At 60.4% G+C, this 114,272-nt stretch carries 106 protein-coding genes and 3 pseudogenes (1 of these 109 running past the window's edge); 56 read left to right on the top strand and 53 right to left on the bottom strand.

Annotated elements, in window-relative coordinates:
- The 3 genes in view from BM438_RS21705 to BM438_RS21695 are tightly spaced (at most 33 nt apart) and all read left to right on the top strand, a layout consistent with a single transcriptional unit that may run on beyond the window.
- Positions 1–430: the end of a CitMHS family transporter gene (locus BM438_RS21705; RefSeq protein ID WP_093637506.1), read on the top strand. Its footprint begins 875 nt before the window's first position; 430 of the gene's 1,305 nt are visible here — the last part of the coding sequence; the start codon falls outside the window, past its left edge; the stop codon is at positions 428–430.
- Positions 431–463: 33 nt separating this feature from the next.
- A complete protein-coding gene (locus BM438_RS21700; RefSeq protein ID WP_093637503.1) occupies positions 464–1,822 on the top strand; it encodes an acyclic terpene utilization AtuA family protein in 1,359 nt (452 codons plus the stop codon).
- 1 nt (position 1,823) lies between these two features.
- On the top strand, positions 1,824–2,144 hold the full coding sequence (locus BM438_RS21695; protein ID WP_093637499.1) for an AtuA-related protein: 321 nt from the start codon (positions 1,824–1,826) through the stop codon (positions 2,142–2,144).
- A 78-nt stretch (positions 2,145–2,222) separates the two neighbouring features.
- Here the strand turns inward: BM438_RS21695 and BM438_RS21690 are convergent, their stop codons facing one another.
- A complete protein-coding gene (locus tag BM438_RS21690) occupies positions 2,223–2,933 on the bottom strand; it encodes a FadR/GntR family transcriptional regulator (protein WP_054035508.1) in 711 nt (236 codons plus the stop codon).
- Positions 2,934–3,367: 434 nt separating this feature from the next.
- Here BM438_RS21690 and BM438_RS21685 point away from each other — a divergent pair, with 434 nt between their 5' ends.
- The 3 genes from BM438_RS21685 (at position 3,368) to kdgD (ending at position 7,088) form a co-directional block, all read left to right on the top strand.
- Complete coding sequence (locus BM438_RS21685; RefSeq protein ID WP_093637495.1) at positions 3,368–4,699, top strand: MFS transporter; 1,332 nt, start codon at positions 3,368–3,370, stop codon at positions 4,697–4,699.
- A 52-nt stretch (positions 4,700–4,751) separates the two neighbouring features.
- A complete protein-coding gene (gudD, locus tag BM438_RS21680) occupies positions 4,752–6,101 on the top strand; it encodes a glucarate dehydratase (RefSeq protein ID WP_093637491.1) in 1,350 nt (449 codons plus the stop codon).
- 69 nt (positions 6,102–6,170) lie between these two features.
- Entirely contained in the window at positions 6,171–7,088 is a 918-nt protein-coding gene (kdgD, locus tag BM438_RS21675) for a 5-dehydro-4-deoxyglucarate dehydratase (protein ID WP_093637486.1), read from the top strand.
- A gap of 50 nt (positions 7,089–7,138) precedes the next feature.
- On the opposite strand, the gene BM438_RS21670 is transcribed toward kdgD, so the two are convergent.
- A complete protein-coding gene (locus BM438_RS21670) occupies positions 7,139–8,647 on the bottom strand; it encodes an MFS transporter (protein ID WP_093637482.1) in 1,509 nt (502 codons plus the stop codon).
- 433 nt (positions 8,648–9,080) lie between these two features.
- On the opposite strand from BM438_RS21670, the gene BM438_RS21665 reads away from it, so the two are divergent.
- Positions 9,081–9,875: a substrate-binding periplasmic protein gene (locus tag BM438_RS21665; RefSeq protein ID WP_093637478.1), complete on the top strand. Its 795-nt coding sequence runs from the start codon at positions 9,081–9,083 to the stop codon at positions 9,873–9,875.
- Positions 9,872–12,670 carry a bifunctional diguanylate cyclase/phosphodiesterase gene (locus BM438_RS21660; RefSeq protein WP_093637472.1) on the top strand — a complete coding sequence of 933 codons (2,799 nt, stop codon included), beginning with the start codon at positions 9,872–9,874 and terminating at the stop codon, positions 12,668–12,670. Before BM438_RS21665 ends, BM438_RS21660 begins: the two co-directional genes overlap by 4 nt.
- Positions 12,671–12,703: 33 nt before the next feature.
- On the opposite strand, the gene BM438_RS46275 is transcribed toward BM438_RS21660, so the two are convergent.
- Together BM438_RS46275 and BM438_RS46270 are read right to left on the bottom strand one after the other, a co-directional pair.
- Positions 12,704–13,114 (bottom strand): FadR/GntR family transcriptional regulator, encoded by a 411-nt coding sequence (locus BM438_RS46275; protein WP_244179427.1) that lies wholly within the window; start codon positions 13,112–13,114, stop codon positions 12,704–12,706.
- A gap of 90 nt (positions 13,115–13,204) precedes the next feature.
- A pseudogene (locus BM438_RS46270) lies at positions 13,205–13,381 on the bottom strand (GntR family transcriptional regulator); the annotation flags it as partial.
- A gap of 225 nt (positions 13,382–13,606) precedes the next feature.
- Here BM438_RS46270 and BM438_RS21650 point away from each other — a divergent pair.
- From BM438_RS21650 to BM438_RS21635, 4 genes are read left to right on the top strand one after another with little or no spacing between them, the layout of a single operon-like run.
- Positions 13,607–15,391: a gamma-glutamyltransferase family protein gene (locus BM438_RS21650; protein ID WP_093637464.1), complete on the top strand. Its 1,785-nt coding sequence runs from the start codon at positions 13,607–13,609 to the stop codon at positions 15,389–15,391.
- A gap of 48 nt (positions 15,392–15,439) precedes the next feature.
- Positions 15,440–16,858 carry an MFS transporter gene (locus tag BM438_RS21645; RefSeq protein ID WP_093637460.1) on the top strand — a complete coding sequence of 473 codons (1,419 nt, stop codon included), beginning with the start codon at positions 15,440–15,442 and terminating at the stop codon, positions 16,856–16,858.
- A gap of 9 nt (positions 16,859–16,867) precedes the next feature.
- Positions 16,868–17,437 carry a GAF domain-containing protein gene (locus BM438_RS21640; protein WP_406550462.1) on the top strand — a complete coding sequence of 190 codons (570 nt, stop codon included), beginning with the start codon at positions 16,868–16,870 and terminating at the stop codon, positions 17,435–17,437.
- A 15-nt stretch (positions 17,438–17,452) separates the two neighbouring features.
- Complete coding sequence (locus BM438_RS21635) at positions 17,453–18,691, top strand: MFS transporter (RefSeq protein WP_093637452.1); 1,239 nt, start codon at positions 17,453–17,455, stop codon at positions 18,689–18,691.
- Positions 18,692–18,755: 64 nt separating this feature from the next.
- Here BM438_RS21635 and BM438_RS21630 read toward each other — a convergent pair whose 3' ends face one another.
- From BM438_RS21630 to BM438_RS21615, 4 genes are all read right to left on the bottom strand, one after another.
- Positions 18,756–19,058 carry a 4Fe-4S dicluster domain-containing protein gene (locus tag BM438_RS21630; RefSeq protein WP_093637448.1) on the bottom strand — a complete coding sequence of 101 codons (303 nt, stop codon included), beginning with the start codon at positions 19,056–19,058 and terminating at the stop codon, positions 18,756–18,758.
- Positions 19,055–19,369: a hypothetical protein gene (locus BM438_RS21625; protein ID WP_093637445.1), complete on the bottom strand. Its 315-nt coding sequence runs from the start codon at positions 19,367–19,369 to the stop codon at positions 19,055–19,057. Before BM438_RS21625 ends, BM438_RS21630 begins: the two co-directional genes overlap by 4 nt.
- Positions 19,370–19,381: 12 nt before the next feature.
- The gene (locus BM438_RS21620) at positions 19,382–19,957 is read right to left on the bottom strand and encodes an RNA polymerase sigma factor (RefSeq protein ID WP_093637440.1); all 576 of its coding nucleotides are present in this window, start codon (positions 19,955–19,957) and stop codon (positions 19,382–19,384) included.
- A gap of 124 nt (positions 19,958–20,081) precedes the next feature.
- Entirely contained in the window at positions 20,082–21,314 is a 1,233-nt protein-coding gene (locus tag BM438_RS21615) for an NAD(P)/FAD-dependent oxidoreductase (protein WP_093637785.1), read from the bottom strand.
- A 171-nt stretch (positions 21,315–21,485) separates the two neighbouring features.
- On the opposite strand from BM438_RS21615, the gene BM438_RS21610 reads away from it, so the two are divergent.
- Complete coding sequence (locus BM438_RS21610) at positions 21,486–22,259, top strand: MBL fold metallo-hydrolase (RefSeq protein ID WP_093637437.1); 774 nt, start codon at positions 21,486–21,488, stop codon at positions 22,257–22,259.
- Between the two features lie 42 nt (positions 22,260–22,301).
- Here BM438_RS21610 and BM438_RS21605 read toward each other — a convergent pair whose 3' ends face one another.
- A complete protein-coding gene (locus BM438_RS21605; RefSeq protein WP_093637433.1) occupies positions 22,302–22,616 on the bottom strand; it encodes a helicase in 315 nt (104 codons plus the stop codon).
- 234 nt (positions 22,617–22,850) lie between these two features.
- Here BM438_RS21605 and BM438_RS21600 point away from each other — a divergent pair, with 234 nt between their 5' ends.
- A complete protein-coding gene (locus tag BM438_RS21600; protein ID WP_093637430.1) occupies positions 22,851–23,993 on the top strand; it encodes a sigma-54-dependent Fis family transcriptional regulator in 1,143 nt (380 codons plus the stop codon).
- Between the two features lie 81 nt (positions 23,994–24,074).
- A complete protein-coding gene (locus tag BM438_RS21595) occupies positions 24,075–25,877 on the top strand; it encodes an NAD(P)/FAD-dependent oxidoreductase (RefSeq protein WP_093637427.1) in 1,803 nt (600 codons plus the stop codon).
- 85 nt (positions 25,878–25,962) lie between these two features.
- Here the strand turns inward: BM438_RS21595 and BM438_RS21590 are convergent, their stop codons facing one another.
- The 5 genes from BM438_RS21590 to BM438_RS21570 all read right to left on the bottom strand — a co-directional run bounded on the left by BM438_RS21590 (position 25,963) and on the right by BM438_RS21570 (position 31,108).
- Positions 25,963–27,420, bottom strand: coding sequence for an MFS transporter (locus BM438_RS21590; RefSeq protein ID WP_093637424.1), 1,458 nt, complete (start codon positions 27,418–27,420; stop codon positions 25,963–25,965).
- Between the two features lie 102 nt (positions 27,421–27,522).
- The gene (locus tag BM438_RS21585) at positions 27,523–27,909 is read right to left on the bottom strand and encodes a VOC family protein (RefSeq protein ID WP_093637420.1); all 387 of its coding nucleotides are present in this window, start codon (positions 27,907–27,909) and stop codon (positions 27,523–27,525) included.
- 10 nt (positions 27,910–27,919) lie between these two features.
- On the bottom strand, positions 27,920–28,876 hold the full coding sequence (locus BM438_RS21580) for a hydroxymethylglutaryl-CoA lyase (protein WP_093637417.1): 957 nt from the start codon (positions 28,874–28,876) through the stop codon (positions 27,920–27,922).
- A gap of 13 nt (positions 28,877–28,889) precedes the next feature.
- On the bottom strand, positions 28,890–30,080 hold the full coding sequence (locus BM438_RS21575) for a CaiB/BaiF CoA transferase family protein (protein ID WP_093637413.1): 1,191 nt from the start codon (positions 30,078–30,080) through the stop codon (positions 28,890–28,892).
- A 113-nt stretch (positions 30,081–30,193) separates the two neighbouring features.
- On the bottom strand, positions 30,194–31,108 hold the full coding sequence (locus BM438_RS21570) for a LysR family transcriptional regulator (protein WP_093637409.1): 915 nt from the start codon (positions 31,106–31,108) through the stop codon (positions 30,194–30,196).
- Positions 31,109–31,556: 448 nt separating this feature from the next.
- On the opposite strand from BM438_RS21570, the gene BM438_RS21565 reads away from it, so the two are divergent.
- Both BM438_RS21565 and BM438_RS21560 read left to right on the top strand, forming a co-directional pair.
- Positions 31,557–32,003, top strand: a complete 447-nt coding sequence (locus BM438_RS21565; protein WP_054035492.1) for a hypothetical protein — start codon at positions 31,557–31,559, stop codon at positions 32,001–32,003.
- A 39-nt stretch (positions 32,004–32,042) separates the two neighbouring features.
- Positions 32,043–32,189: a DUF3096 domain-containing protein gene (locus tag BM438_RS21560; RefSeq protein WP_093637406.1), complete on the top strand. Its 147-nt coding sequence runs from the start codon at positions 32,043–32,045 to the stop codon at positions 32,187–32,189.
- Positions 32,190–32,223: 34 nt separating this feature from the next.
- Here BM438_RS21560 and BM438_RS21555 read toward each other — a convergent pair whose 3' ends face one another.
- Complete coding sequence (locus BM438_RS21555; protein ID WP_093637403.1) at positions 32,224–33,102, bottom strand: NmrA/HSCARG family protein; 879 nt, start codon at positions 33,100–33,102, stop codon at positions 32,224–32,226.
- Positions 33,103–33,217: 115 nt separating this feature from the next.
- Between BM438_RS21555 and BM438_RS21550 the strand changes: the two genes are divergently transcribed.
- Entirely contained in the window at positions 33,218–34,096 is an 879-nt protein-coding gene (locus BM438_RS21550; RefSeq protein ID WP_093637399.1) for a LysR family transcriptional regulator, read from the top strand.
- Between the two features lie 261 nt (positions 34,097–34,357).
- Positions 34,358–36,274, top strand: a complete 1,917-nt coding sequence (locus tag BM438_RS21545) for an SMP-30/gluconolactonase/LRE family protein (RefSeq protein WP_093637396.1) — start codon at positions 34,358–34,360, stop codon at positions 36,272–36,274.
- Between the two features lie 920 nt (positions 36,275–37,194).
- Here BM438_RS21545 and BM438_RS46265 read toward each other — a convergent pair.
- Together BM438_RS46265 and BM438_RS46260 are read right to left on the bottom strand one after the other, a co-directional pair.
- Positions 37,195–37,419 carry a hypothetical protein gene (locus BM438_RS46265; RefSeq protein ID WP_244179419.1) on the bottom strand — a complete coding sequence of 75 codons (225 nt, stop codon included), beginning with the start codon at positions 37,417–37,419 and terminating at the stop codon, positions 37,195–37,197.
- Positions 37,420–37,439: 20 nt separating this feature from the next.
- The gene (locus BM438_RS46260; RefSeq protein WP_244179418.1) at positions 37,440–37,694 is read right to left on the bottom strand and encodes a hypothetical protein; all 255 of its coding nucleotides are present in this window, start codon (positions 37,692–37,694) and stop codon (positions 37,440–37,442) included.
- 62 nt (positions 37,695–37,756) lie between these two features.
- On the opposite strand from BM438_RS46260, the gene BM438_RS21540 reads away from it, so the two are divergent.
- From BM438_RS21540 to BM438_RS21530, 3 genes are all read left to right on the top strand, one after another.
- On the top strand, positions 37,757–39,478 hold the full coding sequence (locus BM438_RS21540; RefSeq protein WP_244179417.1) for a hypothetical protein: 1,722 nt from the start codon (positions 37,757–37,759) through the stop codon (positions 39,476–39,478).
- 169 nt (positions 39,479–39,647) lie between these two features.
- Positions 39,648–41,225 carry an amidase gene (locus BM438_RS21535; RefSeq protein WP_093637390.1) on the top strand — a complete coding sequence of 526 codons (1,578 nt, stop codon included), beginning with the start codon at positions 39,648–39,650 and terminating at the stop codon, positions 41,223–41,225.
- Positions 41,226–41,362: 137 nt separating this feature from the next.
- Positions 41,363–42,922, top strand: a complete 1,560-nt coding sequence (locus tag BM438_RS21530) for a GGDEF domain-containing protein (RefSeq protein WP_093637387.1) — start codon at positions 41,363–41,365, stop codon at positions 42,920–42,922.
- A 647-nt stretch (positions 42,923–43,569) separates the two neighbouring features.
- On the opposite strand, the gene BM438_RS21525 is transcribed toward BM438_RS21530, so the two are convergent.
- From BM438_RS21525 to BM438_RS21505, 5 genes are all read right to left on the bottom strand, one after another.
- Positions 43,570–44,202: a response regulator gene (locus tag BM438_RS21525; RefSeq protein ID WP_054040705.1), complete on the bottom strand. Its 633-nt coding sequence runs from the start codon at positions 44,200–44,202 to the stop codon at positions 43,570–43,572.
- The gene (locus BM438_RS21520; protein ID WP_093637384.1) at positions 44,199–46,214 is read right to left on the bottom strand and encodes a hybrid sensor histidine kinase/response regulator; all 2,016 of its coding nucleotides are present in this window, start codon (positions 46,212–46,214) and stop codon (positions 44,199–44,201) included. The genes BM438_RS21525 and BM438_RS21520 overlap by 4 nt, the downstream gene beginning before the upstream one ends.
- Positions 46,207–48,318, bottom strand: coding sequence for a response regulator (locus BM438_RS21515; protein ID WP_341865762.1), 2,112 nt, complete (start codon positions 48,316–48,318; stop codon positions 46,207–46,209). Before BM438_RS21515 ends, BM438_RS21520 begins: the two co-directional genes overlap by 8 nt.
- Positions 48,319–48,436: 118 nt before the next feature.
- Positions 48,437–48,835, bottom strand: a complete 399-nt coding sequence (locus tag BM438_RS21510; RefSeq protein WP_093637376.1) for a hypothetical protein — start codon at positions 48,833–48,835, stop codon at positions 48,437–48,439.
- 138 nt (positions 48,836–48,973) lie between these two features.
- Positions 48,974–49,939, bottom strand: coding sequence for a hypothetical protein (locus BM438_RS21505; RefSeq protein ID WP_093637373.1), 966 nt, complete (start codon positions 49,937–49,939; stop codon positions 48,974–48,976).
- 225 nt (positions 49,940–50,164) lie between these two features.
- Here BM438_RS21505 and BM438_RS21500 point away from each other — a divergent pair, with 225 nt between their 5' ends.
- The 3 genes from BM438_RS21500 to BM438_RS21490 all read left to right on the top strand — a co-directional run bounded on the left by BM438_RS21500 (position 50,165) and on the right by BM438_RS21490 (position 53,771).
- A complete protein-coding gene (locus BM438_RS21500; RefSeq protein WP_093637782.1) occupies positions 50,165–50,872 on the top strand; it encodes a dienelactone hydrolase family protein in 708 nt (235 codons plus the stop codon).
- Positions 50,873–51,136: 264 nt separating this feature from the next.
- Positions 51,137–52,723, top strand: a complete 1,587-nt coding sequence (locus BM438_RS21495; protein WP_093637370.1) for an alpha/beta hydrolase family protein — start codon at positions 51,137–51,139, stop codon at positions 52,721–52,723.
- A 55-nt stretch (positions 52,724–52,778) separates the two neighbouring features.
- A complete protein-coding gene (locus BM438_RS21490; protein WP_093637367.1) occupies positions 52,779–53,771 on the top strand; it encodes a helix-turn-helix domain-containing protein in 993 nt (330 codons plus the stop codon).
- Positions 53,772–53,789: 18 nt separating this feature from the next.
- On the opposite strand, the gene BM438_RS21485 is transcribed toward BM438_RS21490, so the two are convergent.
- A complete protein-coding gene (locus tag BM438_RS21485) occupies positions 53,790–54,392 on the bottom strand; it encodes a phosphatase PAP2 family protein (RefSeq protein WP_093637364.1) in 603 nt (200 codons plus the stop codon).
- Between the two features lie 237 nt (positions 54,393–54,629).
- On the opposite strand from BM438_RS21485, the gene BM438_RS21480 reads away from it, so the two are divergent.
- Positions 54,630–55,493: a GNAT family N-acetyltransferase gene (locus tag BM438_RS21480; protein ID WP_093637779.1), complete on the top strand. Its 864-nt coding sequence runs from the start codon at positions 54,630–54,632 to the stop codon at positions 55,491–55,493.
- Between the two features lie 96 nt (positions 55,494–55,589).
- On the opposite strand, the gene BM438_RS21475 is transcribed toward BM438_RS21480, so the two are convergent.
- From BM438_RS21475 to BM438_RS21450, 6 genes and pseudogenes are all read right to left on the bottom strand, one after another.
- Positions 55,590–55,895, bottom strand: coding sequence for a hypothetical protein (locus tag BM438_RS21475; RefSeq protein ID WP_054040692.1), 306 nt, complete (start codon positions 55,893–55,895; stop codon positions 55,590–55,592).
- 94 nt (positions 55,896–55,989) lie between these two features.
- The gene (arsH, locus tag BM438_RS21470) at positions 55,990–56,763 is read right to left on the bottom strand and encodes an arsenical resistance protein ArsH (protein WP_093637361.1); all 774 of its coding nucleotides are present in this window, start codon (positions 56,761–56,763) and stop codon (positions 55,990–55,992) included.
- Positions 56,763–57,185, bottom strand: coding sequence for an arsenate reductase (glutaredoxin) (arsC, locus tag BM438_RS21465; RefSeq protein ID WP_093637357.1), 423 nt, complete (start codon positions 57,183–57,185; stop codon positions 56,763–56,765). The genes arsH and arsC overlap by 1 nt, the downstream gene beginning before the upstream one ends.
- A 21-nt stretch (positions 57,186–57,206) precedes the next feature.
- A pseudogene (locus tag BM438_RS47020) lies at positions 57,207–57,347 on the bottom strand (arsenical-resistance protein); the annotation flags it as partial.
- A gap of 131 nt (positions 57,348–57,478) precedes the next feature.
- Positions 57,479–57,805: an ArsR/SmtB family transcription factor gene (locus BM438_RS21455; protein ID WP_093637351.1), complete on the bottom strand. Its 327-nt coding sequence runs from the start codon at positions 57,803–57,805 to the stop codon at positions 57,479–57,481.
- Positions 57,806–57,965: 160 nt separating this feature from the next.
- Positions 57,966–58,604, bottom strand: a complete 639-nt coding sequence (locus BM438_RS21450) for a methylated-DNA--[protein]-cysteine S-methyltransferase (RefSeq protein WP_093637348.1) — start codon at positions 58,602–58,604, stop codon at positions 57,966–57,968.
- 214 nt (positions 58,605–58,818) lie between these two features.
- Here BM438_RS21450 and BM438_RS21445 point away from each other — a divergent pair, with 214 nt between their 5' ends.
- Both BM438_RS21445 and BM438_RS21440 read left to right on the top strand, forming a co-directional pair.
- Positions 58,819–60,189 carry a leucine-rich repeat-containing protein kinase family protein gene (locus BM438_RS21445; protein ID WP_143131734.1) on the top strand — a complete coding sequence of 457 codons (1,371 nt, stop codon included), beginning with the start codon at positions 58,819–58,821 and terminating at the stop codon, positions 60,187–60,189.
- Positions 60,190–60,223: 34 nt separating this feature from the next.
- Positions 60,224–61,186, top strand: coding sequence for a substrate-binding domain-containing protein (locus BM438_RS21440; RefSeq protein ID WP_093637344.1), 963 nt, complete (start codon positions 60,224–60,226; stop codon positions 61,184–61,186).
- 74 nt (positions 61,187–61,260) lie between these two features.
- Here BM438_RS21440 and BM438_RS21435 read toward each other — a convergent pair whose 3' ends face one another.
- Complete coding sequence (locus BM438_RS21435) at positions 61,261–62,112, bottom strand: transposase (RefSeq protein WP_244179416.1); 852 nt, start codon at positions 62,110–62,112, stop codon at positions 61,261–61,263.
- A 54-nt stretch (positions 62,113–62,166) separates the two neighbouring features.
- Positions 62,167–62,475, bottom strand: coding sequence for a hypothetical protein (locus BM438_RS21430; protein WP_093637340.1), 309 nt, complete (start codon positions 62,473–62,475; stop codon positions 62,167–62,169).
- A 634-nt stretch (positions 62,476–63,109) separates the two neighbouring features.
- Here BM438_RS21430 and BM438_RS21420 point away from each other — a divergent pair.
- Positions 63,110–63,319 (top strand): hypothetical protein, encoded by a 210-nt coding sequence (locus tag BM438_RS21420; RefSeq protein ID WP_093637336.1) that lies wholly within the window; start codon positions 63,110–63,112, stop codon positions 63,317–63,319.
- Positions 63,320–64,214: 895 nt separating this feature from the next.
- On the opposite strand, the gene BM438_RS21410 is transcribed toward BM438_RS21420, so the two are convergent.
- Positions 64,215–64,595 (bottom strand): DUF4148 domain-containing protein, encoded by a 381-nt coding sequence (locus BM438_RS21410; protein WP_093637331.1) that lies wholly within the window; start codon positions 64,593–64,595, stop codon positions 64,215–64,217.
- A gap of 67 nt (positions 64,596–64,662) precedes the next feature.
- Positions 64,663–64,989 (bottom strand): DUF4148 domain-containing protein, encoded by a 327-nt coding sequence (locus BM438_RS21405; RefSeq protein ID WP_093637327.1) that lies wholly within the window; start codon positions 64,987–64,989, stop codon positions 64,663–64,665.
- A 469-nt stretch (positions 64,990–65,458) separates the two neighbouring features.
- Here BM438_RS21405 and BM438_RS21400 point away from each other — a divergent pair, with 469 nt between their 5' ends.
- On the top strand, positions 65,459–65,968 hold the full coding sequence (locus BM438_RS21400; protein ID WP_093637324.1) for a DUF1269 domain-containing protein: 510 nt from the start codon (positions 65,459–65,461) through the stop codon (positions 65,966–65,968).
- Positions 65,969–66,203: 235 nt separating this feature from the next.
- Here BM438_RS21400 and BM438_RS21395 read toward each other — a convergent pair whose 3' ends face one another.
- Positions 66,204–66,524, bottom strand: a complete 321-nt coding sequence (locus BM438_RS21395) for a DUF4148 domain-containing protein (RefSeq protein ID WP_093637321.1) — start codon at positions 66,522–66,524, stop codon at positions 66,204–66,206.
- 440 nt (positions 66,525–66,964) lie between these two features.
- Between BM438_RS21395 and BM438_RS47195 the strand changes: the two are divergent.
- Positions 66,965–67,081, top strand: a pseudogene (locus tag BM438_RS47195) (porin); the annotation flags it as partial.
- Positions 67,082–67,148: 67 nt separating this feature from the next.
- On the opposite strand, the gene BM438_RS21390 reads toward BM438_RS47195, so the two are convergent.
- Both BM438_RS21390 and BM438_RS21385 read right to left on the bottom strand, forming a co-directional pair.
- The gene (locus tag BM438_RS21390; RefSeq protein ID WP_093637773.1) at positions 67,149–67,451 is read right to left on the bottom strand and encodes a hypothetical protein; all 303 of its coding nucleotides are present in this window, start codon (positions 67,449–67,451) and stop codon (positions 67,149–67,151) included.
- Between the two features lie 156 nt (positions 67,452–67,607).
- Positions 67,608–67,925 carry a plastocyanin/azurin family copper-binding protein gene (locus BM438_RS21385; protein ID WP_372341822.1) on the bottom strand — a complete coding sequence of 106 codons (318 nt, stop codon included), beginning with the start codon at positions 67,923–67,925 and terminating at the stop codon, positions 67,608–67,610.
- Positions 67,926–68,370: 445 nt separating this feature from the next.
- Here BM438_RS21385 and BM438_RS21380 point away from each other — a divergent pair, with 445 nt between their 5' ends.
- Positions 68,371–68,874, top strand: coding sequence for a nuclear transport factor 2 family protein (locus BM438_RS21380; protein ID WP_093637770.1), 504 nt, complete (start codon positions 68,371–68,373; stop codon positions 68,872–68,874).
- 1,566 nt (positions 68,875–70,440) lie between these two features.
- On the opposite strand, the gene BM438_RS21360 is transcribed toward BM438_RS21380, so the two are convergent.
- The 4 genes from BM438_RS21360 to BM438_RS21345 all read right to left on the bottom strand — a co-directional run bounded on the left by BM438_RS21360 (position 70,441) and on the right by BM438_RS21345 (position 74,951).
- Positions 70,441–71,610 carry a porin gene (locus tag BM438_RS21360; RefSeq protein ID WP_093637307.1) on the bottom strand — a complete coding sequence of 390 codons (1,170 nt, stop codon included), beginning with the start codon at positions 71,608–71,610 and terminating at the stop codon, positions 70,441–70,443.
- Positions 71,611–71,994: 384 nt separating this feature from the next.
- The gene (locus tag BM438_RS21355; protein ID WP_093637304.1) at positions 71,995–73,308 is read right to left on the bottom strand and encodes an SUMF1/EgtB/PvdO family nonheme iron enzyme; all 1,314 of its coding nucleotides are present in this window, start codon (positions 73,306–73,308) and stop codon (positions 71,995–71,997) included.
- A gap of 131 nt (positions 73,309–73,439) precedes the next feature.
- Entirely contained in the window at positions 73,440–74,096 is a 657-nt protein-coding gene (locus tag BM438_RS21350) for a helix-turn-helix domain-containing protein (RefSeq protein ID WP_093637301.1), read from the bottom strand.
- A gap of 387 nt (positions 74,097–74,483) precedes the next feature.
- Complete coding sequence (locus BM438_RS21345; RefSeq protein WP_093637298.1) at positions 74,484–74,951, bottom strand: universal stress protein; 468 nt, start codon at positions 74,949–74,951, stop codon at positions 74,484–74,486.
- A 290-nt stretch (positions 74,952–75,241) separates the two neighbouring features.
- Here BM438_RS21345 and BM438_RS21340 point away from each other — a divergent pair, with 290 nt between their 5' ends.
- Positions 75,242–75,931, top strand: coding sequence for a FadR/GntR family transcriptional regulator (locus BM438_RS21340; protein ID WP_054040669.1), 690 nt, complete (start codon positions 75,242–75,244; stop codon positions 75,929–75,931).
- 80 nt (positions 75,932–76,011) lie between these two features.
- On the opposite strand, the gene BM438_RS21335 is transcribed toward BM438_RS21340, so the two are convergent.
- Positions 76,012–76,605, bottom strand: a complete 594-nt coding sequence (locus tag BM438_RS21335) for an acyl-homoserine-lactone synthase (RefSeq protein ID WP_093637295.1) — start codon at positions 76,603–76,605, stop codon at positions 76,012–76,014.
- Positions 76,606–76,759: 154 nt separating this feature from the next.
- On the opposite strand from BM438_RS21335, the gene BM438_RS21330 reads away from it, so the two are divergent.
- Positions 76,760–77,077, top strand: a complete 318-nt coding sequence (locus BM438_RS21330) for a helix-turn-helix domain-containing protein (protein ID WP_054040665.1) — start codon at positions 76,760–76,762, stop codon at positions 77,075–77,077.
- Here BM438_RS21330 and BM438_RS21325 read toward each other — a convergent pair.
- Positions 77,061–77,765: a helix-turn-helix transcriptional regulator gene (locus BM438_RS21325; protein ID WP_093637292.1), complete on the bottom strand. Its 705-nt coding sequence runs from the start codon at positions 77,763–77,765 to the stop codon at positions 77,061–77,063. The two genes, BM438_RS21330 and BM438_RS21325, sit on opposite strands and share 17 nt — an antisense overlap.
- A 573-nt stretch (positions 77,766–78,338) precedes the next feature.
- Between BM438_RS21325 and BM438_RS21320 the strand changes: the two genes are divergently transcribed.
- The 7 genes from BM438_RS21320 to araD all read left to right on the top strand — a co-directional run bounded on the left by BM438_RS21320 (position 78,339) and on the right by araD (position 86,398).
- A complete protein-coding gene (locus BM438_RS21320; protein WP_093637289.1) occupies positions 78,339–79,280 on the top strand; it encodes a dihydrodipicolinate synthase family protein in 942 nt (313 codons plus the stop codon).
- An 84-nt stretch (positions 79,281–79,364) separates the two neighbouring features.
- Positions 79,365–80,309, top strand: a complete 945-nt coding sequence (locus tag BM438_RS21315; RefSeq protein ID WP_093637286.1) for an SMP-30/gluconolactonase/LRE family protein — start codon at positions 79,365–79,367, stop codon at positions 80,307–80,309.
- A gap of 333 nt (positions 80,310–80,642) precedes the next feature.
- A complete protein-coding gene (locus BM438_RS21310) occupies positions 80,643–81,764 on the top strand; it encodes an extracellular solute-binding protein (protein ID WP_244179425.1) in 1,122 nt (373 codons plus the stop codon).
- A gap of 20 nt (positions 81,765–81,784) precedes the next feature.
- A complete protein-coding gene (locus BM438_RS21305) occupies positions 81,785–82,864 on the top strand; it encodes an ABC transporter ATP-binding protein (RefSeq protein ID WP_093637280.1) in 1,080 nt (359 codons plus the stop codon).
- Positions 82,865–82,872: 8 nt separating this feature from the next.
- Positions 82,873–83,739, top strand: coding sequence for an ABC transporter permease (locus BM438_RS21300; RefSeq protein ID WP_208620688.1), 867 nt, complete (start codon positions 82,873–82,875; stop codon positions 83,737–83,739).
- Positions 83,740–83,879: 140 nt separating this feature from the next.
- Positions 83,880–84,662, top strand: coding sequence for an ABC transporter permease (locus BM438_RS21295; protein WP_372450148.1), 783 nt, complete (start codon positions 83,880–83,882; stop codon positions 84,660–84,662).
- Positions 84,659–86,398 (top strand): L-arabinonate dehydratase, encoded by a 1,740-nt coding sequence (gene araD / locus BM438_RS21290; protein WP_093637271.1) that lies wholly within the window; start codon positions 84,659–84,661, stop codon positions 86,396–86,398. The genes BM438_RS21295 and araD overlap by 4 nt, the downstream gene beginning before the upstream one ends.
- A 13-nt stretch (positions 86,399–86,411) precedes the next feature.
- On the opposite strand, the gene BM438_RS21285 is transcribed toward araD, so the two are convergent.
- Positions 86,412–87,017 carry a short chain dehydrogenase gene (locus BM438_RS21285; RefSeq protein ID WP_093637269.1) on the bottom strand — a complete coding sequence of 202 codons (606 nt, stop codon included), beginning with the start codon at positions 87,015–87,017 and terminating at the stop codon, positions 86,412–86,414.
- Positions 87,018–87,224: 207 nt separating this feature from the next.
- A complete protein-coding gene (locus BM438_RS21280; protein WP_093637766.1) occupies positions 87,225–87,677 on the bottom strand; it encodes a DUF3005 domain-containing protein in 453 nt (150 codons plus the stop codon).
- Positions 87,678–88,001: 324 nt separating this feature from the next.
- On the opposite strand from BM438_RS21280, the gene BM438_RS21275 reads away from it, so the two are divergent.
- The 3 genes from BM438_RS21275 (at position 88,002) to BM438_RS21265 (ending at position 90,274) form a co-directional block, all read left to right on the top strand.
- Entirely contained in the window at positions 88,002–88,235 is a 234-nt protein-coding gene (locus BM438_RS21275; RefSeq protein ID WP_013590843.1) for a hypothetical protein, read from the top strand.
- 125 nt (positions 88,236–88,360) lie between these two features.
- The gene (gene epsC, locus BM438_RS21270) at positions 88,361–89,296 is read left to right on the top strand and encodes a serine O-acetyltransferase EpsC (RefSeq protein ID WP_093637266.1); all 936 of its coding nucleotides are present in this window, start codon (positions 88,361–88,363) and stop codon (positions 89,294–89,296) included.
- A 174-nt stretch (positions 89,297–89,470) separates the two neighbouring features.
- On the top strand, positions 89,471–90,274 hold the full coding sequence (locus BM438_RS21265; RefSeq protein WP_425270743.1) for an AraC family transcriptional regulator: 804 nt from the start codon (positions 89,471–89,473) through the stop codon (positions 90,272–90,274).
- A 313-nt stretch (positions 90,275–90,587) separates the two neighbouring features.
- Here the strand turns inward: BM438_RS21265 and BM438_RS21260 are convergent, their stop codons facing one another.
- The 3 genes from BM438_RS21260 to BM438_RS21250 form a co-directional block, all read right to left on the bottom strand.
- Complete coding sequence (locus BM438_RS21260; protein WP_093637260.1) at positions 90,588–91,094, bottom strand: metal-dependent hydrolase; 507 nt, start codon at positions 91,092–91,094, stop codon at positions 90,588–90,590.
- A gap of 166 nt (positions 91,095–91,260) precedes the next feature.
- Positions 91,261–91,611, bottom strand: a complete 351-nt coding sequence (locus BM438_RS21255; RefSeq protein ID WP_200565294.1) for a sugar ABC transporter ATPase — start codon at positions 91,609–91,611, stop codon at positions 91,261–91,263.
- A gap of 293 nt (positions 91,612–91,904) precedes the next feature.
- Positions 91,905–93,056: a porin gene (locus BM438_RS21250; RefSeq protein ID WP_093637254.1), complete on the bottom strand. Its 1,152-nt coding sequence runs from the start codon at positions 93,054–93,056 to the stop codon at positions 91,905–91,907.
- Positions 93,057–93,684: 628 nt separating this feature from the next.
- Here BM438_RS21250 and BM438_RS21245 point away from each other — a divergent pair.
- Both BM438_RS21245 and BM438_RS21240 read left to right on the top strand, forming a co-directional pair.
- A complete protein-coding gene (locus BM438_RS21245) occupies positions 93,685–94,257 on the top strand; it encodes a hypothetical protein (protein ID WP_093637251.1) in 573 nt (190 codons plus the stop codon).
- A 190-nt stretch (positions 94,258–94,447) separates the two neighbouring features.
- Positions 94,448–96,406, top strand: a complete 1,959-nt coding sequence (locus tag BM438_RS21240; protein WP_093637249.1) for a PhoX family protein — start codon at positions 94,448–94,450, stop codon at positions 96,404–96,406.
- Positions 96,407–96,443: 37 nt separating this feature from the next.
- Here BM438_RS21240 and BM438_RS21235 read toward each other — a convergent pair whose 3' ends face one another.
- On the bottom strand, positions 96,444–96,878 hold the full coding sequence (locus BM438_RS21235) for a hypothetical protein (protein ID WP_093637246.1): 435 nt from the start codon (positions 96,876–96,878) through the stop codon (positions 96,444–96,446).
- 241 nt (positions 96,879–97,119) lie between these two features.
- Between BM438_RS21235 and BM438_RS21230 the strand changes: the two genes are divergently transcribed.
- From BM438_RS21230 to ggt, 6 genes are all read left to right on the top strand, one after another.
- Positions 97,120–97,815 carry a CDP-alcohol phosphatidyltransferase family protein gene (locus BM438_RS21230; protein WP_093637243.1) on the top strand — a complete coding sequence of 232 codons (696 nt, stop codon included), beginning with the start codon at positions 97,120–97,122 and terminating at the stop codon, positions 97,813–97,815.
- Positions 97,812–98,642, top strand: coding sequence for a HalD/BesD family halogenase (locus BM438_RS21225; RefSeq protein WP_093637240.1), 831 nt, complete (start codon positions 97,812–97,814; stop codon positions 98,640–98,642). The genes BM438_RS21230 and BM438_RS21225 overlap by 4 nt, the downstream gene beginning before the upstream one ends.
- Entirely contained in the window at positions 98,639–99,658 is a 1,020-nt protein-coding gene (locus tag BM438_RS21220) for a flippase-like domain-containing protein (protein WP_054040708.1), read from the top strand. Before BM438_RS21225 ends, BM438_RS21220 begins: the two co-directional genes overlap by 4 nt.
- Positions 99,659–99,684: 26 nt before the next feature.
- Positions 99,685–100,449, top strand: coding sequence for a phosphocholine cytidylyltransferase family protein (locus BM438_RS21215; RefSeq protein ID WP_093637238.1), 765 nt, complete (start codon positions 99,685–99,687; stop codon positions 100,447–100,449).
- Between the two features lie 260 nt (positions 100,450–100,709).
- Complete coding sequence (locus tag BM438_RS21210; protein WP_093637235.1) at positions 100,710–102,113, top strand: MFS transporter; 1,404 nt, start codon at positions 100,710–100,712, stop codon at positions 102,111–102,113.
- Positions 102,114–102,346: 233 nt separating this feature from the next.
- On the top strand, positions 102,347–104,080 hold the full coding sequence (ggt, locus tag BM438_RS21205; RefSeq protein ID WP_093637232.1) for a gamma-glutamyltransferase: 1,734 nt from the start codon (positions 102,347–102,349) through the stop codon (positions 104,078–104,080).
- A 141-nt stretch (positions 104,081–104,221) separates the two neighbouring features.
- Here ggt and BM438_RS21200 read toward each other — a convergent pair whose 3' ends face one another.
- A complete protein-coding gene (locus tag BM438_RS21200; protein ID WP_093637229.1) occupies positions 104,222–105,268 on the bottom strand; it encodes a S1C family serine protease in 1,047 nt (348 codons plus the stop codon).
- A gap of 117 nt (positions 105,269–105,385) precedes the next feature.
- On the opposite strand from BM438_RS21200, the gene BM438_RS21195 reads away from it, so the two are divergent.
- Both BM438_RS21195 and ppk2 read left to right on the top strand, forming a co-directional pair.
- Positions 105,386–105,775, top strand: a complete 390-nt coding sequence (locus BM438_RS21195; protein WP_093637226.1) for a VOC family protein — start codon at positions 105,386–105,388, stop codon at positions 105,773–105,775.
- Positions 105,776–105,968: 193 nt separating this feature from the next.
- Entirely contained in the window at positions 105,969–106,895 is a 927-nt protein-coding gene (gene ppk2 / locus BM438_RS21190) for a polyphosphate kinase 2 (RefSeq protein WP_093637223.1), read from the top strand.
- 103 nt (positions 106,896–106,998) lie between these two features.
- Here ppk2 and BM438_RS21185 read toward each other — a convergent pair whose 3' ends face one another.
- Positions 106,999–108,585 carry an inorganic phosphate transporter gene (locus BM438_RS21185; protein ID WP_093637220.1) on the bottom strand — a complete coding sequence of 529 codons (1,587 nt, stop codon included), beginning with the start codon at positions 108,583–108,585 and terminating at the stop codon, positions 106,999–107,001.
- Positions 108,586–109,000: 415 nt separating this feature from the next.
- On the opposite strand from BM438_RS21185, the gene BM438_RS21180 reads away from it, so the two are divergent.
- Positions 109,001–109,870: a CHAD domain-containing protein gene (locus BM438_RS21180; protein WP_093637217.1), complete on the top strand. Its 870-nt coding sequence runs from the start codon at positions 109,001–109,003 to the stop codon at positions 109,868–109,870.
- Positions 109,871–109,943: 73 nt separating this feature from the next.
- Here BM438_RS21180 and BM438_RS21175 read toward each other — a convergent pair whose 3' ends face one another.
- On the bottom strand, positions 109,944–110,978 hold the full coding sequence (locus BM438_RS21175) for a VTT domain-containing protein (protein ID WP_093637214.1): 1,035 nt from the start codon (positions 110,976–110,978) through the stop codon (positions 109,944–109,946).
- A 342-nt stretch (positions 110,979–111,320) separates the two neighbouring features.
- Here BM438_RS21175 and BM438_RS21170 point away from each other — a divergent pair, with 342 nt between their 5' ends.
- The gene (locus BM438_RS21170) at positions 111,321–112,226 is read left to right on the top strand and encodes a DMT family transporter (protein WP_093637211.1); all 906 of its coding nucleotides are present in this window, start codon (positions 111,321–111,323) and stop codon (positions 112,224–112,226) included.
- Between the two features lie 48 nt (positions 112,227–112,274).
- Here the strand turns inward: BM438_RS21170 and folE are convergent, their stop codons facing one another.
- Entirely contained in the window at positions 112,275–112,913 is a 639-nt protein-coding gene (gene folE, locus BM438_RS21165) for a GTP cyclohydrolase I FolE (protein WP_054040621.1), read from the bottom strand.
- 124 nt (positions 112,914–113,037) lie between these two features.
- Entirely contained in the window at positions 113,038–113,967 is a 930-nt protein-coding gene (locus BM438_RS21160; RefSeq protein WP_093637208.1) for a LysR family transcriptional regulator, read from the bottom strand.
- Between the last annotated feature and the right edge of the window lie 305 nt (positions 113,968–114,272).

Here is a 114,272-nt window from a genome sequence, read left to right as displayed (position 1 = left end):
CATTCTGCTGGCGGCCGGCGTGTTCACCGGCGTGATGCAGGGCAGCGGTATGCTGAAAGCCATGGCGCAGGCGGCAGTCGGCTTCGTGCCGCCCGCCATGGCGGGCCACATTCCCGTCGCGCTCGGGTTGGTGTCGATGCCGTTGAGCATGCTGTTCGATCCGGACTCGTTTTACTTTGGCGTGCTGCCGGTGATTGCCGAAGTGGCCGGCCAACTCGGCGTGCCCGCCGTGCATGTCGGCCAGGCCGCGCTGCTTGGCCAGATGACCACCGGCTTTCCGGTCAGCCCGCTGACGCCGGCGACTTTCCTTGTGGTTGGCCTGTGCGGTATCGATCTCGCCGATCACCAAAAATTCACGTTCCCCCTGCTGTTCGGCGCGTCGATCGTCATGACGATCGCCTGCGTCGTGCTGGGGATATTCTCGTTGTGAGCTTGACTGTTTGACTGAATGGAAGCGACCAGCATGATAGCGACTCCACATAGGCAGCCGGTCCGAATCGGCGCGGGCGCGGGATATTCCGGCGACCGTATTGAACCCGCGGTCGAACTGGCGGAACACGGCGCGCTCGATTACCTCGTGTTCGAGTGCCTCGCCGAACGCACCATTGCGATCGCGCAGCAGGCGCGCAGCAAAGACCCTGAGCTGGGCTACGACCCGTTGCTCGAAACGCGCATGATGGCTGTGCTGCCCGCAGCGATTCGCAACGGCGTGCGGATCATTTCGAACATGGGCGCGGCCAATCCGCTTGCGGCGGCGCGAAAGACTGCCGAGATCGCGCGCTCGCTCGGTCTGGGCGACGTGAAGATTGCCGCCGTCACCGGGGACGATGTGCTCGACGTCGTGCGGCAGGGCAATTTCCGTTTCGAAGAGTCCGGGGAAAGCGTTGCTTCGTATAGTGATCGCCTCGTGTCCGCGAACGCCTACCTTGGCGCGGCGGCGATTGTCGAGGCGCTTGCGGCCGGCGCGCAAATCGTCCTGACCGGACGTGTCGCCGATCCGTCGCTGTTCGTCGCGCCACTGATCCACGAATTCGGCTGGCAGATGGACGACTGGCAGACCCTTGGCCAGGCGACTGTGACCGGCCATCTGCTCGAATGCGCTGGACAGATCACCGGCGGGTATTTTGCCGATCCGGGTTTCAAGGACGTGCCCAATCTCGCGAGGCTCGGCTTTCCAATCGCCGAAGTCGCGGCGGATGGCACGGTGCTCATCACCAAGCTCCCACAGGCCGGTGGCCGGGTAACCGAAGCAACCTGCAAAGAGCAACTGATGTATGAGATTCACGATCCGCAGCGTTATCTGCAACCGGACGTGGTCGCCGATTTCACGCAGGTGCGTGTCGTGCAGGACGCGCCGGATCGCATTCGCGTGAGCGGTGGGCGCGGTACGCCACGTACCGATACGTTGAAGGTGTCGGTCGCTTACTTCGATGGCTATATCGGCGAAGGGCAGATTTCATATGGCGGTCCCGGCGCGCTGGCGCGTGCCCGGCTTGCACTCGATATCGTGCGGGAAAGGCTTGCTCTGACGGGCGTCGAAACGCGTGAATTACGGTTCGATCTGATCGGTGTGAACGCATTGCATGGTGATGCGGTGACTGCCGGTCACGCTGAGCCTTATGAAGTGCGAGTACGGGTCGCGGGGCGCGCTGAATCGCTGGCGCAGGCAGTGCGGATCGGCAACGAGGTAGAGACGCTTTACACGAACGGCCCGGCGGGCGGTGGCGGCGTGACCAAGTCAGCGCGCGAAGTCGTCGCGGTGCAATCGGTCTTGTTGCCGCGCGCGCATGTCAAGCCGGCATTCTCGCTGGTGGAGGCGTGACATGAAACTACGTGAGCTTGCTCATTCGCGGACCGGCGACAAAGGCAATACGCTGAATATCTCCGTCATCTGTTATGACGCGAAGCACTATGAGCATCTGCGGGCGGTGTTGACCGTGGAGCGGGTCAAGGCGCATCTGAACGACGTAGTGCGCGGCGAAGTCGTGCGTTATGAACTGCCTGGCATCGCCGCATTCAACTTCGTGCTCGGCCATGCGCTCGGCGGGGGCGTGACGCGCTCGCTTGCGCTCGACGCGCACGGCAAATCGTTGAGTTCGGCTTTGATGGGGCTGGAGGTGGAGGATCCGGCTGCGGTCCCTTAGCCGGCTTCTTGTTCTTGTTAGCTGGTGCTGTAAGGCAGCCCGAAGCGTGAAGCTAAGAGAGCTCGCCGGTTATCCGGCTCAGCCGCTCGCCTTGCTCAACTCATGCGCGCGCCGAAGTCTCTCGCGGCTGTTGCTCAAATGCATGCGCATCGCGGCGCGCGCATCGTCCGCGTCCTGGCGTTCAATGGCCCGATAGATCATCTGATGCTCGCTGAGCACATTGCGCAGGATCTCGATATGGTCGAGCTCCGCGATCTCGGCGGTGCCGAGCCGCGTGCGCGGGCTCACCGCGCGGCCGAGTTGGCTGAGCACATCGAAGAAGTAGCGGTTGCCGCTGGCGCGCGCGATCTGCAGATGAAACTCGATGTCGTGCGCCAACGTGTCGGTGCTTCCCCGTTCGAGTTCGGATTCAAAGCGCTCCAGTGCGGCGCGAATCTGCTTGAGATTCTGCTCGGTGCGTCGCGCTGCCGCGAGCGCGGCCGAGGCCGCTTCGACGTCGATGCGGAATTCGATGATCGCCATGACGTCCAGCATGCTGGAGAGGTCGGCGGCGGGCAGCTGCATGGACTGTTCCGTGGCCGGCTCCAGAACGAACGTGCCGATGCCGTGACGCGTCTCGACCACTTTGGCCGCCTGCAGGCGCGAGATGGCCTCGCGGACCACGGAGCGGCTCACCGAGAGCTGCTTCATCATCGCGACTTCAGTCGGGATACGGTCTCCGGGCCGCAGGCTGCCGCGGCGGATTTCATCGGAAAGGGTGGCCACCACCTTCTCAGTTAGGCTGCTCATCTCTGTTGCTTATTGTCTAATCGGCTGGAATTTACACGTTGCGTGGGCGAGTGACGTCGCGTGTCGTCTCGCCTCGACACAGCCATCATAGCGTCTGTCTGAAAGGTGCCGATTTGAATCTCTTGCTCCGATGCATGCGACGACGGCTCGTTGACCGAACTTGGCCTGCACAGCTCGCGAGCCTTTTATCATGTCATCAGACGTCTTAATTCGATTCTACAGTTTCAACGGCTACAGCGGTATCGTGGCGTCCGCATCCCGATGTATATGGCATGCATGGCAGGGTAAACACCCCGTTGGAATCGACGAATGGAACGCTGTAGACTGTCGTCAGACAACGTATCACGCATTTTAGGACCGAATCGCCCGGCCTGCTCGAATGTGCCGCCGTGCGTTCGATCAGGCCGCCGGAGTGACCGGAACTGGAGACAACCTTGACATCTGCTCTCACCGCTGCTGCTGACCCGTTAGAGTCCGCGGTCTCGAAGGTCAAGCGGCACGTGCTGCCGCTTTTCCTGATCATGTTCATCGCGAACTACATCGATCGCGTGAACATCGGCTTCGTCAATTCCCACATGCAGACGGACCTCGGCATCGGCGCTGCCGCCTATGGCCTCGGGAGCGGGTTGTTCTTTGTCGGCTACGCGTTGTTCGAGGTGCCGTCGAATGTGTTGATGCAGAAGTACGGCGCGCGCGCCTGGCTGACCCGCATCATGGGCACCTGGGGGCTGGTCGCGGCGGCCATGGCGTTCGTCTGGAACGACACGTCCTTCTACGTGCTGCGATTCCTGCTCGGTATCGCTGAAGCCGGCTTCTTTCCGGGTGTGGTGTTTTACTTTACTCAATGGCTGCCGCAGAAAGAGCGCGGCAAGGCTGTGGCGGTTTTTCTCTCGGGCTCCGCGCTCGCGTCGGTGCTGTCCGGTCCGATCACAGGCAGTCTGTTGTCGATTCGCGGTCTTGGCCTGCACGGTTGGCAATGGATGTTTCTCATTGAGGGCGGCTTCTCGATCGTGCTGTGCGGTGTGAGCTGGCTGCTGCTGAAGTCGCGCATTCGCGATGCCTCCTGGCTGACGGCTGAAGAGCAGACCGTTCTCGAAAGCGCGATCGCGGCGGAACAGGCCGAACGCGTGGCGCACGGCGGCGCGCATCTACCGGCCGTGAAGCTGCTGAAGGACCCGCAGATCCTGCTGTTCTGCTTCCTGTACTTCGCGATTCAATTGACCATTTACGCGGCCACTTTCTGGCTGCCGACGATCATCCGCAAGATGGGCGGACTCTCGGACTTCGAAGTCGGCATGTTCAATACCATCCCGTGGCTCATCGCTATGGTCGCGATGTACTGCTTCGCGGTGTTGTCCGCGAAATGGCGTTTTCAGCAAGCGTGGCTGGCGGTAGCGCTTGTTATCGCAGCGTGCGGGCTGTTCGCTTCGACGTCGGGTAATCCGGTGCTGTCGTTTGTGGCAATCTGCTTCTCAGCGATCGGTTTCAAGGCCGCGTCTTCGCTCTTCTGGCCGATTCCGCAGGGTTATCTGGACGCTCGCGTGGCCGCCGCCGTCATCGCGCTGATCAATTCGATCGGCAACTTGGGCGGGTTCTTCGCACCGGCTGCTTTCGGCTATCTGCAGCAGCACACCGGCTCGATCACCGGTGGTCTGTACGCCTTGGGCGTGGCTTCGCTGATCGCGGCGGCGGCCGGCTTCCTGACCCGCAATCGCCGTGTGAACCGCGACGCGTTGCCTGAGCCACTCCATAGCAAAGCGCATTGAATTTCGATCGACCGCCGCCAGTCGGCTTATTCACTTACCTGGTCCCACTATCATGTCCACGAACTCATCCCAATCGAACGCCACGCCGATCGTGACCGAGCTGCGCGTCGTGCCCGTCGCCGGCCGTGACAGCATGCTGATGAATCTGAGCGGCGCGCATGGCCCGTTCTTCACGCGCAATATCGTCATTCTGCGCGACAGCGCGGGACACACCGGTGTCGGCGAAGTGCCGGGCGGCGAGAGCATCCGCAAGACGATCGACGACGCGCGTCCGCTGGTTGTCGGTCAGTCGATCGGCAATCTCCAGGCTATCCTGAACAAGGCGCGTACGCAGTTTGCTGACCGCGACGCCGGCGGTCGCGGCCTGCAGACTTTCGATCTGCGCACCACCATTCACGCAGTGACCGCACTCGAAGCCGCGCTGCTCGATCTGCTCGGACAGCATCTGGGTGTCCCTGTTGCGGCACTGCTCGGCGAAGGCCAGCAACGCGACGAAGTGGAAATGCTCGGTTACCTGTTCTATATCGGCGACCGCAAGAAAACCGATCTGCCCTATGACAGTGGCGCGGACGGGCGCGACGACTGGGAGCGCGTGCGTACCGAAGAAGCGATGACACCCGAGGCGGTAGTGCGGCTTGCCGAGGCAGCGCAAGCACGCTATGGATTCAACGATTTCAAGCTCAAGGGCGGCGTGCTGCCCGGCGACGCCGAAATCGAAGCGGTGACGGCGCTCGCCGAACGCTTTCCCAATGCCCGCGTCACGCTCGACCCGAACGGCGCATGGTCGCTCGCGGAAGCGGTGCGCCTGTGCCGCGACCAACACGACGTGCTGGCTTACGCAGAAGATCCGTGCGGCGCGGAAAACGGCTACTCGGGCCGCGAGGTGATGGCCGAATTCCGCCGTGCGACCGGTTTGCCGACGGCGACCAACATGATCGCGACCGACTGGCGTCAGATGGGTCACGCGATCCAGTTGCAGTCCGTGGATATTCCGCTTGCCGATCCGCACTTCTGGACCATGCAGGGTTCGGTGCGCGTGGCGCAGATGTGCAACGAGTGGGGCCTGACCTGGGGCTCGCATTCGAACAATCACTTCGACATTTCGCTCGCGATGTTCACGCATGTCGCGGCAGCGGCGCCGGGCAAGATCACGGCGATCGACACGCACTGGATCTGGCAGGACGGTCAGCGCCTCACGCGCGAGCCGCTGCAGATCGTGGGCGGCAAGGTCAAGGTGCCTCAGGCCGCCGGCCTCGGTGTCGAGCTGGATATGGACGAGATCGAGAAGGCGCACGCGCTGTATCTGCAACACGGCCTCGGCGCACGCGACGACGGCGTGGCCATGCAGTACCTGATTCCGAACTGGAAGTTCGATAACAAGCGCCCGTGTCTGGTGCGTTGAGTTTCCCCATGATCTGAGCGGCGCTTCGTGCGGCCGCTTGCTTTTACCCACCATTCACGCTGTCACGCTATGACCTCACCTCAAGAACTCAAAGCGATCGTTTCCGAAGGCCTACTGTCCTTTCCGGTGACCGACTTCGACGAACAAGGCGATTTTCGCGCCGATACCTATGCTGCGCGCCTCGAATGGCTCGCGCCTTATGGTGCGACCGCGCTGTTTGCGGCCGGTGGCACGGGCGAATTTTTCTCGCTGACCAAAAGCGACTACACGAACGTGATTCGCACGGCGACCGAGACCTGCCGGGGCAAGGTGCCGATTCTTGCCGGCGCGGGTGGTCCGACGCGCGTGGCGATCGACTACGCGCAGGAAGCCGAGCGCCTAGGCGCGAGCGGCGTGCTGCTGATGCCGCACTATCTGACCGAGGCATCGCAGGAAGGGATTGCCGCGCACGTCGAGCAGGTCTGCAAGGCTGTGAAGAACATCGGCGTGATCGTCTATAACCGCGCGAATTCGAAACTGAATGCGGACATGCTCGAACGTCTCGCTGACAGTTGCCCGAACCTGATCGGCTTCAAGGACGGCGTGGGTGAAATCGAGGCGATGGTGACGATTCGCCGCCGTCTCGGCGACCGCTTCTCGTATCTCGGTGGCCTGCCTACCGCGGAAGTTTACGCCGCGGCATATAAGGCGCTGGGTGTGCCGGTGTATTCGTCGGCCGTGTTCAACTTCATTCCGAAGACGGCGATGGAGTTTTATCGCGCGATTGCCGCGGATGATCATGCGACCGTCGGCAAGCTGATCGACGAATTCTTCCTGCCGTATCTGGCGATCCGCAATCGTCGTCAGGGTTATGCGGTGAGTATCGTGAAGGCCGGCGCGAAGCTGGTCGGCCGCAGCGCAGGTCCGGTGCGCGCACCGCTGACCGATCTGACCGCAGAAGAAATGGCGCAACTCGACGTGCTGATCAAGAAGCTCGGCGCGCAATAAGTAGCGTAATAAGTGGTGCAGGTAGTGGCGGCGGTTTCGCCGCCCTCACCTCAACTCCGGCGAAACACAACGTGCGAGATGCGTTGTACGAGCAGTGCGGCCGCAAGTGCCGCCACTGCCGTCAGCCACACCCCGATATGAATCGACTGCACCAGCGCATCGCGTGCCGTGTCGATCAACGCCAGTGTATTGAGCCCCGACGTCTTCATATCCGCGATCAGTTTCAGGCGCACCGTTTCGTCGATCAGGATGCGTAGATCGACAAAACGCGGCTGCCATTGCGATACGGCCGGCTCGCCGAGCACGCTCATCGTGCGCGTGACCACGTTGCGGTAGTGGTGCTGCACGACGGTTGCCACAATGCTGGTGCCGAGCATGCCGCCCACCATCCGCGTGGACTGCAGCAGTGCGGTCGTGATGCCGAAGCGTTCGCACCCGGCAATCTCCTGGCCGAACACATTCAGATTGTTCAGGATGAAACCCAGGCCGATGCCGACGGCCGCCATCGGCAATTCGATCCACACGTGCGGCGTCTCCGGATTGGCAAACGCCAATGCGATCGACGCGAACAGCAGCAGCGCGAAACCGATCGATAGAATCCGCGTGGGTTTCTTCAGATGAATGACGATGCGCGTATTCAGCAGGCTGCCGAGCGCGATGCAGGCGGCGATCGGCGTCGCGAGCAGACCGGCCTGTTGCGGCGACAGTCCGAAACCGCCTTGCAACAGCAGCGGTGCGAAGAAGATCAGCGAGAACATCACGAAGCCGGACAGGAAGCCGAGTACGAAGAGCGTGACGAGTTGCGCGTCCTTGAACAGGTCGAGCGGAATGATCGGATGCGTGGCGCGTTTCTCGCACACCAGCAACGCAACGGCCCCTACGATCACGAAAGCCGCGAGCGCCAGGTTGCCGGCCGTCAGGCCGTCTTTCGGCACGGCTTCGATGAAAGCCTGCAGGCCGCCCAGCACGGCGGCGACCAGCGCCGCGCCGAGCCAGTCGATCTTGACCTCGCCCTCGTGCGGACGCTGGAAGTTGGGCAGATGCGCCCAGATGAAATAGAGTGCCGCGGCGCCCACCGGCAGGTTGATCAGGAAGGTGGAGCGCCAGCCCCAATGCTCGCTCATCCAGCCCCCCAGCGACGGACCCGCCGCGGTGCCGATTCCGTAGGCGGCCGCCATGACCACTTGCCAGCGCACGCGTGCGCGCGGATCGGGGAAAAGATCCGGGATCGATGCGAACGCCGTGCCCACCATCATCCCGCCGCCGACCCCTTGCAGACCGCGCGCGATGACGAGAAACAGCATGTCGTTCGCCACACCGCAGAGCACCGACGCCACCGTGAACGTGATGACCGCGGCGATCACGAAACGCTTGCGGCCGAAATAATCGCCGAGACGGCCGAACACGGGAACCGTCACCACCGACGCCAACAGGTACGCGCTGGCAATCCATGCGTAGTACTCGAAGCCATGCAGTTCGGCGACAATCGAGGGCAATGCGGTACTGACGACGGTCTGGTCGAGTGCGACCAGCATGTTGACGAGGCCGATGCCGAGCATCGCGAAGAGGGCGTTTCGGAAAGGCAGGGCAGTCGCAGTCGGATTCACGGGGCTGGGAAAGAAGGGCTTGTCAGGGTAGGCGCTGCGCGGCAGGGCGCGGCCAGGGTCTCGACCACTATTGTGTCCTATAGTTGTCTGACCTCTCGTTTGGCGATTATACGGGTTTTCCCTTAAAAGAAACTATTCTCGACTCGATCTCGAGAAGCCGGCAGGAGGCCTTCAAAAACGACGACATAGTGTCGACAATGCGTACGGAAGTCTTGCGGAAGAAAATCTTGCGGGCTCGCAGCACATCGGCGACGCGTCGAAGCGGGAAAATTTCCCGGAATCTGTGATAAAAGTCAGATATTTAAAAAAAGCCTGTCTGAACAGGCCGTCAGATTGTGATCACTGATAAGAATTTAACTGGGCGTCGTTCCGCTACGGAGGCGTTGTGATTCGAAGCTGGCTTACCGGGGTGCTGTTTGCAGTGTGTTCCATCAGCAATGCGTTCGCGGGCGGACCGGATTGTTCCCGGCCGTTTACGCTTGGATTGCACGACCACGGGCTGCTCTATTCGCTCGATACCGATAGCGGTATCGACAAGGACTTCGCCGACGAGTTGATCCGGCGTAGCGGTTGCCAGATCAAGGTCAGTCTGATGTCACGCGCGCGTATCTGGAAACTGATCGAGTCAGGCGCGCTCGACTTCAGTCTTTCTGGAATCGCAAATGACGAACGCAATCAATATGCTTCGTTCGCGTGGTACTTCAGCAATAAATACTATCTGCTCGTGCGCAAGGATGCCGGCATCCAGAACGTCGCGGACTTCGAAAACAGTAAACACGCGCAGCTCGGCGTGATCCGCAGTTTCCGCTACAGCACCTCGGCCAACGAACTGGTCGACAGACTGACGGCGGAAAACCGGGTAAGTCTCGCGGGCGGGCTCGAACCGCTTTACCAGGCGCTTATTCTTCGACAGATTCAGGGCATGATTATCGAGCCCTTCGATTACCCCGCGCTGGATGAGAAAAAGATCCGCGACGTCACGACGATCGTTGAGTTTAACGATCCTTCAGTGCCGCACGGTCTGATCATGTCGAAGAAAGCGCTTCCGGCCGCCGAGCGGGAGAAGTGGCGGGCGCTGGTGGACGAAATGCGTGCTGACGGAACGGTGCGCCGGATCTTCGAAAAGTACTTCAGGCCGGATCTGGCCGATGCCATGGTCAACTTCAAGGCGTCACCGTGATCCGGCTGCGCTCCGTCCTGCTGCCGTTGCTGGTGTTATCCGCGTCGCTTGGCGTGACCTGGGTAGTGTGGGATCACGAACGTCAGGCGACACGCAAGGAGTTTCAGACGCAGTTCGATTACACCCTGAGTGACGCGGTAGGCCGCATCGAACAGCGGATGGCGACCTACGAGCTGATGCTGCGAGGCGTGCAGAGCATGTTTGCCGCGAACGGAGAGTTCGATCGCGGCAGGTTCCGGCGCTACGTGAGTGCGCTCAATCTTGATGCGAACTTTTCCGGGGTCCACGCCGTGGGTGTGGTCGAATGGGTGCCCGCGGCGCGTAAAGCGGCCCACATAGCGGACATGCGCGAGGGCGGCGTTCCAGGCTACACGATTCATCCCGACGGGTTGCGCGGGGAATATGCCCCGATCGTTCAGCGCGAGCCCTTTGTTGGCCTTGCACGCAGCTCGCCCGGTTTTGACGCCTGGAACGAACCGGTGCGTCGGGCGGCGTTGGAGAAAGCCCGCGACTCCGGCCTCGCGGTTCTCTCGGGAAAGGTGCGCTTGTCGGTCGATATGGATGCGGACCCCCGGCCGGGCTTCATCCTGTATCTGCCGATCTACGCTGCCGGCAGGCCGCAGGACAATGTTGCGCAGCGTCGAGCGAACATTGTTGGTTGGGTCTATGCATCGTTCCGGATGCACGATGTGATGGCCAGTCTCTACGGCGAACAGCCCGCCGGCATTTCGCTTGCCATTTACGATGGCGTCGAGCCCTTGGAGGCCGCGCTGTTGCATCGCACGTCAGATGCAAACAACCGGCATGCGCCGGCGCTCATCTCCGCAAACGAATATCTGGTTGTGGACGGACACGACTGGATGCTGTCGATGAGCGCCTCCGACGAGTTTCGATCCCGGATGGGGCGTAATGCCGAGGTGTTAATCGCAGGAACTGGCACGGGGTTGAGTCTCCTGCTGGCGCTTCTGACCTGGCTCATGATGACAGGGCGGGAGCGTGCCATGCGCCTCGCCTCGGCAATGACGCGGGAGTTGCGCGAGAACGAGGAGAAATTTCGCGCCATTGCCGACTGCACGGTGAACCTGGAAATCTGGTGGGGACCGGACGGCCAACCGCGCTGGATCAATCCCTCGGTTGAGTACTACACGGGCTATACAGTTGCCGAATGCATGGCAATGCCTGATTTCGCCCGCACGCTCATCCACCCGGAAGACATCCCGCGCGTTGCGCCGGAATTTAAAAAGGGGCTTCAGGGTTCTCGCGGCGACGATCTTGAGTTTCGTTGCGTGCGCAAGGATGGATCGCTCCTCTGGCTCTCGATCTCCTGGGTGCCGATCAGCAATCAGAGGGGCGACTTCATCGGTTTTCGGACCAGCGGCCGCGATATCACCGAGCGCAAGAAGTCGGAGGAGAAGATCCGGGAACTTGCCTTCTATGACACGCTAACGCGCCTGCCTAATCGCGCGCTGCTTCTGGATCGGCTGAGGCAGTCAATGGTGGCCAGCCGGCAGAACAAGGTCTGCGCCGCCCTCATGTTCATCGATCTGGACCACTTCAAAACGCTGAACGATACGCTTGGGCACGACAAGGGCGATCTGCTCCTGCGACAGGTCGCGTATCGCCTGTCGAGTAGTGTCAATGAGGGCGACACGGTTGCCCGGGTCGGTGGTGACGAGTTCGTTGTAGTGCTGGGCAATCTGAGTCTGGACGTGGCTGATGCGACCATGGAAACCGTGGCGGTGGGAGAAAAAATTCTCGCCGTGCTGGGGAACGCTTACGAGCTCAACGGTGTTCAGTTTCGCAGCACCGCTAGCATAGGGGTCACCGTATTCAATGGGGAGCAGACGTCCACCGACGAGCTTTTCAAGCAGGCCGATCTCGCCATGTATAAATCGAAGGAGCGCGGCCGCAATGCCATGTGCTTCTTCGACCCTGCGATGCAGACGGCGGTGCTCAAGCGTGCCGAGCTGGAGGTGGGGCTGCGCAACGCCATCGAGGAGAACCGGTTTGTTCTTCACTATCAGGCGCAGGTCGTCGACGGCAATCACATAACCGGTGCGGAAGCGCTGGTGCGCTGGGAGCATCCCGAGCGCGGGCTGATACCGCCGGGCGAGTTTATCCCGCTCGCTGAGGAGTCCGGGCTGATTCTCGAGATGGGCCGAACGGTATTGGCGTCCGCATGCACCCAGCTTGCCGTATGGGCAACGCGGCCATCGATGGCGCATCTGTCCATGGCCGTGAACGTCAGCGCCCGGCAATTTCGCGAACCGGACTTCGTGGACAGTGTGCTTGAGGTCATCAACCGGACTGGGGCGAGGGCGGACAGGTTGAAGCTCGAGCTCACCGAGAGCGTTCTCGTTGAGAACGTGCAGGACATTATCGAAAAGATGACCGCCCTTCGCGCTCGAGGCGTGACTTTCTCGCTGGATGACTTCGGCACTGGCTACTCTTCGCTGTCTTACCTGAAACGATTGCCGTTGGACCAGTTGAAGATTGATCGGTCGTTTGTGCGTGACATTCTGGTCGACTCCAACGACGCCGACATCGCGAGAACGATCGTGGCGCTTGCCCGAAGTTTTAACCTGGGTGTCATTGCCGAGGGCGTCGAAACTGAAGCGCAGCGAGATTTCCTTGCCGTAGCAGGGTGCCACGCCTATCAAGGTTTCCTCTTTTGCAAGCCGCTGCCGATTCAGGGTTTTGAACAGTTTGTGAGCCTGTTCAGTTCGCGGAGCCGGAGAGACGTTCGGTCGACGGGGAGCGACGAGAGAAACGTCGGTTCGGGTACGGTAAGCTGATCAATCCGTATCGAAGACAGACGTGCATGCTCCTCACTCATGGCGAAGGGCCGCTTCGTCGCTTTTGGCTGATGCGCGCCACTGAACGCTGAGCAGGTGCTCGCGCATACACCGAGCCGCGGCTTCGCCATCACGCGCCTTCATGGCGCTGACGATCTCCTGGTGCTGCGCGGCGAAATAGCTGCGTGTTTCCTGCGCTGACGTCTTCTCGCGTACGTCGGGTTTGACGCGCATCCCGTTGATCACCTCCATAAGGGAGATGAGCGCGGGATTGCGGGTGGCCTGTCCGATCAGCAAATGGAATCGATGATCCCATTGTTGCCACTCTTCGTCGTTTTTTGCCGCGGCGTTCTTCCGCGCGCATTTTTCAAGTTCCAGCAAATCGTCCCGACTGGCTTTCGTCGCGGCTAGCTGTGCGAGTGCCGGCTCGAACAACAGGCGCATTTCTGCGATGTCTGCCGGACTCGCGCCCGCCCGAAGTCCGCGTAGCGTCGGGGCGAACTTCAATGGTCTCGCGCCTAGATAGGTGCCGCGACCGACGCCGCGCCATACACGTCCTGATGCCTCCAGCGAAGCAAGCGACGAACGCAGTTCCCTTCGACTGACATTGAGGGCTTCGGCGAGCGTTCTTTCAGGAGGCAGTGCGTCGCCGTCCTTGAGTTGATGCTCGGCAATGTAGTCCAGCAGCCTGTCCAGTATCGAATTTTCCATTGTCTTTTTCGTGAACCAATACTTATTGGTTCAAAATTTACCATAGTCAAATCAACTGGGGTGAGATTCACAGTTTATTTTGATCTGCTATTTTATGTATGATTTCGGGTTAACGCGCGGTGCAACCGGGCAATGTTCGCCGTAATCTCTTAGCTTATAGAATTTGTACCAATGCTGATTGGTTCATAAGAAACCAATCGTTGGCCATCGCAAAAGGAGTCGTGCATGTCGTTTACAACCCGCCCGGAGCTGATTGGCACATTCGGCATGGTGGCCTCCACGCACTGGCTGGCGAGCGCGTCGGCGATGGCCGTACTGGAGAAAGGGGGCAATGCGTTCGATGCGGCAGCCGCTGCCGGCTTTGTTCTGCAGATCGTTGAGCCGCATCTGAATGGTCCGGGCGGCGAGTTGCCGGTTGTGTTCTACAGTGCGCGCGAAGAACGCGTTCGCGTTCTGTGCGGGCAGGGCGTGACGCCGGCGGGAATGACGATAGCGCGCATGCGTGAGCTGGGTCTCGAAGTCGTTCCCGGTACGGGCTTGCTGCCGGCCGTAGTACCTGGCGCATTTGGCGCCTGGATGGCCATGCTGCGCGACTATGGCCAACTGCCGCTCGAAGACGTCCTGAGCTACGCGATCGGTTATGCGGAGAACGGCTATCCGGTGCTCCCACGCATGACGTCGTCGATCCTCGCAATCAAGGATTTCTTCAAGACTGAATGGCCCACGTCGGCTGAGCAATGGCTGCGCAACGGCGACGCACCGATGCCGAACCAGCTGTTCGCCAATCCGGCGATTGCGCAGTCCTACCGGCGCATTCTCGCGGAGGCGAATACCCGCAGTGATCGTGCGGAGCAGTGCGAAGTTGCCCGCAAGGTTTTTTATCGTGGATTCGTGGCCGAAGCGATTGATAAGTACTTTCGCTCAACTGCCGTTCTCGATACTTCCGGTCAGCGCAACTACGGTCTGCTCAACGCGGATGATCTCGCGCGTTGGGAGCCGTCCTATGAAGACACGGTTTCATACGATTACGAGGGCTTCCGCGTTCACAAGACTGGCCCCTGGGGACAGGGACCAATGTTCCTGCAGCAGCTCGCGCTCCTTAAGGGTTTCGATCTCAGTGCGATGGACCCGATGGGCCCCGATTTCGTGCACACGATAATCGAATGCTCGAAGCTCGCGTTCGCCGATCGCGAGGTGTTTTACGGCGACCCCGCGTTTGCGCATGTGCCCATGGATGTGCTGCTGAGCGACGCCTACAACGATGAACGCCGCCGGCTGATCGATCCCGGTCATGCGTCGTTCGAATTCCGTCCCGGCACGTTGGGCGACAGTGAACAGCGTGCCGCGCTGATCATGGCCAATGCGGGAAGGCAGCAGTCCGGCGGCTTCGGCCAGGGTGAGCCGACGTTTGCGCCGCTGCCTGAACTGCGCGGCGATACGGTTCATCTCGACGTGGTCGATCGCTGGGGCAATATGGTTTCAGCAACACCGTCGGGTGGATGGCTGCAGGCCTCGCCGGCCGTGCCCGGTCTCGGCTTTAACGTGACCACGCGCGCGCAGATGTTCTGGATGGAGGAGGGGCTGCCGTCCTCGCTCGGCCCGGGGCGCCGCCCCCGCACGACGCTCTCGCCCACGCTCGTTACCCGCGAGGGCAGGCCGTATGCGGCATTCGGCACGCCGGGTGGCGACCAGCAGGATCAGTGGTCGATCCAGCTGTTTCTCCGGCACGTGCATGCCGGCATGAACTTCCAGGCCGCGGTGGATTCGCCCTCGTTCCAGACGGCGCATTTCCCCGGCTCGTTTTACCCGCGTTCGATGCAACTGGGCAAGATGTCCGCCGAGTCCAATTTTCCGGAACACACGCTTGCCGCGTTACGTGCGCGTGGACATGACCTCACCGTGGCCGAACCCTGGTCGCTGGGACGCGTCTGCGCGGTTGGGATCAGAAACGGTCTGATGCGTGGCGCAGCAACACCTCGTCAAATGCAGGCATACGCAATCGGGCGATAAGTTTCGCCGCCCAGAAATCGTATCCATTTCCGTCAGGGAGAACATGCCGTGTCTGCTATTGCCGCCCGACTCGAGCGACTGCCGTTATCAGGTTTCCATCGCAAGCTCCTGCTGATCGGCGGGTTGGGGTACATGTTCGACGGACTCGATTCGTCGTCGCTTGCATTCCTGCTGCCCGTCGTGAGCAAGCTATGGCACCTGACGAGTGCCGAGACGGGTCTCGTCGCGAGCAGCACCTACATCGGCTATTTTTTCGGGGCCTTTCTGTCGGGTGTGCTCGCGGATGTGATCGGGCGTCGTCGCATCATGATGAGCGCGCTTGCAATCTATTGCTGCGCATCACTTGCGAGCGCCACCGCCACCGACTGGCACACGTTTTTCGCGTTGCGTATCGTCGCGGGTTTTGGATCTGGCGCCGAGACCGTGGTGATCGCACCGTTTCTGGCCGAGTTCGTGCCACGGCGTTACCGGGGCATCTTTTGCGGCGCACTGGTCGGCTTCATGTCGTTCGGCTATCTGGGTTCGTCCATTCTCGGCTTCACCGTTGTGCGTAACTTTGCCGAAGGCTGGCGATATCTGGCGGTGGCGACGTCATTGCCCGTTGTCATGCTCCTCTGGTGGCGAAGAACCTTGCCCGAGTCGCCGCGCTGGCTTGAGAGCCAGGGGCGAGTCTCTGAGGCGGAGGGCATCGTGAGCGCAATCGAGTCGTGGTTCGCAGGCAAGGGCATCAGTCTTGCGCCAGTTGCATCGCTCGGCGCCATGTCTGCATCTGCATCGGCGCCTGCCAAGGGCAACGCGTTACAGAACGTGCTGACGCTGTGGTCGCCGCGGCTGGCGCGTACGACGGCAGTGAGCTGGCTGATGTGGTTCTCGGTCGCGTTCGCGTATTACTCGTTTTTCTCCTGGATTCCGAGCCTGCTCCTCAAGGAGGGGCTCACCATGACGAAAAGCTTTGGTTATTCGATCGCGATTTACGGGGCGCAGATCCCCGGATACTTCACGGCGGCATGGCTCAATGAACGACTCGGCCGAAAGGGCGTGGTGGCCTCGTACATGCTGTTGGGCGGGATTGCCGCGATCACGCTGGCGTTTTCTCATACCGGTTTGCAGATCATGGCCGCAGGCATTTGCCTGTCGTTCTTCATGAATGGCGCGTTCGCAGGCGTGTATGCGTATACCCCTGAAGTTTTTCCGACCGCAGTGCGAGCAACCGGCACTGGATCGTCCTCGTCTTTCGGCCGGATTGGTTCGGTGAGCGCCCCCATTCTGGTCGGCCTTGTCTATCCGGTGCTCGGATTTCTCGGCGTGTTTGCAATGACCACCACGGTCTTGCTGGTGGGGGCCTGCGTGGTGTTCTTCCTGGGTGTCGAGACTCGCAACCGGTCGCTAGAAGATATCGAGGAGGGCGGCGCCGGCCAGCCCCAGGACCTGCGCGTCCCGCTCAGCTCGACCGAAATGCGCGGCTGAGCGTGCATGATGTCCCAACTACACAGACAGATAATGCCAGGCAATCCGATCGATCCAGTCCTGCAAGCGTTGGATATTTCAGACCTCGAACGACTAGCAATAGTCATGCGGCTGAGAAATCAGCCCGACGAGATTTTCCGTGCGGTTCACGCGTTGGCTGCGAGCGCGATAGGTTTTGGCCTCTTCACGATCATGTCCTATGACGCGCAACGCGAGGAGGTCGAGCGTGTTTATACAAACATGCCGGAGGTGTACCCAATTGGAGGTCGTAAGGAAAAACGCGGCACTGCGTGGGCAAATCAGGTATTGCAGGATCTCAAGCCATTTCGCGCTGAAACGACGCAAGGCATCCGCGAGGCGTTCGACGACCACGCGGTGATGACCGGCATGGGGCTCGGATCGATACTGAACATTCCGGTTGCGTACGACGGGGTATGCGTCGGCACGATGAACATGACACACAAGGAAGGCTGGTACACGGGCAGGCACGAGGAAATGGGCGTGCTGATTGGCGCCTTCCTCGCACCGGCGCTCATCAGGTGCAACATGATGCACGCCGATAGCGCAATGCGTCTCTGACGTCACTACGATCAAATGAATACAAGAACAACCTTGACCCGATCCGCTGAGTCCCAAAACACCTGGGTGCTTGTCTTCGTCCTCGGCTACCTTGCATTACTGGCCGATGGTGCGGACGTGATGATGTACGGCCTGACGCTTACGCGAATCAAGGACGAATTCGGTTTGAGCAATGTCGAAGCGGGAGCGTTGGGCAGCTTGACTCTGGTTGGCATGGCCATTGGCGGCATTCTCGGCGGCTGGGCCAGCGATCGCCTGGGGCGGGTGCGGGTCGTGGTCTGGGCATTGGCGCTGTTTTCGCTCGGAGCAGGGCTGCTGGGTCTCACTCACAGTTTTCTGGAATTTGCGGTCGTGCGGTTTATCAGTTCGATGGGCATCGGTTGCATGGTGCTGGTCACCACACTGGTTGCCGAATACGTACCCACGGAGCGGCGTTCACTGATTCTGGGCGTATTGCAAACCGGCATTTCCGCGGGCTATATCGTTGTCATTTCGCTCAGCAATTGGATTTTGCCGCACTACGGCTGGCGCACGCTCTACTACGTGTCGGCAATTCCTGTGTTGCTGGCGCTGGCGATAAAATTTGCCGTGCCCGAACCGGCAGCATGGCAGGCAAGCCGCGCAGCCAGCCGCAAGGGCGAACGTGGGCATCGCACCAACCGCTACTATCAGATTTTCAGTAACCGGCAGTCGCGAACCTTATTCATTCTGTGGACCTTGGCCTCGTTATTCGCGCTGTCCGGCTTTTACGGTTTGAACAACTGGTTGCCGACTTACCTGGAAAAGGAACTGGACATCAAATTCGGTGCAATGGCCGGGTACATGATTGGCACGTACGTGGTCGCCTTCATTGGCAAGATCTTTGCGGGATGGCTGGGTGACCGCTGGAGTCGGCGTGGTGTTTATGTGCTTGGCTGTGTGGGCGCCGCGCTCTTTTTGCCTGCGATCATTTTCTGGCATACGCGCGACAACATCGTGTACCTGATGCTTGCCTTCGGATTTTTGTATGGTGTGCCGCTGGGGACGATCGGCACCTTCATGTCCGAGAGTTTCGCTACCGCCATCCGTGGGACAGCCGTGGGCGGCTCCTATAACATCGGTCGTTTCTGCTCGGGCGCCGCGCCCATTATTATTGGCTACATTGCCACCCAGTTCTCTATCGGTATCGGATTTCTGGTGGTCGGTGGGGTTTTCTTTCTAAGCGGCGTTACCGCGTTTTTTGTTCCAGACCGGCTGTACGACACACAACGCTAGTCCATGGGCAACGTGGGCGAAAACGTTGTGCGTCTGTCTGATCGATGCGAAGCAATACGCTACTTTATTGCGCCCCGATCCTGGCTAACGTAATGGCACGCTCGGGGCATGCAGTCACGCACAAGCCGCATGCCCGACACGCATCGGCGTTCGGCGTGTATGCGACTTTCATTCCGTGCACGCGCAGCTTGAATTTGTTCAGCGCGCCCAATTGCTGGTAGTCGGCCGTATCGATCCGGCGGATGTCGAAAACGTTCTCGGGACAGACTACCGCACAATCGCCTTTGCCTTCGCACCGTTTCAGATTGACCACGGGAGCAATCACGCCCGGGGCCTGTTTGCATGCGGATGTCGAAGCGGTGCTCATGCGAGATCCTCCGGACGCTTGCCGTCACCGGACGACATGTTCTTCTGGAAATTTTCGCGCTCCTCGGGCGTCATCCGTTCCCACCGGCGCCAATGCCGGCGTCCGTGGCAACCGCCGCGCCCTCGGAATCCGCCAAACAGAATCCGGCTCAGAATCAACAGGCCCAATGCGTGCGGAAAATCGATCGCGCGGCCACCGATGAATAGCGCCGGGATAACCCAATTCCATAGCGTCATCACCATCCATCCCAGCACGACAATGCCCACCAGAACCAGCAGTGCCATGCCGAAGCATCTCAGTTTGAATCTCATCTATCTGCTCCTTTAGATATCCAGTTCGTCATACACGGCTTGCAAGCGAACGCGCAGATGCAGAACCGCGTAACGCTTGCGTGCCAATAACGTGTTCACGCCGACACCGCTCTCGGCTGCGAGCTCCTTGAAGCTGCGCCCTTCCAGCTCATGAGCGACAAACACGTCGCGCTGATCCGCCGGCAATTCGTTGAGCGCCTCCTGCAGGGCTTCCAGCAGCACCGACCTTGCATAGAGGGCTTCAGGGCCTGCGTCCGTTGCCGGGAGGGCGAGATCCAGTCGATACTCGACGTCATCGGAGTCGTCGGCTATTTCGGCCAGCGGCTGCTCGCGGCGCTTGCGAAAGCGGTCGATGATGCGGTTTCGCGCCACGCGGAACAGCCACGCGCTAACCTGTTCGATCGGCGCAGGGAGACGGTAGGCTTGCACGAACTCGTGGAAGACATCCTGCAAGATGTCTTCAGCGTCGCCCTGATCGTGCACGCGACGCCGGATGAAATTCCCGAGCTTCGTACGCTCACGCAACACAGTTGCAGTGATGTCCGTGTCTCGTTCGATCATCGATTTCGGGGTGCGCGGCGGTTCCATACGTCTGTAGACGGTTCAGGATCAGGAATATTGTGGGCGCAGGAAAAAAAGGCGTTGCTACGCCGGTGGCGGGCGTGTTCGGTCCGAAGACGGTGATATCGGCCGCTCGCTGCGCGGTCAGGCGCTAGAACCGCTCCACCCGGAACGGCTGGGGGTCCACGAGCGTTTCCTCGTGGGTCATCATCTCGGCGATCAGCCGGCCCGTCACCGGGCCGAGTGTCAGCCCGTGGTGCGCGTGGCCAAACGCGAACCACAAGTCTTTGTGATGTGGCGCGGGGCCGATGATCGGCATCATGTCGGGCGTACAGGGGCGCCGTCCCATCCAGGGCTCAGCGTCGAGACGCTTGCCCAATGGAAACAGCGTGCGCGCAATCGGCTCGACCGCGGCGAGCTGCGTGGGTGTTTTGGGCGCATCGCAGTGGGCGATTTCCGCTCCCGTGGTCAAGCGGATGCCTTTTGCCATGGGAGCCAGCACGTAGCCCTTCTCGACGTCCAGAATCGGATGATTCAGGCGAGCCCCTGTCTCGGGCGCGTAGTGCATGTGGTAGCCGCGTTTCACGGCGAGCGGCAAGCGATAACCGAGTCGCGAAGTTACGCGATCCGACCACGGCCCTAATGCGACGACCGCTGATGAAGCCGTGATCGTTCCCGCTTGCGTATCGACCGCCCAACCCTCACGAAACGAGTCCGCATCGCCGATGAAAAACCGTCCGCCGAGCGCTTCGAAATATTTCGCGTAGGCGGTGACGAGCGCGTTAGGGTCGCTCACGGAATTGGATGCCAGATAGCGCAAGCCGCCTAGCAGCGCTTTGTCGAGATCAGGCTCCTTCTGTTGCAGGCGGCCCGCATCCAGCGATTCGGACTCGACACCATATTCCTGAAGCCACCGTTCGGCGAGCCGGGTTTCCGCGTCCCGTGCTTTTTCGGTGCGAAACACCTTGATCCACCCGGTGGGGCGAAATAACGCGTTCGCACCGGCCGCGGCGGCCAGCGCGCGATGCTCGTCCAGGCAATGCTCGATCAGCGTCGCGTACGACTTCGCGATGGCCGCGTGTTTGGCTGGATGAGAATTGCGCCAGTATTGCCAAAGAAACGGTGCGGCCTTGAGTATGGCGTCGGCATGGTAGCGAACGTCCGGCGACTGGTTGCGCGCGTACCGAAGCAAGGTGCCGAAGTCGCGTGGAAAGGCATGGGGATACACGCCTTCGCGCTGGATCAACCCGGCGTTACCGAACGACGTTTCGTTGCCGGGTTGCTTGCGGTCCACCAGGGCGACGCTGCGGCCGCGTTTCTGGAGATGCACGGCAACGCTCACGCCGATAATGCCCGCGCCGAGCACGACGGTATCGAATTTCATTGTGGTCATGAATTCACTTGTTGCCGGATACGCCAGGCGCGCCAGTACTGCAAATTCGACATGGCCGGACGCATTGAAAAGAAAGGGTAAGCGACGTGGGACGGAGGCGCTCATGTCGCCCATTGACGCAGAGTATGTCAGAGTAACGACTCTCACTCGTGGAGCGCGCGCATGACTACCTTACCAATTGCCGACCGATGGTTCGAACTCAAACGCATCAGCGACGACATCACGCTGCTTTGGGAGCCTCATGTTGTCCCGCTGATGCGTTGCAATATCTGGCATGTGCGTGGCCGTGACCGGGATCTGATGATCGACACAGGGATGGGCATCGCCAGTCTTCAGGATGCCGCGAAGCACCTGCTGCAGAAGAACGTCACCGCCGTTGCGACGCATACGCACTCGGACCATATCGGCGGACATCATGAGTTCGAACACACGCTGGTCCACGAACTGGAGGCGGATAACCTGCGTGCGCCACGTGAGCGAGGCACCCTGCTGGCATCGGTATTGGGCGAGGCGGCCATTCGCCGGTATCGTGAAGTCGGCTATCCGTTCGACGGCGATCTGATCACGGCGCTACCTAGCGCCGATTACTCGATGTCCGACTATCACGTGCGGGCCGCAACGGTCACGGAGATCGTCAAGGAAGGGAACATCGTCGATCTCGGCAACCGGCATTTTGAGGTGCTGCATCTGCCCGGCCACTCACCGGGCAGCATTGGCCTATGGGAAGCGGCATCCGGCACGCTGTTTTCGGGCGATGCGATTTACGACGGCCCGCTGCTGGATGAGATTGGAGGCGCGGATATTCCGACCTATGTGCGCACCATGAAGCGGCTGCGCGAATTGCCCGTGCAAGTGGTTCACGCCGGGCACGACGGGAGCTTCGGGCGGGAACGACTGCTCGAGCTGGTCGACGCGTATCTGGCTAAACGCACCTGACCGCGTCTGTTTTTAACCCGTTTCTAACCCCAATAACCCGTCTTACGCGTCTTTCAGCCAGGGCATCTCCACGGGCGACACCACCAGATGCCGCGACTCCCGTTTCAGCTCGAAGATGAATCCGACCAGAATCATGGAGTCGGCATACGGGATCGGGAATACCTGAGGATTTTCCGCCGTGCGCAGCGGGTGGGCGGGCGTGTTCGCCGTCGTCGCGGCGTTCTCGCGGACGCTTTCCAGTTCGTCGACCATTGCCTGACCACTTACTTTCAGCACGCGGCTACGCAGGTCGCTGAACGGTTCGATGCGCGCCCCGTCTTCGTTGTACTCGGGCACTTCATAGATGAACCAGGACATGTGCGTCTCCAAGGAAAAAGGCAAGTATTCTAGCAGTGGGCGTAACGCATCCGCGTTTTCCTCGCTCAGGAAATCGAGTTGCGCTCAGGCCCCACAACAATAAAAAAGACTGAGACAAAAGTCTCATCCGGAATGATGGTGCACTGCAATGTGCTGTTCTGGAACCCGCATGCTAAAAGTCATCCTAAGCGTGCCACTAAATGACGATGCGCGCCGAGCCGACCGGAGACATTCATGCCCTATGTTCCGCAAGTGAGACACATCGATCGGATCCGCAGGTTGATCGAAGGCCGAACGCCTGATCGCGGCGGTGATGCTACGCGGCTGACTTCATCGTATTGGCGCTCGCTCGAGCAATATCATCTCGATCCTGGTCTGACAAAGGGGCCGCGGATTCTGAGCGCGCCGGAACTGCGTGACGTACAGCACCGGGAAGAATCGGTTTTGCGGGCGTCGGGAGAATGTCTTTCGCGTCTGCATGAGACGGTTCGCGAAGCGGATTACTGCGTGATGCTCACCGATGCGCAGGGCGTGACGATCGATTATCGCGTTGACCGGGATCGGCGCCACGACTTCAAACGAGCGGGATTGTATTTAGGCTCCTGCTGGTCCGAGGAGGAAGAGGGAACCTGCGGCGTCGCGACCGTGCTGCTCGATTCGCAACCGATCACGGTTCATAAGACCGATCATTTTCGCGCCGCCTTCACCACGTTGACCTGCAGCGCCTCGCCCATCTTCGGGCTGGAAGGCGAACTGATCGGCGTGCTGGACGCATCGGCGATTCGCTCGCCTGACGAGCGCGAAAGCCAGCGTCTGGTCAACCACATCGTGCGTCATAGTGCGATGTTGATCGAGGACAGCTTCTTTCTCAACGCGACCACGCATTACTGGGTTTTGCTGGCGCACCGCAATCGTCACTACGTGGAGGCCCAGCCGGAGATTCTGATCGCGTTCGATGCGCACGGCAACGCAGTCGCGGCAAATCGCCGGGCAAAAGAGTGCGTGCCTGGCCTCGATCGGCTGCCGCGACCGGTCTCCGAGCTATTCGATGTCCGCGCCGAGCGTCTTCTGGATGTCAGGCCAGGCCGCGACATGGTTTCGATCAAACTCGCGGGCAACGGCTCTCCGCTTTATGCCCGCGTTCGTCCGCCCGTCATTCGTGCGCAACGGCAAGCTGCCGCGAAGCCCCGGAATCCCGCGCCTCAGGCGCAACCCACACTCACCGATATCGACGCCTTGGAGCGTGACCGCATCGTCGCCGCTCTGACGGATGCGAAATGGCATCCGGACGAGACGGCCAGAACCTTGGGCATATCTCGCGCGACGCTTTACAGACGGATCGCGAAGTTCGGCATAGTCCCGCCTCACCGGCGCTAGCGGTCCACGCTTATCCAGCGGGCAAAGAACCCGCGTGTTACTTCGACGTTTTACCAATCCGTATCGAATGGAGGAGCAACCATGCCTGAAAATAATGCAAGCAAGATTATTGGAAATGTTCTGGAATCTTTGGAATCGGCGCTTAAACGCGGTGATACCGCGGCGGCCGTCGCGTTGTTTCAGCCTGAGTGTTATTGGCGCGATCTGGTTGCGTTCACCTGGAATATCAAAACCATGGAGGGCCGGGACCAGATCGGCGCCATGCTCGACGCACAACTCGGCGCCATCAAGCCGACCAGACTGCGGATCGCCGAAAATGAAGTACCGACCGAAGCCGACGGTTTGGCGCAGGCGTGGATCACCTTCGAAACCGAGGTTGCCCGTGGCAGCGGTTTTATCCGCGTGAAGGATGGCCTGATCTGGACTTTGCTGACCACCATGGGTGAGCTGAAAGGCCATGAGGAACCCAAAGGCAACCGTCGCCCGATGGGCGCGGAACATGGCGCACGTATGGACCGAACGAGCTGGAAGGAACGTCGGGAAGCCGAAGCGCAGGCGCTGGGCCGCGCGGAGCAACCCTACTGCTTGATTGTAGGTGGAGGGCAGGGTGGGATTGGACTGGGCGCGCGTTTGCGGCAACTGGGTGTGCCGACGATCATCATCGATAAGAATCCGCGTCCTGGCGACCAGTGGCGCAACCGCTACAAGTCACTTTGTCTGCATGATCCGGTGTGGTACGACCATATGCCTTACTTGCCGTTCCCGGATAACTGGCCGGTTTTCACGCCCAAGGACAAGATCGGCGACTGGCTCGAGATGTACACCAAGGTCATGGAGTTGAACTATTGGGGATCGACTACTTGCAAGTCCGCGCGCTATGACGAAGCGAAGGCGGAATGGGTGGTCGAGGTCGAGCACGACGGCGAAACGCTGACGCTGCGGCCAAAGCAGCTTGTGCTTGCCACGGGCATGTCGGGTAAGCCGAATATCCCATCATTCAAAGGCATGGATGTGTTCAAGGGCGAGCAGCATCATTCGTCGAAACATCCGGGACCCGATGCGTACAAGGGCAAGAAAGTGGTCGTGATCGGTGCGAACAATTCGGCGCATGATATTTGCGCGGCGTTGTGGGAAGCGGGCGTCGACGTCACGATGGTTCAACGGTCTTCCACGCATATCGTGAAGTCAGATTCTCTGATGGAACTTGCTCTTGGAGATCTCTATTCCGAGCGCGCGGTAGCCTCTGGAATGACGACGTCGAAGGCTGATCTGACGTTTGCATCGATTCCGTACAAAATCCTGCACACGTTTCAAAAGCCCGTATGCGATGCGATCAGAGAGCGCGACGCGGAGTTCTACCAGCGTCTGGAAAAGCGCGGTTTCATGCTCGACTTCGGGGATGACGACTCGGGGCTCTTCATGAAGTATCTCCGGCGCGGGTCGGGTTACTACATTGATGTGGGCGCCGCCGACCTCGTAGCGGATGGCAAGATCAAGCTGAAGAGCGGTGTCGATGTGGCCGAACTGAAAGAGCACTCTGTCCTGCTCAGCGATGGCACCGAGTTGGAGGCGGACCTCGTCGTCTATGCAACCGGTTACGGATCGATGAACGGCTGGGCCGCCGATCTTATCTCGCGTGAAGTGGCGGATAAAGTGGGCAAGGTGTGGGGGCTGGGTTCGAATACGACGAAAGATCCGGGTCCGTGGGAAGGCGAGCAACGCAACATGTGGAAGCCCACGCAGCAACCGGCCTTGTGGTTCCATGGCGGTAACCTGCATCAGTCGCGCCACTACTCGCAGTATTTATCTCTGCAATTGAAGGCACGCATGGAGGGAATTGCGACGCCGGTTTATGGCCTGCAGGAAGTGCATCACCTTTCCTGACGTCGGTGTGTGGTCGATGCGCGTCGCTCCTTCGTTCCAATGCCAGGAACACGGGCTAGGGTCGCGACGCGCGTCGATGAGCGGCTCAACCCGGATTGATTTCATCCTGGCTGCGGCGCGTAGTGCGAGGTCCAAAGACTCGCACCGTGATCGCCACGACGATCAGCGCAGCGGCGATGATGCCGAACATAGCGCCTGCTCCTTGCTGGTTCAACACGGGGAGCAATACGAAAGGCAGCATGCCACTAACAATGCGGGACAGCGAGTAAGTACTGCCGATGGCAGTTGAGCGCACGCTCGCCGGAAAGATCTCAGACTGGTAGACGTGATACGCGTTGCTGAATACGTTCGAAGCGCATGTTGTCAACACACCAAAGAGAACGATCAGCGCCGAGCTGTTGGAATAGGCAAAACCCAGGCCAAAAACCGCAATGGACAATATGGCGCCGATCACCAGTGTGCGGCGTTCAATCCAGTTGAGCAGCGGAATAGAAAGCAGCGATCCAACCGGGTAGCCGAGAAACGACAGAGCGATAAAAAGCGTGCCGTCCGTCACGTCAAAGCCACGGCTTTTCACCACGGTGCTGGCGAGCGTGCCGAAACCATAGTAACCAAATCCCTGAAGCAGATGGAAGATGGTCAACATCAGGTAGCGCTTGTCATAGGGAGGGCGACGCAGCAGTGCAATACGCTCGCCCAACGTCATGGGATTCCGCTTGACGTTGGCTTCAGGTGAGATGACCGATACCGTCACTCCTGCACTGGCGGCAAAGCGCCGAAGCATCGCATGAGCCTCTTCGACGCGGCCCTGAGCCAGTAGCCAGCGCGGACTTTCGGGCAGCTTATGTTGCACGAGCAGAACCAGTACCGCGCCCAGGCTGCCGATCACCAGAATAACGCGCCAGCCTGCCACGGCGCCGAAGTGCAGAGGGTTGAGCCAAAGCGCCAGGAATCCAACTAGTGGCACGGCGACATACGAGGTGGTGTACGCCCATGCAGCCATTCGCCCGCGACGTTCCTTGGGCAGAATCTCGGACAGAAAGCTGTCGGCAACGGGATAGATCGCACCTACGCCAATGCCGGTGAGGAAGCGGCAGATCACCAGCATCTCGGCGTTGACCGAGAATGCGCCGATCAGCGAAAAGGCGCTGTACCAGATAAGGTTGAACAGGAAGGCCCTGCGCCGCCCAATTCGGTCGGCCATGCTACCCAGAAAAAGCGAGCCAAAGAACATGCCGATAAATGCCGAGGCCAGCAGCAGCTTGAAGGCCATGCTGTGTCTGTCGATACCGTATTCTCCCTGCAACGCCGTGCCGATCGAGCTGACAAGGAAAATCTCGAACATGTCGAAGAACAAGCCTATGCCGATCACCCACACCACAAATCGATGCAGCGAACCCGCAGGCATGTTATCCATCCAGCCGCCCAGCGTCGTGGCCTTGGCATGAAGGGCGTGTGTATCGTCGGCCGCGCTCGGTTCGGGTGAGGCAATGCGCGAATTGACGGTCGCACTGCCGCTCACGTGCAGATTTCTGGTGTTCATGTTTGTCTCCGTTTCTTTGCTTTCGGGTCGGCTTATGCGCCGTTCACCACGTTGATCGGCGCGTATAAATCGCCGGATCTTGGATAGCAGGGTGTCATTCCATCAAGCCATCAGTTCGGATATCTCGATCAGATTCAGATCGGGGTCCCGCACATACACCGAACGAATCTTCTGCGTGGCACCGGTGCGCGCAACCGGGCCTTCGACAATTGGCCATTCGCAACGGGCCAGATGCGCAATTACTTCGTCGAGCGGTACCGTGGCGATGAAGCACAGGTCGAGCGCGCCTGGTACGGGAACATGGGCCTTCGGCTCAAACTCAGCGCCACGCACATGGACGTTGATCTTCTGATTACCGAAGCGAAATGCAATACGTCCTTCGCCAAACGTCTCAAGTTGCATCTGCATGACCTCGGTGTAAAACTGTTTCGTTGCAGCGAAATCGACGCAGGTGAGTACGAGGTGATCGAGGTGGTCGATGAGTGCCACGTCCTGCTCCTTATGAAAATGCGTGTTGTTCCGGCAGACCGTCAGCGGCGCTGCAAGGCATCGAGTGCAGATCCAGACGCCGTCCGGCCTTGAGCAACTGGCTTGGCACGTCGTGGCCGATCAGTCCAGGAAGCTGAGCGGAGGCAGACAGCACGGTGGCGAGATCCACGCCGGTGTCGTAGCCGTCGAGCTCGAGCATGTGCACGAGTTCCTCAGTGCAGACGTTGCCTGTTGCACCTGGCGCGTAGGGACATCCGCCGAGTCCGCCGAGCGACGCGTCGAAGCGGTCGATGCCGGCATCCAGCGCAGCGAGCGTATTGGCGAGCGCCATGCCACGCGTGTTATGAAAATGCAGCGTGAGTTCGAGCGCGGCGAAGCGCTCGCGCGCGGCGGCGCACAGCGCGCCAACTTGTGACGGGTAAGCCATACCGGTGGTATCGCACAACGTCACGCCATGCACGCCGAGGTCGGCAAAGCGCTGCATCCAGTCCAGCACTTCAGCCTGGTCGATATCGCCTTCCATGGGGCAGCCCATCGCTGTGGACAGCGATACGTTGATCGCCACCTTCGTTTGCCTGACCACGCCGATCACGTCGCGCAATTGTGCGAACGACTGCTCGCGGCTCATGCGCAAGTTCGCGCGGTTGTGACTCTCGCTGACCGACATCACGAGATTGACTTCATCGACGCCGCACGACAGCGCGCGCTCTGCGCCGCGCAGATTCGGAACGAGCACGGTATAGACGACGCCTTCACGCCGCACGATCCGTTGCATCACTGCTTCGGCGTCACGCAAGGCGGGAATCGCTTTCGGCGACGTGAACGAAGTCACTTCGATCTTGGCGTAACCACACGCGCTCAGACGATCGATCAGTTCGATCTTGGCGTCGGTGTCGACGAACCTCGCCTCGTTCTGGAAGCCGTCGCGGGTGGCGACTTCCTGGATATACAGACGCTTGCTGCTCATGCCGTGCTCCTGTTCAGATGATGCCGCGTGCGCGCCAGGCGTCGCGGGTCGTCGTGTCGATGCCGAGGTTTTCCAGCACTTCGTCGGTGTGCTGGCCGAGCGTGGGCGCCTGGGTATTCACCGTACCCGGCGTCGCGCTCAGCTTCGGGACGATGCCGGGCAGTTGCACGGGCGTGCCGTCGGGGAGCTGGGTGTCGAGAATCATGTCGCGTGCGTGGTAATGCGGGTCGTTCGCGATGTCGGCGACGTCGTAGATCTTTCCGGCGGGAATGCGGGCTTCATTGAGCGCGGCGAGCACGTCGTCGAGCGTGTGGCGAAGGGTCCATTCGGCGATCGCGGCGTCCAGCCGCTCGACGTTCTTTACGCGGCCATCGTTTTGAGCGAGTGCGGGGTCGTCGGCCAGATCCTGACGGCCGATCAGTTCCATCAGACGCCGGAAGATGCTGTCGCCATTGCCCGCGATCAGCGCATATTTGCCGTCGCTGCAGCGATACGCATTCGATGGCGCGATCCCGGGCAAGCTGCTGCCCGCCGGTTGACGCACGGCGCCGAACGCCGAGTACTCGGGCAGCAGGCTTTCCATCATGTTGAAGACCGACTCGTAGAGCGCGACGTCGATCATCTGGCCCGCACCGCCGTTCTGATCGCGATGGCGCAGCGCGAGCAGGATGCCGATCACGCCGTGCAAAGCCGAGAGGGAATCGCCGATGGAGATGCCCACGCGCACGGGGGTGCGGTCGGTTTCGCCGCTCAGATGCCGCAAACCGCCCATCGCTTCGCCGATGACACCGAAGCCAGGGCGGTCGCGGTAGGGGCCGGTCTGCCCATAGCCGGACACGCGCAGCATCACGAGGCCTGGATTTAAGGCATGCAATTCTTCCCAGCCGAGGCCCCATTTCTCGAGCGTGCCAGGACGAAAGTTTTCGATCAGCACATCGCTTTGCGCGACTAGCTGGCGAACCACGTCCTGGCCTTCGGGCGAGCGAAGATCGAGCGTGACGGATTCCTTGTTGCGCGATTGCGCCGCCCACCAGACGGACGTGCCTTCATGCAGCAGACGCCATTTGCGCAGCGGGTCGCCTGTGCCGGGTGGTTCGATCTTGATGACATGCGCACCGAACTCGGCGAGCATTTTTCCAGCGAAGGGGCCGGCGATGAGCTGGCCCATTTCAAGCACGCGAACGCCTTCCAGCGGCTTCGTCATGGTTGTCTCCTTGCAAACGTCGTTCTCTTGACGCTTACTTTGCGACAACCCGCGCGTGCTGAAAATCAATGGATTCTCAACGACCCTTTCCGTTCTGGAAAGGGTCGGCGAGCTTAACTGTCGGTGCTGTCTGTGCGGCCGGACATGAAGTCGAGAAGGCGCAGCGCTTCGGGCGACAGTGTTTCGCGCGAGAGTGTACCGATCCACAAGGTGCGCTGCGCCCACGCGTCGGTGAGGTTCACGGCACGCAGGCCCGTCGCGAGAATTTCGGTGCGCACGGCGCCCTCGGGCAATATGCCGATGCCGAGCCCGTGCTCGATCATCCGGCAGATGCCGTCGAAGCTGTGCACCTGGATGCGTAGCTTGAGGGCCCGGTCCGCGCTGAATGCGGCATCGAGCAGCCGCGCGAGCAGTGAACTGCCTTCGTTCAGGCCGACGTACTCGAAGTCGAGCGTATCGGCGAAGGCGACTTCTTCGAGGGACGCGAGGGGATGGTCTTGCGGCACCAGCAGCACGAGCTTGTCCTGACGATAGACCGCCTTCTCGATACCAGGTGCCAGCACGTTGTCCGCAAAGATGCCGATGTCGGCGGTGCCGCTGCGGATAGCCGCGACGACTTCGTCGCTCAGGCGCTCTTCGAGCGATATCTTTACGCTGGGGTTGTCGGAGAGAAAAGCCTGCACGTCGTGAGGCAGGAACTGGATGATCGATGAAGTGTTGGCCCAGACTCGCACGTGGCCGCGCACGCCGGCGGCGTAGTCGCTCATCTCGTTGGCCATGCGGTTCACGCGGTCGGCGACTTGCCGGGCATGCGCGAGCAGGCCCTTGCCGGCGGCCGTCAGCTCGATGCCACGCGGCTGCCGCAGCATGAGCGTGCAATCGATGCTGCGCTCCAGGTCGGCCATGCGTTTGCTGACCGCTGACAACGTCATGCAAGTACGCTCAGCCGCTTTCGTCAGGCTGCCGAGTTCTGCTACGACGATGAAAAGGCGCAGCGATTGCAGGTCGTAGTGAGAGGAACTGGTCATGGGTGTATGGCGTTTAGCGCGACTGGAAGTCGATAGCCTGCGCGTCGGGTCCTGGCCCGGCGTGGCGGGCTGACTTCGTGTGAAGCATAGCAGGGAGCGGGGCGCTGCCGGTCTGGGCAGTGCTGGACGTTGCTGAACGCTGCGATAGGGGAGGCGCTTCGCAGCGGATTTAAGCGGCATGACTACCTTTACCCGCCTGTGTTTCGACTTGCACAGTTGTTGTGCAGCCGTATGCGGATTTTCGTTGTGATTTATTATCTGCTCCAGTGAACGCCACGTGGCGTCGAGGCATACGGGACACCGTGTGCAGTGCGTTTATGCTTTGACTGATCTGAGCGTCACCGTACAGACTTGCCGGGTCAGCCGTACGATTCTGGGATCTCAACGATCTGCTGCCTCATGTCCTCGGGCTTTGCGGGCAATCCAGCAGAACGATCGCGCTACTACGATGAAACTGTCCGTTCTCCGCATGCTGATCGCCATTCCGTCGCTGGGCGTGGGATTCTCTGCAGCCGTTTGCAATGCTTATGCGCTCGATGCAAAACTGGACTGCCAGTCGAGCCCGCATGATTTCATCGCTCCGCTTCTGGACGAGCAGTCGATCGATGCCAAGCCAATGCGCATTGAAGCAAATTCGGTCAACGCATTTCGTCCCACGCGCGGCAGTAACCTGACGGCATTCGGCTTTCATGTCTATGCCGTCTTCGGGTATGAGCAAAACGATCCCATCTTCAAACAAGGCACCGGCCAACCGGTTACGCCCCCGACATACGGCGTGGTGGTGACCGGCTCTGCCGCAGCGGTTGAGGCAAGCGTACGGCGGGCCGGCAGCGATGCGGCCATTCGCGACGTCGTTCCACTTTTTCTCACAGCCGTCTTCTGCAATGGGCATTGACGGCTGTGCTGCGTGCGCACGAGAAGCGAGGAGACAATCATGCATATGCTCACCAATGCCGGTCCGCTGGTTTCATTGATCGCAGGCATTCTGATTCTTGTCGTGCCGCGCCTCTTGAACTACATCGTCGCGATCTATCTGATCGTGATTGGACTGCTGGGGCTGTTCGGAAGCCACATTCGTTGAACGCGCATCCTTCTATTTTCCCCAGCCTGTTCGATCAACCCTTCGCCCACGCAGCGGCCGTGGCAACCGCGAAGTCCCGGTAGGATCGCGGCTGCCGCCCGAGCAGCGTAGCCAGGCGATCGACTTCCGCTTTCGAAGCGACCGCGCCGTCCTGTTGATACCGCTGCATCATCAGGCGCATATCGTAGGCGAGCCAACCCGGTGCGACCGCCTTGAGACGCTGTTCGAGGGTGTCGAGATCGTCGCCGCCGTAGCGAACCGGACGTCCCAGCGCTTCGGCCCAGATCGCAGCGATGCTCTCCGAAGTCAGCGCGTCAGGACCGACGAGTTCGTATGTTTCGCGCGGTAGCGCATTGGCGGCGCGCTCGCGGCGCAGGAGTTCGCGTGCCGCGGCTTCGCCGATATCGCGGACATCGACCATTGAAATACCTTTGCTGCCAATCGGCATGCCGTAGACACCGTGCGTCAGTAACGGGTCTTTCTGCCTGACGTCGTTCTGGATGAAATAGGCGGGGCGCAGCACCGTCGCGGGCAGATCGCAGTGTTCGATCATGCGCTCGACCGTGTGCTTGCCGGTGAAGTGAGGCACGTCGACATACTCCGCGCCCTTGAAAACCGACAGATAAACAATGCCTTTCACACCGGCCTCCCGCGCGATGCTCAGCGTCTGCAGTGCCTGTGTCAGTTCGTCCGCGGCGTTGGGGGCCAGCAGGAACACCGTGCTGACGCCGCTCAGTGCGCGCCGCACTGCATCGATGTCGGACAGGTCGCCCTTGACCGCGGTGACGCCAGCGGGGAATTGCGCTTTTTCCGGCGAGCGGGTCAGTGCCCGCACTTCGACGCCGCTGCCGTTCAGATGGTCGAGAACCTGCTTGCCGACTACGCCTGTGCTGCCAGTTACGAGGATTGCCATGATTTTCTCCTGGGGTTGAATGGACTGCGTGAGTCCGTGAGACGAACAATAGTCGTTCCATTGGGTGACCGAAAGTGCCAGAATCGAGACATCTCGTCTCGTATATGGAACGATCATGGATTTGACGTCACTGGCGGATTTCAACGCCGTTGCACTGCATGGCGGTTTCGGGCCGGCCAGTCGCGCGCTCGACCGTCCCAAGGCCACGCTGTCGCGGCGCGTGGCCGAGCTGGAAGAAGACCTCGGCGTGCGGCTGATCGAGCGGGGCGCACGCAGGCTGCGTTTGACCGAGGAAGGTCTCGCACTCCACGAGCGCACGCGGGGGCTCATGACGGAGATTCAGGAGGCGGGGGAAGCGGTCGCGTCGCGTGCGCCGGTGCCGCGCGGGCGCTTGCGCATCAGCGCGCCGGTCGTGTTCGCGCATGTCTTGTTATGCCAGATCGCTGCGCGCTTTGCGCTGGCCTATCCGCAGGTCGAGCTCGAAATCATCGCGGAAGACCGCGTCGCGGATCCGGTAGAGGACGGTTACGACCTGGTGATCCGTATCAATCCACCGCATGACGAGCAGCTCGTCGGGCGGCGCATTCTCGGTGACGAGCGCCTCGTGGTCGCTGCGCCGACTTTGTCGATACCGTCGATGCCCGCAGGCGAAGCCGACGAGCTGCAGGTGCCGGCGGTCGTGTCGATAGCGGCCCATGCCGACTTGCTCTGGAACATGCGCACGGAAGACGGCGTGAGGGTCATCAAGCCGATGCCGATGTTGCGGATGTCATCGCTGCTGATGGTGCGCGAGGCCGTGCTGCAAGGTGTGGGTGCGGCGCTCCTGCCTCGCCTGCTGGTCGCACAGGATGTGGCGACGGGGCGGCTGGTTTGTTGGGGCGCAGAGGCAGGGCCGCCGGTGGAAATCTGGGCGCTCTATAGTTCGCGCCGTTTGCTGAGCGCGAAGGTGCGCGCGTTTATGGACATGCTGAAACCCGACTCAGTCAGGTTCTGATGGCTGCTGTTTGAACAGGGCAAGCGCGCAGAAGCTCACCAAACACGCCGGCGCCACGCACATCTTTCTTCCGCCTTTAGTCATGCTTGCTGGTCTTATGCGTATGCGATCCTTAATGACATCAACTTGAGCGATACTCGCGAATTTGCGAATGGCCGGCAATAAATATGCTTGCTGAATTTATTACGTTTTTTTCAATGATTTAGGGTGATTTACGGTGATTTATGTTAACGAGGGATAATCGTCAGGAGAGCATCACCCATGTTTAAAAAACGAATACGTGCTGCACTGCTTGGCGCACTGATCACCGTGATTGCGCCGGCGTGTCAGGCGCAATACACCACCGACTGGCTGGCGAATACATTCGGAACGCTTGCCACGCATGTGGGCAACGGAGCGCGTTCGATGTGGGTCGCGCCTGAAGGCGTGATCTATACGGCTTCCCTATGGGATGAAAACGAGGGTGGCGTCGCGATCTATCAGAACGGCAAGAGCATCGGTTCTATTGGAATTAACAGCGAGTTTCAGGGTGGGGCGATAACGGGTAATGCCACATCGATTTTCGCCGCCTTGCAGTACAGCACCGTGTACGGCAGCGGGGCGGTAGGGCGATATAACAGAGCGACCCAGAAACGCGATGTCCTCATCCCCGTGAGCGTCTGGAACGCGGTCAAGCACGCCGATGTCATCACCGGGCTCGCCACGACCGGCACGCTCCTTTATGCGAGCGATTTCCCGGGCAATCGCGTCCGTGTCTACACCACCGACGGCGTGTGGCAGCAGGACATCAACATCTCCGGTCCCGGCGCACTCGCGTTGGATGGCGCGGGAAATCTCTGGGTAGCGCAGCAAAGCGCGGCCACGATCGTTGAATTCAGTCCGGCCGGCGCTCCGCTGAACACGATCCAGATGCCCGCGACGTCACGACCGTCCGCGCTGTATTTCGACGCGTCATCAGGACAGCTCATGGTCGGCGACCAAGGTCCCGACATGAATATCAAGCTCTACAACATCTCGGGCACGCCGACTCTGGTCGGCACATTCGGCATTCAGGGCGGCTATCTCGACAGCACCACAGGCATCAAAGGCCAGGTTGGCGACAAGCGCTTCACCCGTGTTGTCGGCATCGGCAAAGATGCAACCGGCACCCTGTATGTGCTCAACAATCCGTGGGGAGGCGGCTGGGACCTCGGCCGCAACGGCAGCACCGACATTCACGCGTATGACAGTGCCGGCAATCTGCAATGGAAACTTCAGTCGCTCAACTTCGAGGCGGTCGCCGCACCAGACCCGGTTACGGACGGCGCCTACTTCTATGGTGGCACCAATATTTACACCGGCACTGCGGGCGGCACCTTCGTCGCGAATACCGTCGACCCGTTTACTTACCCGTCCGATCCACGTCTCAACATGAACGATACGCAGCGCGACGAGCATTTCGGTCAGCTCGTTAGCGTGGGGGGAAACCGGATCCTCGTCGCGTCCGGTCAGAACCCTGGCATCTTTTACTTCTACCATTTCAATGCGGCGAGCGGCTATATCGCGATTCCGGATGCGTCGATTCCAGGCACTGCGTTCAATACGACGCTACAGATCACGGGCGGATTCTGCATCGATAGCAGGGGAGACGTATGGGCTGGTCTGGACAGAACGAATCACATCTATCATTACCCGCTGATCAGCTTCGACGGCAGCGGTAAGCCGACATGGGGACCGGGCATCGCCATCTCCATTCCGCAGAGCATCCGTCCGTTGACACGCATCATCTATCTGCCGGAGAGCGATACCATGATTCTCGCGCAAGGCATCGCCGGGAGCTGGGACTGGACGGCGATTCAATCGAGGATCGAGGTGTATCACGGCTGGAGCGCGGGCAACACCACGAAGCCCAATCCGGTGATCAACCTCACTAGCGCCAATCCGAAGTCAATCACGGCCGTGGGCAATTATCTGTTCGTCGGCTATGTGCATACGGTTCCCAACATCGACGCCTTCAATCTCACCACGGGTAACCTCGATACGACCTTGATCAACTCGAGTGCGGGCGCGGTGGATGTGGGCAACGACGTGGATTCGATGTATGGCCTGAGGGCATACCTGAGAGCGGCCGGCGAGTACGTGATCACGAAAGACAACTACAACGGCTCCAGCATTATTGTTTATCGCTGGACGCCTTGATCGGTTTACTCGAGGCTATGATCAGACGAGAAAACATGCGGTGCGCGTTCTACGCCTCGTCGAATTCGCATCGTTCAGTTCTCTCCGTCTACGCATTTGATACGCTGACGTATTGATATTAATAATATAAAAACCGCCCGCGTTATTCTTTGCTCCGGTCTATTTATTTTTCTTCGAGGGAAAGTCAAAGACCTGCGTTTTCCGCCCCCGGTGAGGCAGAGATTTTCCATTTCCACTGCTTTGGAAAACCATCGGGAGCGTTTCCAGAAAGATTCTTTGAACTACTACTTATCGTCCCTGGTCGTGCCCACGTTACACAGATGAAACGTTTATAATTCGTCTGCCAAAACACTGGCTGTAAGTAATGCCGGGCACGTGCCGGGAACGGCATCAATCAAGTAAAGCTTGCGTGGGTAGGTGGTTTCAAGGCGCTGGACCAGCGTCTCTCATACGAATGGGTTGCGAATGAGTCGAGCGACTTTAACGCTACCTGTCAGCGGTTTTCACAGCTTTTCCTTTTAGGGAATTGGGCTCGAAACCTAATTAGATTTAGGTTCCGGACGGGCCTTGTCACGCCCTGGATTTGACTCGACTGAAATCGAGCATGCCGGGTGCGCCGTCAATCACTGATAGAACCTCATCACGCAAACATTCTTGGTTAATAGTAAGGATGACGTAATTGTTATCTATTGAAGGGTGACAGATCAAGATGCTGAGCGTACTGCCGCCAGGCGGCGCTCAGTGTGCGTTCGAATGCGTAACGGTATCTGCGAGCGGCTACCGGCACATTGGAAGCGCCAGTTTCATCAGCAATGAACGCGATCGTCGCGTTCGCCGCTTCAACTCTCTCAGTACTCAAAGAACGCCAAAGCGGGACGGCTTAGATCGATCTTGCTCAATCCTCGGGGACAACCTGATTTTTAGGGATACATACGGACAATGACGAGAAACTTCAAACTTTTGGGAGTTGCGGCAGCAACAGTGTTTGCATGGTTTGGTGCGGAGAATGCGCAGGCTGCGACGAGCACCATCACCGTCGCAGGACAGCAATACAAGTTGTGCGCACAAGAGAACGGCACCTGCAAATTCCTCGGAACTGGCTCGGTGGTGTTCGGTGCAGTGCCGCCCACCTCGCCGTCGGTCATGCTGACGACCCCTGCCACCTTTAGCAACGGCGTCGGATGCTATGTCGGCGCGGTTTCGCAGACAGATCCCGCATACGGTTACGGCAAATCATGTTGGGTGAAGGCGGTTGCCGCGAGCCCAACTCCGGCTCCGACACCCACGCCAACGCCAACTCCGACACCGGCGCCGGCTCCGACACCAGCGCCGGCTCCAACTCCGACACCGACGCCAACGCCGACACCGACGCCGACACCGACGCCAACGCCAACGCCGACGCCAGCTCCCACTCCGTCACCGTCCAGCTCGACCCTCTCGTGCGGCACGCCCACACACACGGCTGGCGGAACCGCGAATGGCGTGATCAGCGCCGACACGCCCACCACCGACGGCATGCGCATTTTCCAGAACAACGCGGCGTTCAAGCTCGCGATTACGACGAACGCGCCGAGCGCGGATACGGTCGTCTGGTCCGTGGCGGACTCGACCGGCGCGATCAAGGCGCAGGGCAGCTTTGCGGTTAGCAGCGGTGTGCAGACCAACTCGATTCCATGTACGTCGACGTGGTCAGGCTATGGCGCGCTGACGGCGACGTTGCGCTCGAACGGCGGCACGTTGCCCAACACCGGTACGCGTCCGGTGGGTATTGCGACGTTCGGCGTGTTGCCGAACCTGACGTCGGTACTGGGTACCGTAACGTATGCCCATCAGGATCAGCACCGCTTCGGCATGCAGGGCTTCAACGGCAACATCGCCGCGCTGCATGATCTGGGCATCTCGTGGACCATCGACGACCGCGAGGTATCGGCCATGGAACCCAATGGCCCCAACACCTACACGCCGAACGTGAACGACCTCGATCCGTTCTACAAGGCCAACCCTGATCAGATGCGCATTGTGCGTCTCGATGGACTGCCTGCATGGGATTCGAAGACGGGGCAATTCAACGACAGCTACTATGCGCCGTCGAACATGCCTGAGTTCCAGAGCTTCATGGCCAAAGTCGGTACCGATACGAGCCTGATTCGCGCTGCCAACTATCCGAACCAGCAAAGCAACTATTATCAGGTGACGTGGGAACCGAGCCTGGGCTGGGCGGATAGCGACGCGAACTTCGTCGCGATGTATAAGGCCGCGTATCAGGGCATTCACTCGACCGATCCGAATGCCGTCGTGATGGGAACCGGCAACCCGTTCCCTTCGAATTGCGACACCTGCACCACCGGCTATCTGCAGAAGTTCGGTGCGCTTGGCCTGTGGAATTACATCGACGCAGTCTCGACGCATGGCTACTGGAATGCGGGCACCTATCCGGCCCATCCGCCGGAATTGCAGGACTCCGATCCGGATCCGGCGAACCAGGCGAACGCGCTCGACAACCAGATGACGCAATTGCGTTCGGTGATGCAGGCGGGTAAGCCGAACATGAAACTCTTCTTCACCGAAGCAGGCACGAGCTACGATCCCGGTCTCAACTACGGCCCCACGGTGCCGTCGCAGAACCAGTTGTTCGCCCACGCTGCGGTTGGCGTGCGGTCGCACATCATTGTGCTTGGCGGTGGCGCACAGTTGACGACGCTTTTCTATGGTCCTGACTATCCGGGCGAAGTGGGATACGGCTCGTTCTTCGATCTGAATGACGCGCAAGGGGCTTACGGTGCGACGAACCTCTCGCCGAAACCTGAAGCGATGGCCTTCGCGACGATGACACGTGTGCTGGACGGCACGAACACATTGGGCCGGGTTACGGGTACGCCGTCTGGAACGTTTGCATATGCGTTCCAGCAGCTTGGCAACGGCAAGGTGGTGACTGCCGCATGGGCGCACAGCAACGCGCAGTGGCCCGCGAGCAGTGGTCTCTATAGCCAGACCTACTCGACGAGCTATTCGCTTCAGGTCGACGGTGCCGGTACGTCGGGCAATGTGACGAAGATCGATGGTTACGGCAATACCAGCACGCTTGCTTACACCAACGGTAAAGTCACGCTGACCCTCACCGAGGTGCCGCAGTACATCGTCTCGAACAACGCAACGGTCGCCAAGGCCAATGCGACTGTTCCGGTCGGGTATACGGGCCAATAAGGCCCGAGTCGTACCGACGCGCCGCTGATGAGAGCAGCGGCGCGTCGATCAATCCGAAGTGGTAGCGGTTGGATGAATTTTGGCGGGATAATCTCGCCACCTTCGGACCGCCTCGCCAACGTGTCATGCCTCGCGGATCGCTACAGCAAACGTCAATTCAAATTACTCCATGCGACGACGCAGATTCTTTGAATCAGTTGGTTTACTAGCAGCCGGGTTATTGTCAAAAGGCGCCAGCGCCGCTTCGCCGACATCGGTGCCTCCCGGACACCCGCCGTTCAAACCGGCCGGCGAGGCAAGCGCCACGCAGGCCGTGCGTCACGCTCTAGGCCGCATCGAAGCGATCGACCGGCGCGGTCCGCGGTTGCGCAGCATGATCGAACTGAATCCCGACGCCATGCAGATCGCGGCCGCGCTGGATGCCGAGCGCCGCGAGGGTAAGCGCCGCGGCCTATTGCATGGCGTGCCCGTCGTTATCAAGGACAACATCGCGACTGGCGACAGAATGGCAACAACGGCAGGTTCGCTTGCCCTGGACGGCATTCGCGCAACCCGCGATGCCGATCTCGTGCGCCGCCTGCGTGAAGCCGGCGTGGTCGTCATCGGCAAGACGAATCTGAGCGAATGGGCGAACATCCGTTCCACGCGCTCGACCAGCGGCTGGAGCGCCCGCGGTGGCCTGACGCGCAACCCCTTTGCGTTGGACCGCAACACGAGCGGATCGAGTTCCGGCTCCGCGGCAGCGGTCGCCGCGGGGTTGGTGGCCATGGCGATCGGCACTGAGACAGACGGGTCGATTGTGTCTCCTGCGTCGATCTGCGGAGTGGTCGGACTCAAGCCGACTGTCGGACGGGTAAGCCGTGACGGCATCATTCCGATTTCACACACGCAGGACACGCCCGGTCCCATTACCCGATCGGTCCACGATGCGGCGTTGCTGCTTTCGGCGATTGCCGGCGTGGACTCGCACGATCCGCAAACGTCGGCGGCGCCTGCACCGGACGACTACCTGCGAGCGTTGAACAAAGACGCGTTGAAGGGCGCCCGGATTGGCGTCGCACGAGAGTTTTTCACGGGCCACGACGAAGTCGACCGGCAGATAGAACTGGCTATTGCGCAACTGCGGCTGCTCGGCGCGGACGTGATTGATCCCGTCGATTTGCCGCGAGTCAGTTACGACAAGGAAGAGCTCTCCGTATTGCTGCATGAATTCAAACACGATCTACCGCTGTGGCTCGATACGTTCGCGCCGCATGCACAGGTTCGTAATCTTGCCGATGTGATGGCTTTCAACAACGCGCATCGCAATCTCGAGCAGCCTTACTTCGGCCAGGAACTTTTCACTCAAGCCCAGGCGCTGGGTGATCTCGATAGCGATGCGTATAAGCGCGCGTTGGCAACGTGCCGTACGCAATCTCGGGACGAAGGATTGGACCGCGTACTCGTTCAGCATGGTCTGGATGCGATCGTCGCGCCGACGGGCGGGACCGCATGGCTGACCGACTTCATCAACGGCGACAGCAGTAATGGCGGCTTCTCGACGCCGGCAGCCGTGGCCGGGTATCCGCATCTGACAGTGCCGGCCGGGCAAGTGCGCGGTTTGCCGGTCGGTTTGTCGTTTGTTGGGCCCGCCTGGACTGAAGCGCGGTTATTGGCATTGGGTTATGCGTTCGAGCAGGCGACCCAGTGGCGCAGAGACCCGCAATTTCTGACGCGGTCCAACGTACCTCCGTTGGTCAGTGCCTGAATTGCCGCCCATTTGCCGCGACTAGTGAAGGGGGGCGAACCCTGATCACTTTCGGGTGTTCGCCTGACATGCCATCAGCTAAGATTATCGACATTGTCGGCTTACACAAGAGAAGCTGAACCGCCATCGGCTTTACGATGGCTTTCACCTGGCTTCCTCAAGTTCGGGGTGAAATCTTGCACCGCTCGCCAAAATCGATACATCTCGCATGGTTCGCCTTGTCTTTCCTGGGCGTGCATGCAGTTTGCCTGATGCTGTTTCGATCCCGGGCGACGCTGGTCACTTATCCGTTCCTCATACTTGCTCCGTCGTTCGCGTTTGCGGCCACCTGCTGGCGCGCCCGCGCCGTGGAGCGGCAATCACGCACGCCATGGATTCTGCTCGCTGCCGGCCTGTTTTTGTGGACCTGCGGCATTGGTCTCAGCGCCTGGGAAGATCTGTTTCAACAGATGCCGGTGGGCATTGCGTGGTTCTCCGACTTTTGCTTTTTTCTCTATGGCGTGCCGATACTTCTCGCCGTCTCGTCCGTTTCAAGCAGGCAGCGAATTCCGCTCTTCGTGTGGATGGATGGCATCCAGGCAGTATTGACCGCCTATCTTGCCTACATCACCATATTTACCGTAGTGCCGTTTTCCGACACTGCGCTCAAGCCAATCTCGGCTTCGGTCCTATTGCTGACCTACAACGTCGAGAACGTTGTTCTTGCTATGGCGGCGACGCTGCGTCTCCGTCTTTTGCCACGAGAAAAGGACCGCGGATTTTACAAACTCCTATGCGGCTACTTGTGGATCTATGCAATCGTGGCCGGCGTGTACAACAGTTGGGCCGCCTCTTCAGACGGTCATGCTGTGATCGACGTGATAGTCGACGTTCCTTTTCTGCTATTGGGCGTGGCGTGCATGATGCGCTCACCGCAAGAGAGTGAAGCCGATCTCGATGAAGAGAAGCCGCCCCTCGCCGTTGTCATCGAGAACGGTAGTCCAATTTTTTATACGTTGGCATTGCTCGCGTTGAGCATTCCGCTGATGCGCGAACACTTTTACGTCGGGACGGTTGGCATAGTCACCGCATTAGTCGTGCACACCATACGGACGGCAGCTCTGCAAAGCCGGTTGGTGCGGACTCAGCATGAGTTGCGCGATGCAAGAGACCGCCTCGAAAAGATTGCACTCACGGACGCGTTGACCAATGCGGCGAATCGTCGTTGCTTCGACCAAACGCTCGCACTTGAATGGAACCGCGCGGCTCGCAACCAGCTTCCGCTTGGCTTGCTGCTTATCGATATCGACCACTTCAAGAAGTTAAACGACCGCTACGGCCACCCAACGGGAGACAAGTGTCTCGTTGCGGTTGCAAGCGCTTTGCAAGCGGCTCTGCCGCGCAGTGGCGATCTGCTTGCACGCTATGGTGGCGAAGAGTTCGCTGCGATTCTGCCTGCGACGGACGAAGACGGAGCACGTCTGGTGGCAGCGAAAATGCTGGCTGCGGTCGGCTCGATGCATATCAGGAATGAGACGTCGCTTGGCGACTTTGTGACGGTGAGTATCGGGATCGCTGTTTTCGGATCGGCCGGTACGGGTTCCGTGCACCAGATCGTTGAGGCTGCGGATCGAGCGTTATATTGCGCGAAAGAACGCGGGCGAAATCGCATCGAATCGATCGGACAACGGGATTTCCAGGGGACCGGATCAGTATAGCGATGGCCGGTAAAACGTGCGGCTGGTTCCTTTTGATACCGCCGGGCACCGGCAGCGCGATGGCTGCGTCGCATACTGTTTCGCCGACATCCGGATATTGTTCATACAAATATATTTCGGATATCTTATACGAGAGAGTTAATGATCTTTTCTCTCAATTCCGGCCCTCGTTCTGTCTGTCATGGCAGGATCAGCTATCTGGTCTGTCTAACGGCGATTTTTCGCAAAGGGTTTAATTCAGCAAAGGTTTGCGAAAGAATTAAATTCTCTATTGAATTAATGACTTGGGAATCGGCCGGATTTCTATTTCAATAAGTAATCGGCAAAAAAAGGCCGACACATTGTGTCGGCCGGAAAGACTCTGGCGTCCGAGGAATGCATGCCAGAACCTGAGAGACGTTAATCAGTCAATTTTACGGATCGCGGTACTGGGTGCGGGCATTATTGCCACATACCAGGATTTAACAATTGGGCGGCGTGTTTTCTCAGAACAGGGTTATTTTTAGCGTGCCGACTTCACTGGGGAGTGATCATAAACGAAAAGCTTTGGCCAAGCATAAGGACGTCAAAAAAATTTGTCGATCGGCCTTCGCCCAATCCGACATCGGGGAATGCGGATGTCCGTGTAGGGATTTCCTTAATTGAATTTATTCCGTACTAATGTGATGCCTGATCGCATAGCGAATCAATTCTGAATTATTAGTGATCCCCAGTTTTTGCATGAGGCGCATTTTATGTGTGCTGATAGTCTTCGCACTGAGCGCGAACGCTTCAGCAATATCGTTGATGCTCTTTCCGGCGGCCAAAGCTTGTAACACCTGGAATTCGCGATCGGACAGCATGTCGTGCGGCGGGGTGTCGCCGGAGTGAGTGCCGAAGATCATCGAGTCCACCAGTTTCGGATCGATGAATCTGCCGCCTTCGGCCAGCTTGCGGATCGCGGCCAGCAGGATCTCCGGGTCGCTGTCTTTGGTGAGATAGCCGGTTGCGCCGGCCCGCAGCGCACGCGAGACGACCTGGGCCTCGTTGTGAATGCTCAGCACGAGCACGGGCAAGGCGGTGTACTCGGCCCTGATGCGCCGGATCAGATCGATGCCGCTAATGCCCGGCATGGTCATGTCGAGCAGCAACAGGTCGGGACACCGGGCGCGTAGTTTCTCGAGTACTTCGGCGCCTTCGGCCGCCTCGTCGGCTACGATCATGTCGGTGGTGGTCGCGATGATCTGCTTCAGCCCACCTCGCACGATCGCATGGTCGTCTGCAATGAGGATCTTTATCATGTGCTTTTCTCGTCGGTCCTGAGCGGGATGTGAATAGAGACGGTTGTGCCCGCGCCGGGCGTGCTTTCGATCTGCAACGTGCCGCCAATCAGCCGCGCGCGTTCGCTCATGCCTAGTAATCCGTAGGAATAGCGCCGGCGCGCCGCGGGCAGATCGAAGCCGCATCCGTTGTCGCTGATATGGAGTGTCAATGAGCCGTTGCTCGCGGCGAGCGTGACGTCGACGCGCGAAGCGTCGGCGTGGCGCGCAACATTGGTCAACGAGGCCTGCGCGATACGGAACACGGCCGTTGCATGCGCATCCGGCAGAACCGGTTCGCTCCCATGGATCGACAACTGGCACGGCATGCGATTACGTCGAACGAAGTCGTCCACGAGCCACTCGAGTGCCGACAGGATGCCAAAGTTTAGCGCAGCCGGCCTGAGGTGGCTGGCCACGTTGCGGACCATCCAGATGGTCTTCTCGACCAGCTCACGCATGTCCTCGGTTTTTCTGGCTGCTTCCGAATCGCTGTCGAGCCGCATCCGCAACAACGACACGTCCATTTTCAGTGCGGTCAGCAATTGCCCGAGTTCGTCGTGAATTTCCATGGCGATCCACTTTCGCTCTTCTTCGCGAACCGCCTCCATGTACGCGGACAATTCGCGCAAACGCTCGCGCGATTCGAGCAGTTCCTGTTCGACCCGCTTACGTTCCGTCATGTCCTGAATCGTACCGACCAGCTTGAGCGGATGGCCAGGCCCTTCGTGTGCCGCTTCGGCGTGAAGCTGTACGATGCGTGGCGCGCCATCTCCACCGGTGAGGCGGCAATCGAGAAAGTGCGGCTGCCGGTCAGCGAGCACCGCGCGCACGGCCCGCCGTACAGCGGCCCGATCTTCAGGGTGAATCGCCGCGCGCAGCGTGCGATAGCTGGGCCGCACGCCGTTCGGCTCCAAACCGAGGATCCGGTACATCTCATACGACCAGTGCGTCACGCCGGCGGCCGCGGTCCATTCCCAGTCGCCAAGCTTGGCCAGCCGCTGAGCGTTCGCCAGACTGGCTTCGCTGGCGCGCAATTTCTCTTCTGCCTGTTTGCGCGCGGTGACGTCGTTGAGACCGACATAGATTGCCGGGGCGTCAGCGAACGTCGCAATGCGAGCGGTCGCCACGGCCCAGAAGTGCTCGCCTTCCGAATTCCTGAACTGGATCTCGTTGTTGGTGAATCCGCCTTCGTGGCGCAGAAGTTCGACCGCTCTGTCGCGCTCCGTCGGGTCGACATAGAAGTCGCTCATGTAGGTGGTGCCGCAATCGTCCACGCCGAAACCGAACAGCCAGCGGAACGGCCCGTTCATGTAGAGGACCTGCCCGTCGTCCATGGACGTAATGCACAACGGCACCGGGCTCGTCTCGACGATCGTGCGAAAGCGCGCTTCGCTCGCCACGAGTTTCGTTTCGGTCCGTATGCGTTCGTCGATTTCGACCAGCAGACTCGCATTCGCGCGCGCGAGCTGGCCGGTTCGTTCGGCGACGCGGTCTTCGAGTTCGTCGCGCACGCGAGAGAGGGCTTCTTGCGCCTGCTGGCGAACCGCCACCTCGCTCGAGAGACTTTCGTTTTGCGAACGAAGTGCCTTGTGCATGGCACGCAGCGCGAGGTGGGTGCGAATGCGCGCCAACATTTCGGCGATCTGGAACGGCTTGGTGACGTAGTCGATGCCACCCGCCGAAAATCCTTCGACGAGGTCGTCAGGATCGGCGAGCGACGTCATGAAGATCACCGGAATTTCACGGGTCAACTCATTGCGCTTGAGCCGGCGACAGGTTTCGAAGCCGTCTATGCCCGGCATTTTTACGTCGAGCAGGATCAGGTCAGGCTGCGAAAATTGCGCCCGTTCGAGCGCCTCCTCGCCGTCGAGTGCAACGAACACGCGAAAGCCCTTGTCCTCGAGACTATCGGCCACGACACCGATGTTGATCGGCGCGTCGTCCACAACCAGAATGGTGGCCGGCTCCGCCGGGCTCGTTATGTCATTCATGGCTGGCCTTCCTCTCGAGATATTCCTCCGCGAGCAGCAGGATGGCCTTTGACTGATAGCCTTTCACGAGTGCACGCAACTCTGTTGTGAATACCAGATTGCGCTCGTCAAGGGCCGCCATCCTGTCGGCCCATTCGGCGATAGCACGCATGTCGCCGAGACGGGCGAGACGATGCAGCTTGTCGAGTTCGTCATCGGGCAACACGGGGGCGTGCGTGCGCGATGCGTCAGGATGCGGCGAGTGAGTCGCCGGCGAGTCAGTCCACTTGAGCGCCAGCAAATCCGCCAGATGGGCCTGCAGCCGTTCGAAGTCGACCGGCTTGGGCAGGAAGGCATTCGCGCCTGCGTCGGTGCTTCGTTTCGCATCGCTCCAGGAAGGATTCGCCGACACGGCAATGATCGGAATATCGCTGTGTCCCGGCAAGCGGCGCAATCTGCGTGTTGTTTCGAGTCCGTCCATTTCCGGCATCAGGATGTCGGTCATGATGAGCGACGGCGCCTCGCTGCGCGCCTTTGCGAGCCCCTCATGGCCGCTGGCGGCCTCGATGGTGTCGAAGCCCAGTTGATCCAGAAGCTCGACCAGGACCGCTCGATTGACGGGCTCGTCGTCGATCACCAGCACTTTGTGGCGCGGACCGGTGTAGCCCGTCACGCGCGGCGCGGCCGGCGTTACCGGGTCGGTGCGCGCCGCGGACGCATCGGCGACGGCCGGAGCAAGATCGAACCAGAAGACGCTCCCATGCGCGACCGTGCTTTCCGCGTGGATTTCGCTACCCATTGCGCGCACGAACTGCTGGCTGATCGCAAGACCGAGCCCGGCGCCGCCGGCGCGTCGCTCGGGGCCGCCGGCCTGCTCGAAAGGCTCGAAAATCGCGCCGAGCTTGTCGGCCGCGATGCCGATTCCCGAGTCACGCACGCAGAAGCGCACGGCCCCGGAGGGCGCACGGCTGACTTGCAGGCTGACGCAGCCTGTGTCCGTGAATCTGACGGCGTTCGCCAGCAGATTAAGCAGCACCTGCCGTAAGCGGCGCTCGTCCGCCCGCACGGCGCAGCCCAGGTCGGGGGCCAGCTCGCATAGGAATCGCAGGCGTTTTTGCTCCGCCTTCACACTGATGATGTCGCGGATTGTATCGAGGACGCCCGGCAGCGATACGTCGGCCATTTCGATGCGCATTTTGCCGGCCTCGATGCGCGCGAAATCGAGCGTGTCGTCGATCAGCGTCAGCAGATGCTCGCCGCTACGGTGAATCACTTCGACCGCGTTGCGCTGGCGCTCGCTCTGGCTGCCGTCGCGCAGCAAAATCTGCGTATAGCCGAGGATGCCGTTCAGCGGCGTGCGCAGTTCGTGGCTCATGTTCGCGAGGAACTCGCTCTTGGCCCGATTGGCGGCTTCGGCAAGGTACCGCGCTTCCCGCTGCGCAGTGGCGTCACGCTCGGCGAGATAGGCGTCATGCAGCCGCGCGCCCATGCTGTTGAACGCGGCGACCACGCGATCAAGTTCGTCTGGCCAGCGCGGCTGGCGGCGCGGCAGGACGAACGGCTTCGGCGCCGCACGGAAGTCGTATTCGCCGACGAGTCGGGCAATCGTGGCGAGATGCCGCGTAACGAGGCGCGAGAAGATGTAGATGGTGAACAGCGCCACGATGAACGTATAGGTAGCCTGACTGATCAGAATGACCAGCGCGGTTTGCGCTAGCGCCTGATAGAGATTGGCAAGCGTCGCTTGCACATAGAGGGTGCCGATCTTCTGCTGGGCGCTGTGGATGCGATAAAAGATCGGAAATTCGCGGGATATCACGGCGCCTGTCCTGCGCTCGCCAGCCGTCACCACCAATGGCGTCGCGCTCGCGCCGGTCTCTCGTACCTCGGCGGCGCACATGTCGGCGAGCCTCAGGATGCCGTTCAGTTGAAGCTGGAGTTCTGTGCGGTTGAGCTGCCACAGACCTTCGCCGAGGCTGTCGCGATTGCTTCGGTCAATATCGGATAAACGTGTTTCGATCAGTTCGACGCCGCGGCTATAGTCGCGATAGAGCTGTAGTGCGGTGAGCAATAACGTGACCGCGCAACTGAACAGCAGCACGGTGGCCAGCAGGCGGAAAACCACGCTGTGCCTGAATCGGCCGGGCGAGACAAAGATTGAACCAACGCTATTCGCCAGCATATTTCCCCGCGAGTGCTGTGATTCTTGTTTGGGTATTCTGCACTCGTCGCCGAATTGCGGTCTATAAGGGGCCGTCGAGGAAGTCCGCCGCGGCAAATGCCGGCACTTGACCCGCTGCCTTCGCGAGCCGCACTCGCGCCCACATAATGCCGGCACCGTTCGCGGCGGTGGCGCCGCGCGGCAATGGCTCGCCGATGATTTCGCGGGCGTTGCCGATGATTTCGCGCACCAGGGTCGACTCACGAGCACTGAGTTTCGCCGCCTGGAACTGGCACAGATCCGACATGGCATCAGCCAGACGCTTGACCACAACCGTATCGTGACCGGTCAACGGCCAGCAATGCAAAAGATAGGCGAGCGGTACCAGTTTTCTTTCTTCACACCAAAGCTCGAATAGACGTACGCACAGCTCGTCAATGCGTTCGACTGTTTTCTCGCTCGGCAAAAAGTAGTCGTTCATAACGGTGATCCGGCGATGGTATGTAAAGAACCACTTTAAACTCAGCGCTTGAGTGTCGCCGTCAGGTAGTCCGGACTATAGGCTGGTGGTTTCCTGATTTTTGGGTCAGGAAATCCTTAACGCCTATCGTCCCGCGCATCAATGCCGTTTCTTGCCGTCGAACGGATCGAGCCAGAGTTCTTTGCGATCGAGAGGCACCCATGACGGCAGCAGTGGATTCTTCAAATCGATCAGCACGCGGCGCTCGAGATGCAGATCGGCGATGCCTTGCGCGAAGTGTTCGCGGAATAGCGCCTCGAAACTCCCGTCCTTCAGCATGGCTTCGAGGCCGTCGCGAATCCGCTTCGCCAGCAACGGCTCGCTTTGGCTGACATAGAAGAACTGCGCGTACGGGTAGCGGATGAGCAGGTGGGAGTCAATCCTCATATTAGGGTAACTCGGCTGAAAGGCTTTGATTTCACGCGTGATCTCGACTACGCCGCGCGGGAACATGTCGAAGCGGTGGTCAGCCAGCATCGGAAAAAGCAGATCGTAACGGCTGGCAGTGACGAGTGGAACGCCGGCCGCGCGGTAGATCGGGACATCGCCCCAACCCTGGCCCTGGCCAACGCTGAGTGTGCGAAGACCCTGGAGGTCGTGGATGCTGTCGAGCTTAGCCTGCTCGCCTTGATTGATCAGCGCCACGCGATAGCCGAGCAGGCCCCGGTCGATGGGAATCGGCACCGGAATTGCCGAGGCGTCGAGTTCCGGGTGTCCGGGCTCGCTTGCCAGGACGTTGATCAGGCGGCCCGATATCACCTCGTCGATCTCGCGCTGGGCCGACATCGGTGAAAAATAGGCGTCGATGATGTACGGGCCGTAGGCCGCTACGGTGTGGTTCAGCGCGGAGATAAGAAAGGCCCAGCGGCCCTCCCTCACCACGTCCCCGGATAGGCGAAGAATTCGCACATGAGTGACGACGGCGGTCGACGGGACGGGCGAGCCGGCGCTGCCGAAGGCCGGGCTCAATAAGGCGCCGGCAATGAGGGGGAGCACCACTGATGGTTTGAAGCGTCCGCGGAATCTGGCGCGGCGGATTCCATCAATGTGATCGAGGACGGACATGAGTAGCCTGAACCGGAAACGACGGGTAAGCCGCAGTATGGGTTCGAGGGGCGGCTTTGGCCAAATTCAATAAGGAACTGGGCCATCGATCGCAATGAGGTGATGAACAGGATCGTCGCCACAAAGTCGGGGTGCACAGGTCGTATTGATCGGGTTGCCGGGGGCCCAGCAGACCTTGCCACTCTGGCGCTATGCTAGCGGCTTCGGCTACTTCGAGGAGCAATGATGCAACGGACTGCAGGATCGATGATCACGTTTAACCGCCCTGACGGCAAAGACGTTCAGGGTTATCTGGCCAAGCCGCAGAAGCTGGAAGGCGCGCCTGCCATCGTCGTGATTCAGGAATGGTGGGGCTTGAACGACCAGATTCGCGGCGTGGCGGACCGGCTTGCGCAGGCCGGCTATCTGGCGCTGGTGCCCGATCTCTTCCGCGGCAAGTCGACGGTTGAAGAGGCTGAGGCGAACCATTTGCTGAGCGCACTCGATTTCGGCGATGCCGCGACACAGGACGTGCGGGGCGCCGTCCAGTATCTGAAGCAGCACTCGGCAAATGTCGGCGTGACCGGCTATTGCATGGGCGGCGCGCTGACTTGGCTCGCGCTATGCAATATCCCTGAAGTATCGGCCGGGGTGGTGTGGTACGGCTTCCCTCCGCTCGAGTACATCGACGCATCGAAAATCAAGGTTCCGGTGCTCGGTCACTGGGCGACGCAAGACGAATTCTTCCCGGCTGAAACGGTCGACGCATTGGAGTCCAAGCTCAGCGCGGCCAATGTCGACGTCGAGTTCCATCGCTATCTTGCGTACCACGCGTTCGCGAACGAAACGGCAGTCGGGCCGGGCCGCATCTCCAGGACCCAGTTCGATCCGGTCTGGGCGCAGCAGGCCTGGGACCGCACGCTGACCTTCTTCGGCCGCACGCTCTGGAAGTAAGCGGCAAGCGCGGACCCGCATTGAAAGGTGGACGCAAGCCGCGACCTGATCCCGTCAGCCAGCAGCGAGCCCGGTCGGCGTTTCTTATGCCGACCGGCTCTCGCGGCCGGACACCTCATGAAGCATTCCATTGCAAACTCGTGAAGGATGAGGGTGGCGGCGCGCCAATCTGTTTACCTATACTCCCCTCACTCTGTATGTAAGGCAGCCCAATCGCCGCAATACCAACAAGCGCAAACAAAAGCCAACAAGACGGAGCCTCACATGCCTGTAGCGATTCGGAACGCGGCCCTCGTGCTGCTGACATGTTTCACGTTGGGCGGCAGTGCTTATGTGCAGGCCGGCTCCGGTTGCGATGAGGGATGCAAGGCCCGCGGTCAGCTACTCGAACAGCGCGTCACGCTACGGCTCAGCGCCGCGGCGTTTTCGAAACTGCTTGCATCGAACGCATCCGGTCAGCAACTCGCGCAGATCGCCGGTGCGCCCGCTTGCGGGGTGGAGATCGTGACCTTCCGCTACCGCACCATCGGCGGCGCGGGCGAACCCACCACCTCCAGTGGCGCGCTGATGATTCCGGGCGGACGGTCGGCTGCATGCAGCGGGCCGCGTCCGCTGATGCTCTACGCGCACGGCACGACCGCGTACCGCAACTACAACATTGCCGATATCACGCAAACCGATCCGGGCAACGGCGACGGCGCCGGGGAGGGCATCAGCGTGGCTGCCATGTATGCGGCTCAAGGGTATATCGTGGTGGCGACAAACTACGCGGGCTATGCCGGCTCCGACCTCACATACCACCCCTATCTGAACGCCGACCAGCAATCCGCCGATGTGATCGATTCGCTGCGGGCGGCGCGGACCGCACTGAGTGCAGTAAAAGCGGAGAGAAAGACTCGCGAGAACGGCAAGCTCTTCGTTACCGGCTATTCGCAAGGCGGCTTCGTGGCTCTCGCGACGCATCGTGCTTTGCAGGCGGCCGGTGTCAAGGTCACGGCATCCGCGCCGGGATCGGGTCCGTATGCGCTTGCCGCCACTGCGGACGCGCTCATCGAAGGCGAGGTGAACCTGGGGTCGACGCTGTTCACGACCTTGATCGTGACGGGTTATCAACATGCCTACGAGAACATCTACCGCAAGCCCGGCGACTTCTATGAAGCGGCCTATGCCCCGGGGATCGAGAATCTTCTACCGAGCCTGCAGCCGCTCAATACGCTATTTTCGAAAGGGAAACTGCCCTCGACGCAACTCTTCAGCAGCGTTCCGCCCGCGCCGCAATATGCTTCGATGACACCGCCGACTTCGCCGCCCCTCACCCCGCCCTCGCTGACGCCAGTGTTTGCTGCCGGATTCGGCAACGCCAATCTCGTGCGCAACGCCTATCGGCTGAGTCTTCTGGAAGATGCTTCAGCCAATCCCGATGGCGCGTTTCCCGACAGCACGGTGGCCTTGACGCCGGCCGCGAATCCGATGCATCCGCTGCGCCAGGCGTTCAAGCGCAATGATTTGCGCAACTGGCTGCCGCGCGCGCCGGTTCTGCTGTGCGGCGGCGGCTCGGATCCCACCGTGTTTTTCTTCAACGCTCGCATCGAGCAGGCCTACTGGCAGGACGCCAAAGTGCCGGCAGGGCTTACGTCCGTGCTGGACGTGGACTCTCCGATCTCCGGGCCTAACGATCCGTACGCGCCCATCAAGCAGGGTTTCGCGAGCGCGAAGGCGACGCTCGCGAATCAGGCCGTAGCGGGCGGCGCGACTGACGGCGGCGCCTCGGCTGTGCTTCAGGCCTATCACGGAGAACTGGTGGCGTCGTTCTGCATGGTCGCCGCCCGGGCCTTCTTCACGAACTTTTGAGCGCTGGCATCTGCGGCTATCATGCGCAGACAACGAGACTGCGCAGGGGAAAGCTTTGACCACCGATTCCGTGCCTTGGGACGCGGCGCCTTCGGCGTGCATTTACAGCCACTTTGATACGCACCGCGAAGCGCCGCGCGAGCAACTGCCCGCGTGGCGGGACCGGCTTGGCCACTTTCTCGACGTGCCGATCTCGCGCTGGCAACTGGCCGATGGCTTTAGCGGCACGATCGACAGCTACAAGGCCGCCGATCTGACATTCATGGATTGCCGCACGGACCCGGTTTCGCAGGCGCGATCCGTCGCTCGCATTTCCACCGATTCGGTCCGCCAGTTCGTCTTTCATGTGGCCGTGGAGGGCAGCATCGAGACCGGAACGGGTCTGTATCCGAAGCGCAAAGCGCTGCAAACGAGGCCGGGCATTCTCGCGCTGGATATGAACCAGCCGATGCAGATGGTGCGTAGTGCGTGCCGAGTGCAGGCTTTTTTCCTGCCGCGTGCGCTGGTTGAATCCGTCTTGCCGGAAGCGGAGTCGATTCATGGCAGCGCGATCGAATACGACTCGCCGCTCGCGCGTATGATTCCGGGCCATCTCGCCGACCTTACCCAGAACCTGCACAAGATGAATGGGCAGGAAGCGTATCGCGCGATGCGCACCTGTGCGTTGTTGATTGCGGCGGCCTTCGGCAAGGAGGCGCGTTTAACCGGCAATGCGCGCGCGGCCGCTCGCACCGCTATGTTCGCGACGGCGCGCCGCTATATCGAAGCCAATCTGGGGCAGGCGGATCTCACGCCGGAGAGCGTGCTCGCCGCGTCGCAACTTTCGCGGCCCACGTTGTATCGTCTCTTCGAACCCGAAGGCGGATTGGTCGCCTATATTCGCAACCGGCGGCTTCGTGAGGCGGCCGATGAACTGCATCGCTATCCGGAGAAGGCGATCGTCGAAATCGCCTATGGCGTGGGCTTCAATAGCGCGTCGGAATTCAATCGCGCGTTTCGTCGTGCGTACGAGATGTCGCCGAGTGATTTTCGGGCGTTGACCCGGTAGACGCGGTTTCGCAAAGCCCTATGAGGACAACCAGCCGCGCTCGATTGGCCACGCCAGCAGCTTGCGGTACACCTTGACAAGGCTGCCTGTCACCGTGGCGCCGCCCAGCCGCCACAGCGGCGCGATCAGCAGGAACGCCACGCACGCCACGGCGACGGCGCCAACCATGTCAAGCGGGAAGTGGACGCCGACAAACACGCGCGCCCAAGCCACGGCAAGTCCGGACAGCAGGATCGCCATGCCGTACCGCCTTACTCCGCCCAGCAACAAGGTCAGCGCGATGGTGGCGAAGAGGGTCCCGTGGTCGCTGGGGAACGACGAGTCGGGCGCATGCTCCAGGAACGTATGGCCGATTCCGATCACGAATGGCCGAGGGTGCGGCCAAACCAGACCGATAATCTGACTGAGCCCGAGGGCGAGCATGGCTACGCAAAATGCGCGCACGGCGACTTCACGCTGACGCGCATCGCCGAAGAGCCATATCGCGATCAGCGACAGCGGCACGAGATAAATGACGTAATCGGCAATCATTCGCGCCATGTCGATTTGCCAGGCGGGTGTCGATGGCGTGGCGTTGATCATCAGAAAGAGCGCCTGATTGAACGCTTCGAGTGTATTCATGCGGTGAGGTTTTTGAGGGACGTGTGATGAATCGTGCCCCCAATCTTAGCGGGCCAGGCTTAGGAGAAGCTTAGGGGCGGGCGGAAGCGATTGACAGAATCGTCCGTCGCCGGGCCGTGTAATCTGTCGATGCATGTCGGCGAACATGCCGCCGGCATAGGCAAACATCAAACGAAACCAGGTGGCGGCTACTGCGGCGGCCGCTATGCTTCAGGCGCAGTGGGCGAGGCGATCGTGATGAACCCGGACGAGCACCGTGACTTTATCGTGCGCACCATGTCGGCCGACGATGTGGCGTTGGCGGTCGAATGGGCCGCAGCGGAAGGATGGAACCCCGGCCTGCACGATGCCGAATGCTTTCGCGCCGGCGACCCTAACGGGTTTTTTATCGGAGAGTGGCGCGGCGAACCGGTTGCCTGCATTTCCGCGATCGCGTACGGCGAGCACTTCGGCTTTATCGGTCTATATATCGTGAAGCCGGCGTTTCGCGGCAAAGGCTTCGGCATGCGCGTCTGGCGGCACGGCATGGACTATCTGGGTAAGCGCAATGTCGGATTGGACGGCGTTGTCGCTCAGCAGGCGAATTACAGGAAGTCCGGATTTCGGCTTGCGTATCGCAACATTCGGTTTCAGGGTGTCGTTCAGGCATCCGCCCAAAACGCGGCGGGTTCGAACATTTTGAATGCGTCGGCGCTGCCGTTCGAGCAATTACTCGACTACGATCGCCAGTGCTTTCCCGCCGCGCGTGAGCGTTTTCTCGCGACTTGGCTCGGCCAGCGTGACGCCACGGCGCTGGCCGTAGTTCGTGACGGTCAGGTTGCGGGCTGCGGCGTAGTGCGTCGTTGCAGAACGGGTTGCAAGGTCGGTCCGCTCTTTGCTGATAGCGACGAGATCGCGAGCGATCTGTTCGATGCGTTGGTGGCGCGCATGCCGGACGAGGTCATCGTGCTCGATGTGCCGGAGACTAATCCCGCTGCCGTCGCGCTGGCGGAACGGCATGGCATGACAAGCGTTTTTGAAACCGCGCGGATGTATACGCAGGACTCGCCTGCTATTCAAATCGAACGCGTATTTGGCGTGACCTCATTCGAACTCGGGTGAGCGGAGCACACGTCTGCGCCTTTGCGCGCGATGCCGTCTGGGGTGCGTCTTATGAACCGCAGACGGCAAGTTCATCGTTTGATACGAACGTATGCGCTACTTCCATTTTGAGCCGAGATTCTCCAGTCCGGCTTTCATGAGGTCCTGCGGCAACATGACGACGCGAAACTCGCAGTCGGCGTTGAGCTTCAGAAAAAATGGTTCTGCGAGTGCGGGAATTCCCGATGGTTCATCGAGGTTCACGATGAGTACCGCGCCACGTGTTCCGTTCTGCTCGGTGAAGTAGGCAGCTTCTGGTTTGATGTCTTCAAGTATTCGCCCTATCACTTCGCCGACAGTGCCATCGCGCACTAGCGTGTTGAACGGTTCGTGCGGAATACGTACGTTGAGTAGCATGCGCATGTCATCCTCCTGGTTGATGCCCAAAGGGCATCTTAAGGATAGGAGCTTTATGCGCTGCGAGCGCTAGGGTTAGCACTGCCGAGTGCCGTCGTCGTCATTCTGTTTCGCTATCGTCGCTGTCGTTGCTGTTTGCATTGGCGCTCGCTGTTTCATGAACCATCGCGTTGGCCGCCAACGCGCTCGCCAGTTCCGGATGCGCTTCCTTGCGTTCGCTGTAGCGATCGGTCAGGTAATCTGAACGGTCGCGTACCAGCAACGTGAACTTGTACAACTCCTCCATCACGTCAACGACGCGATCGTAGTAGGCGGAGGGTTTCATCCGGCCGTCGGCGTCGAATTCCTGATACGCCTTTGCCACCGACGACTGATTGGGGATCGTCACCATGCGCATCCATCGGCCCAGCACGCGCAAGGCGTTGACGGCGTTGAACGATTGCGATCCGCCGCATACCTGCATCACCGCGAGCGTGCGTCCTTGTGTGGGGCGCACGCCACCGCTTTCGAGCGGCAGCCAGTCGATCTGATTCTTGAACACCGCCGTGAGCGTACCGTGACGCTCCGGGCTGCACCACACCTGTCCCTCCGACCATTCCGACAGTTTGCGTAGTTCGACGACCTTCGGATGATCGGCCGCTACGCTGTCCGTGATCGGCAGGCCGTGCGGATCGAAGATGCGTGTTTCGGCGCCGAATTGGCGCAGGATGCGTTCGGCTTCGAAAGTAAGCAGTTTGCTGAATGAAGTGGGACGCAACGACCCGTACAGCAGCAGAATTCGCGGGGCGTGTTGCGAAATCGCGTGCGGTTCGAGTTTTTGCGGATCCGGCGCGTGGAAATGTGGGGCGCTGATGTTAGGCAGATTCCCGAACATCAACGAACCCTCCGTCCCGCGCTGTCGATCACATGCTCGCCGTCCTCTTTGGTAAACGCCCCCTGTTGCGCTGCGGGCAGGATATCGAGGACCACCTCGGACGGTCTGCATAGGCGTACGCCGAGCGGGGTGACCACAATGGGGCGATTGATGAGGATCGGATGCGCCAGCATCGCATCGAGCAATTGTTCATCGCTCAAGGATGCGTCCGCGAGACCGAGTTCGGCATATGGCGTGCCTTTCTCGCGCAGCGTGGCGCGCACGGTGAGCCCGGCGCGTTCGATCAGGTCCTTCAGTGTGGCCCGATCAGGTGGGTTCTTCAGATACGCGATGACCTCCGGCTCGATGCCGGCATTGCGAATCATGGCGAGCGTATTGCGCGAGGTGCCGCAATCGGGGTTGTGATAGATCGTAACGCTCATACACGTTGTCCTCATTGTCCTTTAACGCTGTGTTTTTGCCTCGTACCAATGCTGCGAACGATTGACGACGCCGACTACTAACAGCATCACCGGCACTTCGATCAGCACGCTGACCACCGTGGCAAGCGCTGCACCCGAATGAAATCCAAACAGGCCGATCGCCTGGAAGAGTTGCGGAAGCAGTTGCCCGACCAGGATGCCGACTACGATGCACAGCGTCACCCAGACGGTCAGGTAACGCTCGAAGAATCCAATCGCCGGCCGTGCGCCGCGCGCCACTGTGCTGGTGGTGCTCATTTTTCGCAGCAGCCGGGGAGGTCGCTCGCGGCGCACGGTGCGCCGGCGCAGCAGTTTTCGGTCAGGAAACCGATCAGGCCCGTCATCGCGTCGAAATTCGCTGAATAGATGATGAAGCGCCCGTCCTGCCGGGGTTTCACCAACTCGGCATGCGACAGGTCTTTGAGGTGGAAGGAGAGACTTGATGGGGACAGTCCGAGCTGCTGCGCGATTTCACCGGCGGCCATGCCATCCGGCCCCGCGACGACCAGCAAACGGAAGATCGCCAGCCGCGATTCATGAGCGAGCGCGCCAAGGGCGCGTACAACAAGGTTCGAGTCCATGGTCGAACGATACGCTGATCGTTTTCACATTTCAAGTATTGTTGAAATGATGTGGCCGATGAGTGTATGTGCGAGCAAAACCTGTTGCATTGGTGAAGTGGTGCGTCAGGCGGCGTTGAACGCCGCACTCGTAGTGCCACGACCGTTGCATCCAATCCGCTCAGTTGCCGAACAACGAGTGCTGGGTCCCACGGCTTGGCGCCGGGCGTGCTGGTTTCACAGCCGCTTCCTTGACGCCCGTTCCCGGAGCTGCGCTTGAAGTCGCAGCCGTTGCAGTAGCCGCAGCGTCATTCAAATCCGCAGCCGCTTCCAGCGAAGTCTGCCCGGCTTCCAGCGACAGAAGAAACATCTTGTTCACGAGTCCGCCGGCAAAACCGGTCAGATCGCCGGACGCGCCGATCACGCGATGACACGGCGCCACGATCGAGATCGGATTTTTGCCGTTCGCCGCGCCCACGGCGCGCACCGCGTTGATGTTTCCGATTTGCGTCGCGATGTCCGAGTAGCTGCGCGTCTCGCCGAACGGGATCGTCAGGAGCGCCGCCCAAACTTTCTTCTGAAAGTCCGTTCCCTGGAAGTCGAGTTCGAGGTCGAACCGGTCTCTCGTCCCCGCGAAATATTCATTCAATTGCCGCTCGGTTTCGATCAGGATCGCGCGGTCATTCGCCTCGGCCATTTCCGGCAGGCGCACCCGGTTCGGCTTGTCGTTTTCCCACAGAATGGCGGCGAGCCGGTTGCCGTTTGCCACGAGCTTCAGTTCGCCGACGGGCGAATTCATTGACTTGTATGCGTATGTCACTTTGCTGGATTCCTGACTGGCTGGAGACTGAGATGGCTTGATGCGAGGCTGCGAACTTCGCTCTGCCATGGCTCCGATACCTGACAGCTTAACCCTCGTCCTCGCCGAGGTCACGCCGGATCTTGCTATCCAATTCCGCGCGCGGCCCACGACTCAGTAGAATTGATACCCTCGGCACATCGCTCACCGGCAACCGGAACTCTTCTCTACGACTGTGACAAGCACCCTCGAACAACTGCGGGCCGGACAACTGGCGGGTACTCGCCGACTTAAACTGGCGTGCGGGCTGAGCGAATTTCCACGCGAGATTTTCGATCTGGCCGATACGCTGGAAATTCTCGATCTATCGGGCAATGCACTTACGAGGCTGCCCGATGATTTGCCGCGGTTAAGCAAGCTGCGCATCATTTTTGCGTCTGACAACCCCTTCACCGAATTGCCGGAAGTCCTCGGGCAGTGCTCGCAACTGAGCATGGTCGGCTTCAAGGCAAACCGCATTCGCAAGGTCTCAGGTCAATCGCTGCCGCCGCTGCTGCGCTGGCTGATCCTCACCGACAACGAGATCGACACACTGCCTGCGGAAATCGGCACCTGCACGCAACTTCAGAAGTTGATGCTTGCAGGTAACCGGTTGCGCACGCTGCCCGAAGAATTGGCGGCCTGCTCGCGTCTCGAACTGCTGCGTCTCGCGGCGAATCAACTCAGCGAACTGCCTGCATGGTTGTTGCGCTTGCCGCGGCTTTCCTGGCTGGCTTTCGCCGGCAATCCGTTTAGCGAAGCGCTGGAGACAGCGGCACTCACCGATACGCCGAGTGCCGATATTCGATGGGATGAGTTGAAACTCGAACAGCAGTTAGGCGAGGGCGCCTCCGGTGTCATTTATCGCGCGGCGCTTCTTGCTCGTCACGAACATGCGAGTAGGCCTGTGGCCGTCAAGTTGTTCAAGGGCGCGGTGACGAGCGATGGATTGCCGGACTGCGAGATGGCGGCCTGCATTCGTGCCGGCGATCATCCGAATCTGATCCCGGTGGTGGGCAAGGTGAAGGGCCATCCGGCGGGCACGCATGGCCTGGTGATGGAACTGATCGACCCACAATTCACGAACCTCGCCGGACCGCCGAGCCTCGAGTCATGCACGCGTGATGTCTACGATGCTGACACGCGCTTCGAGTTTGCATCGGTGTTACGCCTTGCATACGGCATGGCGTCGGCAGCGTGTCATCTGCATCGGCAAGGTGTGATGCATGGCGATCTGTACGCGCACAACATTCTGCACGGTGGCCAAGGTCGCGCGCTGCTGGGCGATTTTGGCGCGGCGTCTTTCTACGCGACTGATGATCGCGACTTCCGCTTCGCGCTGCAGCGCCTGGAAGTCAGGGCGTATGGTTGCCTGCTGGAGGAATTGATCGACCGATGCGACTTGGTGGCTGTGGAAGCGGACATTGCAGCGAAGCTGGTAGCGTTGAAAGAGAATTGCTTGAGCGAGGAGATCGACAGCCGGCCGTTGTTCGACGAAATCACTGCCGTTTTGCGGCAGCTAACGGGCACCGGAGATCGGGACACTGCAGCGTTCGCTGCGGTTTGATCCGTCGTCCGTGTGGTCCAAGGAGAGAAAATCAATGACGCAGAGGATGCGCCGCCGCGTGCTGGTTGCCGGCACGCTTGCTGCGGCAGGCCTGACAGGTGCGGTTCGTGTCGATGCCATGCAGGGTGGCAAGCTGAAGATCGCCCTCGTGTTGAAGTCGATGACCGATCCGTTCACGGTAGCTATGGCGAACGCTGCGCAGAATTATCAGAAGCACTTCGCGTCGCAGTTCGGCTTGACCATTCGCGGCACGGCAACAGAGCACGACACTGCCGCGCAGATCCGGATGGTCGACGAATTGATCAAAGCGAGGATGAACGCGATCGTCATCGCGCCGACTGACTCGAAGGCGCTGACAGCGATCGTGGCGCGGGGGATCAAGGCCGGCATCATCACGGTTACCATCGATAACCCGCTCGATGACGCGTCGCAGGATGCCGCCCACATCTCCGTGCCCTTCGTCGGTCCGAACAATCGAAACGGCGCGAAGCAGGTTGGCGATTATCTTGCGGAGCGGCTCAAGGCGGGCGATCGGGTCGGGATCATCGAAGGCATTTCCGCCGACCGCAATGCGCAGCAACGCACGGCCGGCAGCAAGGACGCAATGAACGCGGCCGGCATGAAGATCGTCGCGATACAAGCCGGCGACTGGGACTATGGGAAAGGACGGGACGTTGCGTCGAAGATGCTAGGAGACTATCCGCAGATCCGTGCGTTGATGTGCGGCAACGACAATATGGCGATGGGGGCGGTGGATGCCATTCGTGATGCAGGGAGAACCGGCGGCGTCTACGTCACCGGGTATAACGATAGCGAGGCGATCAAACCGCTGCTCCTCGACGGCCGCGTCCTCGCGACGATGAACCAGTTTGCCGACCGGCAAGCTGTGTTCGGCGTCGACGTGGCGTTGAAGGCAGTCACTGAGCACAGAAAACAGAGCGAATTGTCGCGCGCCATTGAAACGCCGCTGCAACTGGTGACTGCTGCAAGTCACTGAGGTAGAAAATCTATTGCCTACCGCCCAATAGTGCCTGTGCTGCGAATCTTACGGGCACGCCGCCGATGCGTTGTTCACCCGGATCGGACTTTCTGTTGCCACGAATCGCACTTCTCGGCGTTGACATCATCTCTTTCGACGTCGCTTTCCTCGTCGATCCACCGTCGGGCCCATTCGAGCGCGTACTGCTGCGCAGCCTCGAAGCTCGTGAAACTCGGACCGATAAGTCCGGAACGGGCGATGCGCTGCGCGTTCCGCACGATCTCGGCCCATCCACGAAACCGGGCGTTCGCCACCCGATCGGCCGCAACGTAGATGACGTAGCCACGCGGGTCGGATTGGCGCTTGCCTTGTGAGGCGAGGCCCATCCATGGCGAGGCAGGCCGGTGGATGGATTGAGGGGCGTTCATCGAGCTGCGGGATTCGACGCGATCAGGCGCAACAGGCGCAACAGGCGAAGAATCCTGAAGCTGCTGGGCGACTTGGGTGAACGTATCCACGCTATGGGGTGCCTGGCGTACGCCATGCGGCGTTTGCCACGACGCCTGACTTGTCCAGAACACCTTGCGTAGTCCCTCGTCCTTGGATTGACGGTCGACGGAGCGGGGCTGGACATGCTGCGGTTCCAACCGGCCATCCGGACCGCAGCGGAATGTACGGCCGCGGCTCGAAAGAAGCCCGTGCATTTCCGCAAGGGCGCCGGTCCCACGCCACTTTTCGAAGCGTGACCGGCACGTCGGCACCGACGGATAGGTGTTCGGCAACCTGGACCAGGGTTCGCCAGTCACCAGTACCCACAGCACGGCATTCGCCACCAGACGAACTTGCGCGCGAGGCCGGCCGCGTTGCCCATGAACGATGACGTCATCCGACAGAACGGGCGCCAGCAGAAGCCACTCTTCGTCACTGATTTCGTTAAACTGCACGCTATTTCCCCTCATACCAGTCGCGTTACGCGGGTTCGATATCTCCCGTTCACGCTACCCGCTGCTCATCGCCCACGTTGTCATGGCCGACAGAACAAGCAGGTCTTCGACGCAATCCGATAACTCGCAGAGTTCCTGAAATGACGCGTCGTTGGCGTCATGCAGATGGTGTCGCCTGAGATCGCGCAGCGCGTTGCCAAGGCGCCGGATGGCCTCGGGATCGCTGTTTGTCAGTGGCCAGCCTTTTAACAGGTACGTTAGCGGCGCGACGCTTCGGCTTTCGCACCACAGATCGAACAGATGGATGCACTTCGCGTTGATATGCTCAACCGCGTTTTCGCGTTCAGACAGATACGGAACCATGGCCACGCTCAGCAACAGGACGATTGACGAGTCTTCATCCTATGTGGATAGTTATCGCAGCGCTGTCAGGACATCAAGAAAGAAGGGCCGGTCAATGCTGAACTTCGTGTCAGGAAATCCCTATACGTTGCCTGTATTTTCCCTGTCGATTCGGCGCACCGGTAGTCTGAACTGACCGTGATGCGATCAGATACCGCCTCGTCGGCGAAAAAACGAAGCTGTATTAATCGGCGCAGTGGTTTGATTAGGAGAATCCTGACATTCGAATCAGCCGTTCCTTAATGAACTATCCGGTGCTCCCGACGGAACCGCCGCTTCCAGCGCCTTACGATGACTTCACTTGCATCACGGAGTGTAGACATCGTGGCTGAAAAATCGTTGCGTGGGATCGTTGGAAAACTGCTTGGCACGGAATGCCGCCAGTCGGTCCGCGTGCTGTCGATACATCGGTCACGATCTGGCCGGACTCGTCGTGTGTGCGTCGAAGTGCAACGGCCGGGCGGTTCGCTTGCGCTGTTTTTCTTTCGGCACAGCGACGGAATCTGGCACGTGTTTCCGCCCAGAGACGCTCGTCCTGCGATGAGCACCGCCGTATTGCCGCAGAACGGCGAGACAATGGCGAAGGAGGCAGTGCATGGCTGAAGATCTGTCGAATGAATTTTCGCTGGACGAAGCAGGTCTGCGCGCATGGATGCTGGCGTGGTACGACCATGCCGTTTCAGTCGGCTTCCTCTGTCCGCCGTTCATCATGAACGACGTCATGGCTGAACGGCTTGAGGGCTATTTCAGAGTGGGACTCACGCCGGCCGAAGGTGCGGAAGCATTTTTCGGCGTCGCGCACTGACTTCGGTACATCAATATTCGACGTCAGGGCGTTACTTGCGTGCCGCAGTCGAGGTTAAACGCCCCTGTTCAGGTCCCCATTTTCTGCCGCTTGACTGGCTGGCCGTGGCCGTGCGGCCCCCACAGCTCACGATAAAGTTCTGATGATTCTCGTGTTCGCCAGGCGCCGCCACATAGGGATAGTCCTGATTTCGCTATGCTTTACGAATGGTAAATATTATACTAGTCTAAATTGTACAATCGGAAAACATAATAATCATCATCGAAATTGGGTGAATCGAAAAAGATCAGGGTCGATTGTTGGCGAAAGTCCGATCTTCGAATCTTGGCCTGCTGTACGCGAGTTCGGCGTAGTGTTTCCGGGCAATTTCGCGTACCAGGGGGAAGGGGACTATGTGTCGGTATGGAGGCAAGCCAAATGAGTCCAATTACAGTGAATTCCGCACCAGAGCGTGTGAGATTCGCGCAGCAATCCCTTCGTTCTGTGGTGGAGAAATGGCTTAGGCCAACGCCGGCCGCACCTGCCCGAGTGAGCGACTTCAGTCGAATGGCAATCGGCGGCACGCGCTTCGTGCGCGTCGAGGTGTCGCGTCAGGAGCGACGGGTTTCCTTCTTGTTCTTCCGGCACATCGACGGTACGTGGAATGTTTTTCCGCCAGCTACACCGCGTCCGATGACCAAATTCTATTGAATGATACCTGCGCCGGCCAAACGCCTGGACGGCCGTCATTTAAGCGTGTCGGCGACGAAAGTGTCCGCCAATGCAGCCCGGTGCCTCCTTGCTCTCCTGCAAGTTTTTCTCGTCGTGCCATGCCAGGCAAAGCTAACACGGCACACGAGAAGTTAACACGGGGCGTTTATGAAACCACTTCTGGCGTAGCACGGTGGCGTGTGTCTCAAGAGCCGAAAAAAATATCGCAGAAACTGGCAGGTCCGATGCAGGTCGACGGATTTGAGGGATGCATATCCTGTTTTTTGTGGCCAGAATCGGTCGTGCCTTTCATTTCGGCGCCCATGCCACTGTCGCTTTCTTGCTGCTGGGGCGTGGCGGCTTGCTGTTCAGCGTCCTGGGCGGCTACCTTCGCCTCCGCAGCCTGGATATCGGCAGGATAGGTCGCGTCATCGCTGGTCGACGGATTGTATCCAGCCTGTTCGAGTTTGATGAGGTCGGCGCGTACCTGCGCTCTGGTGAGCGGGACGGACGCGGACTGCGCAAAAGTCGATGTGGAGATGACGACCGCACTGAGCGTCAGTGCCAACAGGGTGAGCTTTTTCATGATTGCGACTCCTTCCAACAAAGACCCCGGTTTGCCGGGGAACTGGTGAAGCACGTTGATGTGTGGCTCAAGAGCCGGAATAAATAGTGCAGAAGCTGACAGGCCCAACGCAGGCTGACGGATCTGAAGAAGGTGTATTCCGTTTGATGTGGCCGGCATCGCTCGTGCCTGTCGTTGCGACACCCATCCCACTGTCGCTGTTTTGCTGCTTGAGCTGCGCGGCCTGCTGTTCAAAGATCGGCGCAACGTCCGGGTACGACGTGTCACTTACAAAATTCAGCCCGTTGCGTTCGGCTTCGATCAACTCCTGCCGCACCTGCGCCCGGGTCTTTTCTTGAGCCTGCGCATTGATCGCAATGCTCGCTGCAGCAGCGAGCATTAGAGAGAAAATCATCGTTCGCTTATTCACTTTGGACTCCAATATAAATAACGGGAAGTTGCCGGTTCTGCATCATGAAGCTCGCTTACACTACGGTATACCGGGAGCGGGCGCCGCTTATTCCCAAAGTTGCCAAGGGTGCAGGTAAAACATGATGCATTGGCGACCGCGTCGCCTGGCAAGCCTACGTTGACGGAAATCTCGAAGGATGCTGGGAGGAGGCGCCTCCCGCGAAGTTCCTGTAGATCAGATTCCCATGCGCCCAGCAACGCCGTCGCGGTCGACGAACTTGTGTTTCAACGCGGCTGCGATATGCGCAATCATCAGGAGCGCAAGCGTCAGCACCAACCCGCGGTGCAGCGTGCTATTCCCGGTCGGTTGCCAACACACCTGTCCTTCGGGAATAACCTCACTCGAGTTGCGGTATAGACAAGACACCCTCCCGATGCTTCGGGACCGGTGAACGACCGCTCGGGAGAAGGACATGAGACGTATCTATTTGCTATTGCCGAATGTGCATAGTGCACAGATGACTATCAACGAACTTCTGTTATTGCGGGTCGAGTGGCGACATATCCACGTGATCGCCAATCACAATGTGCCGCTCGAGGATTTGCCAGAAGCAACCCTGGCGCAACGCAGCGATCTGTTGCCCGCCCTCGCGAGAGGGGTGGCGATGGGCGGCCTCACGGGGACGCTGGCCTCACTGGTCGCACTGGCGTTCCCGCCGGCCGGCCTGACGATTGCAGGCGGCGCGGTCGTGGCGATCACGCTTTGTGGCGCCGGCTTTGGTGCATGGACGGCGACGATGATTGGCGTCGATGTGCCGAATACGCGGCTCAAGCGCTTTGAACAGGCTATAGAAAAAGGCGAACTGCTGATGATGGTCGACGTCGCGAAAGATCGCGTCGAAGAAATCGAGGAGGCGATCAAACTGCGTCACGCCGAGGCCGACATCAAGGGAACGGACCCGACGATTCCGGCGTTTCCGTGACGCTGCGTAATGCCATCTGGTTCCATCGCAATGACGCAGTCCGCCATGATGTGCGGATCAATATGAACGACAGAAAGCTCGTTGTCGTGAGGGGCGGCGCGGCGAGGTGATGCCCTCGCCCCGAACGCTGCGTTTTGCGTTGCACAACCATCGCCCGCGGCAACACCTGACTACCGTGCATCACGTCGCGTACGCGAGCAACGATGTACGCGGAATACTGGCGACCGTCTGTACCTCAAGGCGCCGGCTTCACCTGCCCATTCTGGCCGGCGCTCATCAGTGCGTTTTGTTCCGCTCGATGTTTGGCGGCAACCTTCTCTTGCGCAGCCTGAAGATCTGCGGGATATGAACCGTCGTCGCCCTGGGACGGGTTGTAACCCGCCGCCTCCAGTTCGTAGAGTTCATGCATGACCTCTGCGCGCGTGACTCGATGTGTCGGCGGGTCAGGCATGGTTTGCGCAAACGCGCCAGCTGAAGTCGACATCAGAATCGCGCCGGCGACCGCCAGGTTGCGCAGCGACTGGTCGAATAACCGACGTTGTGAGATTGATTTCATGACGATACTCCTGGTGTTTCAAGGTGCTGGTTCGCAGGATAGAGAGGCCGAGCCGAGAATCAGATGAATGACAGCGACTCAGGGTTGGCTCGACCTGACAAGATGAATCTGTTCATTTCAGATTCCTTAGTATCTGGCGAAAATTGCGAGATGTGCATTGAGTTAACCGCAGTTGGCCGACGGATATTCCCGGGTTTGTGAAAAAGAACGCGGGCACCCTGCAACACGCCAAATAATTTCGAGCTAGATGGGAATAAACGTGCGGCCGACCTGGAGGACGCTGTCATCCGGCCTCGTCGCCAAGCCGGATGGAGCCACGGGCGAACGACCGGGAGGTCGGTTGACGTCGAGCAGGTCGCGCATGGTTGGAACACGGACATTCATGGTGCGGATGCGCCAATTTCTTGCGGGTTACTTGCAGGCAATCTGGGGATCACTCAATGAAGAAGCAACTTCTGGCATTGGCAACGTTGTGCCCGCTGGCAGGTTTCGTTCATGCGCAAAGCAGCGTGACGTTGTACGGGCTGATCGATGAAGGATTCGAGGCCGTCAGCAATGTGCCGGTGGCCGGCAAGACCGGCGGCGGCACTCGCCATCCTGCACCAGGCCGACTCGTCTCGGCCATCAATTCTTCGGCGGCGGCACGACATAGGTCCTCACGCCGGCTAGTGGCGATCCATATCCACCAGACTGTGCATTGTTCGGCAAACCATTGGCGAGTTGCGCGCGCGGATCCGTCGGATTCAGATTCAGCTCTCCGGCCTGCCGATCACCGTGGGTGGGATACTCGCTCCCGCGTGCAGCCTGCGGCATCAACCGGGTGCTGTTTTCAGGCGAGTTGATATCGTCATATGGGCTGAGACCTTGCGCCGCGACGCTGCCCGCGGCGATACACGATACCGCTAGCAGGAGTCCTCTCAATGCCATCAGTGCTTGCGGTGCGCTCGCTCTGTCGAAAACGCTGTTCATATCAAACTCCTTAAGGTGTCGAAAACGTGAGACCGGCCCGTTTTGCCGGCTTGGGGCAGGGACGTGCATCCCGCAGCCATAAGTCCTACTCGGCTCAGACCGCAATAGTTCGAGTCACTGAACCGTGATCGTTTCCTTCATGTCAGGGTGGTCCCCACAATAGACCTTGTAGATCCCGGGCTTGTCGAACTTGTACGAAAACGTGTCGTCTTGATCGAGGTCGTACGAATGAAAGAGGCCCATGTCAAAGGCGCCTACGTCGTGGACTATCGTGTGCGGCTCCGCGTCGAGATTCATCCACGTGATGGTCGTTCCGGCCTTGATCGTGGCGGACGAGGGCGAGAACATCAAATTCTTTATCGTCACGAGAGAGTCGCTCGCGCTTTGTGCGGACGCCGTGACTGTAGCTCCAGACGCTACCAGGCAGAACACGACCGCAAATACGGATTTCGGTAACGAATGATTTTTCACGATGATCTCCTCGAAGCGTCTGCAGTTGCTGAATCGTGACCTTCCGAGCTTTCGCCGCCGGAAAGCGTGAACAGCGTTCCAAGTCCGCCATAGGTCATGCACCTCAAGACCCTGCGACGTGACGGATTGGATGGGTGCTGTGACGACATGAGATCCTCGCAAGCGAATCAGCAAGCTGAACGGCCGGATCGCCTAGGAAGAAACCGGCGCCTTCAGCAGGGAGTACCTGCCCGATTGGAGATTTATTCCCACTGCCTGAGCTCGCCAGGCTTGCGAAGTCGCAGAATGTCTGCGGGCTTCCCGGTGTCGGGAGACCGTAGCCGGATGTCAATTGGCTACAAGCCGCCACCTGCGGATGCTAAAGTCCTTGCAGCCGCCGGCTTTCAACGAAAAGAAGGGGACCGTCATGCCAAACAGAACCTCCTTGCTCCAGCGCGTGGCAGCCACCGCTGCTTTCTTTGTGCTGATCGCAAGCCATGTGGCCCGCGCCGAAGATAGCGTCGCGCCGGCTCATCCGGCCGCTCGCGATATTGCCCAGGAGGAGCGCAACCGCGCGCTAGTCGTGAACTTCTACGATGCGGTGTTCAACAGGCACGATCTCACGACTGCTAGCGCCGTGCTCGCACCGAATTACATTCAGCACAATCCGCATGTGCCCACCGGGTCCGCGCCGTTCATCAGCTTCTTTACCGAATACTTCAAGCATGCCCCCGATGCCCGTTCGGCCATCGTGCGCAGTGCGACCGACGGCGATCTCGTCTTTCTGCATGTTCACTCGACCAGCAACCCGCAAGACCGCGGCAACGCCATCGTGGATATCTTCCGCGTCGAGCGCGGCAAGATCGCCGAGCACTGGGATGTGATTCAACCCGTGCCCGAGCAATCGGCCAACGACAACACGATGTTCTAGTCGATCCGGCGAAACACGCTGTCTGCCGCGGGCCTCTCCTCGCACCAGACAGCGCGCCGCGGTTTAGTCGAGGCTGTCGAATACCGTTGTCAATCGAACTAAAGATGCACCCTCTCGGTGGCCGAAAGCCACACCAATCATCGAACCGGTCGCATTGGCTCAATTGATCGCACTTCGGTTCCCCTTGAGCTCATTGTTGCACTTGAAACGACGCACCTTCATTCCCGCCATTCGACCGTCCGCACAACAGGAAGCCGCATCTGGACCGGTTCGGCTCTGATCAAGAAAGCTCGCAAAAACTCGGGCAAATTGCACAGGCGCGCTGGAAATCGCGGCATGCCGCCACGTTCGAGGCTCGGGAATAAAGCGGACGCTGGCGTGGTTAGCTAAGTGTACGCAGCACGATCGACAGGTCGCAGGGTTCCGCTACCGACAGCTGATCGTCGTGAGCTGCGGCAGAAATGGAAGGAGGCGAACATGAACATCGCCGAGAAGTCCCTGCGGTTCCTAGTAGAAAAATGGCTTACGCCGACACCGACGACGCGGCTCCGCGTAATTCAATTCGGCCGTACTGGTTGCGAGAGGAGACGCTATGTGCGCGTCGAGGCGTTGGCCCCAAGCGGTTCGCATGCGATTTTCTTCTTTCGGCACGATGACGGCTGCTGGTGTGTATTTCCGCCCGCGATTGCACGGCCGGCAATGACGGGTCGTCGGCTTGCAGCGTAGAGGAGCGCCATACGGGTAAAAGGAGCATCAAATAAAAACGGAAACCACCGCTTTCCTGAGCAACCAGGAAATCTCTGACCGTGCCGCCATGCACCGTCGCAGCAGGGCAAAGCCTTTACAACGTGGGGGCCGTGCCTGCCGTGGGTACGCCGACTAGATCTATCCGTAGGACCATCGCCAGAGCGGCGATATTCGCATCCATTTTCTTCAGTTCGAGGCTGGAATAAATTTCGAGCGACGTCGGTATAGGCTGGGAGAGCATGCCAGCGATCGAGCAGACGGTCCGGTCCACCGCCATTTAATTCCGAATTCCGGCGACATGATTCCGCAAAGTGAAGTGCCTGAACACATCAGTATCGATCGCGGCCCGCTAATGCCAAACCAAACTTCATATACGTAGTTAGACGGGCTCCGTAAAGCCGATGAATCGCGTTCTGACGGGAGCCACGTCGGATTCGCTGCAACATGTAAGTCATTCGAAACCCAAGTTGTTCATCGCGCCGATGCGCGCCCTGTCCAGTACTCGTGTATGCCTGAGGTCGATGATGAAATCGCTGCTGAGTCACCATGAGATCGCGATTCTGTTTCTACTGCTCGATGCGCCCAACCAGGTCGCACCTGGGGATCCAGATGCAATCGCTCTTCAAGAAGCGAGGCTCGTCGAAATTGTGCCTACGGCTTTCGACGATGGCAGATTTCGGGTAACGCCAGCTGGCGCGGAACTACTCCGTCGTCTTCGCATGAGAGCGGATTGAAGTACAAATTGGTTTGAGCCGCAATCGGCGACCGCGCATGGGTCGTAGCCGCCGATCGCCGCGGTGGTAGCAAGTGCTGGGTTTTCTAGAACTTATGACGCAGGCCGAGGTTGACCATTTCCTGCGTGCTGGTGCCTGCGTATCCGTACGAGCCGATTGAGGCTTGCGCCGCCATCGTGCCGCCTGTGCCATTGCCGGTTTCGCCGCTCGCATGCTGATAGGCGGCCGTCACATACACATCGGTGCGCTTCGAAAGGGAATAGTCAGCGCCGAGCGAGACCTGGTGATACGTCGCGGAGGTATCGCCGCTCGATTTTGTATAGCTGTAGCCCAGGCCGACCAGAAGGGCCTTGGTGGCTTGATAGTTCACGAATCCCTGACCCGTGTTGTATTTTTCGTTCGAAGCGAACACCGAGGCGCTGTCGCGGCGGTACTGCGAGTTGCTGTAGGCGGCCCCGAGCGTGAACTGCCCGAGCGTATATTGGCCCGCGACGCGGGCAATCCCGAGCGAGTGCGCGGTCTGGTATCCACTGTTGATCGGGCCATCGAACGTTCCGTCCGACGTGCTATTCCAACCTGCTGTCGGACTGCGTGGGCCCGCCGACGCTGGACTGTTTGCTGCATAGAAGTAACCGGCGGCGAGGGCGATCGGGCCATTGTTATAGGCGGCCGCCGCCGAATACGATTGCTCCGAGCCGGTGCTGCCCGCGATGCCGCCGAACGAGTACATCGCTTCAAACTGCAGACCCGACCAGACCGGCGACGTGTACTTGACCGCGTTGTTCACGCGGAAGCTGTTGTCGTAGTTGTCGACGTCGCCCGCGGTCGCGAATGCGCTGCCGAAATAGTTGTCCTCGGTGATGCCCTGTACGAGATCGATCAGCGGATCGTACTGGCGGCCGAGCGTCACGGAACCCAGCGAATCGCTTGTCAAACCGACGTAGGCCTGCCGCCCGAATAGCCGGCTGCCTTGCCCCAGTTTGCCGGTGCTCGGATCGAAACCGTTTTCGAGCTGGAAGATGGCCTTCAGGCCGGCGCCGAGATCTTCCGTTCCCTTGAGGCCCCAACGCGTACCCGACAGATTGCCTGCACTACTGTTACCGAGAGCCCAGAGATTCTTGTTGCCCTGTGCGTTGTGCACGTAGGTCAGCGACGTGTCGATCGCGCCGTACAAGGTCACGCTGCTTTGCGCATGCGCGGCGCCGGCGGACGCGAGCGCAGCCAGCGAAATCATCGAAAAGGTGGTGCGTTTCATCTCATCTCCTGCGTTGGACGTCAATCCTCATGCAGGGAGACTAATCTCGCAAAACAGTAATGTAAAAAGTTGAAATACGGATCGTGTCCGATATGCGACACCTGACAATTAACCATCCTTTCAATTAATGAAAAACAGAGTCGTGGTCATAGAGGAATTTGTCGAAATGTCCCTGAATCTGGCCGAATTCCGTCCGCGAAAGCAGAAAGCATGCTTGCCGTTTACCGTATCCGTAGACAGCCGATGCCCAGAAGATAGCGTTCCGCCCAGGCATTGCAGCCTGGGCGCTCAGCAACCGTCTGAAGAATGCGAGCCCTTGCGGCGTACTGATCTTTTTGGATTCAAGCGATAAGTGATTTCGGGCATCAACTTATGCTTTATTCGTCACGCCTTCACACACCGAAACCCCGCATACACATATTGGTAATGCGGTTGAAACCAGTTCCGGAAAGCCGGCCGCAACATGCATTGCGCGGTGCGTGCCGAACCGCCTTTGATCACGTAGTGCTGCCCGTCGAAAAAGTTGGCGGAGTAGCCCGGATAAAACGGAAACGCTTCGAAGCCCGGCAGTGCGTCGAACACCGTTGAGGTCCACTCCCAGCCGTTGCCGAATTGACCTTCCACGCCGAACGCGCTGACGTTGTCTGGATATGCGTCGACCGGCTGCGGATCCCAGCTACGAAAATCGAAATTTCCCGAAGCGGCATGCGGTGCGCCATGTGCCGCGCGTTGCCATTGCGCTTCACTGGGTAGCGTCTTGCCGGCCCAGCGCGCGTAGGCGCTGGCTTCGGCGTGGCTCACGTACGCGGGCCAGTCGAGCGGCAGCGGCACGTCGTCGAACATTGTGCGCAGCATCCACGCGCCGTTCTGATCGCTCCCGGTTTGCTGCGACCAGCAGGCCGGATGCTCGATATGTTCGGCTTCTTTCCAGGCCCGATCCTTGTCCGTCCACCACTTCGGTTCGCGATAACCACCCGCCTCGATAAACTCCCGGAACGCGCCGTTCGTCACCATATGACGGTCGATCTCGAACGCGGGCACGTCGACACGCTTTTCGCCGAACTCGTTGTCCCAACCGAATTGGCCGCTCTCGCGCGACATGCCGAGCACCGTTGCACCAGCCGGCACGCTGACCATAGACGACAACGCCTGCCGCGGTTCAGGAAGCGTGAGCGCCGGCTCCTTCAACCCGGCGACCTTCTGCGCAAGCGGCAACTGATGCAGCATGTACGCGAGCGTTTCAGCGTGCATCAGCCGATGCTCGATCGCGACGTTCAGCAACTGCTCGGACGCGTCAGCATGATCGCCCTTGCGGCCGACGCGGGCGGAGTCGCTCAGCGCGTCGAGTTCGCGGTCGATCTGCTCGCGGGCGCGCAATCCGTAGGCGCGCACGGCGTCAAGCGACGGCCAGTCGCTGGGTTGATCGGTGGGAAAGCCGCCGTCGACGGGATCGATGCCGAAAGCGAAGAGCTGGTCGAGGTGCGGGTCGAATGCCGGCAGATCGCACAGGCGCTGATCGAAAAGATTACGATCGAAAGCTTCCAGATGGCCGACGTAAAACACGATCCGGTGACGCTCACGGATCGGCCGTTCGTACAGAAATTCGGGTTTGACGATAGAAAACAATGCGTCGGTAATCTGACGCGCGTCGATCAGACGCTGGACGAGCGGGTGGTGCGGGGCGGGGTCGCGATTCATTTCGCCAGGTCTCCTTGCGGGGGACGGACTAAAGACTGTACCCGCTCGCAGGAGCCATGCCAAGACGAATGCGCGCTAAAAAGCAGGTGGGCGGGGACGTGGCGGCGCGGGCCAGGTCCTCCGCGTACGGTTTACACCTTCTGCAAGCCCTCCAGATCGACGATCCGGATGTGTTTGCCCTGTGTGTCGATCAGGCCGCGCTTTTGAAATCTTGACAGGGTGCGGCTCACGGTTTCGAGCGTCATACCGAGGTAGCTGCCCATGTCCTCGCGTGTCATGCGCAAATTGAATTCCGCCGACGAATAACCGCGTTGCGCGTTGCGCTCCGACACGTCGAGCAGAAACGCCGCCACGCGTTCGTCCGCTGAAAGGGAACCGAGCACCATCATCTGCCCGGCTTCGCGGACTATCTGTTCGCCCAGCAGTTTGTGCAGGCGGTCCTGCATCGAACTGATTTCACGGCACAGGGACTTGAGGGCGGGGTAGGGAACGATACATACGGTGCTGTCTTCAAGCGCGACGGCGCTGCATGCGTGCACGTCTTCGCTGATACCGTCGAGGCCGAGCGCTTCGCCGGCGAGGCGCAAGCCTGTGACCTGTTCGCGGCCGTCACGGTGGGCCATGACGGTTTTCATGGAGCCGGAACGCACGGCGTAAATATTGTCGAAGCGGTCGCCGCTGCGGTACAGCGCTTCGCCGCGCTGCACCGAGCGCGCGCTGCAGATGAGCGCTTCGAGTTTCGTTAGTTCGTTGGACGACAGGCCTTGCGGCATGCAGAGCGCTCGCATCGAGCAACTCGAACAACGAGCGGCGGTGCGCGCCGTTGCTCTCACTGGCGCGGCACGACGGCTACTACGCGCCGGCGACGACTTCGGAGTGGAATCGGCGGCGCCAGCGGAGCGAGTCACAGCGGTAGGAGTAAGCATGTTCGGCAGCCATTTGTCAGAGTAACAACTGATTGTCCCACCGCCGATGCCCCCCGTTTAGCGGCAAAATGACGCGTTCGCGCAGTTAGGCATCTTGAGCGATGTCACGCTTGCATTGCTGCTTGTGGCTATGGACTGCTATGTATCGCGGCGAAGATGCTCCGCTCGGATTTTGGATGTATCGCAACTGCAGCCGCGCGTGCCCCCAATGCGGCGAGCACACGCTTTGCAATGTGTGTTACCACGCGTTCAGGCGACTTCACTGACCTTGCCGGCCGCAGAGGGGATCAGCAGTACAGGCAAGGTCGCCTGACGCACGCAGCGCTCCGCGACGCTGCCGAGAATCAGGCGCTGAAAACCGCGCCGGCCATGCGTGCCCATCACGAGCAGATCGGCGTTGAAGTCAGCGGCCGCTTTTAGCACGACCACTGAAACGTCATCGAGGGAGGAGGCCTCGCCCACAATGAGCTCCCCCTTGACGCCTTGCGCTGCCATGGCCAAGGCGAATTCCGCGCAGAGTTCTTTACCCTCTTCGACGAGGCGGTTGCGCAGAATGGACGGGTCATAACCCGGCGCTTCGAAATACATCGGTGTGTTTTCGACGACGTACAGCGGTTGCATGACAGCGCCGGTGGATTTCGCGAGCGCGAGCGCTGCTTCGAATGCGCGGCGCGAGGTGTGGCTGCCGTCGACCGCTACGAGGATGCGTGTGTACATATCGACTCCGCGTCTGAAAGATTGGGATGCCGCGGCCGTTGCGTACGGCCGGACTTATTGACGATTTATTACGGATGCCAGCTTAAATGATCGCTGAAAAAGGTGCATCCTGACAGGATGTAAATCAAATACTTGTCAAATTTTGCGATAACTGCACGCTTCCCGGCAAACACCGCGCAGCAAGCGTTTGCGGCATTCCTGTCAAGCCGGGGCGCATCTATCAGATCAAGATAGGGTCAGGTTTGCCTTACAATCAGGACCTACTCAGACAAGCTGCTTCAGCACCGCTGATGAACGAGCGCAAAACGACGGGCTTGCCCGACAAGATCTACGGCGACATCCTCAATCGCATTCTTGAAGGCGAGTACAAGGAGGGCGAGCGGCTGCCTACCGAGCATGCGCTGGCCGAACGCTTTGCGACGTCGCGGCCCACCGTGCGCGAGGCCTTGGCGCGGCTGCGGGCGGACGGGATCATCATGACGCGGCACGGTTCGGGCACCACGGTCGCGCGGCGGCCAGACCCGGATGTGCGGCGGTTTGCGCCGCTCGAAACGCTGTCCGACATCCGCCGCTGCTATGAATTTCGCATCGTGACCGAAGCCGGCGCGGCCGAACAGGCAGCGCTCAAAGCCGATGCGGACGATATCGCCGCGATCCAGCATGCATGGGACCAGCTGGAACGGATCATCGAAACCCGGGGCATCGGCGCGCAGGACGATTTCATGTTCCACCTGGCGGTGGCGCGCGCCTCGAAGAACCCGTTTTTCATCACGGTCATGTCGTTCATTGAAGAGCAGATTCTGTTCAGCATGAATCTGTCGCGCAATCTTTCGCTTGTGAAAACGGTGGAGCGGCAGCGGCTCGTGCAAGCCGAACATATGGCCGTGCTCGAGGCGATCCGCCGTAAGGACGGCCCCGCTGCGGGGAAGGCGATGCGCGCGCATCTCGAGAATGCGCTCGAGCGGATGTTCGGTTCCTGATATCCCGCGTGTCTCCTCCGCGGGTCGCAAATATCAGGTAGCCGGGCTGTCGCAAGCGCCGCCCCAGTCGTGTCAAGACGTCAGGCGGCGGCAGCCATCGGCCCGAACAGGGCGGTGCGGGTCTTCGGACTGACCGCGATATCCAGCGCCACGGCCCGTTCCACGCCGATCTGCAGGGGTGATCCGAGCCGGCTGATGTCGATCCCGGTCTTGCGCAGCAGCCGTTCGATCGGCGTGGTGGTCACCGTGACATAGCGGGTGATGCCCATCCGGTCAGCGAACGTCACGAGTTCGTGAATCGCCTGCATCGTCAGGTCGGCAAAGCCGAACGACTGTTCCTCGCCGCTGGTTTCGATCGCAAACCGGCTCAGTTCCCAGATATGCCGCCCGACCGGCGCATCCGCGCCATGGAGCAATTGCGGGAAGGTGTCCTTGAGCATGTTCGGGCCTTCCGTCGGCATCAGGCGCCAGCAGCCCCGCACGTGCCGATCGTCGCCCTGAATCAGCATGTAATGGGGCCCGAGGGCATCGTAGCCGTCGATTTCCATGCCCGCGATGGTCGGGATATCCCACCCGAGCCGCCCGTGAAATACCCGAGCCCGCAGACGGTACATCTCGTTGATGTCCGCGTTGTCGAATTCCTGCCGCATTCCAATCCGAATTGCTGTTTGCATGACGTTCTCCTGAACGTGTTGGGGTACCCAATACGCAAGAAAACTTATGCATTTTGAATCTTTCCGCCACCTACCTACCTGGATAGGTGTGCATGCTTATCGGATAACGCAGAATTCGAGACAAGCCTCAGCCCTCAACCGACGGGACACAAAAATGGAACTTCTCGAAAACCACTGGCAAGCGCAACCTTCGATCCAAACCCGCCCGGCAGAGCCGTCATCGGCGGTGGATCGTGTTCTGATCATTGCCTACCGCAAGAAGAAGAAGGAGAGCCAGCGCCGCTTCTGGGCACGCTTTGGCGTGACGCAGTCGCGTGGCAGCCGGTTCGAATCGGGGGCCGAAATTCCGGCGCCGGTGTCGATCCTGCTGGGCCTCTACTTCACCAAAACCGTTTCCGACGCCGATCTCGGGCGGGCCGAGCGGGTGCTGTACAGCCGCGACGCCGCCGCCTTGCTCAACCCGGGTCAATAAGCCCCAACTGCGCGGCGATCACGGCCGCCGCGCGCCGCGAATTCACACCGAATTTGGTCCTGATGTTCTTCATGTGGAAGTTCACCACGGCTTCCGAGCAGCTCAGGATATGGGAGATTTCCCAGGTGGATTTGCCGCGCGCGGTCCATTTCAGGCATTCGCGTTCGCGCGGCGTGAGCTTGGGCAATAAAGTCTGAGCGTGCGTATTCAAATGGCGCTGACTGGTATCGATTACCAGATCGCGCAATAACACCAGATTCGGCAACGCAACGTTGACGTGGCGCCAGAACGCCTCAGTCGGATTGCTGTCATTCACGAAGCACATCATGCCGGCTTCCTGGTTCGGCCCATGAATCGGCAACGTCACACCGGCGCGCAGGCCGTGCGAGCGGGCTTCCTCATACATCGATTGCTGCGGTGCGGTCGTAAAAATGTCCGGCGACCAGATCAGCGGCGTGGCGCGTGTCGCGCAATGCGAGACAGTCGGGTCGATATGGACGAGCCCCTGCTCGTCGTAGGTGCGTCGCCAGGCCGGTGCGTAGGTGCTCCGCACATAGGCGTCTTCAAGGCGAATGGTCGGGCGCGGCAGCATGGCAATCAGAAGCCTGTCGAAGCCCCATGTGTCGGCCAGGCCCGCGATCGCGCCGAACCATTCCGCTTCATCTGCGGCGTTCAGTAGCGGTGCCATTTCCTCGATAAAATGTAGCGACAATTTGGTTCTCTCAGACTCGCAAACGTCCCGTTGCGGTTAATTGCGGTACGGCGATCCGTCCGGCTGTTTTTATCTTCACAATCTATCACTAAAAATTATTTCGCAAGCCGAGGGCGATTTCTAAAGAAGCGCCACCAGCACTGGTTCTGCTACCAGGCGAACGAATTACTCCTTATATCGGATTTCTTCGACCTGATTAACATTCACGGGTCGATAAAGTGGGTAATTTTCTCGTAGCGGCGTTTTTGATGCTTTTGATTTGCAACATTATTGTCAAACCACTTTGAATGACTGCGCGTGTCGAGATTCCGGACAAAACCACGCCAATTATCAAATTGACAATTTCCACCTGGCCCTTCTCTATTCTCTAACAGCGGCCTGTCACCGTCTATTGTCATACGAAAGCGACACGCCGCGCTTTGCCAGCTTCGGCTCCTTCGCATCGAATTCGACGTGAGATCTCGCGATGACAACCATACGTAGGTTGTTTGACAACATTGCGAACCCGATGCTAACTTGAACACCCGGTCCCCGTATGTCTGAGGCGTCATGAACGAATCCCCGATTCTCGACAGTGAGTTCGTCGCATCGGTGATGGCCGTGCCGCCGCTCGCCCGCCGTGCCGACTACACGCTGGACGTCGCCGAAAACCGTGCTCTGATTCGCCACATCGAGGCTGGCGGCGTGCGCACCTTGCTGTACGGCGGCAATGCGAACCTCTACCACGTGACCGTCAGCGAGTATCGGGACTTGCTGGATATGCTGGCGGGCGCAGCCAGTGCAGGCACGCGCGTGATCCCGTCAATCGGTCCCGACTACGGGAAAATGCTCGATCAGGCCCGTATCCTTGCGCAAACCCGCTACCGTACGGCGATGGTGTTGCCGCTGAGCGGATTTACGACGTCCGAAGGCGTGGAAGCCGGGCTCACGCGCATCGCCGAGGCGGCGGGCATGCCGCTCACTATGTACATCAAGAGCGAAAACTACGTGGAGCTCGACACGCTCGCGCGATTGATCGAGCGTGGCACGCTGCTGGCCGTCAAATACGCGATCGTCCGCGACAATCCTGCGGAGGATCCGTATCTGCGCCGACTCGTGCAATCCGTGCCTGCGGCCAAGGTGGTGTCGGGCATGGGCGAGCGGCCAGCGCTCGTCCATTTGCGCGAGTTCGGTCTGGCCGCATGGACGACGGGTTCGGGATGCATTGCGCCACGTATGGTCATGGCGTTGCTGCAAGCCGTCAGAATCGGCGATGCCGACACAGCGCAGCGTCTCTATGAGGCTTTCCTGCCGCTCGAAACGCTGCGTGACGAAATCTCGTTGATCCGTGTGTTGCATGATGCAGTCACGTTTTCAAAGATTGCCGACATGGGGCCGATCTTGCCGCTACTCAGTTCGACGCCGCCCGAACATCATGCGAAGATCGATCATGCGACGCAGATTCTGCTCGCCTTGGAGCGTCAGCTCGCGCAGAAGCCGGCGTCGCATTGACCTCGCAGCGGCCGCGGTTACAAGTGCGTGCGCGGCGCGCTGCGCCCCATCTTCCCCTCAACTTCCATCGTCCAAAGCCTACGCATGACCGACACCAGCCGACGCTATCCCGATCCCTCCATTCGCGTTCTCGATCCGCGCTTCACGTCGCTGATCCTGGCGTCTGCTTCCGTCGAGTGTCTGTATCAGGGCGCGCGCTGGTCAGAAGGGCCGGTCTGGTTCGGCGACGGCCGCTACCTGCTGTGGAGCGACATTCCCAATGACCGTATCCTGCGCTGGGACGAAACTAGCAGCGCGGTGACCACGTTTCGCCAGTCGTCGAACAATGCGAACGGCCACACGCGTGATCGCCAGGGCCGCCTCGTGACCTGCGAGCACCTGACGCGGCGCGTCACGCGGACCGAGTACGACGGCTCGATTACCGTGCTCGCCGACCGTTACCTCGGCAAGCGTTTCAACTCGCCGAATGACGTGATCGTGAAGTCGGACGGTTCGATCTGGTTTAGCGATCCGACCTTCGGCATCGACAGCTTTTATGAGGGCGAGCGGCAGGAGTCGGAATTGCCCGCGTGCGTGTACCGGATCGACGGCCAATCGGGCGAGGTGACGATGGTCGCCGACGACGTGCTGGGTCCGAACGGCCTCGCGTTTTCGCCGGATGAGTCTGTGCTGTACATCGTCGAATCGCGTGGCGTGCCGCGCAAGATTCGCGCGTTCGATGTCGACGTCAGCAGCAAGGGCGCCGTGCTGTCGAACAACCGCGTGCTGATCGATGCCGGTCCGGGTACGCCCGACGGCTTTCGCGTCGACACACACGGCAATCTCTGGTGCGGCTGGGGCATGGGCACCGACGAACTCGACGGCGTGCGCGTCTTCACGTCGCAAGGCGAGCCGATCGGCCATATCGCGTTGCCGGAGCGCTGCGCGAACGTGTGCTTCGGCGGACGTCATCGCAACCGGTTGTTCATGGCGGCGAGCCACGGCTTGTATTCGTTGTATGTGAATACGGAGGGCGTCCAGGGCGGGTGAGGGCGCAAGGCGTGCGGGCAGCCTGAGTGCGCAGTACAAGTTCATGTTGCCAGACAACTCGTTGTGCCCAGCGCCTGCTAACTCCGGGTTTGCCCTTGGATACCGCGCGCAAACCGTTGAACCAAAAGGATTCCGCGCAAAAATAGCCAATTTTTGGGGTAAAACCCAGTGGTGAGTATTTGCTTGACATCGGCAGTTCCGCTTCGCTATGTTCCATTGGTAGAGAGACACCGCCAGCAGCACATCTGGCCGGCGGACTTCCATACCAAGAAGCGAGGAGACGCAATGACTGTTTCAGGCAGGTTGGCGCTCAGGCTGGTGTCCGTATGTCTCATGGCAAGCGCCGCATTGGGGTCCACCGCGCATGCGGCCGATCCGGTAACGCTCAATATCGTCGATGTAGCCGGCGACCTTCAACTCACGCAGAAGGGCTTCGAAGCCTTCAAGGCGAAGTATCCGAATCTCGTCGCCAATCTCACGTTCACCAACGCGCCCGCGCCGCAGTTGCCGGGCAAGATCAAGGCAATGCAGGCCGCGGGCCGCTCCGACATCGATCTCGTCCTGACGGGCACCGACGCACTGGCTGCCGGCATCGAACAGAATCTGTGGATGAAGTTATTGCCGGACAATGCCGCGGCCTTCCCAGGCGTGCTCGACAAATACGCGCCCGGTCCGCGCAAGATGCAGGACCTTGCTCAAGGCTTTGGTCTCGAGGTCGCCTATATGCCGGCCGGTCCGTTGCTCGAATACAACCCCGCCAAAGTGACCGATCCGCCCAGAACGCCTGAGCAACTCCTGCAATGGTGCAAGGCGCATCCGGACAAGCTGATCTACGCGCGGCCGGCGAACTCCGGTCCCGGCCGCACGTTCCTGATGGGCCTGCCTTATGTGCTTGGCGACAAGGATCCGCAAGATCCGATTCACGGCTGGGACAAGACGTGGGCCTTTCTCAAGCAGCTGAACGATTGCATTCCTTACTATCCTGGCGGCACCTCGGCGGTGATGAAAGAACTCGGCGAGGGTACGCGCGACATGACCGTGACGGTGACCGGCTGGGACATCAACCCACGCGCGCTCGGCATCGTTCCGGCGGAATTCCGCGTGCAGGCATTTGACAACATGACGTGGGTGAACGACGCGCACTTCATGGTGATTCCGAAGGGCGTGCCGAAGGAAAAACTCGACGTGATCTACAAGCTGATGAACTTCATGCTCGAACCGGCACAGCAAGCCATGACCTATGACGACGGTTATTTCTATCCCGGGCCGGCAATCAAGGGCGTAAGCATCGAGCAGGCGCCCGCGCACAGCCAGGATGTGCTGAAGAAATATGGGCGGCCGGAGTATGCAAAGCTGCTGGCTGAACGTCCGCATGTTTTGCCGCTGAACGCCACCGCAATGGTCGCGGCCTTCAAGAAATGGGACAGCGACGTCGGCGCGCAGAAGACCAAGTAGCCGCGTATCAGGAAACCGCCATGAAGCATCACTTTGAGCAGTTGCGGCTCGATTCGGTGAGCCGCAGTTTCACGAATGCGGAGGGCCAGGCGGTCGCGGCGCTGCAAGGACTCGATCTGAATATCCAGCGTGGCGAGTTCATTGCGTTGCTCGGACCTTCGGGTTGCGGCAAATCGACGGCGCTCAATTGCATCGCCGGTTTGCAGCCCTTGAGCGGTGGCGGCATCTGGCTCGACGATAAACGCATCGACGTGCTGCCGCCGGAAAAGCGCGGCTTCGGCATGGTGTTTCAGAACTACGCGCTGTTTCCGCATATGAGTGTGCTGGATAACGTCGGCTTCGGCTTGAAGATGCGTGGCGTCGGTAAGAGCGAGGCCATGCGCCGGGCGCGCGAAGCATTGCAGCTCGTACAGTTGGTCGGTCATGAACGCAAGCTGCCCGGACAACTGTCGGGCGGTCAGCAGCAGCGCGTGGCAATTGCGCGCGCGATCGTGATCGAACCGCCACTGATTCTGATGGACGAACCGCTGTCGAATCTCGATACGAAACTACGCATCGAAATGCGTGCTGAGATTCGCCGCATCCACAGTCAGCTCGAACGCGCGACGCTCTATGTGACGCACGATCAGGACGAAGCGCTTTCCATGGCCGATCGCATCGTCGTGATGAAAGAGGGTGTGGTGCAGCAGGTCGGCACTCCGAAAGAGGTCTACACGCGGCCGCAAAATTTGCACGTCGCGCGTTTCATGGGCTATCGAAACGTAGCCGAATTCACGCTCGAAAGCACGCAAGGCGATGGGGTTGCCGTGAGCGCGAATGGTGTGCGTCTGATCGGCACGCCGATGGCCGGTTTCAACAGCAAGCGCGTGAGCGTTGCGCTGCGCCCTGAAGATATGGAGCGCGCAGCACCTGGCGTGGAAAACGCCTTCGACGCGTTGGTGACCACCGTGGAATACGGCGGGCACGATTCACTGCTGCGGGTGGAGACCGCTTTCGGCGATTTGTGGGCGCGCGTCGCGGGCGAATTCGAAGAGGGCGAGCGCATCAGTCTGCGTGTGCAGCCGTCACGTGCGCTCGTCTATGACGGAGAGGCTGCTTGAACACGCCCATGCTGTCGCCGCCGCTCGCACCGCGCGATGCCAAGGCGTGGCTGGTCGCGCCGGCTTTGATTTTCATCGTGGCGTTGTTCATCTATCCGTTTGCGTATGGTTTGGTGCTGTCGTTCCGGCCGATGAACGGGGGCGGCCTGTGGGCCAACTATCTGACGTTCTTCACCGACACGTCGATGTGGCCGACCATTCTCGTCACGCTCAAGCTCGCCGTGCCGGCGACGCTGATTAACGTTGGCGTGTCGGTTCCGGTGGCGTTCGCGCTGCGCCGCAATTCGCCCTATCAGAAGCTCATCACGACGCTGCTGGTGATTCCTGTCACGCTCGGCACCGTGCTGATCGCCGACGGCATGCTCACGTACTTTGGCCCGAATGGCTGGTTTCCGCAGGCGTTGCACGGATTGCATCTGTACACGAATGAAGTGCGCCTCACGCATAACTTCTGGGGCGTGTTGATCTCGCTGATCGTGTCGGGCTTTCCGTTTGCGTTTCTGCTGACGCTGTCCTACGTGACCGGCATCGATCCGACGCTCGCGAGCGCTGCCGCCACGCTCGGCGCGAGTCCGTGGCAGCAGTTCCGTCGAATCTATTTGCCGCTGCTGGTGCCTGGTTTAACGATGGCCGCCTGTTTGTCGTTCGTGCAGGCGTTCTCGGTGTTTCCGTCGGCGGTGCTGTTGGGCGCCCCTGCGGGTCCGACGCGCGTGATGTCGATCGCCGCAGCCGAAGCCGCGTTCGAAAGCTACGACTATTCGCTTGCTTCGGTGATTGCGATGGTGATGGGCTTCGTGCAACTGCTGGTGGTTGTCGCCATGCTCGGCGCGCGCCGCTTCTTCTATAGCGGTCCGGTGACGGGAGGCAAAGGCTGATGGCTAGCGATCACCACGCCGCGCATCCTTCGTGGTCCGCGTCGAAGGAAAACAACGACGGCGCCCAGCAACCCAGCAAGCGCGTGAAGCAGCGCGCCAGCGTGCCGGGCCGCATCTGGCAGGTGCTGGTGTGGGGCGCGATGGTGTTTTTTCTCGTCAACGTGGTGCTGCTGATTGCGACCGTCGCGGTAAATTCGCTGGCGACCCGCTGGTTCGGCACCTTGTTGCCGCAAGGTTTTACGCTGCATTGGTACGCGCAGGCGTGGAGCGATTTTCAACTGGCGAGCGTGTTGTGGGTCACCGTCGAAGTGGTCGGCGCGGTGGTGGTCTTGTCGGTTGTACTCGGCGTGCCCGCTGCGTATGCGCTCGCCCGCGTGCAGTTTCGCGGCAAGCGCATGGCGATGCTGATTTTCCTGTTGCCCCTGATGGTGCCGCCCGTGACCTACGGCATTCCGATGGCCACCGTGATGTACAAAGTCGGCCTTGCGGGAACATTGAGCGGCGTGATTCTTGCGAATCTCGTGCCGGCGCTTCCGTTCGTGATTCTGGTGATGACGCCGTTCATCGAGCAGATCGATCCCAATCTCGAAGCGGCGGCGCGCATTTTCGGCGCGAACACGTTTCGCTATTTCCGCTATGTGCTGCTGCCCCTGCTGGTGCCCGGCATGCTGGCGGCCGGGCTGCTCGTACTGGTGCGCACCATCGGCATGTTCGAACTGACATTCTTTACAGCTGGCCCCGCGACGCAAACGCTCGTGGTCGCCTTGTACTACGCTGTATTTTCAACTGGCGTGCGTGCGCCGCAATCGATCGACGCGATGGCGATGATCTACATGGCGATCACGTTGATCTGGGTGCTGATTGCGCTGCAGTTCGTCAGCCCGACACAGATCGTGTCGCGCGTGAAGGAGCAAAGACGTTGACGAAGCGAAAGAAACCTGAAGAACTGCGCAGCCACCGCTGGTACGGCCTGAACGATCTGCGCTCGTTCGGCCATCGCTCGCGTACCGCCCAGATGGGCTACAGCCGCGAGGAATACGCGGGCAAACCGGTGATCGCGATCCTCAACACATGGAGCGAGATCAATACTTGCCACACGCATTTCAAGCAACGTGTGGAGGAAGTGAAACGCGGCATCTGGCAGGCAGGCGGCTTTCCGGTCGAACTGCCCGTGCAGACGCTCGCCGAGCCGTTCCAGAAGCCCACCACGATGCTCTATCGCAACTTCCTCGCCATGGAAGCCGAGGAGACGCTGCGTTCGTATCCCGCCGATGGCGTCGTGCTGATGGGCGGATGCGACAAGACCACGCCTGCCTTGCTGATGGGCGCGATCTCGATGGATCTGCCGGCGATCTTTCTGCCGGCCGGTCCGATGCTGCGCGGCAACTGGAACGGTGTGACGCTTGGTTCCGGATCGGACAGCTGGAAGTATTGGGCAGAGTTGCGCGCGGGCACGATCACTGAATCGGACTGGCAAGGTATTGAAGGCGGCATTGCGCGCTCGCCGGGGCATTGCATGACAATGGGCACCGCGTCGACCATGACGTGCGCTGCCGAAGCGCTCGGCTTCACGCTGCCAGGTTTCGCTTCCATTCCTGCCGTGGATTCGCGGCACGCGCAGATGGCGGCGAAAACCGGCATGCGTATCGTCGAGATGGTGTGGGAGGACTTGAAGCCTTCCGATCTGATCACCGCGGGTTCAATCGATAACGCGGTGACCACCTGCCTCGCGCTCTCTGGCTCGACCAACGCGATCGTGCATATGATCGCGCTCGCACGCCGCGCCGGGATCGAACTGACGCTCGATCGCTATGACGACATTTCGCGCCGCACACCGGTGCTGGCGAATATTCGTCCGACCGGCGCGTATCTGATGGAGGACTTTTTCTACGCGGGAGGTTTGCCGGCCATGCTCGCCGAACTGGGCGACCTGATCGACCGCTCGCAGAAAACGGTGAACGGCCGCACGCTCGGCGAGAACCTCGAAGGCGCGACGATTTTCAACGACGAGGTGATCCGCCGCCGCAGCGCGCCGCTCCTGCCCAATAACGGCCTTGCGGTGCTGCGCGGCAATCTCGCGCCCGACGGCGCCGTAATCAAACCCGGCGCCGCCGAGCCGCGCTTGCTTGTGCACACCGGCCGCGCCGTGGTGTTCAAGGACTACAACGACATGGCCGCGCGCATCGACGACGAAGCGCTCGACATCGACGAGACCTGCGTGATCGTGCTGCAGCACGCGGGCCCGGTGGGCGCGCCTGGCATGCCCGAGTGGGGGCAACTGCCGATCCCGCGGAAACTGCTGCAAAAGGGCGTGCGCGATATGGTGCGTATCTCTGATGCACGGATGAGCGGGACGAGCTACGGCGCGTGCGTATTGCACGTCGCGCCGGAGTCGTTTGTCGGCGGCCCGCTTGCGCTCGTGCAGAGTGGCGATCTGATCGAACTGGACGTGCCGCGGCGCAAGCTCAACATGCTCGTAGCGGAGGAAGAACTGGCGCGCCGCAAGGCCGCCTGGGTCAGACCCGAGCCGCGGTTTACGCGCGGCTACGGCGCCTTGCATCAGGCGCACGTGCTGCAGGCGAACAAAGGTTGCGACTTCGATTTCCTGCAGCGCGGCGGTGCGCAGGCGGATGCAAGCGGCGAGCCGGAGATTCACTGAGCTTGCTGAAGGCTCAATACCCCACGCGATACACGCGGCCCGTTTGCGCGCCTTCCACGCTGCGCAAATAGGCCTGCGCGGCACGTTCGGCGGTGACCGGCTCGAAGCCGCGGAAGTAGGGCGCATAAGCACCCATCGCTTCGGTGAGCACGGTCGGGCTCACCACGTTGATGCGGATGCCGCGAGGCAATTCGATCGCGGCGCCGCGCACGAAACCTTCCAGGGCCAGATTGACCGTGGTTGCATTCGCGCCTTCGCGAATTGGTTCGTCGCCGACAATGCCGCTCGTCAGCGTGAACGAGCCGCCGTCATTCACGTATCGCTGGGCACCCAGCACCACATTGATCTGACCCATCAGCTTGTCGCGCAGACCGACCCAAAACTGCTCGACGGTCATTTCCGGCAGCGGGCCGAAATGCACCTTGCCGGTGGTGGTGACGATGCCGTCGACTTGACCAATCTCGCCAAAGAGCCGCTCGATGCTGGCCGGGTCGGTGCTGTCCACGCGATACTGGCCGCGCGTCGCACCCACTTCGATGACTTCATGGCGTGCTTTCAATGCTGCGCTCACTGCCTGGCCGATCGTGCCGGTTGCGCCTATTACGACAATCTTTTTCATCTGCTGCTCCGTTTGGTATTGGACGTGCAGTCAATTGTGTCGGCCAGCGATCGGCGGAAAAAGCCCGTTCGGCTTGCAGGTCCTGCAACCCTGAGTTTCTAATCCGTAACGAAACGCGCACCGTCATTCAAACGGTGCGCGCTTTTGAATGGACTGATTAATCGGCGCTGGCGGCGTATTTCAAACAAATACGCGCCGCGCGAATAGTTACTTCACCCGAAGTAATTCAATCACACGCGTGGGACGCAGATGATTGAGGGCGAAATGCATGCGGCCACGTTCGCGGCGGCTGCGGATCGGGCGCGGGTCGTCGAACAGATCATCTTCCGAATCGACGCCTTGCGGCGCGACCATGCCTTTGTCGATGACCGTGCAGCCCGGCTCGAGTGCCAGTAGCAGATGATTGCCGCCAACCCGGCTGTCGAAGCCGGCCATGCCGTCGTGCGCCTCAGGCACGCTGTTGACCAGGGTCGCGTTGGTCGTCGTAATCTCGTCCGGCGAGATCGGACTGTGACCGGCTATGCGGGCGGCCTCGAGATTCTTGCCGTCGGTGTCGACCGTGCTGTCATGCGTGCGGTCGTTATGCAGTTCCGTTGTGCTCGGGCCGGTGGTGCGCGGCTGCTTGCCGGCGTCTGCCGGCTTGTTGATATCGCTGTTCATCATGCATTCTCCATTGAAGAGGACATGGTTGAAGTGCAGCAAAACCTGTTCCGCCTCGCACAACCTCTTTGTGTGCGTGAGTTGTACCGCGCTTGCCTCGCAGTTTATGTGCAATGACATATGCGGGCATTTCACGTGACGATTGCGTCCGCGATTCTTTTCGTTTTTTTTAATGGACGCCTATTTTCTACAGAGTATGATCTTACTCCGACGCGCGAAGCGCGGTTAAATCGGCGACATGCGTCCGGCTGTTTTTACATAGCCGGCAACGAACAGACGCGCGCTACTCAAAACATCTTACGGGGCCGTCAGGGCGGGTGACACATGCATTTCGATGCTGCATTCACACATCGCGGCTACTTGCTGAATTGCGCACCGGCGCGCGCGGGCGACGGCAGCTGGCAACCTTATGTGGTCATCTCCCGCTCGAGCGACGGCGAACTGGTCGCCAACCGTTTTTTCCCCACCGACTTGCGTTTCCCTGACGAGGCCACCGCCATCGCGCACGCGCGCGACTGGGCCGTGCGCTGGATCGATGCGAGCAGCGTGACCATCTGAACCGCCCGCCACGCGCGGCCCTGCATACCGGGCAGCAGCGCGACGTTGCGCGAGCCGCGGCAAAACGCGGTAATCTCTTGGGACAATCACTCTGAACCGCGCCTATCGCGCGGCGCTGTCCTTTTATGCCTAATGTGCCTGCCCATAACTGGGGTCTCGAACAGATCGTCGCGGACCTGCGCGCGTCGCGTGAAGAACTGCATCGCACGCGGCATCCGCTCGGCATTCGCGAGCTGCCGTCGCGCGAGGCGGTGATCGGGATTGTCACCGGCTTGCGCGCGGCGCTGTTTCCCACGCATTACGGCGCCCCCGATCTAACTGACGAAACTGTCGACTACTACGTCGGCCACACGCTCGAAAGCACGTTGCGATTGCTTGCCGAACAGATTCGCCGTGCCTTGCGCTTTCTGCCCGAGTTCGGCGAAACGCCCGATGCGGATCTGAAGGAGCGCGCGTTCAACGTCGCGCGCGAGTTCGGCACGCAGTTGCCCGGTATTCGCGCGTTGCTGGTCAGCGATATCCAGGCCGCGTTCACCGGCGACCCGGCTGCGCAGCACATCACTGAAATTCTGCTGTGTTATCCGGGCGTGTGGGCGATGACGCACCATCGTCTTGCGCACGCGCTGCACCGCCTCGGCGTGCCTTTGCTCGCGCGCTTCATCAACGAGATCGCGCACTCGGCGACCGGCATCGACATTCACCCGGGCGCGACCATCGGCCCGAGTTTCTTTATCGACCACGGCACAGGCGTTGTGATCGGCGAGACCGCGATCATCGGCGAGCGCGTGCGTGTCTACCAGGCCGTGACGCTCGGCGCGAAGAGCTTTGCTGCCGATGTTGACGGCACGCTGGTCAAGGGCAACGCGCGCCATCCGATTGTTGAAGACGACGTCGTGATTTACGCCGGCGCGACGATTCTCGGACGCGTGACGATCGGACGCGGCTCGGTGATCGGCGGCAATGTGTGGCTAACGCACAGCGTGCCACCGGGCAGCAGCGTTTCGCAAGGCAAGATCCGCGAGGGCGAGCGCTCGGGCACGGACGAAGGGGGCGGTCGATGAGCGGGCTGGCTCAGGCGGCATCTCGCACTTTGCCGCGTGGCTTGGCGCGCGGGGCGCTCTGGCGATCTGCATACGGTTCGCTGCGTGATTCAGCGTGCACACCGCCGCGCGTTGTTCCGCGCGGAACGCAAGTTAACTTCTGAGCGGCGTCCCATGTCACGCGGCCGCGTTCACATGCCTCGCTGCGCGATCGCCGGCGTCGAAGCGACGGTAGCCGAAACGGCGCATTCGTTTCCGCGCCACTCACACGACCGCTTCGGGGTAGGCGTGATCTTCACGGGCGGACACCGATCATCAAGCGGCCGCGGTGTAGTAGAAGCACGAGCGAACGACGCGATCATGGTGAACCCTGGAGAGGTACACGACGGCAGCCCGCTCGACGAGCGCGGACGCGCATGGCGCATGCTGTATTTCGAGCCGTCGATGCTAAGCGACGCAGCGATCGAGTTAAGTGGCACGGCCACACACGAGATCGAACTAACGCAACCGGTGGCACACGACCCACAACTGAAGATACTCTTCGAGCGCCTGTTCACAGTATCGGTGGAAGCGCAATCCGTGCCGGACGACTTGATCCGAGAGGAGACGATGCTCGAGTTGCTTGGGTATCTACTTCGAACTCACGCGACGACGCACACACGTCCGAGGTTGGCACAGACCTTGAGTCCGATTGCGAGAGCGAGGGCTAGGATCGACGACGACCCTTCATCACCGCTTACGTTGACCGACCTTGCTACTGAGGCCGGCATGAGCCGCTTCCAGCTACTGAGGGGCTTTGCGTATGAGATGGGATTACCACCGCACGCATACAGAATGCAGCGCCGGGTAATACTTGCGAGACAACTGATCGCACGCGGCACGACATTGGCAGACGCGGCAGCTGCAGCGGGCTTTGCCGACCAGAGCCATATGACCCGAGCATTCGTGCGATTGATGGGCATGACCCCTGCCAACTACGCAGCCGCGAAGCGGCGATAAAGCGTACCAAACGGGGTTAAGAACAACGCTTCGGCGCGCGCAGCGCCGCCGGAAGAATGACACCCTTGTCACAAGCTTATGCACGGGCACGAACACAGATTCCAGTCGCACCACTACCCTGTGCAGACCACGATGCCCACTTAGCAGGGGCTTCTAGCCGCTTTCTTTTGCCTACTTTTCTTTGCGGCGGCAAAGAAAAGTAGGTGCCGCCCCGCACAGGGGCAACGCTAATAGACCACTAACAAACCAAGGAAAGGCCAAAGCCCCAAGCACACAGACAAAAAGCGCCGCGCAGGCAAAGAAAAGCCGACAACTACCCCACCCTCAAAAACCGCAAAACCGAAACCCCATGCAACCAGACATGCTCACTAACAAACCACGCGGCGACCCAAGAACCCGCAACAACAATCAAATCACACCGCCCACTATTCCAAAGATTCAAAGAATGCCGCGCAGCGACCCACGGCACTCCCAAAGGATTCGGCCAATCGGCCAACAGATGCATCACCCCTCCACAAGCAAACCCAAACGCCGCGGCAGCATAAACCGAATGCCCAAGCCAATGATAGGAACCCACGAGCAACGCGACCCACCCCACACCCCAATGCGTCAACGTACGATGGGTAATCCACAGCCTTCGCGCGCGTGACCACCACGCCACTTCCAGCCAGTCCGGCGCTGTACTCCCCGCCACCCCGGCGATGAAACTCAACAGCACGCCGATATGAAACGAACCACCGCCGCCGACGCGTGCGACAACCGCCGCCGCGATAACGCCGGCCGCAAACCCAGTCGCGTGATGTGCTTTGTTGGATGCCATCGAACCTCACGACGCAGCGCGCCGGATAAAAGCCAAGGGGCGGCTATGTTCGCAGATGAGCAGATAAAAAAATAGCCGACACGCGAGATAAAAAATCGCGCATCGGCGTGGCCTTCGATGTGGTCCTCAGTGTCGTCCTCAACAACGCCGCCGAGTGACCCGAAACTCAGGTCGCACAGCGCGCAATATCGACGCGCATTTCCGGTTCAGGTGGATCGTCCGGCGCATTCGCAGGATGCATCACCTTGATCACCGAGCCCGCGTTGTACGGCGTCAGCGTGACGAAATACGAGTTGTTCGAATCGGAACCAACAGCGATCTCGGTCGCGTCGCCGACGCGCGACATTCGCACGCGTGACAGCTTGCTTTCGAGGCAATCGGCGATATATGCAGGGGCGCGCTGCGAAGACACGTACATCATCGGCTGGGACGCGTCGCGGGTGGGACCGCTGGAACCACAGGCAGCGAGAAAAGCAGTGAGGGCAGCAGCGGGAGCAAGCAGGAGAAGTCTTTTCATGGTCCGATCGTCGGCGTCCCCGATCGTGCACGGGAACTTGGGGCGCGGGCGAAGCGCAACGCGATTGAACACAACGTCATGCTTCGCGACGAAGCAGCCGTTCAACCGCAACGACGTTACGGCAAGGAAGGCAGCCGACCTCAGTATACCCACGGCATGCTTGTGCCGTCACTATCGCTACGCCGAAACGTAAGAACGTAAGCACCATGAAAAAAACCCGCGCGTGATCGTGCCACGCGCGGGTTCAGTTGCAGAGCGGCCGGTACCCGCTCTGCACGTGCCATTGGAAAAACTTAGAAACGGTGACGCAGGCCGACGGCCGCAGCAACCTGGTTGCCGGTCGACGACGGCGCCAGCGTATTGATCGCCGCCACGTTCGCACCGAAGTTGCCCAACTCGCCCGATGCGTGCTGATACACGCCTTCCACGTACACGTCGGTACGCTTGCTCAGCGAGTAGTCGCCTTGCAGCGATACCGTGTGCCACTTCGGATCACCCGAGCCGTTCGAACCCGACATCTTGCCGTCGGTGAACGTGTACGAAGCGGCGAGGCTCAGTGCCGGCGTCAGTGCGTACTTGCCGTTCAACTCGTAGTTGTCCAGATGCAGGTTGGTGCCTGCCACACCCGGCAGCGTTACGCCGCCGACATCCACGCCCGTGATGCCGTCCAGTTGCGTATGCGTGTACACGAAGCCAGCCGTCGCCGGGCCGTACGTGTAGTTGATGCCCGCACCGAACGTGCGTTGCAGGTTCGCCGCGACAGCCGCGGTGCCGTCGCCTTGCGAGACTGCGCCGCTCAGGTTCGAGCTACCCGAGTTGTTCAGTTGCAGGTAAGCGGCGGCTACGCTCAGCGGACCGTTGTCGTACGAAGCACCGGCGCTCCAAGCGCGGTTGTTCGAGAACTGGCCGGCTGAATTGCTGAAGCCGTACAGGCCGCCGAATTTGAGGCCGGCGTAGTTCGCGCTCGTGTACTTCACGGCGTTCTTGATCGAGAACGAGTTGTCCAGATTGTCGTTATCGAACGGGTGAGCGGCGAGATTGTTGCCGAAGCCCGCGCCTGCTTCGGACAGCGGTGCGAGGTAATCGACCACGGAGTCGTACTGACGGCCGAGCGTCAACGCACCGTATTGATCGCTCTGCAGACCGACGAACGCCTGACGATTGAACATCGTGCCGTTTTCCGAGTCCTGGCCGTTGTTCAGATTGAAGCCGTTTTCCAACGTGAAGATGGCGTGCAGACCGCCGCCAAGGTCTTCGCTGCCACGCAGGCCGAAGTAGGTGTTCGACACCGAACCGCTGCCTTGTTGCCAGTTGCTGTGGCCGCCCTGGTTGTTCGAGTAGACGAGACCGGCGTCCAGCGTGCCGTACAACGTAACGCTGCTTTGTGCGTGAGCGGTGATGGCGAACGCGCCCATGAGGCCTGCTGCGATGAGGGTTTTTTTCATGTTTAGATAACTCCGGGACAGTGCGTAGAGAATCGCATTCCAGTGCTAACAGCCGATTGCGCCGGCTGCCTGACGATCCGCTGCGAAGTGTATGCCTGCTATTTATATCTTTAAGCGTGTATGGCGCAACAATGCATTTTCTAATTCGAAATAGAGGATTGAGAGTTGTGTAAGTGCGGGTAAATAAAGAAAAAAATATTTGTGCGCGATGGCGTTGTAATTGTTCGTCAAATTATCGGTGTTGCTTGATTGCGACGCTCCCGCTATGTCATATTCAGTAAGGATTTGAGCGCGATGTTGCCTGATTTTCGAATCATTCTGATTTCTGCAATGGACTCTTCCAGTTCGTATGCTCTATCCCGGCGAATTACAGTTCTACAATTCGTTTCACCCCCTGACCAGGGGTGTCTTTTTCATCTCTTTATACGCGGCTTTCGGGCCGCGTTTTTTTCGAATGTTTTATTATCGGCTTATAAGTTCCCGCGAATAACGAAATGCACTATTTCGATTGACGAGGAGCGCGCCCTGGCTTGTCCGTTCGTCAGAGGGCCACGTCCGGTGGGTGTGGGGCGGGTAGAATCGCAGGCTTGAGTTGTGTTTCCGCCCCGCGAACGTGAGTAAACCTGTAATGACCAATTCCCCCCTTCCATCGTCCGACACCGCTGCTGACTCCCCGACGGAAGGCGCGTCCGAAATCCACGCAACCTCGCTCGAGCATCTGGAAGAAGCGCTGCCCGAAATCCAGCACGAAGCGCGTCTGTGGCGCGATGACGGCTGGACCGCGCGCGTCATCAAGAACGAAGACGACGAAGGCTGGGCCGTCGCCATGATCAAGGACGGCGAAGCGGAACCGGCGCTCGTCGGTCCGTGGACGATGGGCCGCAACAAGAAAGATCCGAAGCCGCTGGACACGTCGGCGTTCAACACGCTGGTGAAAACCGCGTCTGAAGTGTTGCGCCGCCATGAGCAGCAACTGCGCGCCCAGTTGCACAAAGAAGTGCGCGTGGCCAGCGCGGACGGCAATGACGAACTCGACATCACGCTCGACATCGTTCCCGACGAAGACGAGCCGTACGCGCTGCTGACCGCGCTCGATACGTTCGGCGAACAGCTCGCGCAAGTGCAGGTGGCGCCGAACTTCAAGCTGAGCAAGGCGAGTGCTGCGGCGTGGGTCGAAAACGAATTCCGCCGTCCAGGCTAGATCGGCGGCGACAGGTTTCAGCTAACGAATAGCTGAATTTAATATTACTAATGCCTGTCAATATACTTTCACATTCACTTCATAGAATCCTCGCGTCATAGCGGCGCGAGCGTGAACCATGCGGTTTTGGGTCTGAGTGCGTGCCAGCTGTGCATTCACCCACGCTACCCAAACCCTGGATCACGACAACATGGCAGAGCCGTTCGACCTTTCCCGCCGCAAGGCCTTGAAACTCCTCGCCGGTGCGCCGATGCTGCCGTTAGGCGGCCTTGCAACGGCATCGATGCTGACCGCGTGCGGCGGCGGAGGCGACGGGCTGGCGGCGACGCCGGTCAAGCCAGTGGCCAACTTCGTCTCCGCGGCATTCAGCGGCATGGCCGCGCCGACGCTGGCGGATCCCGCAGCGATGGCGAAAACCACGGTCGGCTCGACACTCTCGGTGCAACTGAGCGACGGCAGCAGCCGTACGTTCAAGCTCGCGTACCAGCCGTTTTTCGTGACCGGCGACATGGTGCCGAACATCAAGGGCGGCACTATCCTGGCCGGCGGCTACTTCGATATCAACAATCAGCCGATCGTCGATAAATCGGTGGCGGGCAAAGAGCGCCAGTTCTATTCGGACTGCCCGGACGGCAGTTCGCTGATTCGTCTCGACAAGCCCACGGTGAAGGGCCTTAAGGGCAATGCGGTATTCGCCGTCGTGCAGTTCGAATACGCGACCCGCGATCAGAGTCTGAAGTCGATGTATGGCCAGTTGCCGTCGCCGATCGCCGTGCTCACGCTCGATCAGGATCCGGCCACCGGCAAGCTCACGCTGGTGGGCTACCACAACGTCGACACGTCGAAGGCGCATGGCTTGTGGATCACCTGCGGCGCGAGCCTGTCGCCGTGGAACACGCATCTGTCGAGCGAAGAGTACGAGCCGGACGCCGCGACGATCGCAAGCAACAGTCAGTTCAAGGGCTTCAGCCGCAGCCTTTACGGTGACGAAACCACCGCCAATCCCTATCACTACGGCCATCTGCCGGAAGTGACCGTCAATTCCGACGGCACTGGCACGATCAGGAAGCACTACTGCCTCGGCCGCATCTCGCACGAACTGATTCAGGTGATGCCGGATAAGCGCACCGTATTGATGGGCGACGACGCGACCAACGGCGGCCTCTTCATGTTCATTGCTGATCGCGAGGCCGATCTGTCGGCGGGCACGCTGTATGTCGCAAAGTGGACGCAGGTGTCGTCGAGCGGGGCTGGCGCGGCAACGCTTTCCTGGATCAATCTGGGCCATGCGACCAGCGATGAAATCGAGGCGCTCGCCAATCAACTGAGCGCGAGCGACGTCATGGACGTCGCGACCAAGGACCCTGTCGATTCGACCTACACGAAGATCAACTACAACGGCACCTTCAACTGGGTGCGCGTCAAATCGGGCATGACGAAGGCGGCGACCTTCCTCGAAACCCATCGCTACGCAGCGTTGGCGGGCGGCAGCATGGGCTTCACGAAGCTCGAAGGCACGACGGTCAATATCAAGGACAAGGTGCTGTATTCGGCGATGTCACGCATCGAGAAATCGATGGTGCGCGGTCATGCCGCATCGACCGATGTCGCCATCGACAAGGCGATCAACGCCGGTGCGGTTTACGCGCTGAACATGAAGGGCGGCCAGCGCGACCGCAGCGGCAGCGCGATCAACAGCGACTGGGTGCCGGTGGACATGGCGGCGCCCGCGGCGCTGGTCGGCGAGGATCTGTCGTCCGCCGACACGCTCGGCAACACGGCGAACCCGGAGCGCATTGCGAATCCGGACAACCTGAAATTCTCGGAGAAACTGCGCACGCTCTTTATCGGCGAAGACAGCGGCATGCACGTCAACAATTTTCTGTGGGCTTACAACGTCGATACGAAAACGCTCGCACGTGTGTTGTCGTGCCCGGCGGGCGCGGAGTCGACAGGTCTGCATGCGGTCGACGAAATCAACGGCTGGACGTACGTGATGAGCAACTTCCAGCATGTCGGCGATTGGGAAAGTCCGTTGCACGACAAGATCCAATCGACACTCGATCCGCTCGTGCGGGCCAACTATAAGGACCGCTTCGGCGCGACGGTGGGGTATCTGACGGCGGATCCGGCGGGGATCAAGTTGTAGGGGCGTAGGGGCGAGTAGGGCGGCGCGATCCGCCGCCTCAACTCCGCTTGCAGAAAATCGCCGTCACGAGCGGCGCCACCCGATGCACGATCGCTGTGCTGCCGGCCTCGGTGAGCGCGGCCTGGACCTTGGATTCGCTGCCGAACACCACGACGCCATAGGCGGAGCGGGCCACGGGTTCACCGTCGCCGACGCGAAACATTGGGTCGTCTTTCTCGTAGCCGACCACCGCGAAAACGTGAAAGCCGAATGCGGTCAGGTCGGCGCCCTGCGCCGGCGAAAACGCATTGATCGAGTTGCTTTCGACCCGCATTGGCTTCGGATCGATCAGCTGCTGCTGGGCGAGATCGGCAATGAACTGATGACCACTCTCATTGCAGGCGAGCGGTGCGTCGAGAGCGGCAGCATGACTGCTGAGCGGCAGCGCGGCGGCAGCCAGCGCAAGGAGTCCGGACGAAAAGAAGCGTTTCATATACGTGAATGGCGGCCCGCGTTCGATGTAGTGAGTTCGCAACGGGTGGCGGCGATGCACCGCACCTCTAAAAGACATTGCGCATCGAACTAATCGGGCGTGACAGGCGCAACTGGATTCGCACTTTAACGTGATTCGGCATATCTTGCCCGGCGTCTGACACGTATCGGCAACAATAAGCGCTTAAGAAAACGTTAAGGAAGGAAGCAAGGTTTTACGATCCCGTATATATTTCCGGGTTATGAATTCGCGACCATCAATTCCAATTAACGTTCCGGCCCCCAGAACATGGGATGCGAGGCTCGCCCGCCGACTAGTCACGCCGCTCGTCAACACGTGGGTCACGCCGAACCATCTGACCACGCTGCGCCTGCTGATCGGGCTTGCCGGCGCGCTCTGTCTCGCCCACGGCGGATTTGCCTGGGCCAATGCGGGCGCCTTTCTGATCGTGCTGTCGAACTTTGTCGACCACACAGATGGCGAACTCGCGCGCATCGGCGGAAAGTCGAGCCGGATCGGTCATTTTTACGATCTGGCGTGCGACGCGCTCGTGACCGTGATGTTGTTCGTCGGCATGGGTGTCGGTTCGGCGCAGGTCGGCTCATTGAAAGTTTCACCCGGCTGGCTGGGTGCCGTGGCGGGCGTCGCGGTCGCGCTGATTTTCTTCCTGCGCATGCGCATCGAGGAGATGGCGGGCAAGGCAGGGACCAAGCAGGCAACGGTCGGCGGTTTCGAAACCGAAGACGTGCTGTACCTGCTGCCCATCGTCACGCTGACGAGCGTCGTCATGCCGTTCGTTGTGGTCGCGTCGATCGGCGCGCCGCTGTTTGCCGTCTGGGTGGTGGTCGATTACTGGCGCGTCGCGCGCCGCGCCGCACGCTCGGCGGTTGCCCCCGTCAAGGCGTCTGAAACCAGTCAAATGTGGGCCAGTGAATGAGTATGCACGCCGAAGACGACGTGATCGCAGCAAATTCAGTTGAACGTTCGCCGGCCTCCTCGTTGGCATCGTCGGCCGTGCCCGCGCCGAATGCCGATCGCGCCGTAGCGAGCCGCACGCGCACGTTCGACACACGCCGTCTCTCAAACGATTTCACCGATCAGGGCGCGTTCCTGTATCTGGAAGATTTCCTTGCGCCCGAAGTCACCGCCCAGCTCGTGCAGAGCGCGCGCGGTCTCCTCGACGAAGTGAACCGCAACTATCTGCCGGGCCACAAGCAGGGCGGCAGCGTCAGCCGTCATACGATCGATCGTCTCGCGCCGTTCATCGCCGAACTGTATCGCTCGAAGGAGCTGATCGGCTGGCTCGAGCAACTCAGCGGCGACAAGCTGCAAGTGTCGCCTGCGGACGATCCACACGCTTACGCGCTGTACTACTACACGCGGGCCGGCGACCACATCGGCTGGCACTACGATACTTCGTACTATGACGGCCGCCGTTATACGCTGCTGCTCGGTGTGATCGACGAATCGTCATGCCGGCTCGATTACGAATTGCATACGCGCAATCCGGACGTGCCGGATCAACCCGGCTCGGTGCAGATTCCGCCGGGCGGCCTGGTGTTCTTCGACGGCGACAAACTGCGTCATCGCATCACGCCGGCCGGCGCAAACGAAATGCGTGTGTCGCTTACCTTCGAATACGTCACCGACCCGAACATGCGGCCGTGGCGCCGTTTCATCTCGAACATGAAGGACGCGATCGCGTACTTCGGTTTCCGCCAGGTTTTCCGTCAGATGACGAAACGCCGCAAGGACCCCGCATGACACGCGCGGCCCTGATTCTGCTGTCGATCGGAACGGCGCTCTTTGTCGGCCTGCTCGCGTGGCAGGGTTTCGGCTCCGTGGCCTCGGCGCTGGCCGCGGCCGGCTGGGGACTCGTGCTTGTCGCGGCGTTTCACCTCGTGCCGCTGGTGCTCGACGCCGGCGCAATCTCGGTGCTGTTCCAGCGTCAGCATGACGGCGTGCATCACAACGCGACGGTGCGCGACGCATTGTTCGCACGCTGGATCGGCGAATCGGTGAATAGCCTGTTGCCGGCCGGCCAGATCGGCGGCCCGGTGGTGATGGTGCGGCAACTGTCCCAGCGCGGCATGCGCATGCGTGACGCGGCCGCAGCCGTTACCGTCAGCACCACGGCACAGGCGGTCGCGCAAATCGTCTTCGCGTTGCTCGGGCTGCTGCTGTTCGGTGCCTACGCCGCGCACGGCGCGCTTCACGATTTGCGAACCGCTACGCTGATTGCCACCGGCGTGCTGGGTGCGATGATCGCGGGCTTCTACTACGCGCAGCGGCACGGCCTGTTCGGCCGTTTGCTGGGCGTGGTCTCGAAGCTGTTCGGCAAGCGCGACTGGTCGTCGCTGATGACGCGCGCCGAAGCCGTCGACACCGCCGTGCAGGGCATCTACCGCGAGCGCGGCCGCGTCGCGGCAAGCTTCGCACTGAGTCTGGTGGGCTGGATCGTCGGTACGGTCGAGGTGTGGCTCGCGCTGCGCTTTCTCGGCCATCCGGTCGACTGGGTCGACGCACTGCTGCTCGAAAGTCTCGGCCAGGCAATTCGTGGCGCGGCGTTCATGATCCCGGGCTCGCTCGGTGTGCAGGAAGGCGGCTATCTGTTGCTCGCGCCGCTCGTGGGTTTGCCGCCGGATGCGGCGCTGGCGTTGTCGCTCGCCAAGCGCGCACGTGAAATTCTGCTCGGTTTGCCCGGACTATTGGTGTTGCACTTCAGCGAACGAAGCTGGCAACGGCGGCGCGCCACGGGGCGCGTTCCGGCTGTCGATTAATCTCCGAATTCTTTAAAGGACTGTGCATGCGTGCCATCATCCTCGCAGCGGGCCTCGGCCTGCGTCTCCAGCAACCGCCGCAGGCACAGTTCCCGAAGTGCCTGTTGCAGTTCGACGGCATGAGCCTGCTCGAACGGCATCTGCAAATGCTGGAAACCGCCGGCGTGACCGACGTCGTGCTGGCGCTCGGTTTTCAGCCGGAATCGGTGCAGGCGGAACTGGAGCGGATCAATTGGCCGCATAAGGTGGAAACGGTCCTGAACTCGCGTTACGACCTGGGCAGCGTGTTGACGGTGCACACGGTGGCCGAGGCGCTGACGCGCGGCGGCGACGTGCTGCTGATGGACGCCGACGTGCTCTACGACGAGCGCATTCTGAGCGCGCTGGTGAAGGGTGAGACGGTCAACCGCCTGTTGATCGACCGTGACTTCGAAGCTGGCGACGAACCCGTCAAGCTGTGCCTGAAAGACGGCGTGCCGGTCGAATTGCGCAAGCAGCTCGCTGTCAATCTCGACTACGACACCATCGGCGAATCGGTGGGCTTCTTCCGCTTCCGTCAGGAAACCGCGCAACGTTTTGCGGAGATCGTTGCGGGCTACGTGGATAGCGGCCGGGCCAACATGCCGCACGAAGAAGCGGTGCGCGACCTGCTGCTGGAACGCAGCCAGGTGTTCGACACGGCCGACGTGACCGGCGCGCCGTGGATCGAGATCGACTTCCCGAACGACGTCGCTCGCGCAAGCACCGAGATTCTGCCGCAGCTGCAACCGCTGGTCAGTGCATCGCGCTAAGTCTCGTCAAGTCTCGCTTCTGAATTACCGCTGTATTGCATGGTGAGCCGACTGTATGCCGGCTCACCATCGCGTCGATTTTCTCCCCTTCTGTTTTTTCGCAATCAACTCAGCTTCGTTGCGCGCTCAACTATTGGGCGGCAGATAGCAATGCGTCGTCTGTGCAAGTACGAAAAGGCTTCACTTAACAACATCTGTTGTCGATGCGATGCCATAATCGCAGCTTTACACCGACGGCCTTGCAACCCGTCGTCATGCCAATGCCTCTCGCTTTAGGCACTTTCATCGTTCCGCTGATCGTCGCGTGTGCGATGTTCATGGAAAATGTGGACGGCACGGTCATCGTGACGTCGCTGCCCGTTCTGGCGCGCGATCTCGGCCAGGACCCCATCACCCTCAAGCTCGCCGTGACGGCTTATGTCATCGGCCTCGGCGTCTTCATTCCGATTTGCGGCTGGGTTGCTGACCGCTTCGGTTCGCGCACGGTGTTTCGCACGGCAATCGGCGTCTTCATGGCCGGCTCGCTGATGTGCGCGGCGTCCACGTCACTCGGCACCTTCGTGGTTGCGCGCTTCGTGCAAGGCCTCGGCGGCGCGATGATGGTGCCGGTAGGGCGCATCATCATTTTTCGCTCGGTGCCGAAGTCGGACTTCATTCGCGCGGTCAACTATCTGACGGTGCCCGCGTTGCTCGGGCCGGTACTCGGGCCGCCGTTGGGTGGTTTCATCACGACCTATCTGCACTGGCGCTTGATCTTCTTCATCAACATTCCAATCGGCCTGCTGGGTATCTGGCTCGCGAACAAGCACATCGCCAACGTGCGTGAAGCGCATCCCGGCCGGCTCGACTGGACCGGCTTCGTGTTGTCGGCGAGCGGGGCGTCGCTGTTCATGCTGGGGCTCTCGCTGGTAGGCGGCGAACTGGTGTCCAACACGGTATCGGTCAGCATGTGCGTGATCGGCGTGCTGCTGCTGGTGGTATACGTGTTGTACGCGAACCGCGTCGAATTGCCGGTGCTCGATTTACGGCTGTTGCGCATTCCGAGTTTTCACGCGAGCGTGGTGGGCGGCTCGCTGTTTCGCATTGGCCTCGGCGCGGTGCCGTTTCTGTTGCCGCTCGCCTTGCAGGAAGGTCTGGGCATGACCGCGTTCAAGTCAGGGTCGATTACCTGCGCGTCCGCATTCGGCTCGATCTTCATGAAAGCGGCTGCGTCGCGCATTCTCGAACGGTTCGGTTTTCGCACGGTGCTGATGTTCAATGCCGGTTGCGCGGGACTCGCGATTGCCGTCTACGGTCTGTTCTTTCCTGGTACGCCGCATTGGTTGATCTGGTGTGTGGTGCTGTTCGGCGGCTTTTTCCCGTCCTTGCAATTCACCTCGTTGAATACGTTGGCGTATGCGGATATTCCAAGCCGCGACGTTGGCCGCGCGACGAGCGTCGCGAGTGTGATCCAGCAAATCTCGTTGGGGCTCGGCGTGACGATTGCCGGCATCGTGCTGCAAATCTCGCATAACGTGCAGGGTCATTCGACGATCGTGTTCTCCGACTTCTGGCCGGCGTTTCTCGTGGTCGGCTTGTTCTCGTTCCTGTCGATTCCGGTGACCGCGCGCTTGCCGCAAGGCGCCGGCGACGAAATCGCACGCGGCAGCCGCGGTAGCGCCTGAGTGTTCAACCCAGCGCGCGCTGCGCTTCGTGGTGCGGCGCACCGATTGTGTTCGACGCCGATTCGAGCACGGCTACTCGCGGCAATTAGCGTCGTTAGATAGGGTAATTTTTGTGTGCTGCAACATGCACCATATGCGTGCAACAGCTTCGCAATTGCCGGACCGGCATGTTATAAGCCCAAGGCAGCTTTTGTTATCGTCAGATGAAGAAGTCGTCTTGGGGGATATAACCAATGAAGTTGTTTCACAACGCCAAGCCGTCCGTTAGCGGACTTGCGCTGGTCGCACTCATCTCCGTTTCGAGCGGTTTTCTCGAAGCTACTCCAGCCTTTGCCAAAGCGCCCGAGAAAGCGCAGCCGGCAGTTCTCACGGCGTCCGCCATTGCGGTAGCCGACAAGTACAGCGCCGACGCCGCGGAACAGATCTTCAAGGAAGGCGGTAACGCCGTCGACGCGGCAGTCGCGATTGCCTTCACGCTTGCCGTGACGTATCCGGAAGCGGGCAATATCGGCGGCGGCGGTTTCATGACGCTGTATGTCGACGGCAAGCCGTACTTCCTCGACTATCGCGAACGCGCCCCGCTGGCCGCGACGAAGAACATGTACCTCGACGACAAGGGCGAGGTCATCAAGGGTATGAGCCTGTTCGGTTATCGCGCGGTGGGTGTGCCGGGCACCGTTGACGGCATGTGGCAAGCGCAGCGCCGCTTCGGCAAGCTCAAATGGAAGCAGGTGCTCGCACCGGCCATTCATTACGCACGTGACGGCTTCGAAGTCAGCGAGCAGTTGCAGCAACGCCGCGACGACGCAGCGAAAGACTTTGCCGGCAAGACCAACTTCGATACCTACTTCGGCAACCTGAAGCAGGGCGTCAACTTCAAGCAACCGGATCTCGCCGCGGTGCTGCAGCGTATTTCGGATCAGGGCGCGAAAGACTTCTACCAGGGCAAGACGGCTGATCTGATCGCGGCGTCCATGCGCGGTCACGGTCTGATTACGAAGGCCGATCTGCAACAGTACAAGGCGGTCTGGCGTCAGCCGATCCAGGCGGACTGGAACGGCTATCGCGTGATTACCGCGCCGCCCCCAAGCTCGGGCGGTATCGGTCTCGTGCAGTTGCTGAAGATGAAGGCCGACATTGCGCCCGACTTCAAGGACGTCACGCTTAATTCCGCGCAATACGTGCACCTGATTGCTGAGATCGAGAAGCGCGTGTTCGCCGATCGCGCGCAGTATCTCGGCGATCCGGACTTCTACAAGGTGCCGGTCGCGCAACTGACCGACGACGCGTACATCGCCAAACGTGCCGCGGAAGTGAACCCGAATACGCCGTCGGATACGAAGAGCGTGCAGCCGGGTCTGGGCACAACGATGCCGGAGAAAGCGGAAACCACGCACTTCTCGGTGATCGACAAGTGGGGTAATGCGGTGTCGAACACGTACACCATCAACGGCTACTTTGGGTCGGGTGTGGTGGCGGATCGCACAGGCATCGTGCTGAACGACGAGATGGACGACTTCTCTGCGAAGCCGGGTGTCGCGAACATGTTCGGCGTGGTGGGCAGCGACGCGAATTCGATCGAACCGAAGAAGCGCCCGTTGTCGTCGATGAGCCCGACGATTCTGACGAAGGACGGCAAGGTGTCGCTCGTGATCGGCACGCCGGGTGGCTCGCGTATCTTCACGTCGATCTTCCAGGTGATCAACAACATCTACGACTTCAACATGCCGTTGCCGGAAGCCGTGGGCGCGATGCGCTTCCATCACCAGCTGTTGCCGCCGAACACGATTTTCTGGGAGCCGTACAAGCCGATCGACGGCGAGCTCGCCAAGCAGATCGAAGCCAAGGGCTACACGCTGAAGGGGCAGGATTTCAGCGGCGACATCCAGGCGATCAAGGTCAATGGCGATACGCCGGAAGCGGCAGCCGATCCGCGCGGCCGTGGTGTGACGCGGGTGATCCAGTAAGCGGTTGGCTTCAATCGCTTAGGTGCAGTTGAAAGTGCAGTTGAGCGGCGCGTCTTTGCTGATGCGCCGCATGCAGAAAAAAGCCTCGCGCTTAATTGAGTGCGAGGCTTTTTTATTTTCCACCACTGCCAGTCGAGTGAATCAGCTCGTCTGCTCCACCGGCGTCAAGGTCAATTCGAGCCGTTGCGCGCCGCGTAACACGGTCACGTTAACCGGCTTGTCGATACGCGAAACATCGAGCGTGCGTTGCAGGCTATCGACATCTTGCACCGCGAGCGCATCGATCGCGACGATCGTGTCATCGGTGCGCAGACCGCCGAGCGCGGCCGGGCTGCCTTTGACGATTTCCATGACGTGCACGCCGCTCTCCGAACTCAGGCCGAAATAGCGCTGCACGCGGCGCGACAGCGGCCTCGTGGTGCCGGCCACGCCGATGTACGCGCGCCGCACGCGGCCGTGCGCGAAGATCTGCATGATGACCCACTTGGCCGTATCGATCGCGGTGGCGAAGCAGATCGCTTGCGCGCCGGGAATGATCGCGGTGTTCACGCCGATCACCTGGCCGGCCGAATTAATCAGCGGGCCGCCCGAATTGCCGGGATTGAGCGCGGCATCCGTCTGGATCACGTCGTAGATCATGCGGCCCGAATTCGAACGCAGCGAGCGGCCGAGTGCGGAGACGACGCCGGTCGTCACGGTTTGCGCGAGGCCGAGCGGATTGCCGACCGCGATCGCGATCTGGCCGACGCGCAGCTTCGACGATTCGCCGAGTTCGACATGTGGCAAGGGCTCCGGCGAGCCGATGCGCAGCACGGCCAGATCGCTGCCGGGGTCGTCGCCGACCAGATCGGCATCAAATTTAGCGCCGTCGGCGAGCGTCACGGTGATGTGCGTGGCGCCGTGCACGACGTGGCTGTTGGTGAGCAGATAGCCGTCCGGCGTGAACAGAAAACCCGAACCGGTGCCGCCGCGTGCGCCGCGGCTATCGCGCCCGGACGGCGCGCCGGGCAGCCGGCGTTCGACGGAAATGAAGGCGACCGCCTGCTGAACGCGTTCCAGCGCGCCGATCACGGTGCGGGAATAGGCGTCGAGCAGGGCGTCGTCGGATAAAGCGGTGAGTGGATCGGACCCGGGGGCGTCGGATGCGGCGCGCGACAGGTCATCGATGAAGCGTGGACGGCTTCCCATGGCGATGCTCCGGATAAACGGGAATCCAGATGCGGGGCGGCGGGCGGGTTTTTCAAGTGCGGACACACGCCATGCGAACCTGTCTGGCGCTACCATGCCAACAAGGAGATAGCCGCCATGAACTCGCCCGCAGCGTCGACAGAGTCACTCGAACCGCGCATCGAATCCCTCAGCGCCATCACGCTCGCCACCGGCAACATGCCCCGCGCGGTGCTGTTTTACGAAGCGCTCGGTTTTCCGATCAAATTCGGTGGTGCGCAGGAAGCGTTTACCTCGTTTGCATTCGGCGGTTCGTATCTGAACCTGATCGTCGATTCGCGTGCGCCAGTCAACTGGTGGGGCCGCGTGATCATTTATGTCTCGGATGTCGACGCGCTCTACCGGAAGGCGCTGGCAGCGGGTTTAAAGCCGTCGCTCGAACCGTCCGATGCGCCGTGGGGCGAGCGTTATTTCCACATCACCGATCCCGACGGCCACGAACTCAGCTTCGCGAAACCGTTGCGTTAGCGCCGGGTGGCCGCGCTAAACTCGCTATCATGGCTGAGCTATAAGGTGCGCAAACCGCCGGCGAGCGTCCGTCGCCCCAAGGCGCGGTGGCCGCGCTGGTAACACGGTTGACACTTCGCGCTTCGATAATCGAACCCGTTCGCGACGCGTATGCGCCGCGCGCCTAACCATTTCCGTTGCCAGGAGAGTCGCAATGAAAGAGCTGGATCCGAGACCCGAGGCCGAAGTCATGGCAGAACGGCAGCGCCGTTTCGAGGAGGACCTCATCGATGCCTACGACGAGGAACTCGAAATGGAGGTCGACGACCGTATCATTGACGGCGCGGACGGCTTCACGCCCGAGCATCGCGAGGCGCGCAAGGTGTACTTCCGTGAGCTGTTCCGTTTGCAGGGCGAGCTTGTCAAACTGCAGGACTGGATCGTGCAGACCGGCCATCGGCTGGTGGTGATTTTCGAAGGGCGCGACGCGGCGGGCAAGGGCGGCGCGATCAAACGCATCACGCAGCGGCTCAATCCGCGCGTCTGCCGCGTGGCGGCGTTGCCGGCGCCGAACAACCGTGAACGCACGCAATGGTATTTCCAGCGTTACGTGTCGCATCTGCCGGCCGGCGGCGAAATGGTGCTGTTCGACCGCAGCTGGTACAACCGCGCGGGCGTCGAGCGCGTGATGAATTTTTGCAGCGACGACGAGTACGAAGAGTTTTTCCGCTCGGTGCCGGAATTCGAAAAGATGCTGGCGCGAAGCGGCGTGCAGATTCTCAAATACTGGTTTTCGATTACGGACGAAGAACAGGAAATCCGCTTCCAGAACCGCATCCACGACCCGCTGAAGCAGTGGAAGCTGAGTCCGATGGATCTGGAAAGCCGGCGCCGCTGGGAAGCCTATACGCAGGCGAAGGAAGTCATGCTGCAGCGCTCGAATATTCCCGAGGCGCCGTGGTGGGTCGTGCAGGCGGTCGACAAGAAGCGCGCGCGCCTGAACTGCATTCACCATCTGCTGAGCCAGGTGCCGTACCACGAGATCGAGCACCCGCTCATCGAATTGCCGGCGCGGGTCTATCACGACGAATACAGCCGCCAGCCGGTGCCGTCGTCGATCATCGTGCCTGAAATTTATTGATCGATCTTCGGCTCGATTGAATGAAAAAAGCGCGGCAAATGCCGCGCTTTTTTTAACTTCGCTGGCGCCGGACTTGCGCCCGGCACCAGCGATTTCAGCAGTTTCAGAACACCATCCGGAACAGCCAGTACAAGGCGCCCGCCAGCGCGATCGAGACCGGCAGCGTCAGCACCCACGCGAGGATCAGGCTGCGCACGGTGCCCCATTGCAAGCCGGAACCGTTGGCCGCCATGGTGCCGGCCACGCCTGACGACAGCACGTGTGTCGTCGAGACCGGCAAGCCGTACATGTCTGCCGCGCCAATCGTCAGCATCGCCACCAACTCAGCCGAAGCGCCCTGTCCATAGGTCAGATGCTGCTTGCCGATCTTCTCGCCAACGGTGACAACGATCCGCTTCCAGCCGACCATCGTGCCGAGACCCAGCGCAATGGCCACCGCGACCTTCACCCACGTCGGAATGAACTTGGTGGCGTGATCGGTCTGCGTCTTGAAGTTGTCAATAGCTTTGGCGTCTGCCGCCGAGAAAGCCGGCTGCTTGCTTTTCTCCATCAGACGAATGGCTTCGGACGCGACATACATGTTGTTGCGCACGTTATCGACGATGTTTTGCGGCACGGTTGCTATCGATCCCGACTCGCCGACCTGCTGGCCAATCAGGTCGGTCAGTTGCTGCAAGGCCGGCACCGTGGCGGGCGTCAACTGACGCGTGCGCACATAGGCTTCGACATCGCCACGCGGATCGGCGGACGGCGCCACGCCTTGGGTGTACTTGGCGAGCGTGGCCGAGGCCTGGTGCGCGACCGCGAGATATGTCTGCGTTTCTGCCGGAGTGACGGCCTTGTTCAGTGCGTACGCCGTCGGCACCGTGCCGATCAGGATCAGCATGATGAGGCCCATACCTTTTTGCCCGTCGTTCGAACCGTGCGCGAACGAAACGCCCGTGCAGGTCAGAATCAGCAGGCTGCGAATCCAGAACGGGGGCGGTTCCTTGCCTTTAGGCTCGGCATATAACGCCGGAACCCGCACCACCGCCTTCAGGATCAGCAGCAACAGGCCGGCGGCAAGGAAGCCGACCAGCGGCGAAAACAGCAGCGACTTGCCGACGCCGAGCGCCTGATTCCAGTCCACGCCACTCGTGCCGTTGGTGCCGTGCATCAGCTGATTCATCAAGCCAACGCCGATGATCGAGCCGATCAGCGTATGTGAGCTCGACGACGGCAGTCCGAAGTACCACGTGCCGAGATTCCAGATTATCGCCGCGATCAGCAGCGCGAAGACCATCGCAAAGCCCGCGCTGCTGCCCACTTGCAGAATCAGTTCGACAGGCAGCAGTTGCAGGATGCCGAATGCCACTGCGCCCGATGAAGTCAGTACACCGAGGAAATTCCATCCGCCGGACCAGACCACCGCAATGTTCGGCGCGAGCGAATGCGTATAAATCACGGTGGCGACCGCGTTGGCCGTGTCATGAAAGCCGTTGACGAATTCGAAGCCGAGTGCGATCAGCAGCGCGAAGCCGAGCAGGAGATAGGGCAGGAACGAGGCTTCGCGAACCGGTTCTAGATCGGTTGCCAGATGCACGGCGCAATAAGCAGCGCCGATCGCAATCACGACGAGGAAAACGATGAGGCTGAGATGACGCCCTTTTCCAGTTGCGGCGCCCGGTTGCGGGTACGAAAGTTCCGGCATGGCTTGAGCCCTAAAGTTTGTCGCGGAACTGCCGATCCTGCGGTGCCTGTGTGTCGTAATGATGACAATGGCGTGACCGTTATGCGGGACGGGCGTTCGCGGAAAGGTATATACAGATTGGCGCTACGGGAAAGGCTGCCGTCTGCGCGGCGCGGTGGAACGATAAGCGGTCCGAAAAGAACTACGCGCGAAGCGCGCCTCGGCAACGGAACGGATTTGCCGGTTCAACTGCCGCCGGGGTCGCAAATGAACTCGCGCGACCTAAGTGTTCGCTACAAATGCGACGGATTGCGGTCCATGCAACGCGCATTTGTCTTGCGGCCATCCTGGTGCAGTTTAGGCGACGCGTCGGCGGATATCCACCAGGACCTTTTTTTGCTAGGCTGACATCAAAGGGCCATCTGAAGGACATTCGATGAAGCGGGCGAGCCGGAAAATCGACAAACAGGCTGCGGACAGCAAGCCGGCCGGCGTGGAACCCTCAGCGGAGGCAGCCTTTGCGTCGTACGCGGCGCCCCTTGTCGATGACGCGATCGAACTCGCCAATGCGGTGCGCGAAGACGCATCGCCGGAAGCGCTGCACAAACTGCGTGTGTCGCTGCGGCGCTTGCGCTCGTTGTGGTGGGCGTTCGAACCCTTGCTGGACAAAGGCGAAAATACGCGTCAGCGGGCGCTGTATAAGTATTTGGCAACTGCCGCCGGCAAGACGCGGGATTGGGACATTCTGATCGAGCTGATCGCGCAGGAGGAGCGCGTTGCACATGAGATGACGCCCACGCTCCAGGCAGCGCGCGGCGGCGCGTTGGAAACGAGCCGCGAAACGCTTTCAAACGCGGACGTCAAACATTTGCTGCAAGACGCCTTGACCAGCGCCAATAAGGAATTGAACACCGCCCGTGAGCGCGTGCCGCTGCAAAAATTTGCCGACAAGCGCGTGACCGCTTCTGAACGTTCGCTTAAGAAACGTATAAAACGTGCGTCTCGAGCGAAGCGCTCCAACTACACCGCATTTCACGACGTCAGAAAGGCGGGCAAGAAAGTGCGCTATCTGCTCGAGTTTTTCGAGCCGGTTCTGAGCGGCAGCCACAAACGCACCCTGAAGCGGTTAAAGCAGATCCAGAAGCGTTTCGGCACGCTGAACGATATCGTCGCAAGCGAAATGTTGCTACGCGACAATACGGACTTGCTTGCTGGGTCCGGCGACACCGATGCAGCGCTTGACTGGCTGAAGAAGGAGCGCAAACGGAGGATGCGCTCGGCGGCAGGACTGTTGCGCAAACTGTGATGCGGCTTGAAGGGCGGTCGCACGCAAGCCGTTTTCTCAGGCGGGGTGATCACTCAGGACTTGCCCCGGTGCTTTAGCCGCGTCGTGGGGCAAACCCGCGCAGCGTTACCGCGCCGCGAACTTCACCGTAGGGCTCCTGCTTGCTTTTGCGGGTGGTCTCATCCGTTTGCGGAAGAGGTTCGACGGGAAACCCGCGCCTTTGCCAGGCGTCGAGGCCGCCCCTCAGTGCACGGATCCGCGTGTAGCCGTTCAGGCGCATCCGTTGCGTGATCTCCATGGCGGTCGCGCTGTCCGGGCAAATGCAATAAATGACCATGTCATAGACGAGCAGCGCGCCGTCGATCTGCTCAGGCGAGTGCGGGTCGAGCACCAGCACACCCGGGATGGCGCGCGGCGCTTCACCAGTTGAGGCGGGTGGGCGGGCATCCAGGACCTTGGGTGGCGTGATGCGCCGCCATCCAGCGAGTGTCGCTTGCGAAGCAGCCGCGGAGGCCGCGTCCGCGAGACGGCGTCGTTCGCGGCGTCGCTGCTGCAGGCGGTACACCAGATAGGCCAACGCTGCGGCCAGCAGGATGTCGAGTACCGTGCCGCCACGTGCTTTGACGAACGCGAGCAGCATATGCAATTGTCTTTCCGCCGCGGCGCCGCCGAGTAGCCAGAAGGTGGCCCACACCAGGGCGCCGACGAGGTCCCATAAAGCGTAGATGCGGCTGTCCACCGCGGTCGTGCCCATGAGCGGCGGCGTGATGAGTCCGAGGCCGGGGACGAACTTCGAGATCGACACGAGCCCTACGCCGAAGCGCTCGAATAGCGAGCGGGCCTTGTCGACCCTGGAATCGATCGCCGGGGAGATCCGGCCGAGGGCGGCGATCAGTTTGCGGCCGTAGATGCGGCCTGCGGTGAACCACGCACCGTCGCCGATGAGCGCGCCAAGCACGGCGGCAAACAGGATCGGCCAGAAAGACAGCGTGCCGGCGGCAATCGCCGAGCCCGCGAAGAGCAGCACGGGGACCGCTGGGATCGGCAGGCCGAGCCGAGTCAACAGGACGTTCACAAAAACGAACACGCCGCCCCAGGTTGACACCGCCGACGACGGAAACTCTACCAATTGCGGAACTCCTGTTGTGACGGTTGGGCCGCGCTGCGGCGGGAGCGTGTTTTGCCGGGTTGCAAAGTGCGTTCCTGAGAGCGTTTATCTATGCGCGCGTTCGGTTCGTGTCCAGGGTGGGATTCTATTTCGATCAGGATACTCGATGAGCCTGCGGGCAGCGCCGGGCTGTCCTGCCTGAGCGTAAGCCGGATTCGCGCAGGTGTTTCGTGCAGACAGATTCCTGTTCGATCTGATGGCGCTCCTTCTCTTTGGCGGGTGCATTCTCTGCAATTTCGTTCAAGACCGCACTTGTGCGTCGCCGCTAACGTGTCAGCTCGTTCAACGGAACAGGACAGTAGCATGAGCTCACGGTACGTCGGATACCTGTTTTGCGCGCTGGCGATGATCGGCGTCGGCAGCACGGTGGTCGTCAGCAAATCGATCGCAAGCGGACTGCCGCCGTTCAGCGCGACCGCACTGCGCTTTGCCATCGCGTTTCCCCTATTTGTGCTGGTGATGCGCTGGCGTGGCGTACGCTGGCCACGTCTCGATCGACACGATACGTTGCTCGTGATCGCCCAGGCGGGGGCGGGCAGCGTCGGTTATACGGTGTTGCTCATCAGTGGCATGAAGCTCGCCTCGGCCGCCGATGCCGGCGTGATTGCCGGCACCCTGCCGGCTGTGTCGGCTGTGGTCGCCATGCTCGCGCTGGGTGAGCGCCCCGCGCCTGCGTTGATCGGTGCGATTGGCCTCGCCACCCTGGGCGTGCTGGTGTGCACCGTGCGTATCGATGATTTCACCACGCCGCATGCCGCCAGTTCGCTGACAGGTAACGCGCTGGTGTTCGCGGCGATCGTGTGCGAGGCGCTCTTTATCCTGCTCAATCGCAAGTTGCACACGCCGGTCGCGCCGCTGCCGCTATCGGCGTTGATGTGCGGCATCGGCTTCGCGGTGGCGCTCGTGCCGGCATGTTTCGAAAGGCCCTGGAGTATGCCGTTCAATGCGAGCGCCCTGAACGGTGTGCTGTACTACGCGCTCGTGCCGACCGTGGCTGGCTTTGTGCTCTGGTATGCGGGGGCAGCGCGCATCAGCGGCGCGGAAGCTGGGCTCATGACCGCGCTCGTGCCGGTGAGCGCGGTGGCGTTGGCTGCTGTCGTGTTGCGGGAGCCTGTGAGTGCGGCGCAGCTTGCGGGCGTTGCATGCGTGCTCGGCGCGGTGTTGCTGGCCACCTTCGGCCAGATGCGTACCGCACACAGCACGGCGTGAGGCGGCAGCTAATGCCGCAGCCTGATTCGCGGTGCGACCGAAGTGCTGTCAGGTATTGGCGACCGCCACCACGCCCGGATTGCCCACGATCGACAAAAACTCGCGACGCGTCGACGGATCGGTACGGAACGTACCCAGCATGCGCGAGGTGACCATTGTGACGCCGGCCTTGTGCACGCCGCGGGTGGACATGCACTGATGGGCGGCTTCGAGAATCACGCCGACGCCTGCCGGTTGCAGCACTTCGTTCAACGTATCGGCGATCTGCACCGTCATCTTTTCCTGGATCTGCAGGCGCTTGGCGAATGCATCGACGAGGCGCGCCAGCTTCGAAATACCGACCACCCGATGCTCGGGCAGATAGGCAACGTGTGCGCGCCCAATGATCGGCACCATGTGGTGTTCGCAATAGCTTTCGAAGCGGATATCTTTCAGCACGATCATTTCGTCGTAGCCGTCCACTTCGGAAAAGGTGCGGGCGAGGATCTCACGCGGATCGATCTGATAACCCGCGTAGAACTCCTCATAAGAGCGCACCACGCGAGATGGCGTATCGATCAGGCCTTCGCGCTCGGGATTGTCGCCGGCCCAACGCAGCAGCACGCGTACTGCTGCTTCAGCTTCTTCACGGCTGGGGCGGTCTACTGCGGCCGCGGGTTTGGTTTTCTTCGCTTTGCTGCTGGCCATCCGTCGCTCCTCTGGGATTGCGCGTCGACGCTCAACGGAGCGCGCGGGTTCAATGAGTGCGGCCATTGTTCCATGTTTTAGGCCGCATCGTGTCGATGCCCCCTCTCGCGGTCAGGGCGTGTGCTTACTTTGGCCACTCGTCCATGTCGTCGTTGAAGAGTTCGGCGACGATACCGCGCAGCCAGCTCGCCCGCGGATCGTTATGAAACTTGCGATGCCAGTGCTGCCGCAGATCGAAGCGCGGCAACGGCAGCGGCGGCTCGACCAGCGTGATCGACGCATGCTGCGACACGTACGCGAAGCCGATGGCGTGCGGCACTGTGGCGAGCAGATCGGTGCGCGCGAGGATGAACGGCAGACTCATGAAGTGCGGTGTTTCGAGGACGGCGCGGCGCTTGATGCGCTTCTTTTCCAGGTAATGTTCGAGGACTTCCTGACTGCGTCCTTCGGCGCGCACGACGGCGTGGCCCGACGCCACGTACTGAGCCAGTGTGAGGGGCGCCTTCGCAAGGGGATGCCCCGTGCGCATCAGGCAGATGAACCGATGGGTGAAGAGCCGTTGCTGGAAGAAGTTATTGCCCGACAGATCGGGGAAATAGCCCACGGCGAGATCGACGTCGCCGGATTCGAGTCCACGTTCCACGTGCGAGGGCGAGAGCGACACCGAGCGCAGATTCGCATGCGGCGCGCGTTCGGCGAAGAGTTGCAGCAGCCGCGGCAGGAAGACGATTTCGCCGACGTCGGAGAGTGCGAGGGAGAAGGTATGGGTGCTGGTAGCGGGATCGAAGTCCTGCACGTCGAGCATGCCTTTCTCGATGCGCAGGAGCGCATCGCGGGCGGCGGGGAGGATGGCGAGCGCGCGGGGTGTGGGTTCCATGCCCTTTGAGGTCCGCACGAAGAGCGGATCGTCGAAGTATTCCCGCAGGCGGCCTAACGCGGTGCTGACGCGGGGTTGGCTGACGCCGAGTTGCTCCGCTGCGCGGCTGACGTTGCGGGTGTCTTCCATTGCGACCAGGTAGGGGATTAGGTTTAGGTCCAGGGTTGTGTCGGGCATGCTGATTTTTTTGCCTGCGGCGCTGAGGTTTGGATATTCGCTGCGTAGATAGAGGGTAGTGTAATCATCTTGGTTTGGGATAGTGGGTTTTCTGCCTGCTCGGCGGTTTTGTCAGTGTTCCTGGGGCTTTGGCCTTTCCTTGATCTGGCTTTGGTGCCTTTCCTTGCATTGTTAGTGGTCTATTAGTGTTGCCCCTGTGCGGGGCGGCACTGTAGTGGTCAAGCGATCCTGGACACCGGCAAAGGGTATTTTTAAAAAGTCGAAGCTTCGTACCGCGTCGGCGGCATCCTGTCTGTTGCCGAATG

It is taken from the genome of Paraburkholderia aspalathi (assembly GCF_900116445.1).
In the GTDB taxonomy this organism is placed as follows: domain Bacteria; phylum Pseudomonadota; class Gammaproteobacteria; order Burkholderiales; family Burkholderiaceae; genus Paraburkholderia; species Paraburkholderia aspalathi.
Note: the sequence above shows the minus strand (reverse complement) of the source record. Positions and strands in the feature narration are given on the sequence as shown.

What these genes read in the sequence shown, in the direction of transcription:
- BM438_RS21410 (WP_093637331.1), bottom strand. Translation starts at nt 64,595, where the DNA reads ATGAAAAAGCTCACCCTGTTGGCACTGACGCTCAGTGCGGTCGTCATC.
- BM438_RS21590 (WP_093637424.1), bottom strand. Translation starts at nt 27,420, where the DNA reads ATGAACACCAGAAATCTGCACGTGAGCGGCAGTGCGACCGTCAATTCG.
- BM438_RS21630 (WP_093637448.1), bottom strand. Translation starts at nt 19,058, where the DNA reads ATGAGCACCGCTTCGACATCCGCATGCAAACAGGCCCCGGGCGTGATT.
- arsC (WP_093637357.1), bottom strand. Translation starts at nt 57,185, where the DNA reads ATGAGCGTTACGATCTATCACAACCCCGATTGCGGCACCTCGCGCAAT.
- BM438_RS21265 (WP_425270743.1), top strand. Translation starts at nt 89,471, where the DNA reads ATGCCTCGCTGCGCGATCGCCGGCGTCGAAGCGACGGTAGCCGAAACG.
- BM438_RS46265 (WP_244179419.1), bottom strand. Translation starts at nt 37,419, where the DNA reads ATGACCGACGGCGAGGTGGGCGGCACTGCACCGAACACCACCGAGCCA.
- BM438_RS21610 (WP_093637437.1), top strand. Translation starts at nt 21,486, where the DNA reads ATGACTACCTTACCAATTGCCGACCGATGGTTCGAACTCAAACGCATC.
- BM438_RS21330 (WP_054040665.1), top strand. Translation starts at nt 76,760, where the DNA reads ATGGAACTTCTCGAAAACCACTGGCAAGCGCAACCTTCGATCCAAACC.
- BM438_RS21570 (WP_093637409.1), bottom strand. Translation starts at nt 31,108, where the DNA reads ATGACCAGTTCCTCTCACTACGACCTGCAATCGCTGCGCCTTTTCATC.
- BM438_RS21250 (WP_093637254.1), bottom strand. Translation starts at nt 93,056, where the DNA reads ATGAAAAAAACCCTCATCGCAGCAGGCCTCATGGGCGCGTTCGCCATC.
- BM438_RS21695 (WP_093637499.1), top strand. Translation starts at nt 1,824, where the DNA reads ATGAAACTACGTGAGCTTGCTCATTCGCGGACCGGCGACAAAGGCAAT.
- BM438_RS21635 (WP_093637452.1), top strand. Translation starts at nt 17,453, where the DNA reads ATGAATACAAGAACAACCTTGACCCGATCCGCTGAGTCCCAAAACACC.
- BM438_RS21405 (WP_093637327.1), bottom strand. Translation starts at nt 64,989, where the DNA reads ATGATTTTCTCTCTAATGCTCGCTGCTGCAGCGAGCATTGCGATCAAT.
- BM438_RS21275 (WP_013590843.1), top strand. Translation starts at nt 88,002, where the DNA reads ATGCATTTCGATGCTGCATTCACACATCGCGGCTACTTGCTGAATTGC.
- BM438_RS21475 (WP_054040692.1), bottom strand. Translation starts at nt 55,895, where the DNA reads ATGCGCATGCTACTCAACGTACGTATTCCGCACGAACCGTTCAACACG.
- BM438_RS21160 (WP_093637208.1), bottom strand. Translation starts at nt 113,967, where the DNA reads ATGCCCGACACAACCCTGGACCTAAACCTAATCCCCTACCTGGTCGCA.
- BM438_RS21650 (WP_093637464.1), top strand. Translation starts at nt 13,607, where the DNA reads ATGTCGTTTACAACCCGCCCGGAGCTGATTGGCACATTCGGCATGGTG.
- BM438_RS21480 (WP_093637779.1), top strand. Translation starts at nt 54,630, where the DNA reads ATGAACCCGGACGAGCACCGTGACTTTATCGTGCGCACCATGTCGGCC.
- BM438_RS21395 (WP_093637321.1), bottom strand. Translation starts at nt 66,524, where the DNA reads ATGAAATCAATCTCACAACGTCGGTTATTCGACCAGTCGCTGCGCAAC.
- BM438_RS21350 (WP_093637301.1), bottom strand. Translation starts at nt 74,096, where the DNA reads ATGCGAGCGCTCTGCATGCCGCAAGGCCTGTCGTCCAACGAACTAACG.
- BM438_RS21430 (WP_093637340.1), bottom strand. Translation starts at nt 62,475, where the DNA reads ATGGTTCCGTATCTGTCTGAACGCGAAAACGCGGTTGAGCATATCAAC.
- BM438_RS21545 (WP_093637396.1), top strand. Translation starts at nt 34,358, where the DNA reads ATGTTTAAAAAACGAATACGTGCTGCACTGCTTGGCGCACTGATCACC.
- BM438_RS21505 (WP_093637373.1), bottom strand. Translation starts at nt 49,939, where the DNA reads ATGTCCGTCCTCGATCACATTGATGGAATCCGCCGCGCCAGATTCCGC.
- BM438_RS21595 (WP_093637427.1), top strand. Translation starts at nt 24,075, where the DNA reads ATGCCTGAAAATAATGCAAGCAAGATTATTGGAAATGTTCTGGAATCT.
- arsH (WP_093637361.1), bottom strand. Translation starts at nt 56,763, where the DNA reads ATGTTCGGGAATCTGCCTAACATCAGCGCCCCACATTTCCACGCGCCG.
- BM438_RS21550 (WP_093637399.1), top strand. Translation starts at nt 33,218, where the DNA reads ATGGATTTGACGTCACTGGCGGATTTCAACGCCGTTGCACTGCATGGC.
- BM438_RS21625 (WP_093637445.1), bottom strand. Translation starts at nt 19,369, where the DNA reads ATGAGATTCAAACTGAGATGCTTCGGCATGGCACTGCTGGTTCTGGTG.
- BM438_RS21315 (WP_093637286.1), top strand. Translation starts at nt 79,365, where the DNA reads ATGACCGACACCAGCCGACGCTATCCCGATCCCTCCATTCGCGTTCTC.
- BM438_RS21485 (WP_093637364.1), bottom strand. Translation starts at nt 54,392, where the DNA reads ATGAATACACTCGAAGCGTTCAATCAGGCGCTCTTTCTGATGATCAAC.
- BM438_RS21670 (WP_093637482.1), bottom strand. Translation starts at nt 8,647, where the DNA reads ATGCTCGGCATCGGCCTCGTCAACATGCTGGTCGCACTCGACCAGACC.
- BM438_RS21310 (WP_244179425.1), top strand. Translation starts at nt 80,643, where the DNA reads ATGGCAAGCGCCGCATTGGGGTCCACCGCGCATGCGGCCGATCCGGTA.
- BM438_RS21170 (WP_093637211.1), top strand. Translation starts at nt 111,321, where the DNA reads ATGAGCTCACGGTACGTCGGATACCTGTTTTGCGCGCTGGCGATGATC.
- BM438_RS21400 (WP_093637324.1), top strand. Translation starts at nt 65,459, where the DNA reads ATGAGACGTATCTATTTGCTATTGCCGAATGTGCATAGTGCACAGATG.
- BM438_RS21520 (WP_093637384.1), bottom strand. Translation starts at nt 46,214, where the DNA reads ATGAATGACATAACGAGCCCGGCGGAGCCGGCCACCATTCTGGTTGTG.
- BM438_RS21345 (WP_093637298.1), bottom strand. Translation starts at nt 74,951, where the DNA reads ATGTACACACGCATCCTCGTAGCGGTCGACGGCAGCCACACCTCGCGC.
- BM438_RS21300 (WP_208620688.1), top strand. Translation starts at nt 82,873, where the DNA reads ATGCTGTCGCCGCCGCTCGCACCGCGCGATGCCAAGGCGTGGCTGGTC.
- BM438_RS21240 (WP_093637249.1), top strand. Translation starts at nt 94,448, where the DNA reads ATGGCAGAGCCGTTCGACCTTTCCCGCCGCAAGGCCTTGAAACTCCTC.
- BM438_RS21355 (WP_093637304.1), bottom strand. Translation starts at nt 73,308, where the DNA reads ATGAATCGCGACCCCGCCCCGCACCACCCGCTCGTCCAGCGTCTGATC.
- BM438_RS21185 (WP_093637220.1), bottom strand. Translation starts at nt 108,585, where the DNA reads ATGCCGGAACTTTCGTACCCGCAACCGGGCGCCGCAACTGGAAAAGGG.
- BM438_RS21600 (WP_093637430.1), top strand. Translation starts at nt 22,851, where the DNA reads ATGCCCTATGTTCCGCAAGTGAGACACATCGATCGGATCCGCAGGTTG.
- BM438_RS21340 (WP_054040669.1), top strand. Translation starts at nt 75,242, where the DNA reads ATGAACGAGCGCAAAACGACGGGCTTGCCCGACAAGATCTACGGCGAC.
- BM438_RS21565 (WP_054035492.1), top strand. Translation starts at nt 31,557, where the DNA reads ATGAAACTGTCCGTTCTCCGCATGCTGATCGCCATTCCGTCGCTGGGC.
- BM438_RS21500 (WP_093637782.1), top strand. Translation starts at nt 50,165, where the DNA reads ATGCAACGGACTGCAGGATCGATGATCACGTTTAACCGCCCTGACGGC.
- BM438_RS21280 (WP_093637766.1), bottom strand. Translation starts at nt 87,677, where the DNA reads ATGAACAGCGATATCAACAAGCCGGCAGACGCCGGCAAGCAGCCGCGC.
- kdgD (WP_093637486.1), top strand. Translation starts at nt 6,171, where the DNA reads ATGACCTCACCTCAAGAACTCAAAGCGATCGTTTCCGAAGGCCTACTG.
- BM438_RS21260 (WP_093637260.1), bottom strand. Translation starts at nt 91,094, where the DNA reads ATGGCATCCAACAAAGCACATCACGCGACTGGGTTTGCGGCCGGCGTT.
- BM438_RS21575 (WP_093637413.1), bottom strand. Translation starts at nt 30,080, where the DNA reads ATGACGAAGCCGCTGGAAGGCGTTCGCGTGCTTGAAATGGGCCAGCTC.
- BM438_RS21230 (WP_093637243.1), top strand. Translation starts at nt 97,120, where the DNA reads ATGAATTCGCGACCATCAATTCCAATTAACGTTCCGGCCCCCAGAACA.
- BM438_RS21420 (WP_093637336.1), top strand. Translation starts at nt 63,110, where the DNA reads ATGGCTGAAGATCTGTCGAATGAATTTTCGCTGGACGAAGCAGGTCTG.
- BM438_RS21195 (WP_093637226.1), top strand. Translation starts at nt 105,386, where the DNA reads ATGAACTCGCCCGCAGCGTCGACAGAGTCACTCGAACCGCGCATCGAA.
- BM438_RS21360 (WP_093637307.1), bottom strand. Translation starts at nt 71,610, where the DNA reads ATGAAACGCACCACCTTTTCGATGATTTCGCTGGCTGCGCTCGCGTCC.
- BM438_RS21510 (WP_093637376.1), bottom strand. Translation starts at nt 48,835, where the DNA reads ATGAACGACTACTTTTTGCCGAGCGAGAAAACAGTCGAACGCATTGAC.
- BM438_RS21700 (WP_093637503.1), top strand. Translation starts at nt 464, where the DNA reads ATGATAGCGACTCCACATAGGCAGCCGGTCCGAATCGGCGCGGGCGCG.
- BM438_RS21455 (WP_093637351.1), bottom strand. Translation starts at nt 57,805, where the DNA reads ATGGACTCGAACCTTGTTGTACGCGCCCTTGGCGCGCTCGCTCATGAA.
- BM438_RS21245 (WP_093637251.1), top strand. Translation starts at nt 93,685, where the DNA reads ATGACCAATTCCCCCCTTCCATCGTCCGACACCGCTGCTGACTCCCCG.
- BM438_RS21215 (WP_093637238.1), top strand. Translation starts at nt 99,685, where the DNA reads ATGCGTGCCATCATCCTCGCAGCGGGCCTCGGCCTGCGTCTCCAGCAA.
- BM438_RS21615 (WP_093637785.1), bottom strand. Translation starts at nt 21,314, where the DNA reads ATGAAATTCGATACCGTCGTGCTCGGCGCGGGCATTATCGGCGTGAGC.
- BM438_RS21305 (WP_093637280.1), top strand. Translation starts at nt 81,785, where the DNA reads ATGAAGCATCACTTTGAGCAGTTGCGGCTCGATTCGGTGAGCCGCAGT.
- BM438_RS21580 (WP_093637417.1), bottom strand. Translation starts at nt 28,876, where the DNA reads ATGAGCAGCAAGCGTCTGTATATCCAGGAAGTCGCCACCCGCGACGGC.
- BM438_RS21325 (WP_093637292.1), bottom strand. Translation starts at nt 77,765, where the DNA reads ATGGCACCGCTACTGAACGCCGCAGATGAAGCGGAATGGTTCGGCGCG.
- BM438_RS21605 (WP_093637433.1), bottom strand. Translation starts at nt 22,616, where the DNA reads ATGTCCTGGTTCATCTATGAAGTGCCCGAGTACAACGAAGACGGGGCG.
- BM438_RS21530 (WP_093637387.1), top strand. Translation starts at nt 41,363, where the DNA reads ATGGCTTTCACCTGGCTTCCTCAAGTTCGGGGTGAAATCTTGCACCGC.
- BM438_RS21690 (WP_054035508.1), bottom strand. Translation starts at nt 2,933, where the DNA reads ATGAGCAGCCTAACTGAGAAGGTGGTGGCCACCCTTTCCGATGAAATC.
- BM438_RS21220 (WP_054040708.1), top strand. Translation starts at nt 98,639, where the DNA reads ATGACACGCGCGGCCCTGATTCTGCTGTCGATCGGAACGGCGCTCTTT.
- BM438_RS21535 (WP_093637390.1), top strand. Translation starts at nt 39,648, where the DNA reads ATGCGACGACGCAGATTCTTTGAATCAGTTGGTTTACTAGCAGCCGGG.
- gudD (WP_093637491.1), top strand. Translation starts at nt 4,752, where the DNA reads ATGTCCACGAACTCATCCCAATCGAACGCCACGCCGATCGTGACCGAG.
- BM438_RS21560 (WP_093637406.1), top strand. Translation starts at nt 32,043, where the DNA reads ATGCATATGCTCACCAATGCCGGTCCGCTGGTTTCATTGATCGCAGGC.
- BM438_RS21380 (WP_093637770.1), top strand. Translation starts at nt 68,371, where the DNA reads ATGCCAAACAGAACCTCCTTGCTCCAGCGCGTGGCAGCCACCGCTGCT.
- BM438_RS21200 (WP_093637229.1), bottom strand. Translation starts at nt 105,268, where the DNA reads ATGGGAAGCCGTCCACGCTTCATCGATGACCTGTCGCGCGCCGCATCC.
- BM438_RS21620 (WP_093637440.1), bottom strand. Translation starts at nt 19,957, where the DNA reads ATGGAACCGCCGCGCACCCCGAAATCGATGATCGAACGAGACACGGAC.
- BM438_RS21320 (WP_093637289.1), top strand. Translation starts at nt 78,339, where the DNA reads ATGAACGAATCCCCGATTCTCGACAGTGAGTTCGTCGCATCGGTGATG.
- BM438_RS21555 (WP_093637403.1), bottom strand. Translation starts at nt 33,102, where the DNA reads ATGGCAATCCTCGTAACTGGCAGCACAGGCGTAGTCGGCAAGCAGGTT.
- BM438_RS21295 (WP_372450148.1), top strand. Translation starts at nt 83,880, where the DNA reads ATGGTGTTTTTTCTCGTCAACGTGGTGCTGCTGATTGCGACCGTCGCG.
- ppk2 (WP_093637223.1), top strand. Translation starts at nt 105,969, where the DNA reads ATGAAAGAGCTGGATCCGAGACCCGAGGCCGAAGTCATGGCAGAACGG.
- BM438_RS21180 (WP_093637217.1), top strand. Translation starts at nt 109,001, where the DNA reads ATGAAGCGGGCGAGCCGGAAAATCGACAAACAGGCTGCGGACAGCAAG.
- BM438_RS21525 (WP_054040705.1), bottom strand. Translation starts at nt 44,202, where the DNA reads ATGATAAAGATCCTCATTGCAGACGACCATGCGATCGTGCGAGGTGGG.
- folE (WP_054040621.1), bottom strand. Translation starts at nt 112,913, where the DNA reads ATGGCCAGCAGCAAAGCGAAGAAAACCAAACCCGCGGCCGCAGTAGAC.
- BM438_RS21495 (WP_093637370.1), top strand. Translation starts at nt 51,137, where the DNA reads ATGCCTGTAGCGATTCGGAACGCGGCCCTCGTGCTGCTGACATGTTTC.
- BM438_RS21255 (WP_200565294.1), bottom strand. Translation starts at nt 91,611, where the DNA reads ATGAAAAGACTTCTCCTGCTTGCTCCCGCTGCTGCCCTCACTGCTTTT.
- epsC (WP_093637266.1), top strand. Translation starts at nt 88,361, where the DNA reads ATGCCTAATGTGCCTGCCCATAACTGGGGTCTCGAACAGATCGTCGCG.
- BM438_RS21390 (WP_093637773.1), bottom strand. Translation starts at nt 67,451, where the DNA reads ATGGCATTGAGAGGACTCCTGCTAGCGGTATCGTGTATCGCCGCGGGC.
- BM438_RS21285 (WP_093637269.1), bottom strand. Translation starts at nt 87,017, where the DNA reads ATGAAAAAGATTGTCGTAATAGGCGCAACCGGCACGATCGGCCAGGCA.
- BM438_RS21225 (WP_093637240.1), top strand. Translation starts at nt 97,812, where the DNA reads ATGAGTATGCACGCCGAAGACGACGTGATCGCAGCAAATTCAGTTGAA.
- BM438_RS21235 (WP_093637246.1), bottom strand. Translation starts at nt 96,878, where the DNA reads ATGAAACGCTTCTTTTCGTCCGGACTCCTTGCGCTGGCTGCCGCCGCG.
- BM438_RS21440 (WP_093637344.1), top strand. Translation starts at nt 60,224, where the DNA reads ATGACGCAGAGGATGCGCCGCCGCGTGCTGGTTGCCGGCACGCTTGCT.
- BM438_RS46275 (WP_244179427.1), bottom strand. Translation starts at nt 13,114, where the DNA reads ATGCGCCTGTTGTTCGAGCCGGCACTCGCACAGCTAGCCGCGACGAAA.
- ggt (WP_093637232.1), top strand. Translation starts at nt 102,347, where the DNA reads ATGAAGTTGTTTCACAACGCCAAGCCGTCCGTTAGCGGACTTGCGCTG.
- BM438_RS21210 (WP_093637235.1), top strand. Translation starts at nt 100,710, where the DNA reads ATGCCTCTCGCTTTAGGCACTTTCATCGTTCCGCTGATCGTCGCGTGT.
- BM438_RS21335 (WP_093637295.1), bottom strand. Translation starts at nt 76,605, where the DNA reads ATGCAAACAGCAATTCGGATTGGAATGCGGCAGGAATTCGACAACGCG.
- BM438_RS21640 (WP_406550462.1), top strand. Translation starts at nt 16,868, where the DNA reads ATGTCCCAACTACACAGACAGATAATGCCAGGCAATCCGATCGATCCA.